General features: G+C 36.0%; 103 protein-coding genes and 1 tRNA gene (2 of these 104 cut by a window edge). 41 read left to right on the top strand and 63 right to left on the bottom strand.

Annotated features, from left to right (window positions below):
• The 11 genes from C7D53_RS15095 to C7D53_RS15045 all read left to right on the top strand — a co-directional run.
• Positions 1–102: the 3' end of a hypothetical protein gene (locus tag C7D53_RS15095; protein ID WP_106917265.1), read on the top strand. 285 nt of this gene lie to the left of the window's left edge; only the last 102 of its 387 coding nucleotides appear in the window; its start codon lies off the left edge, out of view; its stop codon occupies positions 100–102.
• A 145-nt stretch (positions 103–247) separates the two neighbouring features.
• Positions 248–1,330 carry an efflux RND transporter periplasmic adaptor subunit gene (locus C7D53_RS15090; RefSeq protein ID WP_106917436.1) on the top strand — a complete coding sequence of 361 codons (1,083 nt, stop codon included), beginning with the start codon at positions 248–250 and terminating at the stop codon, positions 1,328–1,330.
• A gap of 21 nt (positions 1,331–1,351) precedes the next feature.
• Entirely contained in the window at positions 1,352–4,543 is a 3,192-nt protein-coding gene (locus C7D53_RS15085; protein ID WP_106917264.1) for an efflux RND transporter permease subunit, read from the top strand.
• Entirely contained in the window at positions 4,515–5,972 is a 1,458-nt protein-coding gene (locus C7D53_RS15080) for a TolC family protein (protein ID WP_106917263.1), read from the top strand. The genes C7D53_RS15085 and C7D53_RS15080 overlap by 29 nt, the downstream gene beginning before the upstream one ends.
• 621 nt (positions 5,973–6,593) lie before the next feature.
• Positions 6,594–9,926, top strand: coding sequence for a hypothetical protein (locus tag C7D53_RS15075; RefSeq protein ID WP_106917262.1), 3,333 nt, complete (start codon positions 6,594–6,596; stop codon positions 9,924–9,926).
• A gap of 24 nt (positions 9,927–9,950) precedes the next feature.
• Entirely contained in the window at positions 9,951–10,817 is an 867-nt protein-coding gene (locus C7D53_RS15070; protein WP_106917261.1) for a hypothetical protein, read from the top strand.
• A 24-nt stretch (positions 10,818–10,841) separates the two neighbouring features.
• Positions 10,842–17,675 carry a hypothetical protein gene (locus C7D53_RS15065; RefSeq protein WP_162926192.1) on the top strand — a complete coding sequence of 2,278 codons (6,834 nt, stop codon included), beginning with the start codon at positions 10,842–10,844 and terminating at the stop codon, positions 17,673–17,675.
• 5 nt (positions 17,676–17,680) lie between these two features.
• Positions 17,681–22,297 (top strand): hypothetical protein, encoded by a 4,617-nt coding sequence (locus C7D53_RS15060; RefSeq protein WP_106917259.1) that lies wholly within the window; start codon positions 17,681–17,683, stop codon positions 22,295–22,297.
• A 205-nt stretch (positions 22,298–22,502) separates the two neighbouring features.
• Positions 22,503–23,267: a type I methionyl aminopeptidase gene (gene map, locus C7D53_RS15055; protein ID WP_106917258.1), complete on the top strand. Its 765-nt coding sequence runs from the start codon at positions 22,503–22,505 to the stop codon at positions 23,265–23,267.
• 194 nt (positions 23,268–23,461) lie between these two features.
• Positions 23,462–24,994, top strand: a complete 1,533-nt coding sequence (locus C7D53_RS15050; protein ID WP_106917257.1) for a M20/M25/M40 family metallo-hydrolase — start codon at positions 23,462–23,464, stop codon at positions 24,992–24,994.
• 188 nt (positions 24,995–25,182) lie between these two features.
• Positions 25,183–25,878, top strand: coding sequence for a hypothetical protein (locus tag C7D53_RS15045; protein ID WP_106917256.1), 696 nt, complete (start codon positions 25,183–25,185; stop codon positions 25,876–25,878).
• Between the two features lie 106 nt (positions 25,879–25,984).
• Here C7D53_RS15045 and C7D53_RS15040 read toward each other — a convergent pair whose 3' ends face one another.
• The 3 genes from C7D53_RS15040 to C7D53_RS15030 form a co-directional block, all read right to left on the bottom strand.
• Complete coding sequence (locus C7D53_RS15040) at positions 25,985–26,872, bottom strand: DUF2490 domain-containing protein (RefSeq protein WP_162926191.1); 888 nt, start codon at positions 26,870–26,872, stop codon at positions 25,985–25,987.
• A 290-nt stretch (positions 26,873–27,162) separates the two neighbouring features.
• Positions 27,163–27,249: transfer RNA gene (locus C7D53_RS15035), tRNA-Ser, on the bottom strand.
• Positions 27,250–27,294: 45 nt separating this feature from the next.
• Positions 27,295–28,323: an asparaginase gene (locus C7D53_RS15030; protein ID WP_106917254.1), complete on the bottom strand. Its 1,029-nt coding sequence runs from the start codon at positions 28,321–28,323 to the stop codon at positions 27,295–27,297.
• 81 nt (positions 28,324–28,404) lie between these two features.
• Here C7D53_RS15030 and C7D53_RS15025 point away from each other — a divergent pair, with 81 nt between their 5' ends.
• The 4 genes from C7D53_RS15025 to C7D53_RS15010 all read left to right on the top strand — a co-directional run bounded on the left by C7D53_RS15025 (position 28,405) and on the right by C7D53_RS15010 (position 30,985).
• On the top strand, positions 28,405–29,073 hold the full coding sequence (locus C7D53_RS15025) for a TrmH family RNA methyltransferase (protein WP_106917253.1): 669 nt from the start codon (positions 28,405–28,407) through the stop codon (positions 29,071–29,073).
• Positions 29,074–29,140: 67 nt separating this feature from the next.
• The gene (locus C7D53_RS15020; RefSeq protein ID WP_162926190.1) at positions 29,141–29,509 is read left to right on the top strand and encodes a hypothetical protein; all 369 of its coding nucleotides are present in this window, start codon (positions 29,141–29,143) and stop codon (positions 29,507–29,509) included.
• Complete coding sequence (locus C7D53_RS15015) at positions 29,509–30,339, top strand: hypothetical protein (protein ID WP_106917251.1); 831 nt, start codon at positions 29,509–29,511, stop codon at positions 30,337–30,339. The genes C7D53_RS15020 and C7D53_RS15015 overlap by 1 nt, the downstream gene beginning before the upstream one ends.
• Positions 30,340–30,343: 4 nt before the next feature.
• Positions 30,344–30,985, top strand: a complete 642-nt coding sequence (locus C7D53_RS15010; protein WP_162926189.1) for an XAC2610-related protein — start codon at positions 30,344–30,346, stop codon at positions 30,983–30,985.
• A gap of 26 nt (positions 30,986–31,011) precedes the next feature.
• Here C7D53_RS15010 and C7D53_RS15005 read toward each other — a convergent pair whose 3' ends face one another.
• Genes C7D53_RS15005 through tsaD form a run of 3 tightly spaced genes read right to left on the bottom strand, consistent with a single transcriptional unit; the run spans position 31,012 to position 33,112 of the window.
• Positions 31,012–31,707: an RsmE family RNA methyltransferase gene (locus C7D53_RS15005; RefSeq protein WP_106917249.1), complete on the bottom strand. Its 696-nt coding sequence runs from the start codon at positions 31,705–31,707 to the stop codon at positions 31,012–31,014.
• Entirely contained in the window at positions 31,704–32,099 is a 396-nt protein-coding gene (locus tag C7D53_RS15000; protein WP_106917248.1) for a hypothetical protein, read from the bottom strand. Before C7D53_RS15000 ends, C7D53_RS15005 begins: the two co-directional genes overlap by 4 nt.
• The gene (gene tsaD, locus C7D53_RS14995; RefSeq protein ID WP_106917247.1) at positions 32,096–33,112 is read right to left on the bottom strand and encodes a tRNA (adenosine(37)-N6)-threonylcarbamoyltransferase complex transferase subunit TsaD; all 1,017 of its coding nucleotides are present in this window, start codon (positions 33,110–33,112) and stop codon (positions 32,096–32,098) included. The genes C7D53_RS15000 and tsaD overlap by 4 nt, the downstream gene beginning before the upstream one ends.
• A gap of 4 nt (positions 33,113–33,116) precedes the next feature.
• Here tsaD and C7D53_RS14990 point away from each other — a divergent pair, with 4 nt between their 5' ends.
• From C7D53_RS14990 to C7D53_RS14980, 3 genes are all read left to right on the top strand, one after another.
• Positions 33,117–37,916 carry a translocation/assembly module TamB domain-containing protein gene (locus C7D53_RS14990; RefSeq protein ID WP_106917246.1) on the top strand — a complete coding sequence of 1,600 codons (4,800 nt, stop codon included), beginning with the start codon at positions 33,117–33,119 and terminating at the stop codon, positions 37,914–37,916.
• Between the two features lie 134 nt (positions 37,917–38,050).
• A complete protein-coding gene (locus tag C7D53_RS14985) occupies positions 38,051–38,521 on the top strand; it encodes an Lrp/AsnC family transcriptional regulator (RefSeq protein WP_034682046.1) in 471 nt (156 codons plus the stop codon).
• A 69-nt stretch (positions 38,522–38,590) separates the two neighbouring features.
• Positions 38,591–38,968, top strand: a complete 378-nt coding sequence (locus tag C7D53_RS14980) for a hypothetical protein (RefSeq protein ID WP_106917245.1) — start codon at positions 38,591–38,593, stop codon at positions 38,966–38,968.
• A gap of 12 nt (positions 38,969–38,980) precedes the next feature.
• On the opposite strand, the gene gwsS is transcribed toward C7D53_RS14980, so the two are convergent.
• The 7 genes from gwsS to C7D53_RS14950 form a co-directional block, all read right to left on the bottom strand.
• Positions 38,981–39,496 (bottom strand): grasp-with-spasm system SPASM domain peptide maturase, encoded by a 516-nt coding sequence (gwsS, locus tag C7D53_RS14975; RefSeq protein WP_106917244.1) that lies wholly within the window; start codon positions 39,494–39,496, stop codon positions 38,981–38,983.
• 62 nt (positions 39,497–39,558) lie between these two features.
• Positions 39,559–40,107, bottom strand: coding sequence for a hypothetical protein (locus tag C7D53_RS14970; RefSeq protein WP_162926188.1), 549 nt, complete (start codon positions 40,105–40,107; stop codon positions 39,559–39,561).
• 4 nt (positions 40,108–40,111) lie between these two features.
• Positions 40,112–40,471 carry a hypothetical protein gene (locus C7D53_RS14965; protein WP_106917242.1) on the bottom strand — a complete coding sequence of 120 codons (360 nt, stop codon included), beginning with the start codon at positions 40,469–40,471 and terminating at the stop codon, positions 40,112–40,114.
• A 10-nt stretch (positions 40,472–40,481) separates the two neighbouring features.
• Positions 40,482–42,032, bottom strand: a complete 1,551-nt coding sequence (locus C7D53_RS14960) for a hypothetical protein (protein WP_106917241.1) — start codon at positions 42,030–42,032, stop codon at positions 40,482–40,484.
• Positions 42,033–42,218: 186 nt separating this feature from the next.
• Positions 42,219–42,383, bottom strand: a complete 165-nt coding sequence (locus C7D53_RS20970) for a hypothetical protein (RefSeq protein ID WP_162926187.1) — start codon at positions 42,381–42,383, stop codon at positions 42,219–42,221.
• The gene (locus C7D53_RS14955; RefSeq protein ID WP_106917435.1) at positions 42,380–43,270 is read right to left on the bottom strand and encodes a hypothetical protein; all 891 of its coding nucleotides are present in this window, start codon (positions 43,268–43,270) and stop codon (positions 42,380–42,382) included. Before C7D53_RS14955 ends, C7D53_RS20970 begins: the two co-directional genes overlap by 4 nt.
• A 99-nt stretch (positions 43,271–43,369) precedes the next feature.
• A complete protein-coding gene (locus C7D53_RS14950) occupies positions 43,370–43,555 on the bottom strand; it encodes a TIGR04139 family peptide modification target (protein ID WP_106917240.1) in 186 nt (61 codons plus the stop codon).
• Positions 43,556–44,151: 596 nt separating this feature from the next.
• On the opposite strand from C7D53_RS14950, the gene C7D53_RS20965 reads away from it, so the two are divergent.
• The 4 genes from C7D53_RS20965 to C7D53_RS14935 all read left to right on the top strand — a co-directional run bounded on the left by C7D53_RS20965 (position 44,152) and on the right by C7D53_RS14935 (position 46,118).
• Complete coding sequence (locus C7D53_RS20965) at positions 44,152–44,328, top strand: hypothetical protein (protein ID WP_162926186.1); 177 nt, start codon at positions 44,152–44,154, stop codon at positions 44,326–44,328.
• Positions 44,329–44,426: 98 nt separating this feature from the next.
• The gene (locus tag C7D53_RS14945; protein WP_106917239.1) at positions 44,427–44,960 is read left to right on the top strand and encodes a DUF4303 domain-containing protein; all 534 of its coding nucleotides are present in this window, start codon (positions 44,427–44,429) and stop codon (positions 44,958–44,960) included.
• A gap of 182 nt (positions 44,961–45,142) precedes the next feature.
• Entirely contained in the window at positions 45,143–45,622 is a 480-nt protein-coding gene (locus tag C7D53_RS14940; protein WP_106917238.1) for a hypothetical protein, read from the top strand.
• Complete coding sequence (locus C7D53_RS14935) at positions 45,600–46,118, top strand: hypothetical protein (RefSeq protein ID WP_228422371.1); 519 nt, start codon at positions 45,600–45,602, stop codon at positions 46,116–46,118. Before C7D53_RS14940 ends, C7D53_RS14935 begins: the two co-directional genes overlap by 23 nt.
• 166 nt (positions 46,119–46,284) lie before the next feature.
• Here C7D53_RS14935 and C7D53_RS14930 read toward each other — a convergent pair whose 3' ends face one another.
• From C7D53_RS14930 to C7D53_RS14850, 17 genes are all read right to left on the bottom strand, one after another.
• Positions 46,285–47,229 (bottom strand): transketolase family protein, encoded by a 945-nt coding sequence (locus C7D53_RS14930; RefSeq protein WP_106917237.1) that lies wholly within the window; start codon positions 47,227–47,229, stop codon positions 46,285–46,287.
• Positions 47,230–47,262: 33 nt separating this feature from the next.
• Positions 47,263–48,117 carry a transketolase gene (locus C7D53_RS14925; protein WP_262497867.1) on the bottom strand — a complete coding sequence of 285 codons (855 nt, stop codon included), beginning with the start codon at positions 48,115–48,117 and terminating at the stop codon, positions 47,263–47,265.
• Positions 48,118–48,224: 107 nt separating this feature from the next.
• The gene (locus C7D53_RS14920) at positions 48,225–48,743 is read right to left on the bottom strand and encodes a hypothetical protein (RefSeq protein ID WP_106917235.1); all 519 of its coding nucleotides are present in this window, start codon (positions 48,741–48,743) and stop codon (positions 48,225–48,227) included.
• Positions 48,744–48,771: 28 nt separating this feature from the next.
• The gene (locus tag C7D53_RS14915) at positions 48,772–50,331 is read right to left on the bottom strand and encodes a sodium:solute symporter (RefSeq protein ID WP_106917234.1); all 1,560 of its coding nucleotides are present in this window, start codon (positions 50,329–50,331) and stop codon (positions 48,772–48,774) included.
• Between the two features lie 203 nt (positions 50,332–50,534).
• Positions 50,535–50,822 (bottom strand): GNAT family N-acetyltransferase, encoded by a 288-nt coding sequence (locus tag C7D53_RS14910; RefSeq protein ID WP_002984420.1) that lies wholly within the window; start codon positions 50,820–50,822, stop codon positions 50,535–50,537.
• 3 nt (positions 50,823–50,825) lie between these two features.
• The gene (locus C7D53_RS14905; protein WP_106917233.1) at positions 50,826–51,221 is read right to left on the bottom strand and encodes an OsmC family protein; all 396 of its coding nucleotides are present in this window, start codon (positions 51,219–51,221) and stop codon (positions 50,826–50,828) included.
• Positions 51,221–51,439: a (4Fe-4S)-binding protein gene (locus tag C7D53_RS14900; protein WP_106917232.1), complete on the bottom strand. Its 219-nt coding sequence runs from the start codon at positions 51,437–51,439 to the stop codon at positions 51,221–51,223. The genes C7D53_RS14905 and C7D53_RS14900 overlap by 1 nt, the downstream gene beginning before the upstream one ends.
• A 1-nt stretch (position 51,440) precedes the next feature.
• Positions 51,441–52,019, bottom strand: a complete 579-nt coding sequence (locus C7D53_RS14895) for a TMEM175 family protein (protein WP_106917231.1) — start codon at positions 52,017–52,019, stop codon at positions 51,441–51,443.
• The gene (locus C7D53_RS14890; protein WP_106917230.1) at positions 52,012–52,551 is read right to left on the bottom strand and encodes an NADPH-dependent FMN reductase; all 540 of its coding nucleotides are present in this window, start codon (positions 52,549–52,551) and stop codon (positions 52,012–52,014) included. The genes C7D53_RS14895 and C7D53_RS14890 overlap by 8 nt, the downstream gene beginning before the upstream one ends.
• A gap of 21 nt (positions 52,552–52,572) precedes the next feature.
• Complete coding sequence (locus C7D53_RS14885) at positions 52,573–53,472, bottom strand: pirin family protein (protein WP_106917229.1); 900 nt, start codon at positions 53,470–53,472, stop codon at positions 52,573–52,575.
• A 54-nt stretch (positions 53,473–53,526) separates the two neighbouring features.
• A complete protein-coding gene (locus tag C7D53_RS14880) occupies positions 53,527–53,838 on the bottom strand; it encodes a GNAT family N-acetyltransferase (RefSeq protein ID WP_076356521.1) in 312 nt (103 codons plus the stop codon).
• Positions 53,839–54,051: 213 nt separating this feature from the next.
• Positions 54,052–54,927 carry a pirin family protein gene (locus C7D53_RS14875; protein WP_106917228.1) on the bottom strand — a complete coding sequence of 292 codons (876 nt, stop codon included), beginning with the start codon at positions 54,925–54,927 and terminating at the stop codon, positions 54,052–54,054.
• Positions 54,928–55,116: 189 nt separating this feature from the next.
• Positions 55,117–56,520 carry an MFS transporter gene (locus C7D53_RS14870; protein WP_106917227.1) on the bottom strand — a complete coding sequence of 468 codons (1,404 nt, stop codon included), beginning with the start codon at positions 56,518–56,520 and terminating at the stop codon, positions 55,117–55,119.
• Positions 56,521–56,660: 140 nt separating this feature from the next.
• Positions 56,661–57,503, bottom strand: a complete 843-nt coding sequence (locus C7D53_RS14865; RefSeq protein ID WP_228422369.1) for a hypothetical protein — start codon at positions 57,501–57,503, stop codon at positions 56,661–56,663.
• A 237-nt stretch (positions 57,504–57,740) separates the two neighbouring features.
• On the bottom strand, positions 57,741–59,408 hold the full coding sequence (gene asnB, locus C7D53_RS14860; RefSeq protein WP_106917225.1) for an asparagine synthase B: 1,668 nt from the start codon (positions 59,406–59,408) through the stop codon (positions 57,741–57,743).
• A gap of 331 nt (positions 59,409–59,739) precedes the next feature.
• On the bottom strand, positions 59,740–60,030 hold the full coding sequence (locus tag C7D53_RS14855) for a hypothetical protein (protein WP_106917224.1): 291 nt from the start codon (positions 60,028–60,030) through the stop codon (positions 59,740–59,742).
• 186 nt (positions 60,031–60,216) lie between these two features.
• On the bottom strand, positions 60,217–61,422 hold the full coding sequence (locus C7D53_RS14850; protein ID WP_106917223.1) for an RsmB/NOP family class I SAM-dependent RNA methyltransferase: 1,206 nt from the start codon (positions 61,420–61,422) through the stop codon (positions 60,217–60,219).
• Positions 61,423–61,575: 153 nt separating this feature from the next.
• On the opposite strand from C7D53_RS14850, the gene C7D53_RS14845 reads away from it, so the two are divergent.
• The gene (locus tag C7D53_RS14845) at positions 61,576–61,920 is read left to right on the top strand and encodes a zinc ribbon domain-containing protein YjdM (protein WP_106917222.1); all 345 of its coding nucleotides are present in this window, start codon (positions 61,576–61,578) and stop codon (positions 61,918–61,920) included.
• Between the two features lie 322 nt (positions 61,921–62,242).
• On the opposite strand, the gene C7D53_RS14840 is transcribed toward C7D53_RS14845, so the two are convergent.
• The gene (locus tag C7D53_RS14840; protein WP_106917221.1) at positions 62,243–63,178 is read right to left on the bottom strand and encodes a sulfate/molybdate ABC transporter ATP-binding protein; all 936 of its coding nucleotides are present in this window, start codon (positions 63,176–63,178) and stop codon (positions 62,243–62,245) included.
• 75 nt (positions 63,179–63,253) lie between these two features.
• Between C7D53_RS14840 and C7D53_RS14835 the strand changes: the two genes are divergently transcribed.
• Positions 63,254–63,913: a YceI family protein gene (locus C7D53_RS14835; RefSeq protein ID WP_106917220.1), complete on the top strand. Its 660-nt coding sequence runs from the start codon at positions 63,254–63,256 to the stop codon at positions 63,911–63,913.
• A 127-nt stretch (positions 63,914–64,040) separates the two neighbouring features.
• Complete coding sequence (gene pheS, locus C7D53_RS14830) at positions 64,041–65,051, top strand: phenylalanine--tRNA ligase subunit alpha (RefSeq protein ID WP_106917219.1); 1,011 nt, start codon at positions 64,041–64,043, stop codon at positions 65,049–65,051.
• Positions 65,052–65,329: 278 nt separating this feature from the next.
• Here the strand turns inward: pheS and C7D53_RS14820 are convergent, their stop codons facing one another.
• Positions 65,330–66,100 (bottom strand): DUF3108 domain-containing protein, encoded by a 771-nt coding sequence (locus C7D53_RS14820; protein ID WP_106917218.1) that lies wholly within the window; start codon positions 66,098–66,100, stop codon positions 65,330–65,332.
• 150 nt (positions 66,101–66,250) lie between these two features.
• Between C7D53_RS14820 and C7D53_RS14815 the strand changes: the two genes are divergently transcribed.
• Entirely contained in the window at positions 66,251–67,306 is a 1,056-nt protein-coding gene (locus C7D53_RS14815) for an NAD(P)/FAD-dependent oxidoreductase (RefSeq protein ID WP_076356545.1), read from the top strand.
• A gap of 12 nt (positions 67,307–67,318) precedes the next feature.
• On the top strand, positions 67,319–67,648 hold the full coding sequence (locus tag C7D53_RS14810) for a 2Fe-2S iron-sulfur cluster-binding family protein (protein ID WP_076356547.1): 330 nt from the start codon (positions 67,319–67,321) through the stop codon (positions 67,646–67,648).
• A gap of 335 nt (positions 67,649–67,983) precedes the next feature.
• Here C7D53_RS14810 and C7D53_RS14805 read toward each other — a convergent pair whose 3' ends face one another.
• The 4 genes from C7D53_RS14805 to C7D53_RS14790 form a co-directional block, all read right to left on the bottom strand.
• Positions 67,984–68,565, bottom strand: coding sequence for an LOG family protein (locus C7D53_RS14805; RefSeq protein WP_106917217.1), 582 nt, complete (start codon positions 68,563–68,565; stop codon positions 67,984–67,986).
• Positions 68,566–68,741: 176 nt separating this feature from the next.
• Positions 68,742–70,184 carry an aminoacyl-histidine dipeptidase gene (locus tag C7D53_RS14800; protein ID WP_106917216.1) on the bottom strand — a complete coding sequence of 481 codons (1,443 nt, stop codon included), beginning with the start codon at positions 70,182–70,184 and terminating at the stop codon, positions 68,742–68,744.
• A gap of 147 nt (positions 70,185–70,331) precedes the next feature.
• Positions 70,332–70,823 (bottom strand): hypothetical protein, encoded by a 492-nt coding sequence (locus C7D53_RS14795; protein ID WP_106917215.1) that lies wholly within the window; start codon positions 70,821–70,823, stop codon positions 70,332–70,334.
• Positions 70,824–70,841: 18 nt separating this feature from the next.
• Complete coding sequence (locus tag C7D53_RS14790; protein ID WP_076356553.1) at positions 70,842–71,447, bottom strand: LURP-one-related/scramblase family protein; 606 nt, start codon at positions 71,445–71,447, stop codon at positions 70,842–70,844.
• A 313-nt stretch (positions 71,448–71,760) separates the two neighbouring features.
• Here C7D53_RS14790 and recR point away from each other — a divergent pair, with 313 nt between their 5' ends.
• Complete coding sequence (recR, locus tag C7D53_RS14785) at positions 71,761–72,372, top strand: recombination mediator RecR (protein WP_076356555.1); 612 nt, start codon at positions 71,761–71,763, stop codon at positions 72,370–72,372.
• Positions 72,368–73,207 carry a glycosyltransferase family 2 protein gene (locus C7D53_RS14780; protein WP_106917433.1) on the top strand — a complete coding sequence of 280 codons (840 nt, stop codon included), beginning with the start codon at positions 72,368–72,370 and terminating at the stop codon, positions 73,205–73,207. Before recR ends, C7D53_RS14780 begins: the two co-directional genes overlap by 5 nt.
• Positions 73,208–73,295: 88 nt before the next feature.
• On the opposite strand, the gene secG is transcribed toward C7D53_RS14780, so the two are convergent.
• From secG to C7D53_RS14765, 3 genes are all read right to left on the bottom strand, one after another.
• Complete coding sequence (secG, locus tag C7D53_RS14775) at positions 73,296–73,640, bottom strand: preprotein translocase subunit SecG (RefSeq protein ID WP_106917214.1); 345 nt, start codon at positions 73,638–73,640, stop codon at positions 73,296–73,298.
• A 267-nt stretch (positions 73,641–73,907) separates the two neighbouring features.
• Positions 73,908–75,938: a M16 family metallopeptidase gene (locus C7D53_RS14770; RefSeq protein ID WP_106917213.1), complete on the bottom strand. Its 2,031-nt coding sequence runs from the start codon at positions 75,936–75,938 to the stop codon at positions 73,908–73,910.
• A 7-nt stretch (positions 75,939–75,945) separates the two neighbouring features.
• The gene (locus C7D53_RS14765) at positions 75,946–77,259 is read right to left on the bottom strand and encodes a M16 family metallopeptidase (RefSeq protein ID WP_106917212.1); all 1,314 of its coding nucleotides are present in this window, start codon (positions 77,257–77,259) and stop codon (positions 75,946–75,948) included.
• 254 nt (positions 77,260–77,513) lie between these two features.
• Between C7D53_RS14765 and C7D53_RS14760 the strand changes: the two genes are divergently transcribed.
• Complete coding sequence (locus C7D53_RS14760) at positions 77,514–79,844, top strand: ATP-dependent helicase (RefSeq protein WP_106917211.1); 2,331 nt, start codon at positions 77,514–77,516, stop codon at positions 79,842–79,844.
• 226 nt (positions 79,845–80,070) lie between these two features.
• Entirely contained in the window at positions 80,071–82,863 is a 2,793-nt protein-coding gene (locus C7D53_RS14755; protein ID WP_106917210.1) for a TonB-dependent receptor plug domain-containing protein, read from the top strand.
• Positions 82,864–82,939: 76 nt separating this feature from the next.
• Here C7D53_RS14755 and C7D53_RS14750 read toward each other — a convergent pair whose 3' ends face one another.
• From C7D53_RS14750 to C7D53_RS14735, 4 genes are all read right to left on the bottom strand, one after another.
• Complete coding sequence (locus C7D53_RS14750; RefSeq protein ID WP_185126702.1) at positions 82,940–84,781, bottom strand: carbon starvation CstA family protein; 1,842 nt, start codon at positions 84,779–84,781, stop codon at positions 82,940–82,942.
• Positions 84,782–84,974: 193 nt separating this feature from the next.
• On the bottom strand, positions 84,975–86,012 hold the full coding sequence (locus C7D53_RS14745) for an alpha/beta hydrolase (RefSeq protein ID WP_106917209.1): 1,038 nt from the start codon (positions 86,010–86,012) through the stop codon (positions 84,975–84,977).
• Between the two features lie 23 nt (positions 86,013–86,035).
• The gene (locus C7D53_RS14740) at positions 86,036–86,419 is read right to left on the bottom strand and encodes a DUF3037 domain-containing protein (protein ID WP_076356571.1); all 384 of its coding nucleotides are present in this window, start codon (positions 86,417–86,419) and stop codon (positions 86,036–86,038) included.
• Positions 86,406–87,179 (bottom strand): HipA family kinase, encoded by a 774-nt coding sequence (locus C7D53_RS14735; RefSeq protein WP_106917208.1) that lies wholly within the window; start codon positions 87,177–87,179, stop codon positions 86,406–86,408. The genes C7D53_RS14740 and C7D53_RS14735 overlap by 14 nt, the downstream gene beginning before the upstream one ends.
• A gap of 209 nt (positions 87,180–87,388) precedes the next feature.
• Between C7D53_RS14735 and C7D53_RS14730 the strand changes: the two genes are divergently transcribed.
• Both C7D53_RS14730 and C7D53_RS14725 read left to right on the top strand, forming a co-directional pair.
• The gene (locus C7D53_RS14730) at positions 87,389–88,231 is read left to right on the top strand and encodes an alpha/beta hydrolase family protein (protein WP_106917207.1); all 843 of its coding nucleotides are present in this window, start codon (positions 87,389–87,391) and stop codon (positions 88,229–88,231) included.
• Positions 88,232–88,280: 49 nt separating this feature from the next.
• The gene (locus C7D53_RS14725) at positions 88,281–88,790 is read left to right on the top strand and encodes a hypothetical protein (protein WP_106917206.1); all 510 of its coding nucleotides are present in this window, start codon (positions 88,281–88,283) and stop codon (positions 88,788–88,790) included.
• A gap of 60 nt (positions 88,791–88,850) precedes the next feature.
• On the opposite strand, the gene C7D53_RS14720 is transcribed toward C7D53_RS14725, so the two are convergent.
• The 9 genes from C7D53_RS14720 to C7D53_RS14680 form a co-directional block, all read right to left on the bottom strand.
• Positions 88,851–89,675, bottom strand: coding sequence for a flavin reductase family protein (locus tag C7D53_RS14720; RefSeq protein ID WP_106917205.1), 825 nt, complete (start codon positions 89,673–89,675; stop codon positions 88,851–88,853).
• 87 nt (positions 89,676–89,762) lie between these two features.
• Entirely contained in the window at positions 89,763–90,176 is a 414-nt protein-coding gene (locus C7D53_RS14715; RefSeq protein WP_106917204.1) for a GxxExxY protein, read from the bottom strand.
• 97 nt (positions 90,177–90,273) lie between these two features.
• The gene (fahA, locus tag C7D53_RS14710; RefSeq protein ID WP_106917203.1) at positions 90,274–91,521 is read right to left on the bottom strand and encodes a fumarylacetoacetase; all 1,248 of its coding nucleotides are present in this window, start codon (positions 91,519–91,521) and stop codon (positions 90,274–90,276) included.
• A gap of 55 nt (positions 91,522–91,576) precedes the next feature.
• Entirely contained in the window at positions 91,577–92,038 is a 462-nt protein-coding gene (locus C7D53_RS14705) for a hypothetical protein (RefSeq protein ID WP_106917431.1), read from the bottom strand.
• A gap of 70 nt (positions 92,039–92,108) precedes the next feature.
• The gene (hppD, locus tag C7D53_RS14700; RefSeq protein ID WP_106917202.1) at positions 92,109–93,239 is read right to left on the bottom strand and encodes a 4-hydroxyphenylpyruvate dioxygenase; all 1,131 of its coding nucleotides are present in this window, start codon (positions 93,237–93,239) and stop codon (positions 92,109–92,111) included.
• Positions 93,240–93,477: 238 nt separating this feature from the next.
• Positions 93,478–94,269: a hypothetical protein gene (locus C7D53_RS14695; protein WP_106917201.1), complete on the bottom strand. Its 792-nt coding sequence runs from the start codon at positions 94,267–94,269 to the stop codon at positions 93,478–93,480.
• Between the two features lie 137 nt (positions 94,270–94,406).
• Positions 94,407–95,681 (bottom strand): acetyl-CoA hydrolase/transferase family protein, encoded by a 1,275-nt coding sequence (locus C7D53_RS14690; RefSeq protein ID WP_106917200.1) that lies wholly within the window; start codon positions 95,679–95,681, stop codon positions 94,407–94,409.
• A 225-nt stretch (positions 95,682–95,906) separates the two neighbouring features.
• The gene (locus tag C7D53_RS14685; RefSeq protein WP_106917199.1) at positions 95,907–97,418 is read right to left on the bottom strand and encodes a succinate CoA transferase; all 1,512 of its coding nucleotides are present in this window, start codon (positions 97,416–97,418) and stop codon (positions 95,907–95,909) included.
• 412 nt (positions 97,419–97,830) lie between these two features.
• Complete coding sequence (locus tag C7D53_RS14680; RefSeq protein ID WP_106917198.1) at positions 97,831–98,982, bottom strand: homogentisate 1,2-dioxygenase; 1,152 nt, start codon at positions 98,980–98,982, stop codon at positions 97,831–97,833.
• Positions 98,983–99,104: 122 nt separating this feature from the next.
• On the opposite strand from C7D53_RS14680, the gene C7D53_RS14675 reads away from it, so the two are divergent.
• Positions 99,105–101,174, top strand: a complete 2,070-nt coding sequence (locus tag C7D53_RS14675; RefSeq protein WP_106917197.1) for a TonB-dependent receptor plug domain-containing protein — start codon at positions 99,105–99,107, stop codon at positions 101,172–101,174.
• The gene (locus C7D53_RS14670; protein ID WP_106917196.1) at positions 101,171–101,632 is read left to right on the top strand and encodes a thioredoxin family protein; all 462 of its coding nucleotides are present in this window, start codon (positions 101,171–101,173) and stop codon (positions 101,630–101,632) included. The genes C7D53_RS14675 and C7D53_RS14670 overlap by 4 nt, the downstream gene beginning before the upstream one ends.
• Positions 101,633–101,910: 278 nt before the next feature.
• Here C7D53_RS14670 and C7D53_RS14665 read toward each other — a convergent pair whose 3' ends face one another.
• Together C7D53_RS14665 and C7D53_RS14660 are read right to left on the bottom strand one after the other, a co-directional pair.
• Positions 101,911–102,381 carry a cupin domain-containing protein gene (locus C7D53_RS14665; RefSeq protein ID WP_106917195.1) on the bottom strand — a complete coding sequence of 157 codons (471 nt, stop codon included), beginning with the start codon at positions 102,379–102,381 and terminating at the stop codon, positions 101,911–101,913.
• Positions 102,374–103,378 carry an NADP-dependent oxidoreductase gene (locus C7D53_RS14660; protein ID WP_106917194.1) on the bottom strand — a complete coding sequence of 335 codons (1,005 nt, stop codon included), beginning with the start codon at positions 103,376–103,378 and terminating at the stop codon, positions 102,374–102,376. The genes C7D53_RS14665 and C7D53_RS14660 overlap by 8 nt, the downstream gene beginning before the upstream one ends.
• A gap of 91 nt (positions 103,379–103,469) precedes the next feature.
• Between C7D53_RS14660 and C7D53_RS14655 the strand changes: the two genes are divergently transcribed.
• Positions 103,470–103,859: a winged helix-turn-helix transcriptional regulator gene (locus tag C7D53_RS14655; RefSeq protein ID WP_106917193.1), complete on the top strand. Its 390-nt coding sequence runs from the start codon at positions 103,470–103,472 to the stop codon at positions 103,857–103,859.
• 72 nt (positions 103,860–103,931) lie between these two features.
• Here the strand turns inward: C7D53_RS14655 and C7D53_RS14650 are convergent, their stop codons facing one another.
• The 4 genes from C7D53_RS14650 to C7D53_RS14635 form a co-directional block, all read right to left on the bottom strand.
• Positions 103,932–104,786, bottom strand: a complete 855-nt coding sequence (locus tag C7D53_RS14650; protein ID WP_106917192.1) for a glycine betaine ABC transporter substrate-binding protein — start codon at positions 104,784–104,786, stop codon at positions 103,932–103,934.
• Position 104,787: 1 nt separating this feature from the next.
• Positions 104,788–105,615, bottom strand: a complete 828-nt coding sequence (locus tag C7D53_RS14645) for an ABC transporter permease (RefSeq protein WP_106917191.1) — start codon at positions 105,613–105,615, stop codon at positions 104,788–104,790.
• 1 nt (position 105,616) lies between these two features.
• On the bottom strand, positions 105,617–106,867 hold the full coding sequence (locus C7D53_RS14640) for a quaternary amine ABC transporter ATP-binding protein (protein ID WP_106917190.1): 1,251 nt from the start codon (positions 106,865–106,867) through the stop codon (positions 105,617–105,619).
• Positions 106,868–107,393: 526 nt separating this feature from the next.
• Entirely contained in the window at positions 107,394–107,759 is a 366-nt protein-coding gene (locus C7D53_RS14635; protein WP_106917189.1) for a DUF1304 domain-containing protein, read from the bottom strand.
• A 64-nt stretch (positions 107,760–107,823) separates the two neighbouring features.
• On the opposite strand from C7D53_RS14635, the gene C7D53_RS14630 reads away from it, so the two are divergent.
• From C7D53_RS14630 to C7D53_RS14620, 3 genes are all read left to right on the top strand, one after another.
• Positions 107,824–108,396, top strand: a complete 573-nt coding sequence (locus C7D53_RS14630) for a Crp/Fnr family transcriptional regulator (protein ID WP_106917188.1) — start codon at positions 107,824–107,826, stop codon at positions 108,394–108,396.
• A 63-nt stretch (positions 108,397–108,459) separates the two neighbouring features.
• On the top strand, positions 108,460–108,891 hold the full coding sequence (locus C7D53_RS14625) for a DoxX family protein (RefSeq protein ID WP_162926185.1): 432 nt from the start codon (positions 108,460–108,462) through the stop codon (positions 108,889–108,891).
• A gap of 7 nt (positions 108,892–108,898) precedes the next feature.
• On the top strand, positions 108,899–109,342 hold the full coding sequence (locus tag C7D53_RS14620) for a carboxymuconolactone decarboxylase family protein (protein WP_106917187.1): 444 nt from the start codon (positions 108,899–108,901) through the stop codon (positions 109,340–109,342).
• Positions 109,343–110,101: 759 nt separating this feature from the next.
• Here C7D53_RS14620 and C7D53_RS14615 read toward each other — a convergent pair.
• The 5 genes from C7D53_RS14615 to C7D53_RS14595 form a co-directional block, all read right to left on the bottom strand.
• Entirely contained in the window at positions 110,102–111,070 is a 969-nt protein-coding gene (locus C7D53_RS14615; RefSeq protein WP_106917186.1) for a cyclase family protein, read from the bottom strand.
• A gap of 81 nt (positions 111,071–111,151) precedes the next feature.
• Entirely contained in the window at positions 111,152–112,135 is a 984-nt protein-coding gene (locus C7D53_RS14610) for an aldo/keto reductase (protein ID WP_106917185.1), read from the bottom strand.
• A 15-nt stretch (positions 112,136–112,150) separates the two neighbouring features.
• Positions 112,151–112,903, bottom strand: a complete 753-nt coding sequence (locus C7D53_RS14605) for a type 1 glutamine amidotransferase domain-containing protein (RefSeq protein ID WP_228422367.1) — start codon at positions 112,901–112,903, stop codon at positions 112,151–112,153.
• 2 nt (positions 112,904–112,905) lie between these two features.
• A complete protein-coding gene (locus tag C7D53_RS14600; protein ID WP_106917184.1) occupies positions 112,906–113,193 on the bottom strand; it encodes a putative quinol monooxygenase in 288 nt (95 codons plus the stop codon).
• Positions 113,193–113,807, bottom strand: coding sequence for an NAD(P)H-dependent oxidoreductase (locus tag C7D53_RS14595; protein WP_106917183.1), 615 nt, complete (start codon positions 113,805–113,807; stop codon positions 113,193–113,195). Before C7D53_RS14595 ends, C7D53_RS14600 begins: the two co-directional genes overlap by 1 nt.
• A 281-nt stretch (positions 113,808–114,088) precedes the next feature.
• On the opposite strand from C7D53_RS14595, the gene C7D53_RS14590 reads away from it, so the two are divergent.
• On the top strand, positions 114,089–114,835 hold the full coding sequence (locus tag C7D53_RS14590; protein WP_106917182.1) for a metallophosphoesterase family protein: 747 nt from the start codon (positions 114,089–114,091) through the stop codon (positions 114,833–114,835).
• A 344-nt stretch (positions 114,836–115,179) separates the two neighbouring features.
• Positions 115,180–115,343: the 5' end (the start) of an alpha/beta fold hydrolase gene (locus C7D53_RS14585; RefSeq protein WP_106917181.1), read on the top strand. Its footprint extends 772 nt past the window's final position; the window shows 164 of its 936 coding nt (coding positions 1–164); its start codon is at positions 115,180–115,182; its stop codon lies off the right edge, out of view.

Raw genomic sequence — 115,343 nt, 5'->3', positions numbered from 1 at the left:
TTTGGGTTAAAAAATAAAAAACGGTTTAATCCGGATATTCATGGGTTTATTTTTGGTCTCGCTACCAAAAGGTTCATTCTGATCCGCTCCATTAGAATTTAAAATTTCATTTTTTCCATTTATTTTCTGCCTGATCTCAGGTGGGGAAGCTTTGCGTTGTGTTTGCCGGTAATCATCACATCGTATCATCCCTCATTACCATTCCTATTTTAAAACATTAACGATTTATACAAACTCTAGAATTATGATAAAAAGAGTTACCTCAGGCATTGCACTGAGTATCCTGCTACTTGCTGTTAGCTGCAACAAGAAAAAGGAAGAAAAAGAAGAAGTAACAACTTATCCGGTAACTTCTCCGGTAGTGATGGATACTGTGATTAACAAAGAATATGTAGCTCAGATCCAATCTGTAAAGAACATTGAAGTTCGGGCACAGGAAAAAGGTTTCCTTGAGAAAATTTTTGTGGACGAGGGGCAGTATGTTCAGGCTGGGCAGACTTTATTCCGTATTATGCCAAAACTCTATCAGGCTGAGCTGCTAAAGGCTAAAGCTGAAGTAGAGCAAGCTTCCATTGAGCTGAGAAATGCGACTACATTAGCAGGGAACAATATTGTTTCTAAAAATGAAAAGGCGATGGCAAAAGCTAAACTGGATGCTGCGAATGCAGAAATGAAACTGGCACAAATTCACCTGTCTTTTACAGATATTAAGGCTCCGTTTTCAGGAATTATCAATAGAATTCCTTTGAAGCTTGGAAGTCTGGTGGATGAAGGTGATCTTTTAACTTCATTGTCAGATAATACAAGTATCTATACTTATTTCAACGTTTCTGAACCTGAGTATTTGAGTTATCAAACCCATGCAGCTGATAGAGGAAGTAATCAGGTTTCTCTGATCACCGCGAATGGCGAAACATATTCACAAAAAGGCGAGATTCAAACCATTGAAGGAGAGTTTGACAATGAAACAGGAAATATTGCTTTCCGAGCCAAATTTCCCAATCCGGATAAATTATTGAGAAATGGTGAAACCGGAAAGGTTCAGATGACAATGCCAGTTCACAATGCTTTGATCATTCCGCAAAAAGCAACTTATGAAATTCAGGATCAGAAATATGTGTTTGTTATCGACAAAAACGGAATCGCTAAAACCCGAAATATAAAAATAGGCTACGAACTTCCGGACCTGTATGTAGTAAGCTCAGGTATTTCAAAAGGAGATCAGATACTTCTTGAAGGAGTTCAGAAAGTGAAGGATGATCAGAAAGTGAAAACAAAATTCCAGGATCCTAGAAAGGTTCTTCAATCATTGAAACTAAAAGCAGAGTAATGGTCTCTAAAACGAAGTAGTATGTTTAAGAAATTCATCCGCAGACCTGTTCTGTCTATTGTAATCTCATTGATTATAGTGTTTTTAGGGATCTTGTCATTGGTAAAACTTCCCGTGACCCAGTTCCCGTCTATTTCTCCACCTAAGGTAAATATTACCGCCGAATATCCCGGAGCCAACAACGAATTATTGATTAAATCTGTCGTAATTCCATTAGAAAGAGGGCTAAACGGTGTTCCGGGTATGAAGTACATGACTTCAGATGCCGGGAACGATGGAGAAGCTTCTATTCAGGTAGTATTTGACTTGGGAACAGATCCTAATGTTGCTGCCGTAAATGTTCAAAACCGTGTATCTTCCGTAGTAAATAAACTGCCACCACTGGTAGTGCGTGAAGGGGTAAAGATTACCCGTGAAGAACCCAATATGTTGATGTATATTAACCTATACAGTGATGATCCTAAAGCCGATCAGAAGTTTCTGTTCAACTATGCAGATATCAACGTGATGTCTGAGTTGAGAAGGGTAGGTGGAGTAGGTTTTGCTGATATCTTGGGAACCCGAGAATATGCAATGCGTATCTGGCTTAAACCGGACAGGCTGACTGCCTACAATATTTCAGCTGATGAAGTAATGGAATCTCTGAACGAACAGAGTTTGGAAGCATCTCCCGGTAAAACAGGGGAAAGTTCAGGAAAACGGTCACAGTCTTTTGAATATGTGCTTAAGTATCCGGGACGTTTTAATAATGAAAAAGATTATGGAAATATCATTTTAAGGGCAAAACCTGATGGTGAGTCCATACGTTTGAAGGATGTTGCTGACATTGAATTTGGAAGTTCAATGTATGATATTTATTCTACGTTGAATGGGAAACCTTCAGCAGCAATTACCGTAAAACAATCTTATGGATCCAATGCGAGTGATGTTATCAAAAATGTAAAAGCTTTAATGGCGGATCTGGAAAAAAATACTTTTCCGAAAGGAATGCATTATGATATCAGTTACGACGTTTCAAGATTCCTGGATGCCTCGATGGAAAAAGTAATTCATACTCTTTTCGAAGCCTTTATATTGGTAGCGATTGTAGTATTTCTTTTCCTTGGAGACTGGCGATCAACATTAATTCCCGCACTGGCAGTTCCTGTGTCATTAGTAGGAACTTTTGCGGTAATGTCAGCCTTTGGAATTACACTGAATATGATTTCACTTTTCGCACTGGTAATGGCAATCGGGGTAGTTGTGGATGATGCCATTGTGGTCATAGAAGCAGTTCATGCCAAGATGGAAGAAAAGCATCTTTCTCCATTAAAGGCCACGGAAGAAGCAATGCATGAGATTAGTGGAGCAATTATCGCAATTACTTTGGTAATGGCATCTGTATTTATTCCAATTGCGTTCATGTCCGGACCGGTGGGGGTATTTTATCGTCAGTTTTCCATTACCATGGCATCTTCCATTATATTATCAGGAGTTGTAGCTCTTACCCTAACTCCTGCATTGTGTGCTTTAATTCTGAGAAATAATCATGGGAAAGCCAAGAAGAAAACTCCTGTAAGTATTTTCCTTGATAAATTCAATAATCTATTTACAAAAGGAGCCGGAAAGTATGAAAAAATGCTGAATAAAACGGTGACCAAAAAAGTGGTTACATTACCGTTATTATTAGGATTTTGTATTTGTACATTCTTCCTGAGTAACTCATTGCCATCAGGGTTTATTCCGGCAGAAGACCAGGGGATGATTTATGCAATTATCCAGACACCTCCGGGATCTACTCTGGAAAGAACCAATCAAATTGCCAAGGAACTTTTAAGAGAATCTGAGGATATAGATGGGGTACAATCGGTTTCTTCGCTGGCAGGATACGAGATTTTAACTGAAGGTACCGGCTCGAATTCAGGAACTTGTTTAATTAACCTTAAAAGTTGGGAAGAACGTAAGGAATCGGCTGCGGAAATTATTGAAAAACTTGAAGAAAAGGCTAAAAATATTCCGGGAGCCAATATTGAATTTTTCCAGCCGCCATCCATTCCTGGATATGGTGCTGCAGGAGGATTTGAGTTACGTTTACTGGATAAAGCAGGAAGCGGGGATTACCATAAAATGGAACAGGTAAGCAATGACTTTGTTAAGGAATTGAAGAAACGTCCTGAACTGGGATCTGCATTTACATTTTATTCTGCCAGTTTCCCACAATATATGCTTAAAATAGATAACGATCTTGCGGAGCAAAAAGGGGTAACGATTGCAAAAGCAATGGATAATTTATCAACATTGATAGGTTCTAACTATGAGACCAGCTTTATCCGTTTCGATAGGCCTTACAAGGTTATTGTTCAGGCAGGTCCACAGTATCGCGCACTACCTACTGATCTTTTAAAATTATATGTTAAAAATGATAAGGATCAGATGGTGCCTTATTCGGATTTTATGCATCTTGAAAAAGTATATGGTTTGTCAGAGATTACAAGGCATAATATGTATAATTCTGCAGAGGTAAGTGGGACTCCTGCTCCTGGGTATAGTAGTGGGCAAGCCATTAAAGCCATTCAGGAAGTTGCGGATAAAACACTTCCAAGAGGCTTTGGTATAGACTGGGCCGGGATTTCCAAAGATGAAGTAAGCCGTGGAAATGAAGCTGTATTTATCTTTCTTGTGTGTTTAGGGTTTGTATACCTGATCCTTTCTGCACAATATGAGAGCTTTATTCTTCCATTACCGGTAATTTTATCTTTACCTACTGGTATTTTCGGGGCATTCTTATGCTTAAAACTTCTAGGATTAGAGAACAACATCTATGCACAGGTGGCTATGGTAATGCTTATCGGACTTTTGGGTAAGAATGCCGTATTGATTGTAGAGTTTGCCGTTCAGAAAAAAGCAGAAGAAGGAATTCCGGTTGCGAAAGCTGCCATAGAGGGAGCCGCCATTCGTTTCCGTCCTATCTTAATGACCTCCTTCGCCTTTGTTGCGGGATTGATTCCTTTGGTTATTGCAACAGGTCCTGGAGCTGTGGGGAATAGAACCATTGGTACAGCAGCAGCAGGAGGGATGTTGATAGGTACAGTCTTCGGGCTAATGATTATTCCGGGATTGTATTACATCTTTGGAACCATTGCTGAAAAGTCTAGACTGGCAAAATATGAAGAGGAAAATCCTTTAACAGAACAAACTGAACCTTATGAACATGATGGAAAATTCGAAGACTAAAAATATAATAGCAGCCATTGCCTTATCTCTTGTTTTAGCAAGTTGTAAGGCTCCAATGGCGACAGTCATACAAGACGAAGTTAAGACCAATATACCTCAAAACTTCAATCAGGAAGAGCAGCAGGATGCTAATAATAACAGTGGAACAACTCCTTGGAGACAGTTTTTTACGGATCCAAATCTGGTAAGTCTTATTGAAACGGCTTTAAAGAACAATCAGGAGTTGCTTATTACTCTTCAGGAAATTGAAATTGCCAAGAGTGGAGTGTTAGCCAAAAAAGGACGATTGAGCCCAACTGTTTCAGCGGGGATTGGTGCCGGAGTGAAAAAAGCAGGACGCTACACGAGTGAAGGAGCTGGGGATGCTACTACACAGATAGAACCAGGAAGAGAAATGCCAGATCCCCTAGGGAATTTTGAAGGAGGATTAATGGCCAATTGGGAGGTTGATATCTGGAAAAAACTGAGAACAGAAAAAGAATCAGCGGTTGCTCATTATCTTTCTACCGTAGAAGGTAAAAACTTCGTGTTGTCTAATCTTATTGAAGAAGTTGCAGATCATTATTATGAATTGTTGGCTCTTGATAATCAATTGGATATTATACAACAGTATATTAAGCTTCAGCAAAGGGCATTGGAAATTTCCAAGATTCAAAAAGAGGCTGCTGCAACAACAGAACTGGCGGTGAAGAAATTTGAAGCAGAGCTGGCAAAGTCAAAAGCATCAGAGTATACCATTCGTCAGGAGATTACAGAAAAGGAGAACGAGATCAATGCTTTATTGGGAAGGTATCCGCAACCGATTGTCAGAACCAAGGAGAATTTTATGTCTATTATTCCGCCAACAGTTTATACCGGGATTCCGTCGCAATTATTGGCGAATCGTCCGGATATTAAACAGGCAGAATTAGAATTAAAATCTTCAAAACTGGATGTGGAAGCAGCAAGAAAAGAGTTTTATCCTTCCCTGGAAATCTCTGCAACATTGGGACTGGAAGCATTCAAACCATCCTATTTAGTGAAAATGCCAGAGTCTATAGCTTATAATCTGGTTGGGGAGCTGGCAGGACCGCTTATTAATAAAAGTGCTATCAAGGCCAACTTCCAGACTGCGGACGCCAAACAGGTACAAGCGTTATATGAATATGACAAAACTATTCTGAATGCTTACCTGGATGTTGCCAATCTAATGTCGAAGATCAAAAATATAGATCAGTACTATCAATTAAAATCTCAGGAAACAAAAGCCCTGGATCAGTCTATTGATATTGCCAATCAATTGTTCAGAAACTCCAGAGCAGATTATCTTGAAGTTCTTTTGAATCAAAGAGATGCATTGGATGCCAAAATGGAACTTATAGAAGCCAAACAAAAGCAGCTAAGCACTGTGGTGGATATCTATAAGAGTCTGGGTGGCGGCTGGAAATAAAGAAATATCATAATTCAGTCAATAAACAGTTAATGTTTTGGGGTCAATTCTTTGGAGTTGGCCCTTTTTGTTGTTGTATAATATCTCTCCAACTTGAAAAACATAGTAAATAGATTGTGAATAAATTTTATTACAGGGTTGTATTTAGGTTGATGTTTTATGTTTGTAATTCAATAATTATAATTTTTTTATACCAAAAAATATAACACGACGAGTTTTGACGTTGGTCACAAATACTTTTGTATTGTAATAAAAATACAACAACTATGACCACATTTTTTCAAACACTAGATTGCTTCATCAAGAAGAAGAAATCACAAATTCTAAAACTTACCAACACATTAATTAACCAATTTTTAAAATCACATTGACGATGATAAGTGATGCTATTCACATTACAATACCAATGTATTTTATGTAACCAACCACACAAAAAAAATATGAAACAACACAAAAACACCAAATTTTTAACTATACAATGTACCTGCGTTTCTTGCAGAGATTACATTTAAATTTTGATAATAACACAATGAAGTTATTACAAAAACACACTTCAATGAATTCTAAAATTTGGAATTTATTGAGTCACACCAAATTTTTAATTTTTAATATTTAAAAAATATGTCAGTAAATATTAAATCACCCACTTCTTATTTTTTTACCGATTTATCCTTTATTCAATCTGCTAGTGATAAAGCTTTCGGTCCAATTAATAATAGTGTGAATGATTTTCAGATAACCACAACATTTGCACAGGCATTACCTGCCTATGCGGTAACAGGTGGAACTCTACTTTTTGCCCAATATGACGGTTCAACAGATAAAGTCAATATTCTACTTAAACCTAACAGAGATATTGGATTGGGAATTAAAATAAAATACTTCGTTTATCGTGGAATTAATGCAAGTGATTTGTTCAAAACCGTGAATGGAGCTCTTCTTGTAAATGATACAAGTTCATTGGAATTTTTAAAGCCGGCATTTAAATCTCACACAGAATGGTATGGAAGCAATTCTGTTTTTACAGCAGAAAAGGTGGGGTATATATCAAGTTCTTCCCCTGATTCATCTTCTGAAGTTATAAAGAAATTCTTTACTAAAGATAGCCGTAATCTAATAACTGTAGAAAAAGGAAATTTAATAGGAAATTTTTCGAGCGGTTTTGGAGGTTTTGAAATTGTATTGGATGATGGAGATTTTTCTCAGACAAATTCTGATACAGGATTAAATTTTGATTTAAAGTTTGCAACAGCAAATTCATGTGCATTGAAAGCAGATAATGATCATCCAGCTAACCTTAATATATTTGGAGGTAAAAAAAATGGCAATATCAGTGCTAAGATATTTCGTGAGAATGTTTATAAATTTATGGATCCTGCTGCTTTTTATGGTTCGCATGTTACCAATACACATGATGCACAAAATGCTGATGGTGGGAAAATTATATCAAAATCTGGAAGTACAGAATTAAATCATAAAACTCCCGAAGCAATATATAATAATATTGTCAAGAAATTTTTAAATAAAAATAAAGTTTATATTTATATAAAAAGTAACAGGGGTAGATCTTATAAGTTTTATAAGGTGTCTGATGCGGAAAGAGTATACTCAGAAAGCAGTAATACCGATACTTTCCAAGGTTATATAAGTAAATCGTTCTTAACGAAAGAATGGCCAATTATTATTAAAACATCATTAGATGAAAAGCTAGGAATAGATTTAGGAATACTTTCAAATAATTTAGCCAGTAGTAATTATAAGTTTGAGGAAGTAAAGATGAATGCTACCGATAAAATATCTGTCAGAGATGGAACATTGCTTAAAAACTTATATTGTTTTAAATTAATGTTATCTAGACTGGATGATGGAGGTACACTGCAAAATATTTCATGTTTGGTGAATATTTGTTATATTGAAGAACCTGGATTGAATAATTTTTTTGGGAATATTAATCTCAAATCAATTTATGATAAAGGAGATTTTTCAGATGCACAGGGATCTTTTGTTAATCATTTAAGACCTGTTATAATATCAGATAATAATAATATTGGAGTATATAATACAAAATTAGTATTGCATGGAGCTACAATATCTGCCAATTATCCTGATAATACTGATACTTTTGGAGATAATGAGCTTAGAACCTATATTTTATGTCCTCAAATCTCAACTGATGTTAAGACTAAGATTACTGCTAATGCTTTTACCGCAGGAAATTATGTCTCTAATAAAACGGAGTATTATAACAAAGTTTATAATGAGGGAGCTATTTGGAAAGGTATTATAGTAGATAATGGAGTTAATATAAAGAGCTTGGTTTATCATAGTAAAGATATCGATAATAATATGCCAATTTATAATTTAGGAATCACTCAGAATGAATATAGACTCTTGGAAAAAAAGGTTCAGGCTAAAGATGCCCATGCTACAAATTTATCTTTTTTACTAGTAGAGGATTCTCTTACTTCAGAATATCTTAAATACAAACTTAGGGTACAATTTGATAAAAAAGATGGAACCCTTGGTGTAATTGACGATTTGACAGCAGTTGAAGAAATCTATGTCTATACCGTAGATAGTCGATTTTTCTTTACTAAAAATTATTCTGAAAAAATTAGTTCCAGTTTATGTGAAGAATTTGGACAAGCATCAGTGGAATTTAGACCTTATGAATACTGGAATGGAGAGTGTGGAATAGACTGGTTTAGGAGAGGAGCTTCAACATGGCCTGTAGGATCAGCTCCTAAAATTTTTGATACAGCATTTTCTGAAATTACAGGATCTATGCCAACACAAACAGATGGAAATGATTTTAGCGAGCCTTTTGTTTTAGATTATAGAATATTATCCAGATTAAAGAATGAATACGGAGTTTATCCGAAGACTTGGTCATTAAAAAATGAGAGAGAATGCTTTGGAACATGGTTAAGTCTAAATAAAGGACAGACTACAACATTAAATCTTAGAGTATGGGTGAAGTCGGTTGTTGGGCAATTAAGATTAAGATTTCCTAAAAAATATTTTAAAATTAATAACAGTGTAGGAACTCCGGATCCTTCAGATTCTAATTATAGTTTTTATAATTTTACTGTAGGTCAGAAAGCAGTAACTGCATCTGAGCCTAATCTCTTTGAACTGGAAATTACTTGCTTGGAGGAATTTCCTACAACACAAGTTATTGAAGCGTTGGCAGACGGTAAATTGGCAGGAATTTTAAAAGCTTTTCCAAATGCGAAGAAACCTAAACTGAATGTTTTATTGATTCCTGTAAAAATAGCATTGAAAGACTCATCAATCAAAGGATATAAAGAAACTTCATCTGAAATAACTTTAATACCTACTCAAAAGAAAAATTTAATTCAATGGTTGGCACAATCCCAAATAAAAGTAAATGTTGAAATGTTTAATGAATTGGATCCTCCTCTTACAGGAGACAATTTCCGTGAATTAGATGTCACAACAGATACTTATTTTACCAATACATATGTAGAAGGTACAACAGGATCAGATAGTTATATAAAAGCATATGTCAAAAATAGTAATATAGCTTTTAAGTCTGTTAAAGATTATTTGTTTGATAAATTACCTAATAAATATAAAAGTGCTAAATATGGAAACTATATGAAAGTATTTTTAATAGATTTACAGGGATTTGACATGGTTGATTTAACAACTAAAGGGACTCTGCTGGGTGGTTTTTCTAACGGACTTGGAACTCCGGTGGTTACTTTTAATATTGATCTTTTTAATAGTTCAATTCCACATGAGGTATATCATTCTTTAGGAATTGCTCATACTTTTAATAGGCTTGATAAAAACTCACTATTTACATTTAAAGGTAAGACTACAGATAACTTAATGGATTACTCACACATGGATAATAAAACTAAAGAATCCACATATCATTGGCAATGGCTCATTGCTAGAAATGCATTTGATGACTACTTTTTTTAACCCAATTCCTGATATTTATTAATTATGTATAAAGTTATTTTATTTTTTGCTGTTTTCACGTTATTTACATTAAATAATGCTCAAGAAAAAAAAGAAAATTCAGAAGTAAAGTTTAAAAACTTGAAAGCTCCTGTAATTACCAAAGAAAATCTGAAAATTCCAAAGTATAGTACTTTACTTATCCAAGCAAAGTCTAAAAAAAAATCGGATAAAAAGATTCATATTGATGGTTGTTCAGCAGAACTTAATAAATGTTTTGTATCAGAGAGTAGTAAGAATAATACTGAAAGAACTTCCTATGAGTTTCTAGATAATAAAATGTTCTTAATACTTAAAGGTCTTAAAGATACACAAGTCTATAAACGAAAAGCAAAAAATACTGGATCTACTCAGGAGTTTTCCAATTATATTACTTCCCAAATTAACTTTTATGATAATGGCAACTTACATACAATTATGCATTTTGGATATGGAATAAAAGCTGCAGGCTATCCTATTGGAACATGGTATGCCTATTCTAAAGATGGAGTACTTATACAGGAAATAGATCATGATAAACATTTTAAGATGAACTTTTATGATATTCTCGAAATAGCAGATAAGTATGGTTCTCCATATATAGGCATCGACCGAGCTTTTAATCAGGCTGTTTCTTATTGGTATATTCTATTGCTTCCATACCCTGAAGATAGAAATGCTAAAACCAGAAAAATCCTTGTCGATGATAAAGCAGGTCAAATAATCTATGATATTGACGAAAAGGATTCCCATTATATCAAGGATAAAGAATACGATAAGTTACCATTAGAAGAATCTTCCAAAGAGTGGTTGCGTAATAGCGACAAATACCAAATTCCAGATAACGAATTATACAAATTATTTAGAACATAAATTAGGAATACTAATTTAAATTTTATGCCAAATACACAATTATTACCCTATTATCCAAAGCTCTCTAATTTAATGACTTTGGATAGTATACCCTCATCCCTTGATTTTGTGAAAAATATCTCACAACAAGCGTTCGATAGGGTTTATTACAACAATCTCCAATCAAGTGTCAGCCCTCTGGGAGACAGCGCTTTTTATAGCTTGGATATTGTAACGAAAAGCAGAATCGATTTTGATCTCATATACGGGATGAAATTCGTACTCAATAAAGATCAACTAAATAACTCAATTTCATCATTTCCAGTAACGGTTCAATATAATTGGCCAGTTCTAGGATATATTTCACAATTTGATTTAAATAACTTTTCTTTTTCTCCAAAGGAAATGTTCAAAATAGCTTTAATAAGCCTTAACCTTACGGAAGAAAAAGTTATAAGAAATGTCATTAATATATTTGTAAATACCGATGGAGACCCAATTAATAAATTTGTTGATGATGTAAATGCTGAATTATCGGGCTTAATTACAACTCCAATTCCTTACCCTACATCGGATAATAGAATTAAAGAACTGATAAAGTCTATCAATACAGCATATGGAGAGGGAGCAGCTTTAGCAGCCTTTGCAACCTATATTGTAAGTAATATAAATACTTTTGATCCCAAAGAAAGACTAAAATTATTCTTTAAGAATATTTTACCACAGGATATTGATGAGTATATCAGAGAGATCATTACTCCTAGTGCAAAGATTACTCTAGAAACATCCGCATCCATCGAGTTTCCTAGGAATATTCTAAAACCTTGGACTAAGAATAGCAATGATGAACTCATACCGGACCCAGCTCTGGATGCTAAAACCTATTTCAACTTTGCAAAAGCAGTGCTTTATGCAGATACCGCTTCAGGAATTGGATATGATCTGGATATTGCAGGAACCTTAGATCCTACCTACTCAGAAATTGGGAATACAGGATTATTGGTTCAGCTGGACAGACTGAAGCTGGATTTAAGTAAAACAAAAAATATCCCTGAAGCAGATGCTTATGGATATTCCCCGGACTTTACAGGAGTGTATGCAAGAGCAGTATCTGTAACGTTCCCACCAAAATGGTTCTATAATGAGACTAATCCACCGAGCAGTTCAAGTGCTACATTAAGACTAGGTGGCTATGACATGCTTATAGGAACAGGAGGGGTTTCCGGAACTATTATGCTGGAGTCCGTTCCTGTAGCTCATCAGGGAGGAAATTTTGAATACTACAACGACAAGTTTGCATTCAATTATCCGGTATCATTATATAAGAAAAACTCAACTACAGGAGAAATTGGTTTAGTAACAGCTAATGATTATTCAGAACTGAAAACCATTTTACAAGGCTTAAAGGCAGTTTCAGATGAACCATTTGCATTTAAGTTTCCACTTTCTTTGACACCTCTGGCACAGGCTGATCCAATTGTTTTTAATAACGGGGCCAATTACCAAAATTATTTATCCACTTTAAATGGTAATAATGCCATGATGTGGAAAAGATTAGGTGGGAAAAATGGATTCCAGGTAGGCTTCAAATCGTTTGATGTTACCTTGAATAAAAATTCAGTGGTTTCATCCAATATTAAAGGAGGTTTGATTATCCCTAAATTCACCTATCCTACAGATATGCCTGTTGTTGGCGGACAGCCAGTTCAGCTTGAAGTGGCAGGTCATCTTGAGGCCGACGGAGATTTTCGTCTAACTGCCGCTGCCGCTCCACCTTTCCCTGTACAGCTAGGGAATGTTATGAAGCTGCATTTAAGCTCTGTTGAACTCGGAAAAGAGGACAATAAGTTTTATATTGGAGCAGCTGCAGATATTGAATTCCTGGGAACTTTTGGCGAGTTGCTAAAAGGACAAAAACTAAGTATTTCCGCATTAAGGATCTACAGTGACGGTCATATTGATTTCCGTGTAAACGGAGGAAATATGATTCTTCCAAAACCTATTAAAATTCCACTTGGACCTACGGAAATTTCAGTTACTGCAATTCACTTTGGTTCTCATGAAAGAGAAAGAAAAGGAGTGATGCGTAAATACAACTACTTCGGATTTGACGGAGGAGTAAGTATCGGGGTAGCAGGAATTGATGCCCGTGGAGACGGAATTAAATATTACTATACAACTGATAATGATAGCAATGATCCTCAAAAAGATCCGGATTCATACCTTCATATTCAGACGATTCATATCGATATGGTTATTCCGGCTAACTCAAGTGATCCGAATGTGGCGATCAAAGGATGGCTGTCTATTCCGGAACCGGGAGCATTCCAGGAGTATAAAGGTGGAGTAAGCCTTAAAGTTAAAAACCCTAGAATTGCAGGAGGTGTAAACATGCGTTTAGCGCCGAAGTATCCTGCATTCCTGATTGATGCCAATATTGAACTTCCGAACCCAATTGCCTTAGGACCGGTGTCCATCTACGGATTCCGTGGCTTATTAGGATATCGTTATGTTGCCGAAAAAGCAGCCATTAATATGACTTCTCAAAATACCTGGTACGAATACTATACAGCTCCGGAAAGGGGAGTAGGTGTTGAGAAATTCAGTGGTCCGGATAAAACGGAGAAATACAATTTCCCATTCTCTTTAGGAGTCGGAGCATTGCTTGGAGATACCATGGCCAACGGAAATATTATTTCTGCCAATGCCATGTTATTACTGTCACTTCCATCCATGGTAATGGTGGATGCGAGAATGAAGCTTCTGGCGAAAAGAGTTAATTTTCAAGATGATCCGCCATTCTTTGCATTCTTCATTTTTGGGGATAATTCATTAGAATTTGGATTTGGTGCAGACTATAAGTTCCCTGAAAGTTCAGGAGATATTATTAAGCTGTATGCAGAAATTCAGGCAGGTTTCTTCTTTAATAATCCATCGGCTTGGTATATTAACTTCGGTACACAGCAAAAGCCAATTCAGGCCAAAATATTAAAGGATCTGTTTACTTTGAAAGCATTTCTAATGATTTCCGGAAAAGGAATTCAGGCCGGTGCAAGAGGAGAGTTTAGATTTGATAGAAAATTTGGACCTGTCAGTATCTTTGTTCTTGCCTATCTGGAACTAGGAGGTAAAGTCAGCTTCCAGAAACCTCAGATGGGAGCTTATTTTGAAGCCGGATTAGTCATTGATATCAACGTGAAGATCTTCCGTATCTATGCAGCGGTATCTATTCTTCTCGCGGTAGAGTCTCCGAAACCGTTCCTGATCTATGGAGCATTTACGGTCGCGTTTAAATTAAAAATCCTATTCTTTAAGATCAGTTTCTCTGCAAAACTGGAACTGAAGTGGGAATTCAATAAGGAAGTAGACAGAACTCCGGTGAAGCCGTTTACAGAAATTCCTGGCCAGGAAGATAGCCTGGTGAAAGGAATCAGTATGTTAACCAATGAAACATTTGATCTTCAGAGAACAAGTACTACAATATATCCTGACGTTTCTACGATTACGAAAGTAGTCCCTCTTGATACCTATATTGATATTAAGACAACAAAAGGATTACTTCCGGTAGCTGCTACCAGTGATATTATTGGAGGATTTACAAATCCTGCCGCGAACTCTACGGATATGATTCCGCCAGATAAGGTAATGAAAGGCTTGGAACTAAGACAGGTAAAACACCAGTATACATTGGAAGCCATTGAAATTATGGCGAATGATGGAGAGTCTGGCTGGAAGAAATATGATCCGTTCAAAGCAATGGAACCGAATAATGGAGAATTGAATAACCTTAAGGTTGGGCAATGGCAGAAAAAAGATAATCAGTACAATGCGATCAGATTATTGGGTATGACTCCATTCTCTTATACAGAGCAGGGAAATGCCGGCTGGTTTATTCCTGAACAATACGGAATCATGCCGTCTACATTATTCTGCCAGGGACAGAATATCCAAGATTCAACGTCTGATTTCCTGGAAAAACCATTGAATACATTGTATTATGCTTCTTCATCCAATTTCTTCCAAAGTGAAGGGGCTTCTTACCAAATTGCAGGAGATGTACTGTATACGGTAGATGCCAATGGAAATCCTGTTATGCAGGGCGATCATGCACAAGTTTCAGATGAAGCAAACAATCATGGTTTTGCACAATCATTATTGTTTAAAAATCATTCTCCGCTTACGATCATGCTGCCTAATCCGGCTGCCAAGGTCAAGCTGAAATTGAGTACATACAGCACAGGGGTAACCGTGTCTTATTACAGTCCTTTGATTGATTTAACCAATACACAGTCTTTTGTACAATATGATGTTCAGCAGAAATATTATTCAAAACAGGATCTTGAGGCTCCAATCTCACCTTCATCTATTCCGGCGGGCGGAATTACGAAAATTGTAATCACTCCTGACTCGGTGGATAACGATGAGGTTAATCTTATTCTGCAACAGATGGCAGAACTTATGAATGAAGGGTACCAAATAGCTCTACAACAAGGAGGTGTAGTAGGTACAGTATATCCAAGCAATTCTGAGTTATATACAGAGCTAGAAAGAAAACTGGAAAAACTTCAGTCCAGAGGTTGCGAAGGGGTTGCAAAGGAAAAGTATGAGGCTGTTTGCTCGTTGTATCCTAAGATGGTTGAAATGTATAATAATTATTTCTTCACATCATTTGATAGAAGAGGTGGAAGTATACTTTTAGATGTAGACTTTATCAGAAGAAATCTTGATGCAGGCATTTATCAGTCAATATTGGAAACATTAAGAGGTAGCTGGGTTCCAACTCTGGCATATGAACTTAATGTTGAGCAGTACGGAGCATTGTTAGAAGATCTTATAGGTAGCATGAATGTAAATAATCCTGACGAACAGGTAGTTATTGGTTATTTTGATCGTTTAAAAGACAAGCTGAAGCAGATTAATAACCTATTGCTGCACATGAACCCGTGCGAAGATTCTGTATTATGTAATCTGAGCGCCTATCTTTCACAGAAAGAATTCGGAATATTTAATGATAAGCCACCTCGTAATGAAACTCCTTTGTATACAGCTTATAGAGAATTTATTAGTAATAATCCTTCTTATGAGTATCTGAATAAAATTTTAGAGAGACAGATCAATACAATTGTAGCCATTAGGTTTATGGGATGGTCAGGGTATGCCATGTATGGTGGAGATTTCGATACTGCATGTGAAGACATGATCTCCATTTTGAGAAATCTTGGAAACTGTGCCAGTCAGAAGAAATGTTTCACACTATTCCATGAAGTAAGTTGGTTATCTGTGGAGGATTATTCCTACAACGTACATATTCCTACTCTGGCAGCTGTTACAACGGAAACACAAGCCGCTGTAAATGCAATTACAAGATCTATTCAGCCAGTATGGAGACCAGATACAGGATACTATGTGAAGTTTACATTAAAGGATACCGTAGATAATGGACAAGCTCCGTCGGAAACACTAAGCTATGCCTATGCATTCCGTACAGCAGGACCTTTAGGGTTCTTCCACTTAGATAAGGATGCTACCTATGGCGAGATTAAGATTAAAGACTCTACCAATGTTATAGAAGATACCATCGGAAGAATCCGTGATAAAAACGGAAATCTGCTTCCGGTTGTTCCGGGAGAAGAACTTACTCCACATCCGGACTTATATCCTCATACATCATTGAGACCTTATATAGATTATGAACGTTCTTATCCAAATGCAGATGGAAATATCGTAAGTGCAAAACCATTATTTTACAATGATGAAACAACGAAAGTATCGATGTACTTTACATCAAGCTATGTTTCTAAATTGATGGACGGGTGGGATGAATATCAGAATATGAAAAAATTGGGAGGCTCTATGAAGATCCTTATCAAGGACCCTGTAGAAGATATTACCATTGTGAATCCACCAAGACTGTTTTCTGATGAAACCACAGTAATAACGAATCCTACTAATATCGCCCAGACTATTGAAAATTGGGCAGTAGATCCGAATCCGGCAATTCCACCAGTAATGCAGCAATATTTTAGTATGTTGAATAATGGACAAAACTGTACAGGAGTTGTTAATATGGAACCTCCGAAATCTATCTACCGTACCATTAAGTTTAAAGGTCTTAAACCTCAAAAGCTTTATACAGCGCAGGTTATGAACTTCTATTGGGGAAGAAATAAAAACGTAGATGTTACCAATATGACCGAGGATATTAAACAGAAATATGCGAAAGAAGTTCACAAATTTGTATTCCAGACTTCCCGTTATGCTGACTTTAAAGAGCAGGTTAACAGTTGCTTCATTAAGTATAAAGATGCAAATGGTGCTGAGCAGACAAAACAAGCAATTTATAGCATTGGAAAAGCTTTAACGTCAGAAAAGCTTAAGGCTGCCTGGGCAATTGTTCAAGCAGATCCAAAGAAAATCTGTGACAATCCTTTAAGTCAATCTATTGCAATGCAGTATCAGCATCCGTTTGACAGAATCGTTCAGGGATTATTTGGAATTACTCCACAGGAAGATGCACCTACTACAGAGTTCAATAAAATTATTGATACTACAACAGGAAATGTAGTGGCTATTCTTGTCAGAAACCCAGAGCCATTCAACCACCCTAGAATTCCTATTGAGGCTGTTAGCAGAAATGTAGCTTTAAATCTGGACGGAATGCTTGAAGTTCTTAAAGAAAAAGGTCCAGGATTGAAACCTGAAAGAGATATGAGCTATTCAATGATCTATTCAAAAGATTATTCACAGGTTCTTATCATGAATGCAGAACAGCATATTGCAGAAACAAATATGATGTTCCAGTTTATCTATAAAACATGGAATGGTGGCGAGTACAAGCTAGCAGATAAAATTAAAGTAGAAAATATCAAAATAAACTAATAGAAATGTCTTTCAATATAAATAATAAAAAAGCATCTTCAGGAATTCTTCCTGTTACTAACCCTCTTTTACAATCCAACTGCCTGTATTTACAGGCGGCTGGGTCCAAAGGAGAAGAAAGTACACAAGGTATTCACCTAAGATGGACCCTAAAAGGGCCGTTAGCAGAACATTTACCAAAAGGAGACCACTATGGAGGTCAACCCAAGGGATTTAATAAACAAAACGATTTCGTCCATGTTTATAGAACCAGATACGAGCCTCAGGTAAGAGAACTTAATCTTACGAATCAGCCAACCACGGTTATTGATTCCGAAGGATTGTGGTTATATGGTAATAGTGAAGACGGAATGTTCCGTGTATACTTCAGAAACAAAAACAAATATAATGAGGTAAGAAACCAAACAGATCCTTTTTCAAATCCTATGGGATTTCTAGAGCAGTATGGAAGCAACCTTATTGAGGTAGAGTCCAATAAAAAACTGTTTTTTGCAACACAGCTTACATCCAGTAACAATGGATTTGCCAAAACAGAAGTTCTTTCCGTAGAAACCAACCTTTCGGGGCTTTCTAAAAATGTAACTTTCAGAAGAAGTATCTCAAATTTTTCACAAAAAATCTTTGCTGAAAACGGAAGAAGTATTCGTTTTATTCCAACAGGAACAATTATTACTAAGGTTAATTTTGAGTTTTATGAAGATATTATTTTTAAAAGAAACTGGGAAGGAATCGGAAAATTTGGACTTTCTGTAGATGAGGGAGAGGTTTTGCGCAGGCTTGAACCTAATCCGGATAGACCCGTTCATGCGGTCTGGGCCAGATACAACGATGATGAATTTGTAAACCTCAGAAACTATGAAACAAAATGGGGATATATGCCACAGCAGGAAAATACCATCAGGGATTCTGTTAAAAGGTATTTAGAGCTTAGTGATAAACCGGATAATCCTTTAGCTATTGATCATTATTATTCAACTGATAACCCTGATGATTCAACCCCTTTGGAATTCTCCCATTTCAATAACCTTCAGATGGCAGGGTTAGACTATCATGTCGCAAGAATGCTTGGGCTAGGACATTTGGATTTAAGAGACGAAGTTTATGATGGAAGTCAGTACCTATATGTAGCTCACTATGAAACGCTTGTAGACTTTCATACAGGAGAGCCATCTACTAAAATTGATCACCTTTCAATGTCTTTGCCAACTTCCTTAGAAGATCAGCGTCTGTCTCTTCCGGTTCGTTTAAAACCACCGGTTCCGGGAATGGTTTCAGCAGATCCTACAGCAGGAACTACAATGAGCGGCCTTACCGATGCAGATGGATATACCCATGACGGCACAGGAAGATATTTAAGCTTGATGATTGAAGAGCTGACTCCGGATGAACCCGCCAATAGCCCGTTTTATTATACAACTCAAGAGTTTGACATGTCCACGTTCACTTATCCCGTATCCGTAGGAATTGAATATAAAACTAAAGGAGATACCAAATGGAGCAATCCTGAATTACCAAATGATCCTAACTTCCTGAACGTATATTCAAATGGAGATGAAGCACACAACGAAACGGTAGCCATTGCTCTTCCGGATTTTGGAAACCCTGCATTTGTACATAAAGAAACAAAATCAGGAATCCATGTGTATGGTTCTTATGGTGTTAACTGGTTCTCAAGAGCCCAGTCTTCACCTATAACCCAGCAGATAGAATCAAAAATTAAGCCTGCCAATACACTACTGCCACCATCCAGCATCAGTGCATTCCTAATACAGGAAGAGCTGCCGATATTGCTTACTTCACAGAATGAGCAGGATATGTATAACCTAAATCCGGCTACCGATAAGACTTTGGTAAGACTTACAATGGAGTATGATGCTTCACAGGATATGATTTCCTACCAAAAGGCTATTAACGGAGTAGAACTATCTACCTTTAATCCTTTGCCGGATAACGAAGAGTTGTTTGCAGATAAAATAGAAGTATTCTACCGTCCTGAAGCATTAAAACAGGTTTTTGGAATGATTGATACGGTAACGGATCTGCCAGGGAATCCTCTGATTTCTGTAATTAAAACCAAAGCTTTACCATTAGCCAGTGCAGGATTAGTAGATCCTGGAGTTATCCAGACTGTGACCCCAACGATTCCCGGGCCAGCTTTTCCTAATTATATTGGAGGAATCTTTACCGTAGGAACAGATGATTATGTTATCCATAATATTGTGCCAGGTTCAAGTCCGGACTTTCCGATTTTTCATATTCTGAAAATGCAGATTGGAAACGCATTCGGACAAAATACCCCGATTCCTTTTGATCCTGCGAACTTTTTAGTGCCAAGTGCCAATGTATCTTTCATGGTAGCAGAGAATATGCAGAATACAAGTTCGTGGGGAGCAGTAAATCCTCATTCTCTTAAAATTCAAATCGGAGATAACTGGCCTATTCATACAGAAGAAGTTACCATTGAATCAGGACAGGCACCGGATATTACCTACAATACATACTATAGAAAATTTAGAGGTATTAAGAAGAATGCAACCATCACAAGAGTTAACGAACCAGGCGTTGCATTCACAGGATTATATGAATTTAATTTCTCAGGATATACCTTGAATAAGCATCCTCAATTTTCTGATATTCCTGGTAAAGACAGTGTACAATGGTATAGAGGAAGTATACGTGTTTCTGCAGCAGGACAACAGGGAGCCGAGAAAAGAATACTTAAAGTAATTCGTATAGATAATATCGGAAGCGGTGATTTAAGAGTGTTTGCTTTGGATGAATCCCATAGTGATACCAATCCTCTGCAGCCCGATGTGCCAAGAACAGAAGAAGTGAATTTCTATCCGGGGTACAGAGCTTATCTTCACTACAATGCACCATGTCGTCTTACCAAGGATCATGTGATTCCTCAAGACCCGGATGTGTTAGAGAAATACAGCATTTTCGGAGCCAGAGCCATAGACAACACCTATGTAGGATATAATTCGAGAATTTCTATTCCAACCATGATGTTTGGAAGAAGAATTGAAGCTCCTGCAACTCCACAGGCACCTTTGGGATCTAAGTATGCCACCAGACCAGATTATTTCGGACGTTCATCATACGCCTTTACAACGCAGTTTAATCACAGGCCGTTCAGTGTAATGTATCTTCGTAGTAACGACGATATTTTATTGAGTTCATTGTATAATTATACCGCTGATAATCAGGTTCCGGCTGAGAGTTCTATAGAATTTATCAGAGAAAAAAATAACGATGAATTCTTTAATTCCAGACTTCTGGAGTTGGCAAATGCAGAATATGACGATTCTACAAAGCTCTTTAAAAAGCATAACGGATTTGGATTCCCGCTTCCGAATAATGAAGATTTATTCAAGAATATTAACCTGTTTATTAAAGACCACAATAAACATTTTCAGGAGAATATCAGTCCTGTAGCTCCGTCTCAGATGACTAGCCTGGATCATGAAATCATTCCGAAACATCCAAGTGGAAAATATGGTAGAGTAACATTCTATGATTTTATTAAGCAAACCATTCAGAATTCATATGTGCCATTAACGGAAATTCCAATTCTGTACCAGCATATTAAAGGAGGAGACTATCAGCCTATTCCAAAAGCACAGGTAATCAGGGCCAAAAACGGGGCATATCTTAACCCTGCCTCTCCGGATTTTGATATGGCACCAATGATGAAAGTGGTAGGAAATAATAAAACAACGTTTGTAGATTTTACATTAGATGGCGCCTCTACAAGTGTTTATTTCTACTCTGTAAAAGAAGTCAATGCACAACTTGTACAGGGAGAGATGAGTACAGCGGTAGGACCTATAAAAATGGTCAATTCATTCCCTCTAAAAACACCGGAGATCAAAAGTGTGATTCCTGTTTTAGAAGATAAAGAATTAGGTATTTTACCTAAAATGCAGATAACGATCAATTCTTATAAAAAGATATATAACGTTAAGAAAGCAAAGCTTTATCGTGCCCTTACCATGCAGGACGCTGTTTCTGTAAGAACTATGAAGCTTGTAAAAGAGCTGGATTTGGAAACCGCAGGTGTTTTGAATGATAAAATCTGGACATTAGAAGACGATTTTGAAGATTTGATTCAATTTCCGTTCAGTGATCCATTGTATTATCGTGTAACCGTGGAGGCAGAAGTAGAATATGCAGAAGCAAACTATACAGGAAATCCGCAATCTGATGTTGTTGTAACAGAATATGCTCCTTCAGAGGCATCGAAAATTATGATTACAACCATTACGGAAAATGTATTGCCAAATTCTCCAATAATAATGTTCTCAGGAATTCCTGGTAGACAAGGATACACTAATGTAACATTTACATGGAGTAAAATGGCCTATAAAGCAAAATACCATGTTTATAAAATGTCTGGCCAAGGAAACTGGAAGAAGATAAAAACGTTGGAAAATATTAATACCCCAACAAAAGAAGTTATTAAACTAGCATTGAAAGATACTGATTTGGGAACTGGAACTCTTCTTTATAATGGACTTGATAGAACTGCACTATCTCATCACTTTAAAATAGTTACTGAAAATACAGCAGGAATGTTGAGCCAAGATGAAAATATTTTAACCGTCAACAGAGGCTTTTAATTGTATTTAAAATATAAATTAAACCAAAAACATCTACCTATCAGGTAGTGATAACAGGGAGTACCATTGGGTACTCTCTGTTTTATTTTTACTAGCTCAGGAAAAGAATATTTTATTTCTTTAACTTTGTAGTTTACAGTGACTAAAAACATTTTAGATAGGTTTGCAGTCCTTGGAGCTTATATCAATAATCAAAATAAATTGTATGTCAATTACAAATGAAGATCAGTTAATCGGAATGCAGAAAGTAAGTGAAGCCGTTGCTTATACCCTGAGAGAGATGACAAAGTATGCCCAACCCGGTATGACAACAAAGGATCTTGACGAATATGGAGAGAAAATACTGGCAGATCTTGGAGCCAAATCAGCTCCGTATCTCACCTATGGATTTCCGGGATGGACCTGCATAAGCGTAGATAATGAATTTTGCCATGGCATTCCTACAGATCAACGGGTATTAAAAGAAGGAGATCTGATTAATATAGATGTTTCTGCAGAACTGGACGGATACTGGGCCGATAATGGCGGTTCATTTATCATTGGAAAAGATATTCATCAACATCAAAAACTGGTGGATGCCTCTAAAGATATTTTACAAAAAGCAATTGATAACATCAAAGGAGGTGTGAAGATCGCTGACATTGGATTTCTCATGGAAACCGAAGCCAGGAAAAGAGGTTTTAAAGTCATTAAAAATCTTGCAGGGCATGGAGTAGGGAAAAGCTTACATGAACAACCCGACGAATTGCTGAATTACAAAAATCGTTTTGATTCAAGACGCTTCAAGAAAAATTCTGTAGTAGCCATTGAGACATTTATTTCCACTTCCTCAAATCTTGCCGTAGAGCTTAAAGATGGATGGACAATGGTAGGAAATAAAGGCGGTTATATGGCTCAACATGAGCATACAATTGTAGTTACAGACGGAAAACCAATCATTCTGACCCAAATGAATGAAATATTGAATTAATATCTTGCTGATTTAAATAAATACAATCCCTTTCTAAAGCTAGAAAGGGATTATTTGTTTGCATTAAAATAACTTAGAGAATCAACAGATTTTTTAATGGGACATATCATTGAAAAGCCCTGTTTTAAAATTGTTAAAGACCAAATACTTTACTATATTTATACAATCAAACCACCTCACAAAACTTCTCTGCTATGAAAAAAGTTCTTTTAGCCATTTTGGGTATTCTCATTATTCTTGCTGCCATACTCCTGATCAAGACTTATACTTATCCTTTTAAAAAAAATACATCCGGAACCGGTGAAGGGTGGAAGCCTGTGAAAAATGACTCAGCAGTAATGCGCTTTTCAGGAGGAATTAAAATTCCAACAGTTTCTACAGGAAGTTTGGGAGAATTTAATTATGCTCCTTTTGGGCAGTTTAAAGAATATTTAAAAAATTCTTATCCATTGGTGTATCAGCATACAGAATATGTTGAAGTGAATCAGTATGGTTTGGTATACAGACTCAAGGGAAGCAATTCGAAACTTGAACCTATTTTATTTCTGTCCCACATGGATGTCGTTCCTCCGGGAAATGCCGATATAAAAAATAATGAAGAAAATGTTTTCAGACCAGATGACAAACCATCAGAACCAGTTGCCAAAGTTGCTGAGGATTGGGATTATGCCCCTTTTTCAGGAGCGGTTGCCAACGGAAGAATCTATGGTAGAGGAGCTATAGACATGAAAGGAATGCTTTTTTCCTTAATGGAATCCATGAATAATTTGATTAAAAATAAACAAATACCGCAACGTGACATTTACCTGGCTTTTGGTTTTGATGAAGAAGTAGGCGGCCAAAAAGGAGCCATACAGATTGCAGATTATTTTAAGAAAAAAGGACTGAAATTTGATGCAGTATATGATGAGGGCGGATTAATCATGAGAAAAGGAAACGTAGCTGGTGTAGATGCAGACGTAGCTGTAGTAGGGTGTGCCGAAAAAGGATTTCTTTCCGCCAAAATAAAGGTAAAGGGACTTGGAGGGCATTCCTCTATGCCTCCAATGGAAAGTGCCATTGGAAAAGCAGCTGTGATTATGCAGCGGCTGGAAGATGATCAGATGAAACCTGTTATCACTCCATTAATCAAAGAGTTTTTTAATAACATCGGAGGAACTATGCCATTTACAACGAGGTTGGCATTGGCTAATCAATGGCTTTTAAAGCCGGTACTGATCTCACAGCTCACCAAAAATAATACGACCAATGCGTTGGTAAGAACCACCACAGCTTTAACGATGATGAAAGGCAGTGACGGAACCAATGTACTCTCTCCTGAGGTTGAATTTGTCGTTAACTTCAGGCTTTTGCCGGGAAATACGGTAAAAGATGTTCGGGAGCATATTGCAAAGGCAACCAAAGGCTTTGACGTAGAAGTAGAAGAGATTGATAATACAAGAGAAGCCTCTTCAGTATCACCTACCAATACGAAGGCATTCAAATTAATAGAAGCAGGGGTGAAAGAAATTTATCCGGGAGCCATTGTATCTCCTTACCTTACAATGGCCGGTACAGATGCCGGTAAATATGAAATTGTAAGTAAAAATGTTTATAGATTTATGCCTATTAAAATCAACAGCCCCGAGCAGCAAAGTATTCACAGTACCAACGAATATCTCAGCATAGAAAACTATCTGAAGATGATCCATTATTTTGAGTATCTGATGAAAAATTACGACAAATAATCGTTAAACGTTCAATCATTTTCAATCTGAAAATCTGTTTCCTAAAGTCAGAAATCTTGATTTTAGGAAACAGATTTTTGTTTTTGCTGTCCCTCTCTTGATTCTACATTATATTTAAAAAGAAAATATATTGCGTCAAGTTTTGTCGCATTACCGTAATAGCTTTGTCATATCAAAATTACAGAGCTATGGAATTGCCATTTTACTTAAACTTTAAAGACTTTGAAAGACATTATTATGATAACCTTGAAAAATGGTTTGAAGAATATTATAATACAAATGAAACAGACTATTTGAAAGCTCTCGTAGCTTTATATAGCCCTTACCTTTATTACAATTTTACAGAAAATAAACTAAAGGCAGATGCTTTCATTGAAATTAAAGACTGCTTTTTTCCTTATCATGAAAGAATTGGCATCTCTTTCTGTACCGATTGTGAAAAAGGAAATTCCTCTAAAAAAGCATTGAACCAGATATTTGAATTTAAAAATATTTCGATGATGGAATATGCACAGCACATTCTGGATAAAGTCAATAAGTATTGTTCCAAAAATCATAATGCTTTAAACGGAAATAAAAATATTCTGGATTATATCAATGATCATAATATTGTTACCTCCGTAGATGGGGTAGGATATTGTATCAGCTACAATCGTCATCAGAAAGTAATTCCGTTTTTGAAAGCTTATCTGCCGTATTATGGGCAGACTGTGAATATGGAGACCTACAAGGATTTTATTTTTTCCATTGTTAATATTGCTGAGTTTATTGATCAGAAATTGAAGACAGTACGCGCATTTGAACATTCTATTCACCATCAGTCACGAGCCGAAGCCAATTTCAAGGTACAGATGAGCCACCAGTTCCTTAGCCTATGTAATTAAAATTTTACACCAAACATTCATACTTAATTATATTGTGGAAAATCTCGTATTTTCCAAGCAAAAATCCCGATCAGTAATGGCCGGGATTTTTATTTTTATTGAATGCTTATTTTTTATAAGGTATATTCCAGATCAGATCAGCCGCCAGATAATGCACTCCACCTTTGTGAATACTTGTACTACCCCGAATCAAATCATCCATATATCCAATATCTACGGTAAAAGGAGAATGGGGGATATTAAACATATAATAAGCAGAAAGACGCATTTCCCGATAACCAAAAGAATTCCAGTGAGGATCCGGTTCATTAAGATGGCTCACAGAAAACAGAGCTTCGGCACTTATGGCTAGTTTTTGATTATTCGTAGGAGATAAATTGTACGTCAGCTGACTTTTAATACGGGTTCTTAGTTGAAAATCCTCTTCTACTTTATGAAAATCTGCATCAAAGAATTTTCTGAATTCCTGTCGGACAGTATTTTTTAGTTTAAATTTCTTTCCGAGATTAAAAGTATAGGCATATCTTCCGTAGATTCTGAACTCCTGTTCCGTATTTTCTTTTTCATAGGGAGAATCACTTTCATACTGAGGTTGTCTTCTGTAGCTGATGGCATAGCTGTATTGCTGATGAGGAGCAAAAGAATTGTAAACCTCATGATTTAATACAAAAATAGCTTGCTTTGAAAAAAGATTATCATTGTCCGGACTGCTTTTCCTCCCTATGGCAATGTAGCTCATTGTTTGCTTTTTTCCCACTGAATCCAGCTGGCGCTTTACTCCAAATGCAGACCAGAAAGCAGTATTGGCATCTCCCAGGCCAGGAGGACTGATCTGTGCATGCATTACACCTCCCATACCGCCTAATATACCAAAAACTACAAGAATTTTCCTTATACTGAGCCTATCAGCTGACTGCTTTATTATAAATTTTAAAACCTGTAAAACCATAAGATTAGAGAAAGAAAATTGAAACCCCGTTTGAGAATATTTCATCATAACAAATTTAGATGCTTTATGTATTGATTAATTATTTAAACACATTTAATACTGTTTAAAAACAAGACAAAAGTAAAAAGGGAATTAGGATAGATTTAGGAATAGAAAACCAAATTGTAATTTTTGATAGTTACAAATCATAAAATGAATTCTAGCAAAAGAAACAAAACAAAAAGATATTGTGGAAAACCTGTGGATAACTTGTTGATAATTTGTGGAAAACGATATTTTAAGCAGTACTCAAATAGGTAAAAAAATAAAGCGTTGATATACAACGCTTTACTTTGCAGAGAGGAAGGGATTCGAACCCTCGATACAGTTACCCGTATACTACCTTTCCAGGGTAGCTCCTTCAACCACTCGGACACCTCTCTTTTTGAGATTGCAAAAATAGGATATTTTATTTAAATACCAAATTTTTAATGCATTTTTTCGGAAGTAATTTCTCCGCAAAGGCTTTTGGTAAAGTTATCCGCGAAACTTCCGGAGTAATTAGGATTGTCTATCAGGTGCATAGCTTTCGTAATGGCTGTCTCCGCAGTCATATCTCTGCCACTAATGGCTCCTATTCTTGAAAAAATGTTACTGTTTTCATATTTTCCAAACGAGATACCTCCTGAAATACATTGACTTACCACTACGATTTCAGTGCCGTTATTTCTGATTTCCTGAAGCGTTTCCTGTGTTTTGGCACTACTGAAGATGGTTCCTGAACCAAAAACCTGAAGAATAAGAACTTTCATTTTAGGAATTTCTCTAAAATGACTCAAGTGCATGCCCGGGAAAATTCTCCAGAATAGGATGTCCTCAGAAATATGTTCATCCACATGAAACTCTATTTCGGGATCACAACGGAAAAGATTATCCTTAATGATGTTTAAGTGAACCCCCGATTGACCTAAAATAGGGTAGTTGGGACTGGCATAGGCATCAAAATACTCCGCAGAATACTTCAGTGTTCTGTTACCTCTTAATAATTTATATTCGAAGTAAATGGCCACCTCCTGAATAACCGCTTCATCATTCTCATAAAGACTTGCATAGTAAAGGCTGGTAAGAAGATTCTCTTTAGCATCCGTTCTCAGATCACCAATAGGAAGTTGGGAACCGGTCATGATAACGGGCTTTCTTAAACCTTTTAGCATAAAGCTTAGTGCCGAGGCCGTATAAGACATGGTATCTGTTCCGTGAAGAATCAGGAACCCGTCATAATCATTATAATTTTTCAGAATATAATTAGCGATTACTCTCCATTCCTCAGGTCCCATATCCGAAGAGTCCAGTGGTTTTGCAAAGGGATGCACGAAAACTTCACATTCCATAAGCCTCATTTCAGGCATCTTTTCAAAGATATTACCAAAATCAAAGGCACGGAGACTACCGGTTTCATAATCTTTTTCCATACCGATGGTTCCTCCGGTATAGATGAGCAGGACTTTTCGCTTCATGTACTATTTTTAATTAAGAATTGGGCCTCAATTAGGCTTCATACTCCAAAATTACGTTAATTTGCAAAGATTTGAAAATGAATGAAAGATTTAGCACAAACTTTTGAGTATTTAAAACAGTTTTTAACAGAAGAAAGACTGGCGAAAATTAAACACTTTTCCCAGGAAAGTTCTGATTTTGTGCTTCCTGTGATGGATGATGTGTACCAGTTCAGAAATGCAGCAGCCATCATAAGATCTGTGGAAGCCTGTGCTTTTCATAAGGTAGTTGCCATGGAGGAGGAGAATGTTTTCAATCCTAATCTTACGGTAACCAAGGGTGCTGAAACATGGGTGGAAGTAGAAAAGATGCCTAAGAATATTGCGTCCCTGCAAAATATTAAGGATAGAGGCTATAAAATTCTCGCTGTATCTCTTGAAAAAAACGCAGTAATGCTTCCCGAATATGAAATTACAGAACCCATAGCCTTGGTTTTCGGAACTGAGCAGGCCGGAGTTTCTGAAGAAGTCATTGATTTTGCAGATGAAACGCTGGCTATTCCCATGTTTGGCTTTACAAGAAGTTATAATGTTTCAGTGGCTGCAGGAATTTGCATGTATGAGCTGAAGCAAAAACTTCTTAAATCAAATATTGATTACAAGCTTAATGAACAAAAGCTTTTGGAAATGCAAATACGATGGGCGGTAAATTCCATTAGTAGTGGAAAAGAGATTTATGCAAAATATTTAGCCGAACAAAATACACTTTAGACTCATGAAAAAATACACCAAATATTTATTCATTTTTTCTTTCATAATGTCTTTAATAAGCCTTGTTATGGGAGAAATAGGAAGAAAGGAGGTATATCCTTTTGCCAGTTGGAAGCTCTTTACAGTACCTTGTGGGGGTGAAGCTTTTGGACAGAGGTATAAACTTTACGGAGTTAAAAATGGAGATACTTTAAGAATTTTAAATACCAATACGAAGCACTATACGGATAATGACATGGATGGCATTATCAATGGTTATGGAGGAGAAATTGATCAAAATAATGACAGGAGCGGGAATATGAAAAAGCTTCTTATTTTTGCTAAAGATGCTCTGCCGGAGTTCCAGGGATATCTACTCTACAAGGAGAAGTATAGGCCTATAGAAGTGGATGACAAAAAGATGAATATCACCAAAACATTTATTACCAAACTCTAATGAACTACGCTCAGCTTACTGTATTCAATTATAAAATTGCTTACTATGCCATAAGAATATTTGGTTTGTATTGGCTGGTTGCCCAATATGGGAGATTTGCCGAAATTACCGGAAGACCAAAAGAACTTTATGAACCTGCTTTATGGATTCAGCGTATGATGTTTCCTGAGTATCCAGGTGCACCGATTTTTATAGGACTTTTAGTTGCTTGCGGAGTATGCATCGCAGCATCGCTTATCAAACAGTCTTATGTGCTTAATTTTTTGATATTTTTACTGATGGCCGTCATTAATCTTCCTATATCTGCCAACTTTGGAATCCGTCATACCAATCACCTTATTATACTAGGCTTTTTCCTGAGCATCTTTCTGCTACCCAAAAATCTTGATGAGAAAGATTATAAACAAGTACAGTATTTTTATCTTGGACTGTTAGTAACATACAGCTTGGCGGGGATGAGCAAGTTCTTAGGAACCGCAAAAAATATCCTTAAACAAACCGATAAACTGTTGTGGATAAATAAGGATGCCGCAAAGCTAAATACCTATGAAAACTATCTGATGGCAGACAGAGTAGTGCCGGAGTGGATAAAACAGGTCTATACCTACGATAATTTTTGGGTTGTTTTAACTGTAACAGGTATTGGGCTTCAGTTTCTATGCTTTGCAGGAGCTTTTAATAGGAAACTGCTTACTTTTTTTATGCTGTTTATTATTATTTTTCATTTATATACCTACGAATTTGTTCTTGCCGGAGCCTTGAACCTGATCCCTTTTGTGATTGCTGCATTTTTCCCTTATCATATTTTTAAACGAAGAATGGTTCATTGAAAGAATGAATAAAATAATGCTCCTCATTGGAATAATCTTCATTGGCTGTGGTAAAAAAACTACTGCTGAAAAAGAAAATAGGGCTTATGAAGACAGTATTATAAAATCCTTACAAGTGAAAGAAAGTATAGACACAACAGCTATTCCATTTTCAAAAACGTTAAAAGGGAACGGATATGTTTATACTCTTGAGGGAATAAAAAAATCAAATGAAGCAATCGATTTTAAATCCATAGGAATATTTGAAAAAGAAATTCTTCATCAAAAAATTATTGTAGATACAATTTCTGTTTTAAATGAGGGAGAAGCCTTTTTTAATATTAATCAGGATGTTAATTTTGATGGATTAAATGATATAGAACTTGTTAATCAGGCAGGAAACTACACTTCCTCATCTAGTTTTTGGCTTTATAACAAGAATACAACGAAGTATGAACACTATAAGCCGTTAGATACCATCATTAATCCTAAAATAGATGCTTTGAAAAAGACAATTATTTCCGACTATCATGTTGGGCCTACAGATAGCTATTTCAAAGTTTATGCCTGGGAAAAAGGAAAACTGGTTCTGCAAAGTGTGCAGATTAATGATAACGAGGGAGAAACTTATCAATACAGAAAAAATGGTAAATGGATTACAGAATAACCATTGTCCACTTTTTCTGATAAGTTTTAGATCATATTATAATAATTCCATGCAGCTACAAATACACCTGCAGTTTCAGTTCTCAGCCTCTGGTTACCTAATGAAACAGCCTTGATTTTATTCTCAGCCAGAAAAGAAATTTCCTTTTCAGAAAAATCACCTTCAGGGCCAATTAAGAAAGTAACTTGTTCCATTGAAGGTATATTTTTAAGATCTATTCTTTCCAGATTTTCGTGGCAGTGTGCTACAAAAGTATTTTCAGGATTAATGTTTTTCAGAAAGTCGGATAGCTTTATAGCATCATTAATGACTGGAAAATGAAATCTTAAACTCTGCTTTGATGCAGCAATAGCCTGTTTTCTGATTTTGTCTATATTGATGTTCTTACGTTCTGTTTTTTCAGTCACAATAATACTGATCTCAGAAATTCCCATTTCTACAGCCTTTTCTACAAAAAATTCTATACGATCAATATTCTTCGTTGGAGCAATCGCAATATGAAGTCTGGGATTGAAGTCTGGAAGATTTTCCTTGATTTCAGCAACTTCAATACTGGCTTTTTTACCCTCTATAACAAGTTTTCCGAAAGCCAGTTTCCCTTTTCCGTCCGTCACATGAATTTCCTCTCCCTCCTTCATGCGAAGAACCTTTACAATATGCTGTTGTTCATCATCATTGATGGTAACTTGCTGATGTACTATTTCTCCGTAAAATAATTTCATATATCCTGAGTTAAAAATGCAACTCCTGTTTTGATGGTTGTATATATATCATTATCACAGTCCCGGTAAGAACACATGAATATCTCTTCTATCCAATTGTTGTTAATGTAAATCAGATTTAAGTATTCCTGCTTTCTCAGGTTGTTTTTGATAGACAAATAATCCCCTTCTTTTGGAGTGTAGGGAAAACTGAAAAGATGCTCGGAATTAATTAATTTTAAAATTTCATCTTTTACATCCTGAATATATCCTTTCTCAGAACTTGATTGGAAATACTCTAAAGAGTCCTCAGAGTTCTCATTTTTTCCTGTAATTGTTTCTAATATCCAGTAGTATTTTGAGTTCTTTTTAGAATGGGTTCCCAGTAATTTTTCTTCTAAGAGTATTTTCATAAATCATATTTTGCAGTTGCTGAAGTTCTCAAATCTGTAAATTCTCCTCTTTCAAACTTCAGTTGTGCAACCATGGCAATCATGGCAGCATTATCAGTAGTATATTCAAATTTTGGAATGTAAATACTCCAGCCAAGTCTTTCCTTGTTGTCTTCCATTGCTTTTCTAAGAGCAGAATTGGCAGATACACCACCGGCAATGGCAACCTCCCTGATGTTGAGTTCCTTGGCAGCCTTTTCTAGCTTGTTCATTAAGATCTCAATGATGCATTTTTGTACAGAAGCACAAAGATCGTTGAGGTTTTCCTTGATGAAATCAGGATTTTTTCTAACTTCCTTTTGAATGAAATATAAAACAGAAGTTTTAATACCACTGAAAGAATAGTCGAAGTTTTCCAACTTAGGCTTGTTGAATTTAAAAGCATCAGGATTCCCTTCCTTTGCAAGCCTGTCAATAATAGGTCCGGCAGGGTAATCCAGATCAAAGATCTTTCCGATCTTGTCAAAAGCTTCTCCCGCGGCATCGTCAATTGTTTTTCCGATGATTTCCATGTCAAAATAATCCTTTACCAATACAATCATGGTATGCCCACCACTTACAGTAAGGCAAAGAAAAGGAAAAGTAGGCGGCATAGGATTTGCATCTTCGATGAAATGGGCCAGAATATGGGCTTGCAGGTGATTAACTTCAATTAACGGAATATTTAAGCTCATAGCCAGAGACTTAGCGAATGATGTTCCCACAAGAAGTGATCCCAAAAGTCCGGGGCCACGTGTAAATCCTATAGCAGAGATTGCATTTTGTTGTATATTTGCTTTGGTAAAAGATTTTTCAACAACGGGGATTATATTTTGTTGATGGGCTCGCGAAGCCAATTCAGGCACTACACCTCCATATTCTTTATGGATGGCCTGATTCGCAGCAATGTTTGAAAGAATAGAATTCCCCTTGATGATAGCTGCTGAGGTGTCGTCGCAAGACGATTCAATACCTAAAATTATAGAGTCGCTCATAATAATGGCAAAGTTAGAGAATAATAACGAGAATGAGAATAAAAAATCCGTAACTGAAAACCTAGGTGATCAGGTACAGAAGACTGTGGAAAATGTTGAGGATAAAGTTCGGGAAACCGTTAAAGAAGCATCTGAACTAGCATCGGATGCCATTAACCATCCCATAGAAACGGCAGAAGAGTTTGGAAAACAGGCTATAAAAGATGTAACCAGCTACAGTTGGTGGGCCAAGCTTTTGCTTATTCTCTTTTGGCTGGGTATTGTACTGGTTGGAGGTGTACTGGTGGCTGTTAACCTTCCGGTAACCAAACAATGGGCCGCAGATCAGGCTCTAAAGCTTGTAAACAATGACTTCAAGTCTGGTTTTTCTACTGAAAGTGTAGATGTGAACTATTTCGGAAATGTGACGATAAAAGGGTTAAAAGTAAAAGATTATAAAGGGTTAGATTTTATTAAAGCACGTGAATTTCGTGCTGACTCAGACTGGATATCTCTGGCAGTGAATGCCATTTCAGGAAAAAGTAATTCTTTAAGCTTTAATTCCCTTACACTTGTTAACGCAGAAGTAAAGGTCATTACTTATAAAGGAGACAGCATCTCCAATTTTGTCAGATTCACAGAGTTGTTTGATGACGGAAAAAAAAGAGATCCTAAAAAACCTCCCTTTCAATTAAACTCAAGAGTACAAATCCTTGATTCCAAAGTTTCCATTATTAATGAAAACTCTTCCGGAGAGGAAGGGAAGTGGCTTACTGCAACAAATTTTAATTTGAAAGCACCCAATGTTAAGGTCAATGGGCCCAATGTTTCCGCGCTTATTAATAATATGTCTTTTGTGACTTCCAGATGGGGAAAATCTCATATTGTTGATACTTTTTCAACAGAATTATCTTTAACCAAAGAATTTTTATCCTTAAAAGATCTTACCTTAAATACAGATCATACCTTGCTTCAGGGAGATATTAAATTCAATCTTCGTGATGGTTCCTGGGCAGATTTTGCAGATAAGGTTCGTTGGGATATGAACATACAGCAGGGAAGTCAGATAAGCGGATATGATATCAGCTATTTTGTAACGAACTGGGATAATTTCAAGCCATTTAACCTTGCGGGGAAAATGACGGGTCCTTTAAATAAATTTCATCTGGAAAATTTCCTGATCCGAAATCCTGATGTGAATATTGCTACAAAAACAATGAAGGTTGATAATCTTCTGAACGGGCACTTTTCCATCGAAACAAAAGATCTTTCTACAGACTTTACCTACAAGGATCTGAAGGCAATGATGCCTACATTTATCTCCAGTAAGATGAAGAATTTTGCTGATGATTTCGGAAAGCTAAAGTATAACGGAACAGCCAAGGTAAATCCGGACCAGATTTATGTGGATAACGGGAATCTTATGACAGGGATTGGACAGGCAAAAATTTCCAAGCTTTCTTTAACAGGGTACAGTACTGCAATGCCTAAATATTCAGGGTATCTTGATGTAAAAGACTTAAATACCTCTGTGATCACGAAAAATAAAACAGTAGGTTTAATCTCCGGTAAATTTGATCTTAACGGGCAGAGTTTTGATGTAAATACAATGCGTCTTACAACCAAGTCCCAGATTGCCAGTATTGAAATCATGGATAAGGTTATTAATAATCTATATCTTGATGGGTTGCTGGATCATAAAAAATATAACGGGCTCATTACAGTTAATGATGAACAGGCAAAAGCTACCATTAAGGGACTAATAGACTTCAGTACTTCTAAGGTGGCAATGGATGTAAATGCAGATGTTACCCATCTGAACATGAATTATTTCACCAATAAGCCCGGAAGCCAGATTGTAAGCGGACAGGTTGAGGGTAAAATGTCTATGTCATCCATTAATGACCTTACACTGGATGTTAATGCCAATAACCTTCACTTTGCTACAGCTACTCAGAAATATGACATTCCTAATGCTAAAATAAAGACCTTTATGGAAGCGGGTGGGCGTGTGATAGATGTAGATGCACCAGGTGCTGCTACAGGTAAAATATCCGGTAAATATAGCCTTGCAGATCTTGCGGGAATGGTAGAAAACGGAGTAGGAAGAATACTTGTTGGCCCACCACCAAGAAAATTATACAGAGGTCAGAATTTCGCAATGAAATTTGATGTACAGCAAGGATTGGTCAACTACTTTTTACCAGAGTTGAAGCTGCCGCATGGGGCATTGGTAGAAGGAGAATATAATGGAGACTCCAATAACCTGATCCTGAACCTTGATGCATCAGCCTTAAAGTATATTATGACAAAAGAGGAAGAGATTACAGATGCCGATAAAGCTCTGGCATCCTCTAATCCTGACTATAAAGTTAATGACAGAAAAAACATCAACAGAGACAGTGCTGTGGTGGATAGTGTCAAAATAAGAATAAACACAGCTAACCTTGATCAGCAGTTGTATGCCAGAATCAACAGACTGGAATACAATAAGAATATTATCAAGGATTTTGAGCTTAAAGGAAACAATGAAAATGGAAATACTCTTCATTTGGCAACCGTATTTAAGCATGGAAGCCCGGATGATGAGCTAAACGAAAAGCTTAAAGAATATGCCATTAACGTAGACCAGTCTACAGATGCTGCAGGTGATTACGTATTTAGGTTTGAACCTACAGAAGTCAAATTCAATGAGGTTACCTGGGCCATAGATACTAGCCCAGAGCTTAATCATTCTATTACTTATAGAAAGAAAACAGCAGATTTTGATATTCGGAATCTGAGGGTTTATTCCGATAAAAGTGCTTTGTTTATCAAGGAAGCACAATTTAAATCAGCAAAAGATTTTTATGTAGATGCCGATATCAGTGATTTTGCCGTAGAGAAGCTTCTCGAAATGCAGTCCGGAGGAAATGGCATGAATATACAAGGCCTTGCCAACGGAAGTGTAAAGATAAGAATGGATAAAAGCACTTTACAGCCATTGGTAGATCTTAGTATAGATGATATTAAGATGAATGGCAATGAAATGGGAGATATTTCTATTTCGGCCACCAATGGTTTCTCTCTGAATGTATATGACATTGATGTTAAAGTTCATTCAGCAGGAGTGCTTGGAAATAACAGTCTGAATCTTACAGGTACGGTTAATAACAATACAGCTTCACCAGTTATTGATTTGACTGCTGAAATGAGAGACTTTGATTTATCATTTACACAGCAGTTTGTACAGACCATTTTTGGAAACCTTAGAGGAAAAGCAACCGGAGATCTGAAAATTAACGGAAAACTTAGCAATCTGGACTACAGTGGAGATATTGCTTTAAAAGATTTTGGATTAAAACTTCTCTTTACAGGAGTCGATTATTCATTTGATGATACCGTGATTCAGCTAACTAAAGGACTGGCAATCCTCAACAATATTGAGGTTCATGACGGCAGATCAAACTCTAAGGGAAATATCTCGGGGGCGATCCAGTTTGAAACACTTTCCTCAATGGGGGTTTCTCTCGTAATGAGGGCAGATAATCTCCTGATGCTTAATACTACTCAAAAGGACTTTGACCTGTTTTGGGGAAGGGTATATGGACAGGGAGATCTTTATGTGGATGGACCGGTTTCAGGATTAAGTATTACAACACCTAACATGAAGGCTCTTAACGGGAGTACATTTACTTTTAATTCCAGTTCTACCTCCAATGTTGAAGAATTTAAGATGCTGAGGTTCCTGAAAGAAGGAAAAGATGGATTGGTAACTCTGGAGGAAAAGAAAAAGACAGGCGCCAATATGAATATTGATTTCAATTTGGCTGTGGATAAAGGAACCACGGTAAATGTACTTGTGGGTGATGATGTAGGAAATATTACCGTAAAAGGAGTTGCTGATCCGCTGAAATTCCAGATGAACAGACAAGGAAACATTGCCATGAGCGGAACATATAAGGTGGATAACGGAACGTTTGTATCCAAGGCAATCCTTAACAAGACTTTCCAAATTGAAAGGAATAGTAGTATAAGATGGGATGGTGATGCCATGAAGCCCGCACTGGATATTACAGCCAACTATGTAAGAATGGTTTCCAATGCAGGAGAATATCTGAGTATGGGGAAACTTCAGCCCATCAGTATTATGCTGCAGGCCAATATTACCGAGTCTTTGATGGATCCCAAGGTAGAACTGAATCTTACTGCCATGGATGTTTCCAGTCAGGTAAGAGAAACGCTGGCTGCCAAAATGAGTCAGGAGGGAGAAAAAGTACTTCAGTTTGGTTCTGTACTTCTATTAAGCACGTTCAATGTATCCAATACTGGTGGAGTAGATGTAAACGTAGGAAACGTTGCGGAATCTTCCGGATATAATATGCTTCTGAAGCAGTTGGGATCGGTGCTTAATACCATGAGTAATGAATTCCAGATTGACTTGAATTATGTGAAGGGTGACCAGAATTCCAACATTGGGGACCGAGCTAATGCAGGACTAAGTGTGGCTGTTTCGCCTAGAATAAATATTAAAACAGGCCTTGGAATTCCACTGTCTAAAACCGATGCCAATAGCGGTGCACAGAATAATTATCTTTCTGGTGAAGGATCTATAGAGTATGATCTTTCTAAGAAAAATGATGGTACTTTGGTTCTACGAGGGTATTCTAAGCCTACCAACATCGGTATGATAAGTACAAATGGAGCTGCTAATCAAGCCTATGGAGTAGGGGTGATGTGGAGTAAAAGCTTCAATTCTTTGTTTAAAAAGAAGAAAAAAGACAAAAAAACCACGACAGACAAAGCTGAAATAAAAACAGATTCTATAAAATCAAATGCTAAATAATCAGAATATTTTAATGATTTTTATCATCCGTGTTAATTATTGTTAATATTTGATATATATTTTTTAGTTAAATTATTTTTCGTAAATTTGCAAAAAATACATAGATTTTTTAAAGAAATTGTAATTTAACTAATATGAACTATCAACTGGACGAAATAGACAAGAAAATTCTTGATTTCTTAGTAGAAAACACAAGAATGCCTTTTACTGAAATTGCAAAGCAGATGGACGTTTCTGCTGGAACAATTCACGTAAGAGTGAAAAAGATGGAAGATGCAGGTATTATTTTGGGATCATCTCTTAACATCGATTATGGTAAGCTGGACTATCATTTTACAGCTTTCATTGGAATCCTTTTGACAAAATCAAACCGTACTCAAGAAGTATTGAAAGAATTGTCAACTATTCCTAACGTAATCGAGGCAAGCGTTATTTCCGGAAAATATAATATTTTCTGTAAAGTAAGAGCAAAGAATACAGATGATGCCAAAAGAATTATTTATCAGATTGATGATATTCAGGATGTAATGAGAACTGAAAGTATGATTTCTATGGAAGAATACCTAAGTGACAAAAATAGACTGATCAACGCTATCTCTATTTAATTCAAATTTTAAACGAATAACTATAAAAGAACTTATGAAATCTCTCATAAGTTCTTTATTTTTGTACCTATGGAAGAATACACCTATTTTGACGAAGATCCGAAGAAAGGATGGGGATTTGTACTGGCATTTGCTGCCTTGATGTTGTTTACAGTAATGGGATTGGGAATAGACGTTGATGAATACATTCAGCATGAGTTTCTGGAGATTCCAAAATGGTATTTTTATATTATCTTCTCCATTGATGTACTGATGATGCTAGGTCTTATCCTGATGTTTTTTTATAAAAAAATAGGCATTATTATGTTTCCTGCTCTTTTGGTATTGCATTTCTTTATGCACAACTATTACCTGTCAACGTTTTTGTATACTGACGTGACGAACCTTTTCCTTTTTACAGGTTTTGGAATGCTGGCGATTATTCCAAAGTGGAAGTTTTTTAAATAAAGGATAGAAACACTATAAGTTGTAGGAATGGATGGCTTTTTGTTTTAACGGATTGCTGCTCCATTCTTCCCACTCATTGGTATAGGGATTATAGCCACATTTCAGGGGTTTTGATACATCTAGTCCATCGGAAGTATAATGAGAGCTTTCTGTGTAGGCCCTGCAGTCTGTACAAAGGTATCTGAACTCACAGTCTTTACATACTTCTATATGATCCTTGGTGAGGCTCCAGTATCTTTTAAAATTGGGTTGCAGCACAATCTCTTCAAGACTTATATTCCGGATATTTCCAAAGCTTTCCTGCATTAAGGGACAATTTTTAATATGGCCCTCCCTGTCTATTCCTATTTTTTTATGCAGACAGGAATTGTGATTGATGGCTTCCAGTACCTTGGGAAGATTTGTATTGAAATATTTCATGTCTACTTTTCCGCAGGAAGAGATCTTTAGATGGTCTTCCACAAGGTTGAGGGTAAATCTGAATTCATCCTTGGTTTTGAAAGCTTCCTTAGCACAATTATAAAAAATAACCTTGACCGAATTTGATCAAGGCTAAATTTTTAATGATTTGAAGTTAATTAATAATCTAATTAAAAGTCATACCCAATTCTAAAACTTAAATTAGGAACTACTTGAAGTGGATAATCTGATTTTAAAATTTTACCTACTCCCAAACCTAATTGAAGTTCATAATTAAATTTTTTTGCAAAATTCCTCCTCAATCCCCATGTAGGAATCAATGAAACCATCGGATTTATTTCTATCCCATCAACATTTGAGATAACAAACCAGTTCGGGACAAAACCTAGTTTTGCAGAAAGATAATTTGCTGAATTATATTTCGTATTCTTGTTTTTACTGTTTCTTTCCTTAATATTATAATACCATTTTGGAGCTACAGATAACGCTGGGATTAATGCAAAACCTGTTTTAGAATATAAATCTCCTCCCCAAATACCAGCAGTCAAATCAACATCGCTCCTAAGTACAAATTGTTCAGAAAGATTAGATTCGTTGTAAATGTTTACACCAAAAAGTCCTGCCTGAACTCCAAAGAATGTATTTTTCATTGATGATTTTTCCTGAGAATACATTAAAGTTCCAGTAGAGGTTAATAAAAATAAAAATATTTTTTTCATAATATTATTGTTTTTTATGAAAGCTATAATTTCCAGTTAAACCACCTTTTGTCCATTTACCATTCATCGTGTTACCATTTAAATATCCTGAAAAACCTAAACCACTTTTTGTTGTAGCATCAAATTTTCCGCTAATCATTACATAGCCTGATATATTTTCAGAGCTATTAGGTGTATTGTTGTAATATACCATACCCTCAAGATTACCTGTATCAGAGACATTGAAATTTATTTCACCAGATAAGTCTCCATTAAAATTTCCAACGTAATTCCCTTGATATTTAGAATTTGATTGTAAATTTAGATTTTCTTCAGAAGTACAAGAGGTTAAAACAATAAAAAGAACAAGAAAGAAATATTTCATAATTTATTTATTAATTAGTGTTAAGTTTTACTCCGTGCCAAGCTCCATTTTTCTTAGCTATTCCATACATGCTAACTGCTACTGCATCGGGTTTTGAAAAATTCCAATTATAGCTTGTTGCAGCAAGTCCATTACCTGTTCCTCCTCCAAAAGTATAAGTAAACTGAGGAGAAGAGACACCCCAATCAAAAATTCTTTCAATTACATCTTGATTATATTCGATTTGACTAAAATCATAATAACGGACGTATGAAGCGCTATATGAATCTACAACAAAAGCAACTCTGTTAAGTTTTTTGTTTTGTCCCTCAAGCAGCTTATTTGCTTGCATCCAGGCATTTTCCCAAAACAATTTATCTAATTGTTCTTCTGTAAGGCTAGAAACATTAACGGCAAATTGAATAATTCCGTCTATTTTAGATGCAAATGGTAATGATGGAATGTTTTGGTTTTGTGAAAAAGTAAAGGATATTCCATTCGATGTGGTGTACATATTACTACCAAACCAATATGCTTGTTTCGGAACTCCAGCAGGAGCATTCATATTCATTGAGTGGTTAAAAGTCCATTTAATTGAATTAACACCTATCCCCAGTTGGTCTGCATTTTCTTTTCTCCATAATCCAGTCCAACCTCTATATTGATGTTTCACTTTGCAGCCTATTGCATAAACAAGAAATAAATTTTGAGAATAAAATTTAACCTTAACTCTTCTTCTACTTTCGTATTTATCATCTGTTTCCCAAGTCTTTCCAAAAAGGTTTCCTAACCAAGGTTTTCTAACAGCTCCAATAGGGAGGTTTTGTACAATTGTTGCAATAGAGGGTTCGGCTGTAGGTGTGGAAGTGCTTCCACCACTTCCACCCCCATCATCATATTTTAGTGGTTGTATTTTGGCAACAAAATACTCAATATTGGAGGCATCGGGTAGTGATATTAACTCACCTGCCATTTTATCTGTAACAAAATCTTCTCTAACCGACGACTCAGTAGGCTCTAAAAGATTAGACGAAATTTTTCTCACATCAAGATAATTTTCAAGATTAGTATAGTTATTAATATGGGTAACAAACAATCCAACATCAGTATATTTATATACATTGTCAGCAACTTGTATTTCAGCATTTCCATTTAGCATCGCCGCATATACATCATCTCCTACAATTTCTTCTAAATCATCTAAATCTTCATAAATATCTGCATCGTTGATCGTTACAATTTTAGCTGTATTATATGAATTTTTTTTTAAATATTCAATTTTTCGAGATTTTAATTCAGAAAGAACTTCAGTTTCGTTTTTTTCTGTAATGATAGGTATTAATGATTCAATTCCTCTTTCATCAATGAAATTTTGAACTGATTCAAGATTTTTCTTTTTTAGCTCTTTATAAGTTACAGCTAATGATTCTTTGTTGGGAAAATAGAGCCTTCCATTTCTTACACTTGCTTGTTCAATTATATTAGTTTTGTTAGATAATGTTTCTGTAAGTTCTTCATGACAAGAAGTTGTAAAAGCTAATAAGCTGAAAACAGCTATTTTTAATAATTTAAATTTTTTCATTTGTGTTCAAAATATTTTTTTTTCATTTGTTTATAACCTATAAATAAAGTTGTAATATTTTTTTGTTGTTAGTGTTATTACAATTTGTGGCTTGTTTTTTTGCAGATAATTACCAAGCTCGAAATTATCTGCTCTTTCATTTAAGAGTTTCATCATGTTTTTGTGTTTTAAAAATTTAAAATTAAATCAATTGAGTTTACTTTCTTCACTCCAAAAGATCATTTTGTTCACTACTTTAATTTCAAAGACTTCATTCTCATGTACACGAATAAATTTTTTATTCATTTTCAAAAGCCACTTGATGATCTTAACTGTAGTTCTTTCGCTGTTATTGGAAATAATAAGGATCATTTTTTTAAGAAGTCTTTTGTAATCTTGGAAGCGTGCTTAAAACTGGGTAAACCTATACTTTTTCTGTTGCGGTTTACTTTTATGGTATCAATCACTGCATCATAGCTGGGATAGATTCCGTATACCATTCCTTCTTTGCTAACCTGAAGACTATGTCTGTCTACCATATTGGCATAATCCCTTGGAACACACTCGCCTGATTTTATGTACTCCAGCATCTTTGCTTTTAAATAAGTATATTCTTCAGAATCTATCATATGACTAAAAAGCGGATGCAAGGGCATGAAAACATTGTGATTCCCTATAAGCCCTATTTTCTGCATGGATGGATAGCCATAGTTCTCAAAGGTCCATTTCAACAATTGAGCGTTTATTTTATCATTCTTTACCATTATTTGAGGGATTTTTCTGCCTTCTGCCTGATCCCTAATGAAAGCAACAGTAAAAGAATCTACCAACCTTTTATTTAATCCTTTTTTCCAGTCGGAGATTTTTTGCTTTACCTCACTGCTATCTATTCCGTATTTTTGATATAAGCCAAAATACTTTTTATAAGAACCCTCATAAGGGGCAATCAGAGGAATAAGCTTATAGAGACTTTTCTTTCCCCCAAAATTGTATTGATGATGGTCTGCAAGCTTGATATAAGTTTCATACTCCTTAATGCGTTCCTGATTTTTTGGAGGGTATCTTTTGAAAAGTTTTTTATACTGTTTTATTGCTTCTTCAGGTTGATTGGCCATTCTATAAATGCTGTCAATCTCATTAACTTTATTATAATAAAGAATATAATTATTGTTTTTACTCTTGCAGGATAAAATGAGAACACCCGCCACAAGTAGGTACAGGGAAGATGTTATGAGAGGTGGTAATATTTTTCTTTTCATCTGTGTTGTCAGTTTATGATGAGAGTTTTTATTCCTGTTTAATAGAATACAAAAGGAGGATTGCTCCTCCCTTAACAAGTGATTGCACGAATATGTTTTTTAGCAAATTTCTAATGTTGATATACGCTCATGATCTATATAAGTCTCCTTATCGTAGCATTCTCCGTGGTTGGTAACAACATAGTTTACCGACGAATCTGCTCCCCCTTTAATCATTTGAAGATTTTTCATCTTTTTGTTTTCTAAAGAAGAGAAGTTTCTCTTCATTCCAATTAATTTTTTCATGTTAATAAATTTTTAAATTAATAAATCATTTGTGCCAAAGAATCTCTGACATTAGGCTAAATACTCCCCACATTTGTCTTGTACTGTACACTTACAATCTAAATGGAAGACTATTTTATCAACGTTGATGGATTCAAAACTAAAATATTTAGATCACTTTAAGGTGATAAAAATTGCAAATTGTATGTAGATTTTATCAATAATTTTTATAAAAAGTGTACAAATCTATTTTTGGGAATTTAGAAGAGAATTTAATAAAAAGGCAATGTTTTTTATAAAAGAAAAAAGATTATCTCCTTGTATATTAAAAGAAATATTATCGAGTGGAATGGAGACTGTAATATTTTCTATTGTACACAAAAATGGATTCTGCGCAATGCATATGAAAGCCAGATAATTTATCTATATAAAAAATCTAGGTAATGGTAAAAATGATCTTGATTTTTGGTTTTTGTATCCGGAAAAGAGTTTTTATAACTTACATTGATTCATCAGATTTGAATAAAGGGAAAATCAAAAAATATCAATTAAAAATCTAATTATCAAGAGAAAAAAACATTAACTATTGTATCTTACCGATAATTAAACTTGATATTATGAAAAAAACGTTAGGAATTATTCTGGTTATTATAGGTTTCTGCCTGGTAGTGGTAATTAAAATAGGACCCTCCAAAGAAACTTCCTGGTTGTTCAAATATGGAGAATTGGCTCCTATGCTGGCTGGGGCGGCTATTTTGATCCCGGGATTCATTATGTATAATAAAAACAGGTAGCTATAATCATGAAACTGGCTATACCTTTAGAAAATATAATGACCTGATTTAAAAGGATAGACGTATTTTTACCGCCCATTTTAAAAAAGAAGAGGAACATGGATTTTGATATTTTAAAACAGCAAATAGAAACAGCAGCAATAAATGCTTTTTTAGAAATGTACGAAAAGCATGGTGCCGAAAATATCTACAGTTTTGCTTTGTACAGTGATGAGGGAGCCATGACGGTATGCCCGTCATCCAATACTGTGGCGACTCTTCAGAACATAGATGAAGATGATGCTGTGTATTATAAATATGAACCTGCAGAATGGACCTATGAAATGGAAGGTGCAGATGATGAGTTCAATAATATTTGTACCCAATTAAGAGAAGAACTGGAGAGAAATGAAGATCATGAGGAGTGGTTTAATGAATTTCAGGCAACACTTTATTCTACATGTATTGAAGTATTGGAAAAACTTAAAAACGAGAATTTCTTCAAGAATATTACAGGCAAAGATATTTTCCTGATTTTTACCGTTTCAGATTATGAATTTGAAAAAAAGGATCTGAAAGATATCATTATCAGGCTTAATGATAATGAATATAAAGGTGAATATCTGGAGTGGATGGATACCTGGGGCAATTAAGAAATGATACAAAAAGACACATTTCAATATATAATATGAAGCCCGATAAAATAATTGTCCCAGAGACATCTCACTTACAGCAGCCGTGATTCTCTCCAATATTTCTGTGGCTAATCCTCCTAAACGACAAAAATTTTGACGAAAAATATAAAACCAAATCAAAAATATAAAACCAATCTATTATGAGTTCATATCAATTTTATAAAAAAGACGGAAATAAGTACATCTTTAAAAATCAACCGGTATTTATTACTGTACTTTCTATTCTTCTGCTTGCATTTGCAGTTTTTATTTTTAATAATGTCAGAATTTTAAGCCTTATTATCATGGCAACAGTTGTTCTTATCATCATCAATTTCTTTACAAAGAAGTTTATTATTGATATGGATAGAAAAACAATCACCGGAAAGCACACCATTTTTGTTCCGGCTAAAACCTATGATATAAAGGATTTTACCAATTTTAATGTGTTGGCAACCAAATATCTGGGTCTAATCACTACGAATGTGATACTTTCTATCTACTTCGAAGTGGATGGTAAGGAGAAACATCTTACGATAGGACAGGCTCTAAGCCAAAAAGGGATCCAAAAGATGGTGAATGAAACGGAGGATATCATGAACATCAACGAATCTGATAATGAACGTAACAGACCGCTATAGATTTGAGGAAAACGGAAGTGAAATAAGTTTTATGCCTAATTACAACTTCCTGAGAACCTTGGTATGGTGGCTGGCGTTGGGAATAATTGCTTTGATGGTAATCTTATATTACTTTAGGGATAAAATGTCCGGAGATAACTTTAAAATCGTTTTTGGAATATGGGTGATCTATATGATCTACTTTCTTTTTGACCTGGTATTTAGAGTTCCGGTAAAATATATCTTTGACAAATCACAGAAATGTATTTATAAAAAAAGATTTATTGCCACAAAGATCATGGATTTTGATGAAATGGTCTACTTTATTAGTGATGAAAGCGGAGGATATCATTATGTCATCGGAAAGAAACGAAATCAATTTGTGAAAAACTATCGGATCAGTAATTATTTCTCAGGCTCTAAAGCTTCAATAAAAAGAGAAGATGAGTACATTAAAGAAATACTATGTCCTGTTCTCATTGCTGTTGGAATCCCTCTGAATCCTTCTGAACAGTAAAAATAAAACAATAAGTAAGCAGGGTAGAAACTAACTACCAACCATGACAATAATAAGTATAATCGTTCCCAGGTAGCAAATCAAAGATTTGATGGGTGGCAGTACTTCAACAAAACTCCGGCTGTTTCGAAGAAACAGCCGGAGTTTATATTATTAAGCTAAATGATTACGCTAAAATTCTCTTTACAGCTTCTTTCACTGCTTCAGCATCAATTTTATACTTCTTCATCAATTCAGCTGGTGTTGCAGATTCTCCGAAAGTATCATTTACGGCTACAAACTCTTGTCTTGTAGGTCTTTTTCTTGCAAGCATTCCTGCAACAGATTCACCTAAACCACCAAGGTAGTTGTGCTCTTCAGCAGTTACAATCTTACCTGTTTTTTCAACAGACTTTAAGATGATTTCTTCATCAAGAGGCTTAATGGTGTGGATGTTGATCACCTCACAAGAAATACCTTCTTTCTCAAGCTCATCAGCAGCTACAAGAGATTCCCATACAAGGTGTCCTGTTGCAACAATTGTTACATCAGTACCTTCCTGAAGCAGGATTCCTTTTCCGATTTCGAAAGGCATATCTTCAGGGATGAATACAGGAACAGTTGGTCTACCGAATCTTAAATATACAGGGCCATCGTGATCAGCAATAGCAAGTGTTGCTGCTTTTGTCTGGTTGTAGTCGCAAGGGTTAATTACCGTCATTCCAGGAAGCATTTTCATCATACCGATATCTTCCAATACCTGGTGAGTAGCTCCATCTTCTCCTAAAGTAAGACCTGCGTGAGATGCACAGATTTTTACATTCTTACCAGAGTAAGCAATAGATTGACGAATCTGGTCATATACTCTTGAAGTAGAGAAGTTAGCAAAAGTTCCTGTGAAAGGAATTTTTCCTGTGATGCTAAGACCTGCAGCAAGTCCCATCATGTTTGCTTCTGCAATACCTACCTGATAGAATCTTTCAGGAGCCTTTTCAATGAATTTTTCCATTTTCAAAGAACCGATAAGGTCTGCACAAAGTGCTACTACATTAGGATTTTTGTCAGCAAGTTCCGCTAATCCAGCTCCGAATCCTGAACGAGTGTCCTTTTTTTCTGTATATGTATATTTCATTTTTATTTTTATTAATCGAGATTGTTTAAGATATTAGTAGTCAGCAGGAGCTTCTAAATACAATTGCTTGAATGCTGTTTCCAATTGCTCATCATTTGGAGCTTTACCATGCCAAGCGTGAGACCCCATCATATAATCTACTCCGGCACCCATTTCTGTATGAAGAATAATTGCTACCGGTTTTCCTTTTCCTGTTTCTGTTTTTGCTCTCTCAAGGATGCCAATTACAGCTTCAAGATCATTACCGTTTTTCTCTTCCAAAACAATCCATCCGAAAGCTTCAAGTTTAGCATGAAGATTTCCTAGGCTTAATACATCATCAGTATCTCCATCAATCTGACGTCCGTTGTAGTCAATGGTAGAAATAATGTTGTCTACTTTTTTAGCAGCAGCATACATTAATGCTTCCCAGATTTGACCTTCCTGAAGCTCACCATCTCCGTGAAGAGAGTAAACAAGAGACTTATCTCCATCCAGTTTTTTACCTTCAGCTACCCCAAGAGCTACAGAAAGACCTTGCCCAAGAGAACCTGAAGCAATTCTGATCCCCGGAAGACCTTCATGAGTAGTAGGGTGTCCTTGTAATCTTGAATCAAGCTTTCTGAAAGTACTCAATTCAGCTACCGGAAAGAAGTCAAATCTTGCCAAAGTAGAGTAGAATACCGGTGAAATATGCCCGTTTGATAGATAAAAATGATCTTCATTTTTGCCCTGCATAGTGAAAGGAAGATTATAGTTCATTACCTTTCCGTAAAGTGCTGTGAAGTATTCTGTACAACCTAAACTTCCGCCCGGGTGTCCTGAATTTACAGCGTGAACCATTCTTAAAATGTCTCTTCTGATCTGCGTAGTAAGAGATTTTAACTCTTCAATACTTTTACTCATTATATCTGATTTATTTGCACGCGAATTTACAATTTTTTACTGGCTTATGGAAATGCAAAAATCCGGATCTAAAAACCCGGATTTTTATGTATTTGAATATTTTCCTGCTTTTAACAGCCTTCGTTAAGGTAAACTGAAATTTCAGTAACAATATTATTAACAAATTTAAAGCTTAATTGTGTTCCTGCCTGTCCGTCTTCCAGATTAAAATAACCGGAATTCTTCACAGGTTTACCATTGTTGTCCCAATCCTCCCGAACACTGAAGTTAGCATAATTTCTGTAGGCATTGATAAGGTCGTCCCTTGTACTGCCTACCCCAATTCCACTCTTGGTTTTAAATTTTTTACTGGTTGTTGTTATGTAGGTAATGGATGGAACACTTGGATTGGCTTCGTTGATATAATTATCAAAAATATCAATCTGAATGGTTTCTCCATTATATTTTACAATACTTTTTTTCTCTCCGTCTGAATTTTTCAGTTTTGTTCCTGCAATTTTTTCAGCCTCAACTTTTGGCATAAAAATCTTATACGGCCCGATTCTTAAAGTAGATACTTCAAAATTTTCCTGAGCGTTCGCAAGGCCAAATGCCAAAACGAAAACGAAAAGTGAAATAATTTTTTTCATGGTTTTTTATTTTTGATTCTTACATTAATTAGACAACCCTTAAATGCTGCTTGTTCTTTACCAGCCATAAACCGATGAATGTAAGCAATCCGTTAAGAACAATAAGCTCAACTCCAATTCTATAGTCTGTATAATTAGTAACAGCAGAGTTGATTATATAAGTTAGGATAGGGGCCAAAATGGTTACAGTAAGGATAGCATACTTTTTGGAAATCTGAAACTTGGTGAAAATTCCGAAAGCAAAAAGTCCTAACAGCGGTCCATAGGTATATCCGGCAATTTCCATGATCAGATAAACAATAGATTTATCATTAAGTGCCTTGAAAACCATGATCAGGATGAAGAAAACCACAGTAAAAGTCAAGTGTACTTTCATACGAAGACGTTTTTTCTCTTTTTCAGTTTTGGTTTTATCTTCATTAAGATTTAATAAGTCAACGCAATACGAACTTGTTACAGCCGTTAACGCACCATCAGCAGATGGGAATAACGCTGAAATTAATCCGATAATAAAAATAACGGAAATAGTCATTGGGAAATATCCCTGAAGTGACAAGGCGGGGAAAAGGTCATCACCCATGATGTTTTTAATATTGCCGGCAGCATCTTTAAATCCGAAAATATTGGTAACGGTGTCAGACTTTATAGTTCCATATTCTGCACCGTGCTGTAGGGCAAAAAGATAGAGTAAACCTCCTAAGAAAAGGAATGCAAGATTTACCAAAAGAAGTGTTCCTGCAAAGGTGAGCATGTTTTTCTTTGAATTCTTAAGGTTATCCACAGAAATATTTTTTTGCATCATTTCTTGATCTAACCCAGTCATGGCAATGGTAATAAAGATTCCTCCCAGGATTGTTTTAAGGAAAAATGTCTTGGAATTTGGATCAAAATTAATAAAATGAGTGTAGTTCTTCTGTTCCAGGATGGTATAGGCCTCACCAAAAGATAAGTTTAGATTGGAAAGAATGTACACAATACAAGCCACCAAGCTGATGATCATAAAAGAGGTTTGTAAAGTATCAGTAATAACAATGGTTTTTACCCCTCCTTCAAAAGTATAGAGAAGTACCATCAGCAGAAGTACCATAGAAGTTACCCAAAACGGAACTCCAAGCCCTTCAAGAAGGAATATCTGTAAAACATTGACAACAAGATAAAGCCTTGCCGTAGCACCAATAGCTCTGGAAATAATAAAAAATATGGAGCCGATCTTATGTGCCTCTACATTGAATCTTCTTCCTAGATAGGTGTAAATAGAAGTCAGATTCATTTTATAATACAAGGGAAGCAATATGGCTGCAACAATAAAATATCCGATGAAAAAGCCAATCACCATCATATAATATTCGAAGCCGCCGTAGATATATTCGGAGCCGGTCATTTTTCCGACTGTTCCCGGAACTGAAATAAAGGTAACTCCACTTAAGCTGGTTCCTATCATCCCGAATGCAACGAGCCACCATTTACTTTTTTTATTACCAATAAAAAATGACTGATTATCAGAGTTTCTACTGGTGAAATAAGAAATCACCAAAAGACCGACAAAGTAGATAAATACAAATAGCAAAAGGATGGTTCCTGGATTCATGCTTAATTTTTAAATTTTAGCAAATATATAAAAAAGAACCATCGTGAATACCGAATTTACTTTAGAGACCATTTTTATAGAGCTGTCTGCATCAATCGGGATATGAAAAAATTGGGAAATAGGCTGTTTCTGGGGTTTAAATTAAAAAAACCTTCCAGATCCGTAGTCTGAAAGGTTTGTATTGTAAGGGTGGAAAGCAGTGATTAATTCACCAAAACATCCTGAAGCTCCTCACTTTTCTGAAAACTAGCCTTAGCAAAAGGACAGAGAGGAATAATCTTCTTCCCGTTCTTTCTGGCAAAATCTACAGCTGCCAAAAGCATTTCCTTACCTACACCTTTTCCGTTGTAGGCTTCTTCCACCTCGGTGTGGTCTATAATAAATCTTTCTTCTCCTGCCCAGGTGTATGTCATCATTCCTGCGCGTCTTCCATCTATGAAAGCTTCAAAACTTCCGTGTTTCTCGTCGTTGTTTTGTTTTACTTCGATCATATTTTATGAGAATTTAGTTAGTATTTCTATATCGTTTGTTAATATTTTATGAACAGGGCAGGCGTCTGCAATGGTGTGTAATCTTTTCAACTGCTCATCATCCAGAATTCCCTCAAAGCTGATATCTCTTTTGAAAATTGCTCTTTTGGTTAACGGATAATTTTCGAGTTCTACTTCCACGTTGATGTTTTCTACATCCCATTCTTTTCTTTCGATGTACATTCTAAGGGTTGCTGCTGTACAGCTTGCCAGAGATGTTGCCAGAATTTCCATGGGATTGAAACCCTTATTCTGTCCGCCTTTATCTATAGGTTCATCGGTAATGATGGTGTTTTCACCGGCCGTTACCTCAGTATAATATTTTGTTTTTCCTAAACTTGCTTTTACCGTTACCGCCATTATCTTTCTGTATTGAATTTATAACTTAATGCTCCGGAAGGGCATTGGTCTATTTGTTTTTTAAGCTCTTCGGGAGTAGCATTTCCGGCTTTTATCCAAGGTCTGTCTTTGGGATTATAGACATTGGGAAGCAGTTTTACGCATACAGCCGAGTGGATACACTTTTGAGGCTGCCAGATGACAGTAATGTTGCCGTTGGGATATTCGTGTGTTTCCATATTAATTGTCTTTTAATGATTTTTCGATTCTTCTGTCCGGAATCAGCCATATGAGAGCCACGAGATAATAAAAACCTATGGCAATATAAGGATAAAAAAATGAAGTAGCGATTCCAAGGACGTAAAATATGATGGAGATATACTCCTTTGCTTTAAAATTGATAGCCTCTTTCAGCTTTGAATCTTCACCCTCATTTCGGATAATAAGATTTTCCAGAATGGTGTAAGCAATGGCACACATGATAAGCCCTAAACCGTAGGTAGCAACAGGATTCTCAGCAAAACCGGTTGTTCCGATCCATTCTGTGGCAATAGGCATCAGGGATAACCAAAACAAAAGATGCAGGTTAGCCCAAAGAATGCTGCCATTTACTTTTTTTACCGTTTGAAACAAATGATGGTGATTGTTCCAATAAATACCCACATAAATAAAACTGAAAATGTAAGCCAAAAACTTGGGAAGAAGTGGTTTCAGGCTTCCCCAGCTAGCTCCTTCAGGAACCTTTAATTCTAGGACCATAATCGTAATGATGATCGCCAGGACCCCATCGCTGAATGCCTCCAGTCTTCCTTTAGTCATTAGCTTTAATCTGGTTTTTAAAGTTTTGAATCTTCGCTTTCAGATCGCTGAGCATATCAGGATTAATCACTCCGCTTTCAAGGTCAAAATTCTCATAAAACTTGGATAATGAAAAAGTATCCTTGATATCTGCTGCAAACTGCGGGAAAAATGTTTTTGCGGTATTCATCACATTTCCGCCACCATAACCTCCGGGTGAAGTACTCATCAGAAGCATTGGCTTGTTCTGAAATACCTTTACATTGATCCTTGATGCCCAGTCGAAAACATTTTTAAATGCGGCACTGTAAGACCTGTTATGCTCAGCCAGTGAACAGATAATAACATCACATTCTTCAATCACCTTTAAAAAATGATGAGCTTCATCCGGAAATCCTTTCTTTTCAAGATCTACGGAAAAAACAGGCATCGTGAAATCGTTAAGATCAATCAGATTGATTTCTTCATTTTGAAAATCTTTCAGAACAAACTTTACGAGTTCCCTGTTAATTGAAGTAGATGAGGTGCTTCCTGCAAACGCTAGTATTTTCATGGTCTTTATGCTGGTCTATATTTATTTTCTGTTTAAAATCGACTTTGGTAGAGGGACAAATTCTTGTTCGTCTCCAGGAACTAACGGAAATGCATCATGATTCTGATCGTTCCAGTTGACCTTAGCCTGATCTATCATTTCCTTGTCAGAATTTACAAAATTCCAGAAGATAAAACGTTCCTCATCGAAAGGTTCACCTCCAAATAGATAAACTGTACCGTTTTCACTCATTTCAAACTCACAAAGCTTAGTGTCTTTTGCAATCATGAGTTGTTTTGAACCATAAGAATTCCCTTCTGTGGTTACCGTTCCGTCCAAAACGTACATGGCTGCTTCCCCATAAAGATCTTTTCCAATGCTTATTTTCTTTGGTTCTTTTGTTTTGATTTCAAGGAAAAATAATTTGCTGTGTACCGGCACAGGAGATGTTCTTCCGAATGCTTCACCTGCAATGAGTTTATATTGAATTCCGTCTTCTTCCCAAACAGGAATTTCATTTTCTTCAATATGATGAAAAGTGGGTTCAGATTGTTCAAGGTGCTTTGGAAGACCTACCCAAATTTGAAATCCGTGAAGTCTTTTATCACTATGTCTAAGGTATTCGGGAGTTCTTTCCGAGTGCACAACCCCTTTTCCGGCAGTCATCCAGTTTACAGCTCCCGGTTTTATTTCTACAGCACTTCCGATGCTGTCTCTATGAAAAATAGATCCCTCCAGCAGGTACGTTAAGGTAGATAGCCCGATATGCGGATGGGGAGGAACATCAAGGTTTTGATAATCCTTTAGCTCAGATGGGCCCATGTGATCAATAAAAACAAAAGGTCCGACTGCTCTTTTTTCACGGAATGGAAGAAGCCTTCCTACCAGGAAATTTCCTATATCTGCTGCTTTTTCTTCGATGATAAGTCCAATATTTGACATAATGATGTAATGCTTTTTTAAAATTTTATTTAAATCTATGCTCTTGAGAAGAATTTAAAGTTTATCATATCCTTCAAATTTTTCATCTACAATACGTTTCCATTCAGGATGCTTTTTGATAAAGGCAAAAACGTAAGGACAAAACGGAAGAAGCTTTTTACCACTTTCTTCAATATAATGTAGTGTTTTTTCCACCACGGCTGCTGCTGCACCCGTTCCTGCCAGTTCTGGTTCCGCTTCAGTATGAATTAAAGCGATCTGATGGGTGGTTTCACGATAATCAATGAAAGCAAAGTGTCCATTGAAGTTTATTTCAAATCTTTTATCGGTTTTGTTAAGGGGGATGTTTTCAAATTCTGGTTTCATAATTTTCGTATTAAAAGTGATGGGTTTTATAAAGGAACAAGATTTTATTGACTAATATTGAGAGCAGGACTTTATTGATTTTAAAATCAATAAGCTTTGTCCGTAGCATCATTTAAATACAATATAAATCCTGTTCCTTTATATTTTACCCGACATCATTATATAAAGTTAATAAAAAAGGAACAATCAAAGATTAAGGAAAATTTAATTTTACTAATCTTCCAGATATCCAAATTTTCCGGTATTAAAATCCTCAAATGCCTGCATGATTTCTTCTCTGGAATTCATCACAAAAGGTCCGTGAGGATAGATGGGTTCATTAATTGGCTCTCCGCTGATGATTAAAACAATAGCATCTTCTTTTGCTTCAATGGTAAACGTTTCTCCCTCATTTTTGAATAGGGCAAAATGATCTCCCTTAATGTTCTCTTCTCCGTTTATGGTGATATTTCCCTCAATAACCAAGGCTGCTGTATTGAAGTGAGCAGGGAAATTGAATTCAGCTTTTCCTCTAGCCTTAAGTTTTGCATTCATCATATGAACCGGCGTAAAAGTATTGGCAGGGCCGCTATGTCCGTTATATTCTCCGGCAATGACTTCCACCAATCCATTTTCTCCTAAATCTACTTTTTCCATTTTAGAATTTTCGATAGCCTGGTATTTTGGGGTACTCATTTTATCCTTAGCAGGAAGATTTACCCAAAGTTGAACCATCTGAAAGATTCCCCCTTCTTTTGCCCATTCTGTTTCATGATATTCCTTGTGAAGAACACCCTTTGCTGCGGTCATCCATTGTACATCACCTTCACCAATTACACCGCCGCCGCCAGCACTGTCATGATGTTCTACTTTACCACTATATGCTATTGTTACCGTTTCAAAACCTCTGTGCGGATGAACACCCACACCTCTTGGTATTTCTGAACCGTTGAAATGAAATTTTGAATTATAATCAAGCATAATGAATGGGTCCATTCTTTTCATGTCTAATCCATTTACACCTGGAATAAAATTATGAACCCTAAAACCATCACCTACGAAGTGTGCAGGTCTTGGAGATACTACTATTTCTACTTTTTTAGTTGCCATAATATTGTTGATTTTATATGAACAAAAGTACCATAGTTATAAGTCAGAAACATTGATCTGTGATAAGTTCGTATGGAAGCGAAATAGCAAAAAAGAAAATGAATAATAAAACTGAATAGCAAAAGTGTTTTCTTCACAGGTTGAGCATCATCAGCGCCCCCTTTGCTCTTTTATAATTTTGCCAACAACTTATTCTTCCTTCGATTTCATATTTTTACCATCCGAAATATGCAGTCTCCTAAAGACAAATCCGGATAAAATGGTCAGTATTCCTACCGTAAGAAATGTATATCGGAAAGCATTGTGAATTTCGCCCTGAATCAGGTCTGTATTTTCAAACAACTTTAATACAATCAATCCGAATGCAATACCAAATCCTATGGCGAGCTGCTGATTGACGGATATTAAAGAATTTCCACTACTGGTCTGGAAGTTTCTAAGATCTGCAATAGAAATCGTATTCATGGAGGTAAACTGAATAGAGTTGAAGAACCCTAGCACAGCAATAATGGGAACAAACCAGTATAGGGAAGTATGAATATCCGGAATGGCCAATAGACAGATCAGGGTTCCAATGATAAATGTATTCACCATCAGGGTTTGTCGGTAACCATATTTATCCAGAATTTTAATCACCGATGACTTCCCGAATATAGCCGTTAAGGCCATCGGAGCAATAATCCATCCTGAAGTTACTGCGGATTGTTTATAAGCAATCTGTATCATCAGCGGAAGGAGTAGCGGAACGGAGCTGATTCCTAATCTGGTGGCCAGATTTCCAACAATTCCAACCCGGAAAGTTCTTACCTGAAATAGATTTAAAGGAAAGATGGGATTACCTCCTCTTTTTGCATGCTTATAGTAATAGTAAAGAAACAGGAAGCCTAAAATGAATACGAGAAGAACAGGGGTTATGTTCTGTATATCTCCGAAAAGTTCCAAAGAAACAGAAAGTAGGAGAGAAGCTGCTGCAAAGATTAAGAACCCTTTCAAGTCAAAATCAACATCGTCAGATTTATAGTTGGGCATAAATTTTAAGCCTAAAATAATCCCCAGAATACCAATAGGAATATTAATAAGAAATATCCAGTGCCAGGAAAGATAATCTACCATATACCCACCAACCAAAGGACCTAGTACGGGACCGATAAGGGCAGGGATAATGGCAAAATTCATGGCTTTAAGAAGTTCACTTTTGTCAAATGTTTTAATGAGGGCTAATTTTCCAACCGGTGTCATCAAGCTTCCTCCAACACCTTGAATTACCCTCGAAATAACCAAATGAGTGAGGTTTTGAGATAATGAACAGAATAAGGAGCCAAGGCTAAATAAAACCAGGGAAAATATGAAAATCTTTTTCGTTCCAAACCTATCTGCCAAAAAACCACTGGCAGGCATGAAAACAGCCAGTGTCAGAACGTAGCTGATGATTGCATTCTGCATATTTAATGGAGATTCATGAAGATCCTTTGCAATGGATGGCAGGGAAGTGTTCAGAATTGTAGAGTCCAGCATTTGCATAAAAATAGCAGTGGCTAGAATCAGGGGTAGAATTTTCTTTATTGATGTCGGTTGAAGGTTTGTTTCTGTCATTTTGTACAGGCTGAATATTCAAAAAATGTCCAGGCTTATTTTATTTGAAAAAAATGCTTGCTTTAAGCAGTTTGATCCTTAGATGAAGAAATCCATATAAAATTAAAAAAGTCCTGCGAGATATCACAGGACTTTTTAATTTATTTTCTAGGTTTTTCTACTCCTTTCCATTCGTCGCCGGCTTTTCTATACTGGCTTAAAGTGAAATTTTTGAAATCCTTTGTTTTATATTCAATGTTATCGGTATTTTGTTCAAACGGCATGATGTAGTAGTATTCAACATCTGTTTTATCAGACTTGTTTCCTTTTTTTACAGAGGGAACATATTTTGAAAACTTATAGCTCGGAAGATATTGTCTTAATCTTGTGTAGAACGCCTTATCTTCTTTTTCATTAGGAATGATATCGATAATGTTCAGATCATCCTTCTTCTTGTCAACCCAAAGGTAGTAAGTTTTCTCTTCTCCCATGTTTCTGTTGAACGAGTTGAAAGCAAACAATTCCTTTGGAACCAGTTCCTTGATTTTTTCAGGATCAACCTTAGTGTAGAATTGTCCCTTTGAAGGGTCTACATAGGTTTCAAGGTTGTACATTAAAACAGAATTGTTTTCAAAATTCTTGTTTTTAAAATATTGATTTAAAGATAACTCTGCAGTAGCTCTCAATTCCTTACTTCTGTCATCCAGTTTTTTTGTTGGATTCTGAGGATTTACTTTTTTTACGAATTGATACAGAACTATAGGTTTAATGTCCTTAAGGTGAGGATAAGTTTTAAGTTGTTCAGCCTTTACCAGCCAGTAAAATTGTTGATAGTAGTCATCTTTGTCAACATCTTTCACACTTTTATAAGCCAAAGCAAGCTTTTTTGAGTTCAGGTATTTGCCGTATTTTCCCTGTCCAAAAGCAAAACTTATGGATAATAAGGCAAATAAAACAGTAAGGTTTCTTCTCATTTTTTTATAATTGATATTTTCGTTTTCCAAATATAATTATTTATTAGATATTATTTTTGATTGTCAGCTAAATTATGTCGATATTATTGCTGTTAATTCAAAAGAAAATCCTGTATTGCTACAGGATTGATAAATTTTGTGTGAAATTAAGAAATTAGAGCCCGGATATTAGAAGCCGGAAAGATTCAATCTTTTAAATTAAATGATTGCTTTACCAGTAAATTGATCTTTCATAATTAAATTGACAGAAATTTCAAAAACTCAATTTTAGTATGATGTTTCATGTACTTTCACAGCTCTTCCACTTGGGTCATTCATTTTTTTGAAAGCCTCATCCCATTCCAAAGCAATAGGAGTAGAGCACGCAACAGATGGAACAGATGGAACTGTAGCTGCAGCGGTTTCACTTGGGAAATGCTCTTCAAAGATGGTTCTGTATCTATATTCCTCTTTGTTTTGTGGAGTGTTTAGCGGGAATCTGAATTTTGCGTTCACCATCATCTCATCAGAAACTTCTTTCTCTGCAACCTCTTTTAGGGTATCGATCCATGAATAGCCCACACCATCTGAGAACTGTTCTTTTTGTCTCCATGCAATAGAAGCAGGAAGAATATCTTCAAAGGCTTTTCTTAGTACCCACTTTTCAATTTTTCCCTCAGCAACATTGATCATTTTGTCTTTTGGGTTCAGAGTCATGGCAATATCCATGAATTCTTTGTCAAGGAAGGGAACTCTGCCTTCTATTCCCCAGCTCATTAATGCCTTGTTGGCTCTTAAACAATCATAAAGGTGAAGCTTCCCTAGCTTTCTTACCGTTTCATCATGAAATTCCTTGGCATTAGGTGCTTTGTGGAAGTATAAATAACCTCCAAACAGTTCATCCGAGCCTTCTCCGGAAAGTACCATTTTGATTCCCATTGACTTGATTACCCTTGCCAAAAGATACATTGGGGTAGAAGCTCTGATGGTGGTTACATCATAAGTTTCCAAATGATAGATCACATCACGTACAGCATCCAATCCCTCCTGAACGGTAAAGTTTACTTCATGATGTACAGATCCTATATGCTCCGCTGCTTTTTGTGCAGCAATAAGGTCCGGAGATCCTACAAGCCCTACAGCAAAACTGTGAAGTCTTGGATACCATGCTTCCTGAGTATCTCCACTTTCAATTCTTTGTCTTGCAAACTTTGCGGTAATTGCTGAAATAACAGAAGAGTCCAAACCTCCGGAAAGTAATACTCCATAAGGTACATCACTCATCAATTGTCTGTGGACTGCATCCTCAAGCCCTTTTCTAAGTTTTGAAATATCCGTTTCATTGTCCTTTACATGATCAAAGCTGTCCCAGTCTCTTGTATACCATTGTTGTAGCTCGCTGCCATCTTTGCTGTACACCAAATGTCCCGGTAAGAACGTTTCGATTTTTTTGCAAACTCCCTCCAATGCTTTCAATTCGGAAGCTACATAATAGTTTCCGTTCTTATCCCATCCCTGATACAGAGGACAGATTCCCATATGATCACGGGCAATCAGATAAACATCTTTTTCAGTATCATACAAGGAGAATGCAAAGATTCCGTTCAGTTTTTCAACGAAGTCTTTTCCATACTTTTGATAAAGAGCCAGGATTACCTCACAGTCAGATTGTGTCTGAAACTCATAATCAGGAAATTCTTCTTTTAGTTCTCTATGGTTATAGATTTCACCGTTTACGGCTAATACAATTTTTTTATCTTTTGTAAATAGAGGTTGCTTTCCTGAAGTAGGATCTACAATAGCTAGCCTCTCATGAGAGAACACTACTTTTTCATCCTGAAAAACCCCGCTCCAATCCGGTCCTCTGTGACGGATCTTTTTTGACATCTCCAAAACCTGGGGTCTTAGTACTTCGGTTTTCTGCTTGGCGTCAAATAGACATACAATTCCACACATATTTTTATTATTTATGAAACAAAAGTATAAGTGTTGTTTATAAATAACAATTAAAAAATCGTATTGATTAATATTTTTAATCAAATAATTTATTTAAAAGAAAAATATTAACTATTTCAGGTGAAAATTATGTTTTTTGGTTAATTTTTTTCGTTGGGATAAAATAAAAATAATCTCTATACGAAATAAAAATGACATATTTATTAATCTATGGTAATTTATTATATGAATTTTAGTCTTTTCTTTGTGGCTCGAAATAATTTTTTTTCATCATTTGTGTTTTTACCTTCTTGCAATTCTCATGCAAGAAGGTTTTGTTTTTATAGGACCTTTAGCAAAGCTTCTGTAATGTTCCATACACTGAAATGTGTTCCTTTTGTGAAATTTCGACAGTAGGACCTATTTCTTTCCTATTCTTATCATAGAGAGATACACTATGTTTGATATTTTCAAGCTTTAAAAATAAATAGGAAGTAAAAAGGTGATTGTTCGGCGGATGCCAGATTGTAGTTGGTAATACCTTTCCATTATAAGAACTTATATAGCATACTTCCTTGGCCTGTGTTGAATACAGGCAGAATAAGCAGATTGCCAAAAAGTTAATTATATTTCTTTTACTCATAATGGATGAGGTGGCAGGATTGCTATTTCAATTAATAAAAGTAGCCTTACTGCATCAAAACGGTTTAATCTATGGAGTTAGTAGGGAGTGAGTGTAAAATGTTACATTATATTTTCAAAAAATAGTTTAAAAAACAGAAAAAACTACCCTTTCGAGTAGTTTTTATCTTTATATTTTAAAAATGAATTAAGAAATTCTTTCGATCAATGCCATGTAGAATCCGTCATAGCCTTCACTAGGCATTACTTTATCATCCTTGATCATTTTATATCCGGGATTGTTCTTAAGGAATTCCTCAACCTGCAGATTGTTTTCAGAAGGCAGGATAGAACACGTAGCGTACACCATTTTTCCACCTATTTTCAACATTTTAGAATAGTCCTGAAGAATCTGTTGTTGTTCCTTTTTGATTCTGTCAATAAAGTCCTGATCAATTTTCCATTTACTGTCCGGGTTTCTTTTCAAAACTCCAAGACCAGAACATGGTGCATCAATCAGTAGTCTGTCTGCTTTTTCATGAAGACGTTTAATAACCTTGTTGTCAGAAATCATTCGTGTTTCAATATTATGAGCACCAGCTCTTTTTGCACGACGTTTCAATTCAGCCAGTTTCCACTCAAAAATATCCAATGCTACAATCTGACCTTTGTTTTTCATTAATGCTGCCAAATGAAGAGTTTTTCCACCTGCTCCTGCGCATGCGTCTACCACTCTTTGTCCTTCTTTAACATCAAGAAAATATCCGATCTTTTGTGAAGAGGCATCCTGAACTTCAAATAATCCCTCTTTAAAAGCGGTTGTAAGGAAAACATTCTTTTTCTCCTCAAGCTGTACAGCATCAGGATAATTTTTGATAGAAAAAGAAGCAACTCCCTCATCCGAAAGATCAGAAATAAGTTCCTTTGTAGTTGTTTTTAAAGAATTAGATCTTAAAACGGTAGGTGCCTGCTCATTTAGGGCAAGCATTTCTCTTTCCCAGTTAGCACCCAGTTCTTTTTCCAGTGTTTCAGCCAACCAATCCGGAATAGAATGTTCTATTGCCTTAGTAGGAACAGTGTTTTTCTTAAGCTTGGTAAGGATGTCTGCAATTTTAATTCCATCAAACTCTTCAAACTTTTTATAATTGGTCTTGCTCCAAAGAAGGTAAGCAAGGATAAGTTTATAAATATTGCTGGGTTTTATCCCTTCACCCATATAATATTCAAGGCGTTTTTTCCAACGGATAATATTGTAGAAAATCTCAGAAACAACGGCTCTGTCCTGGCTTCCCCATTTTCTGTTTGCTTTCAAAAGTCTTTCAATAACTTTATCTGCATATTTGTTTTTTTCAAAAAATGTTTCTAGTAAGGCATCGTGAATTCCGATTGCCAAGTTTCTGTGAATAAGTTCCATAAATTTGCTTCGCTGTTTGAATCTGCAAAAATACGAATTTAAGTTGAGAGTTTAGATTTTGTGTTTTAAGGTTGTGTTCCCACTTTCTAATTTCTGACATCCGGAACTTGACTTTAACGTCCAAAAAGCTCTACCTTTGCAAAAAATTAAAATATGAGTGATACAGTACTTTGTCCGAAATGTAGTTCCGAGTTTACCTATCCAAGTGATAATATGATGGTATGCTCTCAGTGCTTCTACGAATGGAATCCTGAGGATGTAGCATCTGAAGCAGCAAGTGAGGGTAAAATATTGGACGCTAACGGAAATGAACTTCAGGATGGTGATTCTGTAGTGGTAGTAAAAGACCTTCCCGTAAAAGGAGCACCAAAACCGGTAAAAGCGGGTACTAAAGTGAAAAATATTCGTCTAAGACCAGGAAATGATCACAATATCGACTGTAAGATAGATGGTTTTGGAGCAATGGCTCTAAAGTCTGAATTTGTGAAGAAAGCATAAAAATAACTGACTTTTAAAGATTAACCTTAACATTCAGGAAAAGGAAGATCAATAAAAAAAGGAAAAAATTGGACAGTGTAATCTTTCAATAGACTTAATCGCAAGATTGCTAATGTCCGTCTAGAAGGCAGAAAGAGAATTAACCAAAAATTTCCTTAAGCTGTAGAGATACAAATGTAAGAAAAAGTTTTAGAACCAATTCTTATGTTTGTATTTTTTTTATACACAGCATATTGAAAATGTATAAGTTATGACAATCGAAAAGCACCGGAATGAGGGGCTGTTCGTACTTTTGTAACCTTTTCTTTTTGGAGATTTGCTCCTAATTAAATGAAATATTTACAGGGCTGGTTAGTTTTTCATCAGTATAAATTATCAGCTCCTTGTTTCTTACTTTAATCTTATTCCAGTAATAGTTTCCGGCAAATCTACTTTCAAGAATCTCTGCCTCAGGACCGGTTTCTGAGATTTTTATTTCTTTAGGGTAATAGGTTGGTTTCGAAAGTCCAAAATCTAGGGCTTCAGTTTCACTGAAAATATTTACTTCCCCAAATAATTTGGCTACATACACGTTGTAGGGGTTTCGATAGGTTTCTTCAGGGCTGTCATTCTGAATTAATCTTCCATTTTGAAGAATAACGACCTGATCCAGCCATGGCATGATATCCTGAAGCTCATGAGTAGAAATGATAAGAGATATCTGATGTTGTTTTACATATCTGAAAAGTCTTTCTCTAAGTTCAATTTTTCTTGGAAAATCAAGGTTGCTAAACGGTTCGTCCAAAATAAGAAGTTTTGGGAGTACAGAAAGCGCTCTTGCAATGGCAACTCTTTGTTGCTGACCACCGCTTAGGTATTTTGGAAGTACATCCGCAAATTCCTGAAGACCTACCACGTCCAGAAGTTCCATGACGGTTTCTCTTTTTTTAGCTAAATTAATATTTGAAATAAATTTTCCTACATTTTCAGCAACGGTAGCATAAGGCATGAGGTCAAAGTTCTGTGCCACAAACTTCATTTCGGCTTCACCGGGAACAAGATTTCCTTTGGGTCCCAAAAGCTTGTTTCCATCAAAAATTATTTCTCCACTTTCCCAGTCAAGAAGCCCGTAGATTAAACCGAGAAGTGTTGATTTTCCGCATCCGCTTTCCCCTGCCAGAGCAATAATTCTACCAGCCTCAAACCTTAAATTAAGGTTTTGAAACAGGGTTTTTTCCTTGGCATGAGAGAAAAATAAATTGTTTATTTCTAATAGCATATTACAAATGTAAGGTTTTTATGAAAACACAATTTTTTTTATTATATTAGCGGAAGTAATAAAAATAAATCAAAAATGAGAAAAAAACTGTTTTCGTTAGCTATTCCTGCTTTATTTATTGCTGCTGTAGTGGTTTCTTGTAAAAAAGATAAACCGCTTACCAGTGAAAGTAATGAGGTGACGACTACCAAGAATGGTAACCAGTACACTTTGGATACACTAAACAGTAAGGTTGAATGGAAGGGATATAAAGTTTTCAAATCTGAGAATACAAGCCATTTTGGGAATATCAAATTCGAAAGTGGAGATGTGACAGTGAAAGAAGGAAAGCTTGAAAGTGGTAAATTTGTTGCTGACATGAACTCATTAACTTCTGTGGATTTAAAAGACAGTCCGGAAGATATGGGGAAATTAAACGGTCATCTTAAGAGTGGTGATTTCTTTGAGGTTGAAAAATTCCCAACCGCTTCTTTTGAAATTACAAAGGTTACTCCTGCTAATGAGGGTGATTATAATACTCTTTTGGATGGTAATTTAACCATTAAAGGAATTACCAAGCCTGTTCAGTTTAAAGCAAATGTTTCTGTGAAAGATGGAGAAGTGAGCGTTGCTACTGAGCCTAAGGATATCAAGAGAGAAGAGTTTGGCGTGAAGTTCCAGGCTCCTGCTGAAAACGGAGTGATTAAGGATGAGGTAACTCTTCAAATCAGCGTTAAAGCTTTAGAAAAGAAATAATTTTTTTATTTAAGTGAAATAAGTGATTGAAGTCTGCCTCCCGAAAAAGAGGCAGATTTTTTTATGACTGACTTATTATTAAACTTAAAAGTCGTATTTTTGCAAAACATTTTGAAAGGGTAAAATAATGATAGAAAAGATAGAAGAACTACTGATCGAAGTAAACGGCTTCAATACTGCATCTAAAGAGGAAATCGAAAATTTCCGAATCAAGTATAATGGTAAGAAAGGAGTTCTAAATGATTTTTACGAAACATTAAAAGAAGTTCCTAACGACCAGAAGAAAGAATTCGGGCAGAAGATTAACTCCTTGAAACAGGCTGTTGCCGGTAAATTAGAAGATTTGAAAAATGCTTCTGAATCTTCTATTATTGTAGAAAAAGAAGATCTTACAAGACCTGCTTTTCCGTTGGAACTGGGGTCAAGACATCCAATCAATCTGGTTAAAAACAGAATTATTGAAATCTTCAAATCTATTGGCTTTGCGGTAGCAGATGGTCCTGAGATTGAAGATGACTGGCATAACTTTACAGCGTTGAATCTTCCGGAATACCACCCGGCAAGAGATATGCAGGATACTTTCTTTATTGAACAAAATCCGGATATTCTTTTGAGAACGCATACTTCTTCCGTGCAAACCCGTTATATGGAAGAAAATCAGCCGCCTATCAGAATTTTATCTCCAGGAAGAGTATTCAGAAATGAAGCGATTTCTTCACGTTCTCACTGTATCTTCCACCAAATAGAGGGATTATACATTGATGAAAATGTAAGTTTTGCTGATTTGAAGCAGACTATTCAGTTCTTTACCACCGAACTTTTCGGAAAGTCCAAAATCAGAATGAGACCATCTTATTTCCCGTTCACTGAGCCAAGTGCTGAGATTGATGTATACTGGGGATTAAACTCTGAAACGGATTACAGAATTACAAAAGGTACAGGTTGGTTAGAAATCATGGGTTGCGGAATGGTAGACCCTGCTGTATTGAAAAATGTAAATATTGACTCTGAGAAATATTCAGGATATGCATTCGGAATGGGTATTGAAAGAATTACAATGCTTCTTTACCAAATGAGTGATATCAGAATGTTCTTTGAAAATGATATCAGAACCTTGGAGCAATTCAAGACGCTATAAAAAATCAAACCTCCGGAGCTCCGGAGGTTTTTGTTTTTAATTACTGACCTAAGAAACAAAACGTAATTAAAAACTGATCTTATTGAAAAATTTACACGTGTCTGTTTCTTATGCTATACTTTGAATACATCTGTATCTCCATCAAGTATTTGCATGCTGCAGTCTTCTTGCTGCTCTATAATAAAGACAATTGGTATTCGTAATATGTTACATTCCAAATAAAAAAATGTCTGTAAAAACTACAGACATTCATCAACTAAAGAACTTAGTTATTTATTTTATTTAGTAAACTTTAAAGGATATTTTACATTTTTATAATCATCAATACTAGCCTTTAGGGAACCAACAGCCAACTCTGCCTTTAAAAGCAAAGGAATATGATTGGCATCATTGGACACCCACATTGTTACACCTTCTTTTTCCTTAAATACTCGTCCACTTTTCACAGATGGAATTATTTTTAAACTATTGATGGTCCCGAACTTGGTTTTCAAATTTTCAGTTCCTGTTACCTTTAACTGAAAAGGAAACATTTCATCATCAATCCAAACATTCATATTGATAATGGTTCCTACTTTCAATTCATCGGAGCTTTTACTTCGCAGATAATAGAAGCATGAAAGCATGTCCTGAACACCTTTCACAGATTTTATGACCTTGGAACCATTTGCAGGTGTCTTTTTATCCGTTAAAATCAAGGTATTGTTATCATGGTTAAAAGCGGTCTCAAGATGCTGACGATAGCTTCCCTCGCGTACATTTCTTACGTAAAAACTAGGCAATCCGGTATCTGTATTGATAAAACTTTCATATAGGTCTTCTACTTTGAAGAAAGCCTTTACAGCCCCTGTAGTTTGCCCTGTACCTTTTACATATAAGTGGGGTGCCCCTTTGTAGGTAGTCTTTTTAGTGGTAAGGTTGGCGGTTCCGGCATTCAGGAAACCATAATGGATTCTGAGTGTGATGGATTCGCCGTCTGCGATGTTATCAATCTGGGCAGAGCCTAAAAAGAATATAAGTACTGCAAAAAGGGTTAAAATTTTCTTCATAATAAGACATTTACAAAAACATTGCCAAATTTAAGATCTTAAATGATAGATATTTGACAAATCTCAGGTTTTTATTTAGAATCAATTAAATATGCTTCGCATTAAAATTAGTAAATTTGCAGTTACATGTATAATTAAATTATCTAAATTATGATAACCACTGATATATTGATCATAGGTGCGGGTCCTACAGGACTTTTTGCAGTTTTTGAAGCTGGTCTTTTAAAAATGAAGTGTCACATTATTGATGCACTTCCACAGCCGGGAGGGCAATTGGCTGAACTTTATCCTAAAAAGCCTATTTTCGATATTCCAGGGTATCCTTCAGTGAATGCTGGAGAATTGGTGGATAATTTGATGGAGCAGATCAAGCAGTTTCAACCTGGTTTTACTTTAGGGGAAACCGCAGTTTCTTATACAAAGGTTGATGATGAGTGGTTTGAGGTGATTACCAATAAAGGAACAGTTCACAGATGTAAGGCTATTGCTATTGCGGGAGGACTGGGAACTTTTGAACCTAGAAAACCTACGTTTGATAATGTAGCTGATTATGAAGAAAAAGGTCTTGAATATTTCGTTAAAGAGCCTGAACATTTCAGAAATAAAAGAGTTGTTATCGCCGGAGGTGGAGATTCTGCACTGGACTGGAGTGTTTTCCTTTCTAATGTTGCAAGTGAAGTGACTTTGATCCACAGAAGAAATGAGTTCCGCGGAGCTTTGGATTCTGTAGAAAAAGTTCAGGAGCTTAAAAACCAAGGGAAAATCAAATTAATTACTCCTGCGGAAGTTACCGGTATTAAAGGTGATGGAAAAGTAGAAGCTATTACAGTAGAGAGTGAAGGACAGGAGGCTTACGATATTGAAACAGATTATTTTATTCCTTTATTCGGATTAACTCCAAAATTGGGAGAGATCGGAAACTGGGGATTAAATATTGAAAAAAATGCAATTGTAGTAAACAACGCTCTTGATTACCAGACGAACATTGATGGGATCTACGCTATTGGAGATATCAATACATATCCTGGAAAACTGAAGTTGATTCTTTGTGGTTTCCACGAGGCTACTTTGATGTGTCAGAGTGTGTATAACAGACTTAATCCGGGTAAAAAATTCGTATTAAAATATACAACAGTAAGTGGAGTAGACGGGTTTGACGGAAGCCGTAAAGAAGCAGAGAAGGCTGTTGTGAAAAAAATTGACTAATTTTGCAGAATTATGTCAGACGTTAATATTAAAATCACCGATAGAGAAGGTGTAATTCACGATGTTGTAGCTCCTACGGATATGTCCATGAACCTAATGGAGATTATCCGTTCTTATGAATTGGCTGAAGAAGGGACTATTGGTGTATGTGGAGGAATGGCGATGTGTGCTTCCTGCCAGGTATATGTAATTAATGATCCAGGGCTGGAGCCTATGGGAGATGAAGAGGATGCCATGCTTGCTGAAGCTTTCCACGTGAAAGATAATAGCAGACTAGGATGCCAGTTACATATTGCCGATGCAATGGAAGGGCTTGAAGTAGAAATTGCTCCTTATCCTTAGAAAATATTTTTTAATCTTAATAAGAAACCCGTTCGAATTTTTCGGACGGGTTTTGCTTTGCAGTTCCTATTTATAAAGCTGTTTAAACTTTTTTATTAAACCACAAAGGATATACAAAAGCTTTTTAAACACTTAAGCTATTTAAGTGATATACTTTGTGTACAAGGAAGGACACTCAAGTTTTGTTGAAAATCAAAGATTTTCATCTTATGTGAACTTAATTGTGCCGTATTTCCTTACACTTTCTAAAGTGTACTAAAGTGTTAAAAAAATAAAACCTTTTGTGACTTTTGCGGTTAAGTTTAAACAGACTTTATATTAAAACGATATCAACTTTAAATTTCCTCCTTAGAAATCCACTTTCCGACGGTAGGAGCCTCATAATTTTTCATCTTTTCCAGAAGGTCATCAATATTTTCACTAATCAGAAGCATATCTCTATTCACTTGCTTTAAGAATCCTTTATCTACCATATTTTGAACCAGGCTGATCAGGTCGTCATAAAAGCCATCAATATTTAAAACCCCAATTGGTTTTTTGTGAAGACCAAGTTGTGCCCATGTGATCATTTCAAAAAATTCCTCCAATGTTCCATAACCACCTGGAAGAACAATAACGCCATCGCACAGGTTATTCATCTTAGTTTTCCTTTCGTGCATGGTTTCCACGAGGATAAGTTCGGTCAGGTTTTTATGGGCAATTTCCTTTGATTGTAAAAAGTGGGGAAGAACTCCGGTTGCCTTTCCGTTTTCACTTAAAGTTCCATCTGCTACGGCTCCCATCAAACCTACATCTGCACCACCATAAATAAGCTGTATGTCTTGCTTTGCTAATGTTTGTCCTAATAAGAATGCCTGTTCTCTGTAAATTTCATCTGTGCCAAAGCTTGATCCACAGAATACTGTAATACTCTTCATAATTTATATGTTTTTTTAAGGCCAAAGAAGATAAGAAAATATACTGGGATTTTTTTGTATGTTATGTATTTTTAATCTGTAAGGCTTTATCTTGTTAATAGAGAGTTGATTGTTTTTAAATTAAAAATATCCAAAATCATAAGACTTTGGATATTTAATATAGATATTTTAATGTTCTATTTCTGAGGAATATTGGCTAAAATATCCTTTAGGAAGCTCCAGAATTTCTGAGCAGAAGGGATATTTGCTTTTTCGTCAGGAGAGTGTGCTCCTCTGATGGTTGGTCCAAAGCTTACCATTTCCATTTCAGGATAATTGGCTCCGATGATACCACATTCAAGGCCTGCATGACAAGCTACTACATGAGGTTTCTCATTAAACTTCTCTGTGTAGATTTTTTCCATGACCTGTACTATTTCAGAACCTGGTTTTGGTTTCCATCCCGGGTAAGAACCACTGAATACCACATTCATTCCTGCTAATTCTGCTACAGATTTTAATTGTTCTGCTGTAGAATATTTAGAAGAATCTACAGATGATCTTGTAAGGTTTAAGATTTTAAGCTCACCTCCTTTCAACTCAACTCTAGCTACATTGTTGGATGCTTCCACAAGGTCTGCTACATCAGGGCTCATTCTGTAAACTCCGTTATGAAGAGCCTTTAAAGTAAGAATGATTTTCTTAGAATCAGCTTCAGATACAGCTTTGTCAGATGACGTAGAATTTTCAATATTGATTTGGATTCCAGGTTCTACAGAAGCAAACTCTTCCAGAATTTCTTTTTTAAGAATGGTAGCAGCATCAATAAATTCACCTGCATTTCTTACCGAAATTACAGCTGCTCCCTCTCTTGGAATTGCATTTCTTAATCCTCCACCGTCAATAGAAACGATTTCAAGATTTTGTTTTTCTAATCCAATATAAAGAAGTCTTCCAAGGATAATATTTGAATTTCCAAACCCTTTATGGATGTCCATTCCGGAATGTCCCCCCTGTAGGCCTTTTACTTCAATTCTTACAATTTGTCCTTTTGGAGCTTCTACAGCATAATTTTGAGTGATGGTAACATCTACACCTCCGGCGCAGCCTATGTCAATTTCATCATCTTCTTCCGTATCAAGGTTTAAAAGAATTTCTCCTGTAAGCTGTCCTGGCTTTAAGCCTATTGCTCCGGTCATTCCTGTTTCTTCATCAATAGTGAATAAAGCCTCTAATGCCGGGTGCGGAATATCTGAACTTTCAAGGATAGACATAATAGTAGCTACTCCTAAACCATTATCGGCCCCTAGAGTTGTTCCTTTTGCCTTTACCCAGTCACCATCAATTTCCATTTTGATCCCTTCCGTTTCAAAATCGAAGTTAACATCATTGTTTTTCTGGCAAACCATATCCAGGTGAGACTGAAGAACAATAGATTTACGGTTTTCCATGCCTGCAGTGGCCGGTTTTTTAATAATTACGTTTCCTACTTCATCTACAGTGGTTTCCAATCCTAGGTTTTCACCAAATCCCTTGATGAAAGCAATTACTTTTTCCTCTTTTTTTGATGGTCTTGGAACTGCATTTAACTTGGAGAAGTTTTTCCAGATTATCTGCGGTTCTATATTAGATAATTCCATTGAAATTTATTTTTCTCAAATTTACGAAATAAAAAATGCTTCTGTGAAATACAGAAGCATTTTTGTATGTGTTTGGGGAAGAAAACAGCAAAATAGCAAGTTTGTTATTCCGTTTTTTTTCGCCTTAAATTTTTATTATGTCACTTATTAGCATCCACACTCTCCATAGATTGGTGTTGTAATGACAGAGCCATCAGGTTTTTCAATGGTAAGGGTTCCCTCAAATAGAAGGGCTTCTTCACCTTTGATCTTTTTACCTTTTACAGAGATTTTGTAATCATTACTTTCTATTTCCTTGGTGAGTTCTTCATCCACTTCCATATCACTTGAAGAAATAAGATTCATTGCCAGTCTTTTACCATCCAGCTTCATGTAGGCTGTTTTTCCTGCATCGTCTGCATAGATGTATTTTTCGGCTTCGAAATCTGCTTTGCTTCTTGCAAAATAGCATGAACATTCTTTAATTTCTTCAGGAAATGAAATGTTTTCAATTAAAATTTTTCCGGATGAAATAGTAGCATGAGCAGAATCCTTAACAATATTTGCAGAATCTGTAGAGGTAGAGCCGGAAACTGTTTCCTTGTCTTTTTTACAAGCTACCAACAGAAATGCAGAAAAGAGAATGATTAGGTGTTTCATGTGTTTGTGATTTTATTTTTAGCCTCTTGCTCTTTCAAGAAGAGTCATCATTAATAATGAAAGGATTACTAAGCTTTCTTCCTCGTCGTCAATATCAATTAATCTATCCAATTGAAATCTTCTTCCAAAGAATGAAGGCATTTTTTTCAGTTTGAAGTACGCTTTTCCGTCAATACCTGTTACGGTATAAGATGGGTTAAGGAAATATCCTGTAAACATTCCAATAATAGGAAGCTCACCTACGAAGCTGTCCCAGAATCTTACCCATGCATTGTCCTCCTGTACCTTGAATTTTGGCTGATCATTAGCATCCAGAATATCATAGCTTGATTTCCAAAGAGAACGCATCCCTTTTCTTGCCAATCTACCATAGTTTTTATTGTCAACAATGTCATTCAAAGAATAAGATGCATTGAAATCAATCCATTTATTGGCTCTGATTCTAAAAAGTTCCTTAGTTTTACTTTCGTCATTGAAAACAACAACATCCTCCTTCAGCTTGAACATTTTCTGACGTACATACGCTACATAATTCCCATTTTTATCCGTAATGTTGAAGTCACTTGCCAGTGTAGAAATTTTGAATTTAAAATCCAGAGGATAGTTTAAATTTTTAAGTACCATGTTAGTTTATTTTTTTCATATTTAAGCCGCAAATATAACGGTTTTTTTATAGTTATGGAAGATAAGGATATTATGTTAAAAAAATATTAGATCAAAATGAGACATTGTAAAGCCGGTAAGTGTAGAAAGTAATTAACAATGGTTTAAAAATAGAGCTTCCTTTGATTTTTAATGCCAATAATGAATTTTACTCGGCCATTGAATCATGAACTTTCTTTAGACAAAAAAACGATCTCAAAATCTCTGTCTGATTCCCAAAACTAGATATGTATAATTTACCGTTTTTCCTCAAATAATCCTTATTTTTGTAGCTATGGATTACCCAAGTAAAGTTTTGGCAAAAGCCGTTGATGAGATTTCAGGCTTGCCTGGAATTGGAAGAAAAACAGCTTTAAGATTAGCATTACATTTATTAAAGCAGCCCAGCTCCAGAGCAGTAAGTCTTGGAAATTCACTCATTAATCTTGTCAACGAAATAAAATACTGTAAAGAATGTCATAATTTCTCTGATTTTGAGATCTGCGAGATTTGCAGTAATGAAAAAAGAAACGGAGAATTGATCTGTATTGTTGAAGATGTACGGGACGTGATTGCCATTGAAAATACAGGGAAATATACAGGGAAATATTTGATTCTTGGCGGGAAAATTTCTCCAATGGAGGGGATAGGACCGGGCCAGCTGAATATTCCAAGCATTGAAAGAAAGCTGAATGATGGTAAGGTAAAGGAATTTATTTTTGCATTGAGTGCTACCATGGAGGGAGATACTACAGCTTATTACATCTATAAAAAATTTAAAAATTTTAAGGTGAATTTTTCAAGCATTGCCAGAGGGATCTCAGTAGGTGATGAGCTTGAATATGCCGATGAAATTTCATTGGGAAGATCCATTATCAACAGGTTACCGTATAACGAAAAGGATTAATATGAAGCTGTCAATTATTATTGTTAATTATAATGTTACCCAATTACTAAGGAATTGCCTTTTATCTATTCAGAAATATGTAGAAAAGGTAGAATATGAGGTTATTGTAATTGATAATGCTTCTACAGATAGTTCCTGGGGTGATCTTATCCCGGAATTTCCGGATGTACAGTTTATTTCTTCAAAAAATAATGGAGGTTTTTCAAAGGCCAATAATCAGGCAATACAAAAAGCGAAAGGCGAGTATCTGTTGCTTTTAAACCCTGATACAGAACTGGAAGGCTTTTATATGAAAGAGCTTTTGGATTTTTCTGATACCAAGCCTGAATTTGGGTGCCTTGGTGTAAGAATGCATGATGCAGAGGGAAATTTCCTGCATGAGAGTAAACGTTCTGTGCCGGATATGTTCAATTCTTTTGAAAAATTGTTTACCAATTTAAAAAAGAATAATTCCAAATCTTATTATAGAAACGATATAGAGGAAAAAGAGATTGCAGAAGTAGAAGTAATTACAGGCGCCTTTTTACTGGTGAAAAAAGCAGTCTATGAAAATATTGGAGGCTTGGATGAATCCTACTTTATGTATGGGGAAGACATTGACCTTTGCTACACCTTACTAAGAAAAGGATATAAAAACTATTATTATGGCAAGGTCTCCATTCTTCATCATAAAGGAGAAAGCACAGTAAAGAATGAGGTGTATCTGAAACGTTTTTACGGAGCCATGCAGATCTTTATTGATAAGTATTATAAAGAGGACAAACCAATGCAGTATTCTTTTCTAAAGGCAGGTTTAAAACTTCGTTACCAGATTGAGAAAATCAAGTTGAAATAGAAACTAGAAATTAAATATCGCGAATATTACCCAATAAAAAAGCAACTCAAATAGAGTTGCTTTTGTTGTATGTAGAAAAATAATCTTCTTATTTTGCCGGTGCCTGAACCGGTGTAGTTGTTTTAGAAGAAGCAGGAGCCGATTGCTTAGCCGGAGCTTCTTTTTTTACTGGTTGTTGAGCTGGAGCTACCTGTGATGGTTTTCCAGTAATAACAACGCTTAAAAGGATAAGAACGATGATAGTTCCGCCTAGAGTCCATGTTGCTTTTTCCATGAAATCATTGGTTCTTTGTACTCCAAACTGAGCAGATGATGCCCCTCCGAAAGTACTGGAAAGACCTCCACCTTTTGGGTTTTGAGCCATAACAATAATCACCAATAAAACACTGGCAACCATAATAAGAACCATCAATAGTGTAAATATAGTATCCATTAATTCTGATATCTTTTTGAATGGGCAAATTTAATGTTTTTTTACTGAATGACAAAAAAAGATGTTGGTAAATGTGGATCAACTGCGAAAAATTAAAAATAAAATAATGTTTTAATGCTTAAAACAGGTAGAAAGGCTCACTAAAGAGATGGAAATTTCACAGAAATTATTTTTATAAATATTTAGTGAATGTTTAAAAAGACATCACTAAATAAAAAAGACTATCCCAAAAGTGAGATAGTCTTTTTTCTAAAAAATGATTGATTTTTATTTGAAGTCAGAATCCTTAGCCTGATTCAGCTGGTAGGATTGTACTGTAAGGTTGATGTCAATTCCGGCCATGTTCTGGATAATGGTAAATGGAAGTTTTACACCTGATACCTCCTTATAGTCGGCAAAGCTGGTAGGGATAGAACCTCCTTCACCGGCTTTTATTTCACCAGTTTTCAGGCCTGTCTTTACACTGTAGTAATAGGTTTGTTTTGGGCCCTTTACAACATAAGAATCCTCGTTGTTGTATTTTTCAATACCCGCTAGTTTTAAATCAGCTTTTTTTGCAAAATTCAGTTCCGGGAAAGGTTCAGATTCGGCCATCAAAGATTTTTGCTGGTCATTCAGCGGAACTTTTTGTCCCTGTGCTTCAGCATATCCATCTTTACCATCAAAGACGATTTTCTGAAGAGTATTACCCATCATTTTCATTTCCATCATCATTTTTCCTCCTTTTCCTTCAATCAGCTTTATGCTCATATCCATTCCCTGTACTTTGGTAGTGGCATCAGCAGTTATGGTGGTTACTTTTTGAACGGCAGCCAATCCTCCTACTGCATTGATGTATTTGTCCACTACAGAAGCAATGGTTACATTGGCGTCTACTTTTTGTACTGCGGGTTTTGAAACAGGATTTGCTTCCTTATCAAAGTATTTTACAGGATATCCCAGTTTTTCCAGTCCCTCAGCAATATCAGAAGCCTTACCGGCAACGAAGATTCTGCTTTGGTTAGGGAAAATGGTTGCTTTTACGGCGTTGGATACATCAGCTGCAGTTACCTTATCGATGGATTTTAAGTAGTTTGTATAGAAATCTGCCGGAAGGTTCTGAACCTTTTGATCCAAAGCAAACTTGGCAATAATTCCAGGTTTTTCCAAAGACATAATGAAAGCGCCTTTTAGCCTTGCCTTAGCATTTTCAAGTTCTTCAGGTTTTACAGTAGAAATCGCATTAAGTTCATTCATTAATTCCTTAATAGCCTTATCTGTAACTTCATTTCTTACACTAGTTTCAGCAGAAAAAATAGGGGAGTATTTACTAGGCTGCATACTGGAATAAGCGCCATATGTAAATCCGTTTTTCTCTCTAAGGTTCATAAAAAGCCTGGCTTCACCGCCACCCCCTAAAATATAGTTGGCAATAGTAGCAGGGAAGTAGTTCGGATCTTTCATTGTAAGAGTATTCAGGTTTCCTACCTCTAGTACAGACTGTACTGCAGACGGTACATCCACTACATTAATCTCTGTTTTGGAAACATTGGAAGCAGGCTCTAAAGCCGCAAATTTTGTATTTGATTTTTTCCAGTTTCCAAAAGATTTTTCAACCAAAGGTTTGATTTGGTCAAACTTTACATCTCCTACAATTACTAAATAAGCATTTTCCGGAGCATAGTATTTATTATAAATGTTTTGAATATCAGATAATTGAATCTTATTGATGGACTCTACCGTTTCAAACTCTCCTCTTGAAGTATTTTTACCATATTTCAATGCATTGGATACTCTTTCCGCAATAGAAGAAGCATTTTTCTCATCAGCTTTTAAGCCTTCAATAGTTCTTTCTTTTGCATTTTGAAGCTCTTCTGCTGAAAATTTTGGATTAACGATAGCATCAGCCATTAGTCCCAATACTTCAGGGAAATATTTTGAAAGAGAGTTAGAAGAAGCCCCATTAGAGGAAAAGCTTAGATTGGCTCCTAAAAAGTCAACCTTTTTATTAAACTCATCCTTACTTAGATTTGTAGTTCCATTATCAAGTTGTTCTGCCATAATCTGGCTTACTCCTGCTATATTTCCTTCATAGTACGGAGGCCTGTCCATGGTAAGAGTTGTATTTACCCTTGGCAGTTTATTGTTTTCAACAACCATTACAGTAAGTCCGTTGCTTAGCTGAAAGGTTTTTGGTTTAGCAATGTTAACGGCAGGAGTAGGTCCCGGTTTTGGCATTGCATTAATGTCTATTTTTTGAGCGGAAAGCATTCCTGCAAATAAAAATGCCGCTGCTATATAGGTGAATTGCTTTTTCATGGGTAAATTATTTTTTCTCAGGAACGTAGTTGATGATGATTCTTTGGTTAGAATTCAGATACTTTTTGGCTGCATTTTGAAGATCTTGTTTTGTAATAGATCTGTAAATATCAATTTCTTTATTGATAAGGTTGGTGTTTCCCATCAATACATGGTTGGTTGCCAAAGAAGCTGCGATCCCCTGAATACTTGAATTTTGATTGACAAACTGGTTCTCAAACTGATTCTGGATCTTCTGATAATCTTCATCAGAAATTAAAGTAGTCTGAAGTTTCTTAATCTCAGCATCAATGTCAGTCTGTAAAGTCTGCTTGGTGGTCTTTCCCATAGGAATAGCAAAGAATGCGAAAATACTGTAATCTTCAAGTCCCTGGTTAAAGGCGGCTACCTGAAGTGCTTTTTTATCCTGATCTACCAGTTTTTTGTATAAAACAGAAGACTTGCCATTGCTTAAATAAGAAGAAAGCATATCTAGTACATAAGCATCTTTTTCTTTATTGGCAGGAGTTCTGTAGGCAAAAACATAGGCCGGAAGCTGAATGTTCGGATCCGTTGCTGTAACTTCTTTTTCCTGAGTGATGGGAGCATCTTTAGGGAAATCTTTAGGATAAATAGTTCCTTTTGGAATACCTCCATAATATTCTGCAATCCATTTCTTGGTTTGTTCAGGTTTGATGTCTCCTGCTACTACTAACGTTGCATTGTTCGGAACATAGAATTTTTTATAAAAAGCCTGAAATTCTTCAAGCTTAGCTGCATTCAGATCCTCCATAGAGCCAATGGTTGGCCAGTTATAGGGGTGGTTGGTAAACAAATTCTTTTGAATTGTTGAGAACAAATTTCCATAAGGCTGGTTATCCATTCTCAATCTCTTCTCCTCTTTTACGACTTCTCTTTGGGTATCCACTCCAACCTGATTGATTTCTGCATGGCGCATTCTTTCAGACTCCATCCAAAGTCCAAGCTGTTCGTTGTTGGATGGGAAAGTTTCATAGTAATATGTTCTGTCGTTGGTTGTATTGGCATTGTTGTCACCTCCGTTTGAAGAAACGATCTTAAACCATTCACCTCTCTTAATATTAGGAGTTCCTTCAAATAAAAGATGCTCAAAGAAGTGTGCAAAACCGGTTCTTCCCTTTACTTCATCCTTGGCACCTACATGGTACATTACTCCTGTTGTTACTACCGGAGCGGAATTATCCTGATGAAGAATTACATGAAGGCCATTGGGAAGATCATACTCTTCGAATTTTATTTGCTGTGCATTCAGCATGAGCCCGAAGAAAGCTACGGCAGCAGCAGAAATAAGTCGTTTTTTCATAAAGATTAGAAATTGTTTTTCAATTAGTAGAAAAAGTGAATTAAATGTTACATAAATAGGTTTTAGAAGTTAGATATCAAAGGTTGGAAAGTAGAAACCATGTGCTGATGGATTTTATTTTCAAATGAAAAAAAGGCTCTGTTTCAATAGCTGTTTGTCCTATTATTTAGCTTATAATCTCTAACTTCTCCAATCAAAATTTGAATTCTCCTTTGAATACATTAATTTTGTGTTCCCAAAATTTTTTTTGCAGTATGGATTATTTGAAAGGACTCAACGAATCACAATATGAAGCCGTTACCTCTTTACAAGGACCTTTGATGGTACTTGCCGGTGCCGGTTCCGGAAAAACACGTGTGCTTACCATGCGTATAGCCCATTTAATACACAATGGGATAGACCCTTTTAATATCCTAGCACTTACCTTTACCAATAAAGCGGCCCGTGAAATGAAAGAGCGTATCGCGAAGGTAGTGGGAGACAGCAATGCAAGAAGTCTTTGGATGGGAACTTTTCACTCTGTTTTTGCAAGGATTCTTAGAATTGAAGCCCATTATCTGGGGTATCCGTCCAATTTTACCATTTATGATCAGCAGGATGCATTGAATGTGATCAAAAAGGTTCTGAAAGACATGAATATTGATGCTGACCTTTACAAACCCAAAAAAGTTCAGGCCAGAATTTCAACCTACAAAAACAATTTGATTACTGTAAAGGCCTATTTCAACAATCCGGAACTAATGGAAGCGGATGAAAAGGCAAATATGAAATTTATCGGGCAGATTTATCAGAGATACGTAGATGCATGTTTCAGAAACGGTTCCATGGATTTTGATGATCTATTGCTGAAAACCAATGAATTACTGACCCGTTTTCCTGAAGTTCTTGCGAAATATCAGGACAGGTTCAGATACATCATGGTAGATGAGTACCAGGATACAAACCACTCCCAGTATCTTATTGTAAAGGCACTGGCTTCAAAATTTGAGAATATTTGTGTAGTGGGAGATGATGCACAGTCTATTTATTCATTCCGTGGAGCAAATATTTACAACATCCTGAATTTCAAAAAAGATTATCCGGATGCTATTACAGTATCACTGGAGCAAAACTACCGTTCGACTCAGAATATCGTGAATGCAGCCAACGTTGTTATTGCGAAAAACCTGCAGCAGTTTAAGAAAAATGTTTTCAGTGATAATGAAGAAGGAGATAAAATTAAAATATACCGTTCCTTATCAGATGCTGATGAGGCCAACTTCGTAGCCGGAAATATCTGGGAACTTCGTAACCGTGATCAGAGAAAGTATAGCGACTTTGCTATTTTATACAGAACAAACTCTCAGACCAGAGCATTTGAAGATGCTTTGAGACGTAAAAATATTCCATACAAGGTATATGGAGGGCTTTCATTTTATCAAAGGAAAGAGGTTAAGGATTTAATAGGATACCTGCGCCTTTTAATCAATGAAAATGACTCTGAGGCATTGATGAGAATCATTAATTATCCTACAAGAGGAATTGGAGAAACCACTCAGAATAAGCTGATTGTATTTGCAGATGCCCAAAACGTTTCTATCTCAAAGGTGCTGGATAATTTACCAATGTATGCTCCTCAGTTGGGCCTAAATAATGGTGTTTTAAACAAGCTAAATGATTTTTGGTCCATGATCAAGGCATTTCAGGTACTCTTGAAAACCGAAACTGCCTACAGTGTTGCAATGGAGGTGGCAAAACGAAGTGGTTTAATTAAATTTTTAAAGGACGATCAAACGCCGGAGGGTATTTCAAGAGTAGAAAACGTTCAGGAATTGATGAACTCTATGCAGGGATTTATCGAGGAGCAAATGCAGTTGGAAGATGGAGATCCAAGTTTGTCCAACTTCCTTGAAAACATTGCACTTTCTGCAGATACTCAGGATAAAAACCTTGAAGATGATATGGTTTCACTAATGACCATTCACCTTTCAAAAGGACTGGAGTTCCCTGTGGTACATCTGGTAGGTCTTGAAGAAAATCTTTTCCCAAGCTTTATGAGTTCTGCTACCAGAGAAGATCTTGAAGAAGAAAGAAGACTGTTTTATGTAGCTTTAACCAGAGCCGAAAAGCAGGTGTTTTTCTCCTATGCTGTTTCCCGTTTTCAATGGGGAAAAATTACAGATGCAGAACCATCAAGATTCCTAAGTGAGATTGATGATGAATATATTGAGTTCCTTAATCCTGTACTGGAGAAAAGATTTATCAACAATTCCGGGGTAAGATCCAATATTTTTGATGAACATCCGTCTGAGCAGAAAGCTTTCAAAAAAGTGGAGAAAAAGACCATTGATAGGGGTGACAATTCGGTTCCTGCTCCTGAACAAAGAAAATTAAAACCTGTAAGTACAGCAAAAATCATTAATCCAAGTGGAGCTTCCTCTCAGGATATTGAAGTTGGAGATAAGGTAAGACACGATCGTTTCGGAATTGGTGAGGTCTCTTTTCTGGATGGGACAGATCCTCAAAATATCAAGGCAAAGGTGGTTTTCATACACGAAGGTGAAAAAAATCTGATCCTGAAATATGCTAAACTAACAAAGATTTAGGTTAAAATAATATAGAAATAAATGCGGACTCAATTTTTTTGAGTCCGTTTTTTTTTGTTAAAATCAATAAGGTTTACTTTAAAAACAGTATTTTTAATAAGGGATAGAAATAAACAATAAATATTTTTTATAAAAACAAAGTCTATTGATTTTGTAGACTAATAAATAAGTTTTACATTTGCGCTCTGTAAAAAAACATAAATGTTCAATTAATTGAGTAAACTATATGAAAAATAAGAAAACTATTCTTTCCGCTTCTGTTTTATTTTTCCTAGGAGCATTTACCTACGGCCAGGAAAAAGACAGTATAAAAACAAATAAAGATAAAGTCAATAATGTAGAAGAAGTTGTAGTACTGGGTTCAAGAGCCGGGGCACGATCCAAGATAGACAGCCCGGTTCCTGTAGATGTATTCAATCTAAAAGAAGCTTCTGTAATTCTTCCGCAATCCAATATAGGACAAATATTAAATGCTATTGCACCCTCTTTCACCTCTACAGTTCAGACCAATTCAGATGGTACAGACCATTTGGATCCTGCTCAGTTAAGAGGTTTGGGACCGGATCAGGTATTGGTATTGGTTAATGGAAAAAGAAGACATACTTCAGCATTGGTAAATGTGAACGGAACACCGGGAAGAGGTACTGTAGGGACGGATCTTAATGCCATCCCATCCTTTGCTTTAAACAGAATAGAAGTCCTTAGGGATGGAGCCGCAGCACAATACGGATCAGATGCTATTGCCGGAGTAATGAACCTAGAACTTAAAAGAGATACCGGAAAGCTGACAGGGCAGATAAGCTATGGAGGAAATTTAACTCCTACAGCTAACGATCATACCGGAAATTTTGATGGACAAAATATTCAGCTGGATCTTAATTACGGAAATAAAATAGGTACAAAAGGTGGTTTCTTTAACATTACCTGGTCTTCTCAGTTCAGAAATCCTACGTACAGAGCAGGAACTGAAAAAGGGACAATTTACAATGCTTATAATGCTATTGAACAACGTGCACTGAATGATGGGGTGAACCTTTCTTCTCTTTTCAGCGATATTAAAGATACTCCCAATTCACAGCAGATTATTGATTATGTTCACCAGTACGCCCAAGGAGTCAATTATTTCAGTTCAGCTCAGCTGGCAGGTATACAAGGTGCTACTACCATTCAAGATATAAAAGATGGGGCAGGAAATGTTATTCAAAAAGGACTCCAGTCTTTATTGAGCTTTGATGTTACCGATCAGGAATTGGCTTACAGAGGACAAACGAGAAAGGATTTTAATATGCAGGTAGGGCAGTCCAAGCTTAATAACCATCAGCTTTTTATCAATGCTGAGGTACCCATTAGTGATGATTGGAAAGTCTATACTTTCGGGGGATATAGCTTAAGACATGGTACTTCCGGAGGGTTTTACAGAAGACCAAGGGAGAGCAGAACCTTTACGGGATTATACCCGAATGGTTACCTTCCACAAATTGGGACAGACATTCAGGATATCTCATTGGCTGCAGGAATTAAAGGAAAATGGGACGGATGGCATATTGATTTCAGTAATACTTTTGGGCAAAATTCATTCACCTATAACATCGGAAATACCGGAAATACTTCTCTAAGATTTGCTTCACCAAGCGAGTTTGATGCTGGTGGACTAAGGTTTACTCAAAATACTATCAATTTAGATTTCTCTAAAAAATATGATGTATTGGAAGGATTGAATGTAGCATTTGGAGGAGAGCATCGTTTTGAAAACTTTAAAATGACAGCAGGAGAAGAAGCTTCATACACTACTTATGACCAATACGGAAATATATGGGATGGAGATGCTGCAAAAAGACCTACCGATTTCTTTGGAGCAGCACTTCCGGGAGGCTCACAAGTATTTAACGGATTTAGACCGGAAAATGCGGTGAACAAAAACAGACAGTCAGTAGCAGCTTATGCGGACGTTGAATTTAATTTTACCAACTGGCTTTTGGTAGATGCGGCGGCGAGATATGAAAATTACTCAGATTTTGGTTCTACTTTCAATTATAAATTAGCTTCAAGAATCAAGGTAGCTCCTAATTTCAATGTAAGACTGGCTGGTTCTACAGGTTTTAGAGCGCCATCTATTCACCAGATTTATTATAACGTAACCTCTTCGCTGTTTGTAACCTCACCACAGCTTCCTAATGGAGTGCTTTTGGATGTAGGTACATTTAGTAATGACTCAGAAGCAGCCGCGGCATTGGGTATGCCAAAACTGAAGCAGGAAACTTCAAAATCAGCAAGTGTAGGATTTACCTATAAAATTCCATCTGTGAATCTAACGTTCACTGCAGATGGTTACTTTACAAGAATCAATAATAGAATTCTTCTTACGGATCAGTTCTTAAAGGCTGGTGTTCCTGATGCTGCAAAACAAATCTATGAGAAACTAAACATCAATGCTGCTCAGTTCTTTACCAATGCCATTGATACTGAAACGAAAGGGGTAGATGTAGTTATTTCCCATAATTTAAGATTTTCCGATATAAAACTGGATAATAACTTTGCGATTAACCTTAACCAGACCAAGCAGGTTGGAGATATTCATTCCTCAGGACTATTACAGTCTCCGGAATTAGAAAAGATTTATTTCTCAGAAAAATCAAGAGTTTATCTGGAAGAAGCGGTTCCAAGAGTAAAAGCAAGCCTTTCTCATACCCTGACCTGGAAGAGTGCTAGTTTCTATCTGAGAAATACCTATTTTGGAAAAGTAACCGGAGCAGATGTTCTTGATGCTAACGGAGATGGAATTACAGAATTTAATGAACACCAGAAAATAGGAGATAAGATCATTACTGATATTTCTGTAGCTTACCAGTTTACAAAAAATATAGGGCTGACTTTGGGTGTAAACAATCTGTTTGATATTTATCCTACTAAAAATCTCCCTGCGTCCAGTAACAACGATCAGTTTGTCTACTCGCGCTCTACCTCACAGTTTGGACAGAACGGGCGATATGTGTTCTCCAGACTTAATTTCAATTTTTAAATAAAGTAACAGATAATGCCTATAAAAAAACAGTTCAGAATTCCTGAACTGTTTTTTCTTTATTCAATAGTGATTTTTATCTTTCTACAAGCTCCTTCACCGGTTCACCATAATGGTCAATTTCGGTTGTATTGATCTTAAGCAACTGATACCATTTTCTGAAAGCTCCTATGAATACAATAAGCATAAGAATCATTGCCGTTGCGGCTAAAGCAGCAAGTAAATACTGTCCTTTAGGGATATAAATGGCGGTTACCTGAATATAACCCGCCCAGAATGTTATTCCAGCCATGAAAACACCCGGAATAGCCGAACATAAAGCATATTTACCCCTATTCATCCTTATCAGCATAGTGGTACATACAATCAGTCCGCAGGCAGCCAGCAGCTGATTACTAATTCCAAATAGCGGCCAAATACTATTTACATTTCCGGTGTACACCAGATATCCCCATGCAAATGTGAAAAGAAGACTGCTGATAATAATTCCCGGAATCCAGTTTTTATCATTAAATTTTGGAACAACAGACCCTAGCATTTCCTGTAAAAAAAAGCGTCCAACCCTCGTTCCTGCATCAATGGCAGTAAGTATAAATACTGCCTCAAACATAATTGCAAAATTATACCAATATGCTGTCAGCTGATCCATATACGGGATCTTATTGAAAATGTGTGCCATTCCTACAGCCAGAGATACTGCCCCTCCGGTTCTACCGTATAGATCAATGCCTATTTTCTGCGAATAATAATCAATATCTACACCGTGTAGAGAAGGGTGCGCAGCAAGAAACGAATCATAAGCTTCCTTAGGTGTATTGATTGCAAAATAATCACCAGGCATTAGGGTACAGGCAGCAATAAGTGCCATCAATGCTACAAAACCTTCCACCAGCATAGCTCCATATCCAACGAAAAGAATTTCTCTTTCTTTATTAAGCATTTTCGGAGTGGTTCCTGTGGCAATCACTGCATGAAATCCTGAAATTGCTCCACAGGCAATTACAATGAATATAAAAGGAAGTACCGGCCCGCCAATAATAGGCCCTCCACCATTTACAAAGGCTGTAATAGCGGGCATCTGTATGGTAGGATGAATGACAATAACCCCGATAGCCAGCATAATAATGGTTCCTATTTTTAAATAAGTAGAAAGGTAATCTCTGGGAACTAACAGCAGCCATACCGGTAATACGGAAGCAATAAAACCATACAGAGGAATGGCAATGGAAATTGTTTTAATGTCCCATGAAAAGAGATGATTCATGGTGGGGTTTTGCATCAGGTTGTGACCTCCGATGATTCCGGCAATCAAAAGAATGCCTCCCAAGATGCTTGCAAAAAGAACACTATTCTTTTTATAACGCATAATAAGTCCCATAATAATGGCGATAGGCATTGTAATCAATACCGTAAAAAGAGACCATGAAGCTTCATGCATTGCATTGATACATGCCAGAGATAGACCGGCCAGCGTAAGAATCAAAATAAAAAGAATGGCAAAACCTGCTACAGTCCCTGTTGCTTTTCCGATTTCTTTAGAAGCAATGGTCGCAAGACTTTGGCCTTTATGCCTCACAGATGCAAATAATACAACCATATCATGCACTCCACCTCCAAGGACGCAACCTATCAAAATCCATAAGGCGCCCGGTAAGTATCCGAATTGTGCCGCAAGAACAGGCCCTACCAATGGCCCTGCCGCGGCAATAGCTGCAAAATGATGGCCAAAAAGTACATTTTTATTGGTAGCAACATAATCTTTACCATCTGCGAACTCTACAGCGGGGGTTATATTTTGGTCATTGAGACGGAGCACTTTGTTGGCAATGAAGATACCGTAAAAGCGGTAAGCTATCGCAAAAATAAGAACAGATACAAAAATGAGGGTAAGCGCATTGATGTTGTTTAATGATTCCATATTGCTTGTTTTTATTAATGAATAATTATATTATTGGCGTTTTTGTTATAAATAACTCAAACATTAGCCAAGGTAATTAATTCTTAATGAAAAATATCAATATGTATATCAATCTAGCAAATTTGTTGTTTTATTTTAATTTAAATAATTGATTTTTAACTGTTTAGTTTGTGTTCAAATGGTAATGTGTATATTATTTCTTTTGTGCAAGAATGAAATCTACCATCTGATCTGTAAGTTGGTCCAGATAAGTTTTATCAGTAGTGCCAAAACCATGAACTCCACCATCTACAATGATCAGAGAGTTTTGTATTTTGGCTCTGTTTAATTTTCTGTGAAGTTTTTTAGACTGGTTTAAAGGAACAATTTTGTCATTGTTTCCCTGAACAATTAAGGTGGGTACTCCTCCAGAAACAAAATTAACAGGAGATATGTTTTTTAAATAATCTATGGCTTTTTCCTGATCGTTCTTGAGATTATAGCCAGAAAGTCCTTTCACCAGATTTTGTTGTAAACTGACTATTTTTTTAGACATTAACCCAATCATAGCTACGGGTATTGTTCCTAATTTTGTGTGGAAAAGCTTATTCAGGTCTGCAGGGCCATAATGATCAATCACATAGTTTACTTTAGCGGAATAAGAAGAAAGCTCAGGATTTCCCAAATAAGTATTGTCCGGAGTATAGGCTGCAAGCAAAGAAAGATGGGCTCCCGCAGAAGCACCAAACAGTCCTATATTATTGGTGTCAAAATGATATTGTGCCGCATTTTTTCTCACCCATCTTACAGCATCTTTGGTATCCTCCAAAGGCAATGGAAAATGAGTATTGCCATTCAGTAGGGTATAATTAATACTGATTACAGCGTATTGCTTGGCCATCAGCTTAGCAATGGTAGTTTCAACATAATTATCGGAGTGGATGACTTTATCGCCTTCTATCCATCCACCTCCGTGAACGTAGATGAGTACAGGAAGTAATTGATCTGAAGAAACATTTTTGGGTGTGAAAACATCCAGTTTTACGGTGCTTCCTTTTCTATTGGTTTTATATACAATATCTTCAGATAGATAGGCTATTTCAGGAAGTAATGTACTTTTTACAGGTATAGCCTTGTTAGGAACTTGTGAAAAGTTCTGTGAAAAAAATAAATTAGAAAAACTTATAATCAAAACAAAAAACAGGTTTGTGAAAAACCTGTAGATTGATATGTTGTTTATAGATGATTTCATAGTGGAACTTTTTAAGAAGTGTGTTATTTTACTAACTCCTCAAAAAGTTTACCAAAAGTGATATTTAAATCCCTCGATTTTCCCGGATGAGGTCTTGAAGTCTGTACAACGGCACTTCTTACCGCTGTCAGCCAACGGAAACGTTCAGGAATATCGAGCTGTGCGATAGGTCCTCCATCTTTCTCTCCGTGGGCAATTTTTTGAAAGCTTTCCAGATTTTGAATAATATCCTCATAATCCAGTTTACTGTGCATCAGCTTGAATTTATCAGGGCATAAATAAAATTCAACCCGAATAAATTTTTCCTTTTTAGAAAACATAACCAGTCCTATATTGAAAAATTCTTCTCTCTCAACTTTAGGCACCAGGCGTATTACCGCATATTCATATATTTTATCCTCTTGCATTTTTCGCTTCGTTTAAAAAGATTGAAGAATTTTCTAATCGGGTTTTCAGAAACTGAAAATAAATCTCACGAATTTCATCAGGAGTTTCATCAGCATCATTCCATTGCAGCCAGTCCTCAGGAATTGAATTAACAATTTCTCTTAAAAGGGTATCATTCAATACCTCATGGGCAAATTTATCCGCTTCATCCAGCATTTTAGCCTTAGGAAGAAGGACGTGATCTTTCACATATTTGAATGGAGTCTTTGCTGCTGCATCAAAATTCTGCCACGAATGGTGAAAATAGAACGAGGCTCCATTATCGATAATCCAAAGTTCCTTATGCCACATCAGCATGTTGGTATTCCTAAATGTACGGTCAATATTGGTAATAAATGCATCCAGCCATACAATCTTTGAAGCCAGAAGAGGATCAATACTTATGCTGGGATCATAGGTGATAGAGCCCGAAAGATAATGCAATCCCAGATTCAACCCTTCGGAAAACTTTAATAGATCCTGAATTTCCTCATCAGCTTCTGTTCTCCCGAAATCAGCTTCCAGATTTACAAAAACGAGCTCAGGGATCTTTAATCCAAGTGCTTCCGTAATCTTTCCCCCTAGAAGTTCGGAGATCAACATTTTTACCCCATGGCCGGCACCACGGAATTTTAAGACATATTTAAAATCATCATCAGCTTCTGCCAGAGCAGGAAGTGAACCTCCCTCCCTTAGTGGCAGAATGTAACGCGTTACGGTTACTGTTCTTAAATTCTGCATGAAACAAAAATAAGGTTATTTTTTAATAAATTTTTCAATGAATTTCTTTTCTCCCTTTTTACAAAGGAAATAATAGGAATTGCCTACAAGAAATATACTTCGGAGTCTATTAGGATTAAAATAAAAGAAGATGTATTAAGGAAAAATAGAGTTTTTTTCATAAATTTCCCTTAACAAACATCTTAAAGATAAAAGATATTGATTGACCTATGAATTTGATTAATGAAAGGAATATACCTATAGAAAATAAAGAAACAACAAACTTTCTTGCTGATGCTTTTTATAAAGATACTGAACAACAACTTCCCTTAGTGATATTTGTTCACGGATATAAAGGCTACAAAGATTGGGGTGCCTGGAACCTAATGGCTGAAAATTTTGCTGAAGCAGGATTCTTCTTTGTGAAGTTTAATTTTTCGCATAATGGAACTACCATCAATGATCCTCATAATTTTGGAGATCTTGAAGCTTTTGGTAATAATAATTATTCTAAAGAACTTTCTGATCTTGGAGCTGTTATTGATCATTTTACTAAATATCCGCATGTGGACAATGAAAAAATTGTTTTGATAGGACACAGCAGAGGAGGGGGGATTTCCATCATTAAAACTTTTGAAGATGAAAGAATCAATGGCTTGATTACATTGGCAAGTGTAGATACATTAGACCGTTTTCCTAAAGGAGAAGCTTTTGAAAAATGGAAGAATAATGGAGTGTATTATGCACTCAACGGACGTACCCAGCAGGAAATGCCTCATTATTATCAGTTCTATGAGAATTATGAAGAGAATATTCATCGCTTTGATGTAGAGCGGGCTACAGAAATGGCAAAAGCCCATATGCTGATTATTCATGGAACAGAGGATGAAGCTGTAGAGGTAAAACAGGCAGAACATCTTCATCTTCTTCATCCGAATTCCGAACTTTTTTTGATTGAAAATGCTAACCATACTTTCGGAGCAAAAGAGCCATGGACAGGCTCCGATTTACCAAAAGATTTACATAGCGTAACCGAAAAATGTATTGATTTTATAAAAGAAAAATTGAAATAAAACGTTTAAAACTACGTTATTATAAATTAACCACCATAACAGTATAATTATGAAAAAAATTATTGCAGGCGCATTTGCGCTTTCATTATGTGTTGTTTCATGTAAAAAAGAAACAAAAACAGAATCTTCTGTAAGCAACGATACTTTGGCTACAGTACTACCGAAGGATTCTGTAACATCAATTAAAACGGATTCCGTTGCAACAACGCCATCTGCTTCTTCAGGTACTGCGAATATCATTACCCAAAATGTAGACAAGTATCCTCATGATATTAAATTCTTTCAAGATAAAGGCATTACAGAAAGGCTGAAAAAACTTGTTGGAGCTCAATATGATGAAATGGTAAAAAATTTCAATGTAGAAGGTCCTATTTCTTCAGAAAATGGAATCTATAAGCTGACAGGTTGTAAGCAACATGACTGTCCGGGATATGCGACAAGCATTTATTACGATTCTAAAAATGATAATTTGAATGTTTCCATTGATAAGAACGGTAATATTTCAGATTTCAATGAAAAAGGAAAAATTGCAGGTACTGAGAAGTTAGAAAAGAAATAAGATCTTTTAATACATATAGAAAGAAAAAAGAAGCCTGACATTTCAGGCTTCTTTTTTATATTATTTTATAGAGAGTAAAGTCCATGCTTCTTCAACTTTGCTTTCCATAAGTAATTTCTGTGCATCAGTATGAATGTTTTCATCAGCATGGAAATCTCCTTTAGGTAAAACTTCCGTATTGGCAAGCATTCCAAGATCATTCCCTGTGAATACCTTACTGTATTTAATAGCATCCGGAAGAAGATCAAACCCAATTCCTTTTGTTACCAAAGGTTTTGGAACTTCAAAAAGGCTGTTTTCATTGCTTCTGGAATACCAATTGCCCCCTAGTCGGGCTACCATATCCAGTTTTTTCTGATCCAAATTTCCTGCTTCATTCAGATACTCTTCCCTGATGTGGATCTTCTGAACCTCACAAATCACCAGATTTCCTGCTCCTCCCTGCTCTCCCAAAGATTTTACCTCTAAAACCTTACATTCAAAGTTAACAGGACATTCTTCAATAAGTTTTGGCTTCACAAGATCTGCATCTTTCATCGTAAGACCAGATTTTATAAATTCATTTACTCCCGTTTCATACTCTGTAGATGCCAGAGAAATCTGTTGTACAATTGGAAAATTTACCGTTCCAATCACAACCTCCTGAACTTCCAAAACATTTTCTAAAGTATGTTTCGTTGTATTGTCACGTACTCTCCTCGATGGTGAAAAGATCAAAATTGGAGGAACTGTACTGAACATATTGAAAAAACTGAATGGAGATAAATTATTATTTCCGTCTTTATCTACTGTAGAAGCTAATGCAATAGGGCGTGGTGAAACGGCTGTCTGCATGATTGTCTGTAGCTGAACGGAGGTTATCTCGGATGGAATTACTGTTTTCATATTTTTGAGCTTAACACTTAAGTTATTTTTAGTTATTTCTGTTTGCTTCCAAAAAAGAACACTTAAGAGTTTGAAAATCTTTGATTTTCATTCTTTAGGGAGTTCTTTAAATATCTTAGATGCAAAAGATTCACAACCTTCATGATAAAGGTTTGTGACATTGAAATTGACTAATATTGAACGAGGAACTTTTAAAAGATTCATATAGTTGATGGTTTGTGCCTTATGAATTTGATGTATCTCAGCAACTGATTTCAGTTCTAAAACAATTAATTCTTCAATTAAAAAGTCACATTTTACCTTGCAATCTATTTTATTTCCTTTATAGAAAAATGGTATTTCAAGTTCACTTCTGTATTTTAAACCTAACAAATTAAATTCTTTTTCTAAACATTGATGATAGACTTCCTCATATAAACCTGGACCAGCCAGTTTATGAACTTCTATGCAAGCTCCAACTATTTTGTAGGAAAGCTCATTAATGAATTTTTGAGTCATCATAATGAAAGAAAATGAAAATCGTAGATTTTCAAAAACTAAAGTGAACTGAATTTTACCATTATTATGTAGCTTAAAAAACTAAAGTGTTTTATAGTTATTAAAGTGTTGGAATAATTTTGCCGGAAACTTCACCGAAGCCTACTCTTACACCATCTTTTTCTGCCCATGCTTTCATGGTAACGGTATCATTATCTTCAATGAATTTTCTTTCTTCGCCGTTGCTTAGTGATATAGGGTTTTGTCCTCTCCAGGTAAGCTCAAGCATAGATCCGAAAGATTTTGGATCACTTCCTGAAATGGTACCACTTGCATACATATCACCAACTTCCACGTTGCATCCGTTTACGGTATGGTGAGCCAGCTGCTGCGTCATATTCCAGTACATGTGCTTGTAGTTACTTTCGCTGATTAGGTTTTGGTCTCCATTTTCAGGCTGGATATACACTTCAAGGTTGATATCATAGTTTTTATCACCTTCAAATTTTAAATAATCCAAAACTTCAGGATCCTGTTTAGGAGATGTTGTTTTGAATGGTTCCAATGCCTCAAGGGTAACTACCCAAGGAGAAATGGATGAACCAAAGTTTTTCGCAAGGAATGGTCCTAGTGGAACATATTCCCAAGATTGGATATCTCTTGCAGACCAGTCATTGAAAACAACCATTCCGAAGATGGCCTCTTCAGCATCCTTTGTAGAGATACTTTCTCCCATCTCTGTATTTTTGTTAAGAATAAAAGCCATTTCCAGTTCAAAATCCAATTGCTTGCATGGTCCGAAAACAGGTTTGTCTGCATCAGCAGGTTTCATCTGACCTTTCGGACGGTTAATATCCGTTCCTGAAACAACAATGGATGATGCTCTACCATGGTAACCTACCGGTAGGTGCTTCCAGTTTGGCAATAATGCATTTTCAGGATCACGGAACATTTTTCCTACATTGGTAGCATGTTCAATGCTGCTGTAGAAGTCTGTATAATTGGGGATATGAACAGGCATCATCATTTTTACCTTGTCCAAGTCATAAAATGCGTCTTCAATGGTTTTTTGATCTTTTGATAATGCTGAACCCTCCTGAAGTAATGTCTGGATTTTTGTACGAACAGCATTGGTAACAGGTTTACCCAACTCAATGAATTCATTGATGGTGTAGGCTTCAAAAACATTGTCGTCCAATCCATCAATATCATCAAAATAACCCAGATCGTAAAGGGTGGCAAGATCAATAACCTGATCTCCGATTCTTGTGCAGCATCCTATATATTCTTTGTTGAAAACTGCAACTCCGAAAGGAATATTATGTATAGAAAAATCTGAATTTGAGGAATAGTCTACAAATGATTTCATAAGTTTAGATTTAAATTAGTTTAGATAGCATCCCGGAGAAATGTCTCCAAGATGTTTATTTTGCCTTTTTCGAGTAAGATTCTTCATCAATCCATCGGTCTCTGGTATTGACATCGATGAGATAGAGAATATTGTCCTGCTTGGTCAGCAATAAGGTTTTAGTAACAGGCATAGGGATTTTTTTACCCTCAAGTACATCTGCTCTTAAGGAAACGATATTCTTTTTTCTGACAATATCACCAGTAAAAACATTGGAGCTGCTTTCGCCGGTAGCTTTATCATCGAAAACCTCCACATAGGTAGCGTTGTTTCCTTTGATAACAATAAAATCTCTTTCTGTATGGTCTGTTTCATCTTTTATGAAGACAAACTTTTTATTGTCGATATTTACACTTTCAAGATTTTGATTGATGCCTCTTCTTGCTTCAAGTTTGTCTAGAATTGCGTTCAGTGATCCATATTGTGCCTTTAAGCCTAATGTTCCAAAGAATAAAATTCCGATTAAAATTTTTTTCATATGTTGTGTTTTATAAAAAAGTTTTGCCAGAATTCTGAATTCTGACAAAACTAATATTCTTAATGTAAAATTAAAGATTACCTCTTCTCTCTTGTTCTCTTTCCAGAGCTTCGAATAAAGCCTTGAAGTTTCCGGCACCAAAACTTTGCGCGCCATGTCTTTCAATGATTTCGAAGAATAGAGTAGGACGGTCTTCTACAGGCTTGGTAAAGATCTGTAATAGATATCCTTCTTCATCATGATCAATAAGTATACCTAAGTCCTGAAGTTTTTTAAGATCTTCATCAATATGACCTACTCTTTGAGGAACCATATCGTAGTATGCTTCTGGTGGAGCAGAAAGGAACTCTACGCCACGTTTTTTCAACTCAGTTACGGTATGGATGATATCTTTAGTGGCAACCGCAATGTGTTGTACCCCTTCCCCTTCGTAGAAATCAAGGTATTCTTCTACCTGAGATTTCTTTTTACCTTCTGCAGGCTCGTTGATAGGGAATTTTGCAAATCCGTTTCCGTTTGACATTACTTTAGACATCAATGCAGAATATTCTGTGTTGATCTGTTTGTCATCAAAAGAAAGGATATTTACAAATCCCATTACTTTTTCGTACCATTCTACAGTAGGGATCATTCTGTTCCAGTCTACGTTTCCTACACAGTGGTCTACATACAGTAAGCCTGCTTCTTCAGGTTGGTAGTTGCTTTCCCATTTTTCATACCCGGGCATGAATGCACCGTTATAATTTTTTCTTTCAATAAACATGTGAACGGTTTCTCCGTAAGTATAAATTCCGGACATTCTTACTTCACCCTGCTCATCAGTTAAAGTTACAGGCTCTAAATAGGGCTTTCCGCCTCTTTTAGTTGTTTCTTCAAATGCTGCGTAAGCGTCATCTACCCAAAGTGCCAAAATTTTTACTCCGTCACCATGTTTTTTTACGTGTTCACTGATAGGAGATTCAGATTTAAGTCCTGTTGTTAGTACCAACCTGATTTTTCCTTGTTGAAGCACATAAGATGCACGGTCTCTTACTCCTGTTTCAGGACCAGCATAAGCTACAGACTGAAAACCGAAAGCGGTTTTATAATAATGAGCAGCCTGTTTTGCATTTCCTACATAAAACTCAATGTAATCTGTACCGTTAATCGGTAAGAAATTCTCTGCTTGAGCAATTTTCTCGGCAAATGTAAGTGTTGACATATTTTCTCTTTTACTTTTATTTTATTGGTATGCAAAATACAAAAAACTTGGACATTGCGAAAGTATTACGCCTGATTCATTGAATATATTTAACATAAAGTTCAAGAAGAGTTTACTTAAGTATATTTAAGTTTCTTTAGTTTAAAACCAAGCCCTTACATTTGTATTACAAAAAACAAGTGAGAAAAAAATATTTCGAACATGAAAGCCGCAGAGATAATCTGCGGCTTTCTTATTTTTAGGTGGTTTCTATTTTTCTGTTGAGTCTTCCGGCATCCGGATTGTAATTATCCCAAATCTTCCAGATATTGTCTATCTTTCTGATAAAATAAATCTGTGTACTGAGTTGATTTACAAAGTGTTCTTCTCCTGTTTCTCCAACTTTAAATAAAAGATTCCAGAACTCCTGAGATTCCAGAATTTTTTTGTCCGGTTCATCCGTAACGATGTTGAGGTCAAATACTTCATAATTGGAACGGTTGTTTTTGGTTACCAAATGAAAATCTTTGTCACACAGTTCTTTACTGAACTGAGAAACTCTTTCCAGAAATGGAGAGTCATCAAATACTAAATCTTTGAAAAGTTCAGTATTATGACTGGGAAACTGTTTACAGAACTCGAAAGCAGTACCGCAATAATCATACACCATCTGCATTATAAATGAATGATCATCTACTTCTTGTTGATGTTGATTTATGCCCCTTACAGAAAGGACATAGTCATTAAGATCCTTGTACCCTAAAAAAATACAGATTTTGTCCAGTGTTTTTAAAAATCTCAGGTCACTGTGGGTCTTGTCCTGATAGTCATTTTCAAAAAATCGTTGCAAGGTAACATGCGAAATTGTATTTCCAATTTCGAATTTTTTACCTCCTTTAAGTTCTTCTGAATCAGATAGTTCATCTTTAATAATTTCGGAAAGAATAATATAATGGCTTCTCTTCCATTCATTCACATTCCCCAAAACAGAATTCCTTACTTTAGAATGCTTTGCAACTTCTTCTCGTATCGAATTATATATAGTCTTCAAATTCCTTGTTTTAGAAAGAGTTTTATCAAAAATACTGCCAAAATGTTAAGGTTTTTTTTAGAATTATTTGATTGAATTAAATATATGCTTTTTAATTTTAAATAAAAAAATATATTTAAAATATTAACAGTTGATTATCAGTGCTTAAATCTTTCAAAGGCTGCTCTTTCCAGCATTTCTCTGTCATCAGGGTGCGCAATACTGATAAGTTCCTGTGCTCTTTGACGTAGGTTTTTTCCATACAGATAGGCAGTTCCATACTCTGTAACTACATAATGAATATGTCCTCTTGTGGTTACAACGCCTGCTCCCTGCTTCAGAAACGGAACAATTCTTGAGATTCCCTTTTTCGTTCTTGCCGTTATGGCAATGATTGGTTTTCCGTCTTCACTCAGTGCTGCACCACGCATGAAGTCCATTTGGCCTCCAATACCACTGTACTGTAGAGTTCCGATAGAGTCTGCACATACCTGTCCTGTAAGATCAATTTCAATGGCTGAGTTAATGGCTACCAATTTTTTGTTCTTCATAATGTTGATCGGGAAGTTAACTTCACTTACATCTCTGAATGCAAAAACGGTATTGTCATCTACATAATCATAGAGCTTTCTGGTTCCAAAACAGAAACTGGTAATGGTTTTATTATCGTTATAGCCTTTATATTTATTGTTGATGACATCATTCTGGATAAGATCAATTACTCCGTCACTCAGCATTTCGGTGTGAATTCCCAGGTCTTTGTGATTGCTTAAACATTTTAAGACAGCATCAGGAATGGTTCCGATACCCATCTGCAGGGTAGATTTATCCTCAATAAGATCTGCTACATTTTTTCCTACAAGCATTTCTTCGGGACCTACTTTTGAGCTGTAATCTACGGTTGGAAGTTCTTCTTCATGCCAAACCAGTTTATGAATTCTGTTGATGTGGATCATTCCGTCTCCGTGGGTTCTCGGCATTCTTGGATTAACAAGGGCAACAATCGTTTTTGCTGTATCAACGGCTGCTCTTGCGATATCCACAGAGGTTCCCAAGGTACAAAATCCGTGTCTGTCCGGTGGGGAAACTGTTACCAGTGCAACATCCAGAGGGAGGATGTTTTTTCTGAATAAAATTGGAATTTCACTTAGAAATACTGGTACAAAATCTCCTCTGTCTGAGTTTGCAGCATCACGTACCGGAGTGGAAACAAACAGAGAGTTGATAAAGAATTTGTCTTTGTATTCGGGTTTTGCAATTTCAACCTTTCCTTGTTGGGTAATGGATACCATTTCTACATTTTCCAGTCGGTGAGACTGTCTTGCTACTTCATCAATGAGGAAATTGGGAGTACATGCACTACCGTGAAAAAATACACGGTTACCGCTTTTGATCGTATATATTGCTTCTTCAGCGCTAATGTAATTTTGCATATTTTATTTTTTAATAATACTTATAACAGGGGTTAATATTATCTCTTTTTGCCTCATAAAATACCTAATCTTCTATCAAAGATAATCTTTATAATGTTTACTTATTCCAAATATTTCACAGATATCAGAAGACTTTTGTCATATTGGCTGAATCGCTAAATGTCTCAAAAAAGAAAGGACCCAATGCATTGCATTGGGTCCTTTTCATAGGTGTAATGATATTTTTTAATTTGAAACTTCAATGGCTGTTGCCTGTTTCATACTTCCTGTTTCTGAGAATCGTAAATGCCAACTGAAGGCTTCTTCCAGTAAATGGGGCGTGTGACCACCTCTTTCACATGCTCTGTCAAAATAAGACTGCAATTCTTCCCTGTAATCAGGATGCACACAGTTGTCAATAATCTTTTGTGCTCTTTCTCTAGGGGCGAGTCCTCTTAAGTCTGCCAATCCTACATCAGTAACCAGGATATCTACATCATGCTCCGTGTGGTCGGTATGAGAAACCATTGGCAGAACGTGTGAGATATTATTTCCTTTTGATGCGGCCTGTGTTACGAAAATACTTAAATAGGCATTTCGGGCAAAGTCTCCGGAACCTCCAATTCCATTCATTATTTTTGTTCCTCCGATATGCGTAGAGTTTACATTTCCATAAATATCAAACTCAATAGCGGTATTTATAGCGATAACTCCTAATCTTCTGATAAGTCCGGGAGTGTTGGAGATATTCTGAGGTCTTAGAACAAATTTGTCTTTATATTTTGGAAGGTTTCCTAAAACTCTTTCATAGCATTCTTTAGAAACGGTAATGGAGGATGCTGAAGCAAAACTCAATTTACCAGAATCAATCAAGTCAAATGTGCTGTCCTGAAGTACTTCGGAAAACATCGTCAGATCATAAAAATTACTATCCTTGAAGCCCGTAAGAACAGCATTGGCAACCTTACCGATACCTGCCTGTAGAGGAAGTAAACGATCTGTAAGGCGTCCTAAAAGAACTTCATTCTCGAAGAAACCAAGTAAGTGCTGGGCAATGGCTGTAGTTTTTTCATCCGGTTCTGCAATATCTGCGGGGCTGTCTTTAAGATTGGTGAAAACAATGGCCTCAATTTTATTGGGATCAACAGGGATACTTTTTCTGCCGATTTTGTTCCATGGGGCTACAATGGGAATTACATTTCTGTAAGGATAATCTTCTGCCTGGTAAATATCATGAATTCCGTAGACCTCTTCAGGAACTTCTGTATTGATCTCAATAATGACTTTTTTAGCCAAAGCTGCAAATGTTACAGAGTTTCCTACAGAAGTGGTAGGAACAATGCTTCCATCTCTTTCAATATAGGCCGCTTCAATAATGGCCACATCAATACTTTGAAGATTCTTGGTGTGAAGAAGCTCAGCACTTTCACTTAAATGCTGATCAATGAAGAGAATTTCACCTTTATTGATTTTGTTTCTTAAGATTGGGTCAACTTGAAACGGCATCCTTTTCTTCAATACATTAGCTTCTGCTAATTTTCCGTCGGTACCATGTCCTAGTGATGCGCCGGTCATTAAAGTGACCTTAAGGTCTTCAGTTTTTCCTCTTTCGGCCAGTGCCGGCAATATTGCCTTGCTGTCACCTGCCTTTGTAAAGCCGCTAGATCCTATGATCATACCGTCCTTAATCATTTTTACAGCATTTTCAGCTGTTGTTACCTTTTGGTGTAGACTTTCTAATCTGATTCTTTCTAACATGTAATATTGATTTTTATTTAACCACCATTACTTAGGGTTTGTTATGAAAATAATGATGATTATAGATGTTAACCATGCCTTACAAATTTACGAAAAAGACACTTTAAATAAAGGATTTAAAGTGTCTTTTTTATGTATTCAGTAATAGTTTTATATCAAACTGCGTAAGCCCATTAGTATTAAATAACTCTATCCTGTTTTTTAACTACAGAAGTTTTTATTTTAAACACTTTAGTAACTTTAGAAAATGCCGAATATAAGTACACGTTAGAAGAAAATCTTTGGTTTTCAAAAAACTTAAGTGCTCTTTTTTGAGAAGCATTATTTACTTTATGAAACTTAAGTGTTTACATCTTTTGTGACTTTTGTGGTTGAAATTAATCAATTAAGAATATTTCGTTATAAGGATATCTTATTCTAACCATGAAGTTTTATAAGACGGATCTTCTACTTTTAAGGCTTCTTCCGTAATTTTTAAAGGACGGAAAGGATCCACCATTACAGCATATTCTTCAGTGAATTTTTTACCAATACTTCTTTCCATGGCACCAGGATGAGGTCCATGTACAATTCCACCTGGGTGAAGAGTGAAGTCCATAAGGTCAATGTGATTACGGCTCATGAAGTCTCCCTCTGTATAGAATAATACTTCATCAGAATCAATGTTAGAGTGATTGTAAGGAGCAGGAACAGCCAATGGATGATAGTCATACATTCTTGCACAGAATGAGCAAACTACAAAATTGTGTCCCTCAAAATTCTGGTGAACTGGTGGTGGTTGGTGAATTCTTCCGGTAATAGGTTCAAAGTTTTTGATATTGAATTTATAAGGATAAAAATATCCGTCCCAACCCACAACATCAAATGGATGGGTTGCATAGATGAAATCTGTGATCTGGTTCTCTTTTTTTACTTTAATTAAAAATTCTCCCTTTTCATCTATTGGTTCTTTAAAAATAGGAGCAATAATGTCCCTTTCGCAGAATGGAGAATGTTCCAGAAGCTGCCCGAATTCATTTCTGTATCTTTTCGGAGTATAGATAGGAGAGTGGCTTTCCAGCACAAAGAACACTGTATCATCAGAGCTAAGTTCTACCTGATAAATTGTACCTCTTGGAATAATGAGATAATCACCGGCTACAAATCCAAGGTCTCCTATAAACGTTTTTAAAATTCCGGTTCCCTGATGAACATATAAAAGCTCATCACATTCCGCATTTTTGTAGAAATAATCCATTGATTTTCTTGGCTTTGCCAATCCCATTTTCAGGTCGTTATTCATCAAAAGGATCTTTCTGCTGTCCATAAAATCATCTTCAGGAGTTACATTCATTCCTTTGAACATTCTTGGAGCAACATTTTTTTCCACCGCAATCTTAGGAGTTACATCTTTCGGTTCTCCGATTGATTTGATCTGTGTAGGGCGGTGAATATGGTATAACAGAGAAGAAATACCGTGAAAGCCCTCTGTTCCGAAAAGCTGTTCATAGTAAAATTTATCCTCTGGAGACTTAAAGATAGTATGCCTTTTTTGTGGGATGTTTCCCGCTAGATGATATCTCATTTTACTTTCATATGTAGTTTCTCAAATTTAATCATTTTTCATGAATTGACTTCATCAAATATTTTCCATAGAGTTTTGTAATTCAAAAATAATTGTTAGATTTGTCTAACAATTTTAATTTCATGAAGCGAATATTATTTTCTATTACTTTTTTATCTTCCTATTGTTTTGCACAGGAGACGGATAGTTTAAGTTTAAATCAACATAAAAACACAGATTCGACGAAAGTTTTCAAGAAAGAGATCAAGACAAGTAACATTGAGGATGTAGTGGTAACCGGTACTATAAAACCCATGAGCAGATCCAAAAGCCCGGTTGCCGTGGAAATTTACAGCCAGAAATTTTTTCAGAAAAATCCTACTCCAAGTATTTTTGAAGCCATTGCCATGGTAAATGGAGTAAAACCACAGCTAAATTGTTCCGTATGCAACACCGGGGATATTCATATCAATGGTTTGGAAGGTCCTTATACCATGATTCTGATTGACGGAATGCCTATCGTAAGTTCTCTTTCCACAGTGTATGGACTAAGCGGAATCCCTAATAGCTTGGTGGATAGAATAGAAGTAGTAAAAGGTCCGGCATCTTCTATCTATGGCTCTGAAGCAATGGGTGGAGTGATTAATATTATCACCAAAAATGCACTGACGGCTCCTAAATTAAGTGTTGATCTGATGACATCGAGCTGGTTTGAAAATAATCTGGATCTTTCCACCAAATTTAATGTGGGGAAGAATGCAGCTTCATTATTAAGTTTAAATTATTTCAGCTTTCAGGAAAGAATAGATCAGAATAAGGATAATTTTACAGATACCACTTTACAAAGCCGAATCTCAGTTTTCAACAAGTGGAATTTTAAAAGAAAGGAAAACAGACAGGCAAGCTTTGCCATGAGATATTTGTATGAAGACCGCTTCGGAGGAGAAATGCAATGGAACAAGTCCTTCCGTGGAAGTGATGAGGTATATGGGGAAAGCATTTATACGAACAGGGCAGAAGTCTTTGGTTTGTATGAATGGCCTATGAAGGAGCATATCGTTACCCAGTTTTCCTACAATTATCATGATCAGAACTCCTTTTACGGATCCAACCCTTTCAATGCTCTTCAGAAAGTAGCTTTTGTACAAACGTATTGGGATAGAAGCTTTGGTAAGCATGATATTACGGCCGGACTTACTTTCAAAAGAACTTTCTATGATGATAATACACCGGGAACTTTAGCTTCCGATGGAATAACCAATGCGCCGATGAAGTCTCCGATATGGGGGGCATTTGTTCAGGATCAATGGGAGATCAATGATAAAAATACCCTGTTATTGGGTTATCGATATGACTATGATAAGGTACATCACTCAGTGCATTCTCCCAGATTAGCATGGAAATTTTCACCCAATCCCTACCATACTTTACGATTCAATTTCGGAACAGGGTTTAGAGTGGTAAATTTATTTACTGAAGATCATGCAGCATTGACGGGTTCCCGTGAAGTGGTGGTAAAATCAGACCTTCAGCCGGAAAGATCAGTCAATGGAAACCTAAATTACATCTGGAAAATACCCGTAGGAAACCGTTTAATAAACCTTGATGCATCTGCTTTTTATACTTATTTTAGTAATAAAATTGTAGGTGATTTTGATTCTGATCCGAATAAAATTATCTACGACAATCTTCAGGGATATGGAATTTCAAGGGGGGCTTCCTTAAATGTTGATTTCAGCTTTTCTTTTCCATTAAGTGTCAATTTAGGAGTAACTTATCTTGATGTATATCAAAAATTTGATAATGAAAATCAAAAAACACAGCAACTCCACGCTCCGAAATGGAGTGGTACCTATAACCTTACCTATAAATTTCCGAGTAATCTGACTATAGATTTCACCGGACAGTTCTACGGTCCGATGAGGCTTCCGGTTTTACCCAATGATTACCGTCCGGAGTATTCACCATTTTATTCTCTGGCGAATATTCAGGTTTCAAAAAGTTTCAAATCCGGATTTGAAGTGTATTGTGGGGTGAAAAATTTATTCAATTTTACTCCTAAAGATCCTCTGATGAGGCCGTTTGACCCATTTGATAAACATGTTGATGATCCTATCAACAATCCGAACCATTATACTTTCGATACAGCCTATGGTTATGCACCTATGCAGCGTATCAGAGGGTTCTTGGGGGTAAAATATACTCTGAAATGAAAAAAATAGCTTTATTTTTAATGTTAGTGCCTTGTTTTTATCTGTCTCAGATGAAGACAGGCACTTTTTCTGAGATTGAGATTCAGCAGAAAGAAAATCCTAGACCGATGGTTATTCATCTTTATACGGACTGGTGTGCAGTTTGTAAGATTGAGTCTTACCGTTTAAGTAAAGATAAAGAGCTGGTTAATATGATCAACGATCATTTTTATTTTGTCAATTTCGAGGCGGAGAAAACGAGGGAGAAAATTTATTTCCAGAATCAGGAGTTTGAATATCAACAGAATGGGAATTCCGGAATTCATGAGTTGGCGCTGGCTTTGTCTAAGAATAAAAATCAGCCTGTTTATCCTTTGTGGGTATTTCTAGATAAGCATCAGAATCTGGTGTATTATCAGGAAGGACAGATGACCCCTGAAAAAATGAAGCAGAAGTTGTTGGAAATTTCGGCTTTTTAAGTTCTTATTTTTTGGAAAACGCAAAGGCGCAAGATTGTTTATTTTGGAGCTATTTTTAAGTCGCAAGATTTTATCGAAGATAAAATTGAATACTGTTTATACTAATTATACTAATGTAATAATTTAAAAACAGCTCAATCCTTGCTGAAAATCTTCGATTTTCTTGCGCCTTAAAAGCAGTGTATTATTTTAAATTCTTTGCGCTTTCGTTTTTAAATGTTTTTTCAAACTGATAAACTCTCTTGCAGATTATGCAGATTTTTTATCCACAAATAATCTTAAGCACCTGCATCGATCAAAACAGCAAGTTGAATACAAGGTTTATCAGAGCGGTTGCTCCATGCATGGTTGGTACCTCTTTGAATGACAATATCTCCAGGTCTAAGAATGGTCTCTCCCTCTTCCATAATCAGATGAAGTTCTCCGGAAAGGATAATAATGTAATCCAGTGTTGGAGTCTGATGCATCATAGGATGAGGTTCTCCTTTTTTTAACTCAACCCCTAAATCTTTATCCGGCGGAATGACTACATATCTGAAATAAGTGCCGTTTTTGGGTGTTTGTGGAAACCCTGTATTGGGAATTGTAGTTTCAAAATCCAGGCTTGCGGGTGTCTTTTGAGTATTCCAGATGTCTGAAATAATCAAGCCCGGAAGATGTTCTATTGCATTTTTAACCTGCTGATCTTCTACAATGATGGATTTTCCATTTTTAATTCCTGTTACAATGCGTCTTGGTATTTTATTCATGGGTTGATGGGTGTTTCATGATAAGTTTATGACCTTGGGTCTGGTTGTTTTTAAGTATAGAATGTGCCTGAAGAACAGTTTTAAGGGAAAGATTTCCTATTACTTTGTGTTGTGGTGGCAGAATGGTTCCGCTTTCGATCATGCTTTTAATTTCGATCAAACTGTTTTGGTAATACTCATACTTTTTGATCATGCTGTAGCTATAATTAGAGATATTCATAATAAGACATCCTTTATTGAACAGCATTTCATGGGCATCTTTTGTTACTAATGCCGTCACATCTACATAGGTTCCGTTAATTTTTAAAACTTCAGCCGTGATTTCGGCCATATAATTTCCTACAAGGTCAATTCCAATATCAAAAGGAAGATTATTATTGGCTTTTAAAATATTTTCGACAAGATTTTCCTGTTTATAATTAATAATCTGATTGTCTTTTACTCCTAAATTGAGGAGCATCTGCCTGTTTTCTTCGCTACCCACAGTTACAATGAAATTTTGAATAGAATGGGCGAGTAAAATTTTGATTAAAAAAGATCCAACTCCTCCGGCTGCTCCGGTCACCAGAATAGTTTGCTCCGATTGTAATTGTAAGCGCTTAAAAATTTGCAGGGAAGTAAGCCCAGCGGATGGTATGGCCGCCGCCTGCTCAAAAGAGATGTTTTTGGGTTTTAGGGAAACAATGGCTTCCGGAACTGAAATGTATTCTGCATAAGTACCATTGCTTCCCATGGAACCGCTTCCGCAAAATACTTCATCTCCAATATTGAATTGAGTGACATTTGCCCCTTTTTCTATAATAACTCCGGATAGCTCTCTGCCTAATATGGGTGACTTGATTAATCTTCGTTCCAATTCATTTTCCAACATTTGATAATCGATAGGATTGAAACCACTTGCCTTGATTTGAATTAAGACTTCATTGTTTTTAGGCTTTGGTTGATCTGTAATCCCATCTTCAAGCTGAAATTTTTCATTTAAAATAATTGCTTTCATACTGTTAATTTGATATACAAATGTAAAACGGGAATAGTTTATATTTGCTACTAGTTAACAATTGGTAACTAGTTACCTTCATGAAACTATTATGGCGAAAATTATTGAAAACGGAACCGAAAGAGAAGCAACCTGTACAGAAGAGTTATTTGCAATGAGAGATAGTTTGGATGTTTTGGGCGGTAAATGGAAACTGATGATTCTAAGATATTTAACCAACAGAACTGACCAGCAAATTCATTTTAAAAAGCTGGAACGTGGTATTGATGGAATTTCTGCTAAAATGCTGAGTAAAGAATTAAAGGAACTTGAAACCAATCTCCTGATCACTAGAACGATTCAGGATACGAAACCCATAACAGTAACGTATGCAGTGACAGAGTATGGGAAATCTGTCTTTCCGGTGACAGAAACGCTGGTTAATTGGGGTATACTTCATAGAGAAAAGATCAAAGAATCGATGAATTCTTCTGAATCATAGGGGTATCAATAAAAAATCCTCAGACCCATGTAGAGTTGAGGATTTTAAGTAATACCAAATTGTATTGTTATATTAATTTTTATCTAGCCATAATTTGACCAGCTCAGAGTGGTTTTCTACCCATTCTTTGGCAGTGGCCTCTTTATTTTTACTCTGTTCCATTTTCATTAAAAGATCAGACATCGTTTCATCATCAAAATGGACTTTGGAAAAGAACTTGGCTAAATCAGGATGATCTTTACCAAAGTTTTTTCTGGCATATGTTTTAATCTGTTCCGCTTCACCAAAGATGTTTTTGGGATCGTCAAGAAACTTAAGCTTCATTTTACCAAACATCCAGTGGGGCTGCCATCCTGTTACCACAATCCATTGTTTGCGTTGTATGGCATTCTGTAACTCGGTGATCATGGCAATGGTAGAGGAGTTGATCTGTTTATAATCCAGTTTATAATCAATAATGGCTTTATCTGTTCCTGTTGTTAATCCAGCTCCTTTCTCAATTCCGATGATTCTATGATCAAATTGCTCCTGATGTTGATTGAGTTCTTCAATGGAATGAACGGGAACATATTCCGGAACGACCAACCCTATGCGGCCGTTGTTGTAATTGGTTCCAAGGTGAACTAATCCCGGGAATTTAGCGAGTTTTTTAGCGTGGGTGTAAGGAAGCCAGGCTCCCATGAAAAGATCCGTATCTTCATTATTCATTGAAGCCAGGATCATATCCGTAGAGGCTTTTTGAATAATGGCATGATATCCCTGCTGGTCCAAAATGGCTTTAGCAACGTGGGTCATCGCCACATCTTCCGCCCAGCCATCTACCATTCCTATGGTAATATATTTAGATTTTTTTATATTTTCACACGAATTTAAGGTAGCAAATACCACCATTAAAATGGGAAAAAATAGATATTTTAAATGCTTCATCTTATTGTTTTTTCTTTACAAATCCTTGGGTAATCCGGTCAAGGATAATGGCTAAAATCACAACGGATAAACCACTTTCAAATCCTAATCCAATATCCAGATTATTAATTCCTTCCAATACTTTTTCACCTAAACCGCCTGCAGCAATCATTCCTGCAATAACAACCATGGATAGGGATAATAGTATGGTTTGATTGATCCCTGTTAAAATCGTTTTCATGGCTAAAGGAAGTTCTACTTTAAACAGAATTTGACGGTTGGTAGCTCCAAAGGCTCTGGCTGCTTCTACGATGTCTTTCGGAACGGCTTCAATTCCCAATGTCGTTAATCGTACTGCAGGTGGCATTGCAAAAATGATCGTTGCAAAAGCTCCGGGTACCTTACCGATACTAAAAAACAGTACAGCTGGAATCAGATAGACAAATGCAGGCATTGTCTGCATTAAATCGAGTAAAGGACGGATGATCTTTGCCGCTATTTTACTTTTGGCAGCCCAAATTCCCAATGGGATAGAAATAATAAGGGCCGTAATGGTTGCTACAAAAATAAGGGCCAAGGTTTCCATTGTTTCTTTCCATAATCCCATTAAAAATATTAAACTCAGCCCGGCTGCAGTAACGACAGCAATGCCTTTTCCGGCTTTCCATAATGCCAGCAGCGTAAAAAAGAGAATGATAACATAAAAAGGAGTGTTTACCAAAACCCATTCAATTCCCATAATAGAAGAGTTTCCCAAATGTTTTATGACATCAAATACAGGTTTTCCATTTTCTGTGAGCCAATTGATTGCAGTTTCTACATATTGACCTATATCTATAGTTTTATTCATTTTATTGATTGTTTGCGATTTCTTTTAATTCAATGATCTCTTCTTCGTTAAACTTAGTAGCTTCTATGATGAGAGATAACTGGGTGATAAGACCTAAAAATTTATTGTTTTCGTCTACCACGGCGATAGCCGATTTATTTCCTGAAATTAATGGTAACATTTCTTCTACGGTAACTTCCGGATAGACTGAAGGAACGTTACTGTTGATAATTGATTCTACTGTAGGTTCTTTCTTTTTTGCAATTCGAACGACATCATTAAGCGTTACAAACCCCAGAAATTTATTTTGAAAATCCACAACAGGTAAGTTTTCCAAGCCTGTTGCTCTCATTTTTCTTAAAGCTCCTTCAGGACCATCTTTTCTGAAACGGACCACCGTAGCTTTGTCGAACATCAATGATCTGGCGGTGATGATTGTTTTACGATCCACTTTCTCTACAAATGCCTTTACATAGTCGCTTGCAGGATTGGTTAAGATGTCTTCGGCTGTTCCTATTTGCTCTATCACACCATCTTTCATGATAACGATACGGTCTCCAATTTTAATGGCCTCGTCCAGGTCATGGGTAATGAAGACAATGGTTTTTTGCAGTGTATTTTGTAGGTCTAGCATCTGATCCTGCATTTCAGATTTTATCAAAGGATCTAGTGCGGAGAAAGCTTCATCCATCAGCAGCACTTCAGGATCGTTGGCCAAAGCCCTTGCTAATCCTACCCTCTGCTGCATACCTCCTGAAAGTTGGGAAGGATACTGGTTCTCAAAACCATTCAATCCAACAATATCCAGGGCTTTCTGTGCTTTTTCATCACGGGAAGCCTTGCTTTCTCCTCTGATTTCCAATCCAAAACCTGCATTGTCGAGAATGGTATGATGGGGCAGCAATCCAAATTTCTGAAACACCATACTCATTTCCGTTCTTCTTACTTCCAGAAGTTCTTTATTGTTTTTACTGGTAATATCATCGTCATTGATATATACTTTTCCTGAAGTAGGCTCATTCAGTCTGTTTAGACAGCGCAGTAAAGTGGATTTTCCACTTCCTGACAATCCCATGATGACAAAGAATTCACCTTCATAGATTTCAAAGCTTGCTTTATTGATTCCTATGGTGCAACCTGTTTTTTCAAGAATTTCCTTTTTGGAAAAACCTTTGTCTAAAAGTTCCTGTGCTTTCTCTTTGTTTTTACCAAAAATAATAGTCAGATCTTCAACTTTAAGTTTTACTTTTCTACTGTTTTCATTTTTTTCCATATTCAGATTTTTTAATTAATGGTATAAAAAATTGTACACCAATTTATTATACCCCATTTTACATTGTTGTTCTGGTGATGACGATAGCAAAAAATAATCTACTAAGCTTCTTATCACAATAGAAGCTTTTCACAAAAAAATAAGACCACAAAGCACCTAAGGCTTTATGTTTATTTTAAATATTTCAATAGATTATACTCTAGAAAAAGAGTGTATCATGTAAAAAGAACTTAATCTTTTACATAGATTCTACAATTAAATTACTGATGAGGTAATTACAGATATGTGTACTGAACAACTTGAATTGCTGCATTTCATCTTAATGCAGATCCCATAAAAAAACTGTGTATCAATCTTTTATGACGATGCAAATTTACGAATTTTATATTAAATGGATTTTTTGAGACGTAAGAAGCTGGTTTTAAGTCTGATGATGGAGGGAAATATTCATGGCAATTTTTCTCTCATTATAAAAGATAAGAGAGTATTGATCATGTAAATATTTTTTAAAATATTACCAATGAAATTACTTCAGCAAAACGGCAATAATGGCTAGGATGGCAGGCAAAGCCTGAACGAAAAATATTTTCCTGGTTGCAGAAATAGCGCCATAAATTCCAGCCACAGCCACACATCCTAGAAAGAATAAGGCTATATTATCCTGCCATTGTGGATCTTTAATTAAAAAAGACCAGATGAGTCCCGCCGCCAGAAAACCATTATACAATCCCTGATTGGCGGCCAGTCCCTTTGTGGGCTTAAACATTTCAGCCGGCAGGGCAGCCTTGAAAACTTCCTTTCCCTTGGTTTCCCAGGCGAACATTTCCATCCAAAGAATATATAGGTGTTCCAGTGCTACAATAGCGATAAGAATTTTGGCTACAATTTCCATGATTCAATATTTTCTCGTTGTAAAACTAAAAAAATAAAGTTAAGTTTGGTTACTAAATTTTACAATGGAAACTTTCAAAGCACATTTAGATAAATTCATTACGGTCAATGACGAGGAATTTGCTTCCATCATTTCTTTTTTTCAGGTTTTAAAAGTGAAGAAGAAAGAAAACCTGATGCTTGAGGGGGATGTTTGTAAGTTTAAATATTTTGTTTTGGAAGGATGTCTGAGAAAGTTTTTTATTAATGAAAAGGGAGTAGAACAAACCACGGAGTTTGCTATAGAAAACTGGTGGATGTCAGATACTTTTGCTTTTGAAAAACAGATGAAATCAGACTTTAATATTCAGTCTGTAGAAAATTCTAAAATTTTAACCATTGATTTTCAGTCTCAGGAACTACTTTTGGAAAAGCATCCCATTATGGAACGTTATTTCAGAATGGTGTACCAAACCGCCTATGCTGCTTCCGAAAAAAGAATCCGTTATATTTATGAGATGACAAAAGAAGAATATTATGTGCATTTCAGTACGTTGTATCCTTGGTTTATCCAAAGAATTCCTCAATATCTGGTGGCCTCTTTCCTTGGTTTTACCCCTGAATATTTAAGTGAAATCAAAGCAAAATTACGTTCTTAAACCAGTTTAAGTTTTTTACGGATTATAAATCGGAAATTTGTCATGTGATTAAAAGCCAATACAATGACAGATACACAGAACCCATTTCCGCAGCTATTTTTAAGACTTGCCCTTTCTATAACGATGCTTTCTGCAGTGGCAGACAGATTCGGATGGTGGAGCAAAGAAAATTCCTCATGGGGAAGCATGGCCAGTTTTGAAGAATATACAAGGCAGTTAACCTTTTTTCTTCCGGAAGCATTGAGTGCTTTTTCAGCATATACAGCCACTTTTCTGGAAATTCTGTTTCCCTTGATGTTGATTGTTGGATTTAAGACTAAGATCGCAGCGTATGGAAGTAGTATTTTATTGCTAATTTTTGCTGTATCCATGACCATTGCATTAGGTTCTAAGGCTCCACTCAATTATTCAGTTTGGGTGGGATGTGCGGGAGCCCTGTTATTGGCTGTTCAGCAGCGATATTCTTTTAGTATAGATCAATTAACCAAAAAATAATAATATAATGAGCGCAAGATTAAATATTGCAACAGTAGATTCAGCAGCTTATAAAGCGATGTTAGGATTAGAAGGGTACTTACAGACAACTTCTTTAACTCATATTCAGAAAGAACTAATCAAAATCAGAGCTTCTCAGATTAATAAATGTGCTTTTTGCCTTGATATGCATACAAAAGATGCCATCAAATATGGTGAAACCCCTCAAAGAATCTTCATTCTGAATGGATGGACAGAAGCAAAAGAGTTCTTTACAGAAGAAGAGCAGGTACTTTTGGCAATGACGGAGGAAATTACATTGATAAGCGATAAAGGATTAACTGAAGAAACTTATCAGAAAGCGAAGTCTTTCTTTGATGATAATCAGATTGCTCAGATTATCATGGCAATTGTAACGATTAACGCTTGGAACAGAATTGCAGTGAGTACTCATCTTCCGATTGAAAAATAACGAAGTCAGGAAGGTGGGTGATGGAGGATGGAAGTTGATGAAGACTGCATCATCTACAGATGTTTACTTTATTTTAAGAAAAGGCCTTTCAAATTTTTTGAAAGGCCTTTTTGATACAAGATGTAAAGTGACAGTGTAACACAGTTCGGGTATTAATTCTAAAAATAAATTCTAAGGTTCATTTTATTTTTTAAACCGGAATTACATTGTCTCTCCGTTTCTCGGATATAAAAGTTGTTTGATTTTTACCCAACCATAAAAGTCACAAAAGGTTTTATTTTAAAACACTTGAGTTCACCTAAGTAAGTTTAAAATGATACCGCAGAAAAGTTCACATAAGATGAAAATCAAAGATTTTCACAAAAATTAGGTGTACTTATTACGCATAAGGCCTAGTTCTGAAAAACTTAAGTGTTTAAAGCTTTTGCGCCATTTGTGTTTAAAATAATGAATATAAAAGTTTAAACAACCTCATACTGCAAGTATTTCTCGGATATAAAAGTTGTTTGAATTTTACCCAATCACAAAAGTCACAAAAGGTTTTATTTTAAAACACTTGATTCACCTAAGTAAGTTTAAAATGATACCGCAGAAAAGTTCACATAAGATGAAAATCAAAGATTTTCACAAAACTTGGGTGTACTTATTACGCATAAGGCCTGGTTCTGAAAAAACTTAAGTGTTTAAAGCTTTTGCGCCTTTTGTGGTTAAAATAATGAATATAAAAGTTTAAGCAACCTCATACTGTAAGTATTTAAATTAATAAATAGCAACAGGATTCACATTCACCTGAGTAGAACCTACATATAAAGGCTGCTCCAGCACGAATAAAAATTCCCAGATTTTTTGCTTTACTAATGGACGACTGTCAATCAGTTCCAGATTATAAATTCCTTTTTTAGCCAGCATAAACTGGTTGATGGGAAACTCTTCTTTACTTTTAGGGTTCGGATATACCTCTGATGCCCAAGTATCACCACCAAAGGCAACAATTCCCTGATCGGCAAGCCATTTTGCGGCATCCATCCCGATTCCAGGTTCAGTCTCCAGAAACTGTTTGTTGTCTTTACCTATCAGTTCAAGCCATCCGGTATTGAAAAGAATAATATCCCCTTTTCGTAGAGTAAGTCCCTGTTTCTTTAAAACGGATTTGATGTCTTCTATGGTAAATTCTGTTCCACCGGGTACAATTGATTTTCCGAAATGAGCAGTCATATCAAGGACGATACCGCGGGTAACAAAAGGAGGTACTTTTTCAATACCCAGTTTTTTTACACCTTCTACCGTTACAAAGTCTGTAGCTTTATTTCCGTTGTAGTAGATATTATCAATACCGATGTGTCCGATACCGTTAAGCTGGGTTCCTACACCTGTCCATCCATTTACCAATTCATCATTGAATGTAAACTTGTTTGGACCTATACTTTTTCCTCCCTGTTCACCAGGCTGAATATTGTACAAATTAAAACTTCTGTGTCTAAAAGCAGGAAGATTTTTATCAATAGGAACGGCAAGAGCTAATGTTTTACCTTGTTTTACCAATCCTAAAGCTTGTTTTACCACTTCAGGAGTTAATAGATTGGCGGCTCCAATTTCATCTTGTGCGCCATAAACTGATGGATACCATGATTTATCTTCTGGATTTACAAGGGCTTGAGCTTTTAGGGTGATGCTGTTTATAGTCAATAGGGTTACTAACCCAAGCATTTTGATTAGGTTCTTTTTCATTTTTTATAATTTATAGATTGAAAAAAGAAAGGAAACAGTAAACTTTTCCTTTTTACAGGAATTGTTTACTGAGTTGAAATATTAGATTTCGCTCAAGGCAGAATTGATGAAGCTTAATTCCTCCTGAGAAAGATCAATAGATAAGGCTTTTGCATTTTCAATGGCTTGCTGTGCATTTCTTGCTCCTGCCAATACCACTGTGATTGCTGGTTGAAGAGTAGTCCATCTCAATACCAATTGTGAAAGACTTGTCCCTTTTTCCTGAGCAATTGGTTCTATTTTTTCCAGAAAAGTTTTTACTTTATTTAAATCAAACTGGGAAAAATAGCCGTTTCTGTGATCATTGTCTTTTAATTTATCCTGTTTAAAATATTTACCGGTTAAAAGACCTCTTTCCATTGGGCTGTACACAATAATTCCTGAATTATTTTCCAATGAATAAGGAACAAGATCATTTTCAATATCACGGTTCAGCATGCTGTAAGAAACCTGGTTGCTTGCCAGTTTCAACGTTCTGCCAGCTTCTTCCATTTGTGAGACACTGTAGTTACTTACCCCTGCAGTACGGATTTTTCCTTGCTGGATTAATAATTCCATTGCCTCCATTGTTTCACTAATGGGAGTTGTATTGTCCGGCCAGTGAAGCTGCAAAAGATCAATATAATCTGTACCTAGTCTTTTTAGGCTTTCTTCAACTTCTTTGATGATGTTTTCCTTAGAAGCGAACTTATAAACCGGAATTGTTTTTCCTTCATCTTCAGCGTCAAAGAAAAATTCTCCCTTTCCTTTATTGCTTCCATCCCATACCAATCCGAATTTGGTTAATAACTGGATTTTCGAACGGTCTTTTCCTTTTATAGCTTCTCCTATCATTTCTTCACTCAACCCGAAACCATAGAATGGGGCCGTGTCAATAGAAGTTACCCCATGATCCAATGAGGCATGAATAGAGTTGATTGAATCCTGTTTTTCATTACCACCCCACATATTACCACCGATTGCAAAGGCTCCGTGTGTGATCACAGATAATTCAAGATCGGTGCTTCCTAATTTTCTATATTCCATTTTATTGTTATAAAATTATTTATTTAATTCTTTTAATATGGCTTCTCCCACGCTCTTTGCGGATTGTGGATTCTGCCCTGTAATCACTCGCTGATCTGTTACAACATGATTTTGCCAAAGTCCTGATTTTTCAAATTGGGCTCCTCTTTCCTTTAGTTTGTTTTCCAATAAGAAAGGCACAACCTCTGTTAATTTTACTTCAGCTTCTTCTTCATTGGTGAAAGCATTGATCTTTTTTCCGTCTACAAGATATTTCCCGTTATTCAGCTTGATATTTACCAAGCCTGCAGGGCCATGACAGACCCCTGCTACAAGGCCGCCGTTTTCATAGATTTTTGATGCAATCTCAGCCAATTCTTTGTTGTCTGCCAAGTCCCACATAGCTCCGTGTCCTCCTGCATAAAAAATTGTTGAGTAATCATTCGGATGAACCTGTGAGGGTTGTAAAGAATGATCAATCTTATTTTTATACTCCTTGTTTTCCCAGAATTCCTTGTTAATAGGATCCTTTAAATCAAATCCGTCTACCGGAGGTGTTCCGCCTTTCGGGCTTACAAAATCAATTTCATAACCAGCTTTGTGAAGAACTTCCCAGGGATGAGAAACTTCGCCTAAATAATATCCCGTATTTTCGCCAGTACTGCCTTTTTTATCATGGCTTGTAACGACAAATAATATTTTCTTTTTCATATGAGTAGATTTTTGGTATTGTGCCTGAATAAATCCAATGGTGAAAAGGGTAAGGAATAAAAGTGCTGTCTTTTTCATGATTAAATAAGGCTAGTGATATAAATCTGAGGTTTCTCCTGAAGTTTTTCATCTACCAATGCCCCGAAAGCCTGAATATAAGACTGCTGGTTATGCTGTGCTAACCCGTCTTCGTTTTTCCAGATTTCATAGAAGACGAAGTGGTTTTTATCTTCAATTCCCTGATGAAGATTGTACAATTCGCAAGCTTCCTCTTTTCTTGTCTCTTTTACCATATTCTGAAGAACTTCCAATACTTCTGACTGGTGCTCTTCTTTGGCTTTTATAACTGCTGTAAGGTGAATTTTCATTATACTAATTCCGGTTTTAATTCTTTTTCAAATACATTTCTCACATGATCTCTGTAAAGCTTCATGTCACGTTCTATATTAGCATTCTTTTCCACATCATGGAAGTGGAAGCTTTCCATTTTTTCTAATGAAACAAAGGCATTCATTCTATGGAAACCAAATAATGGCCCATCATCTACACTGGTTTCATTAAAAAATTCTCCTGGAAGAGTAAATGCTGTTGCCGGTGCATTCCAGCTTGTTGTCAACATATATTTTCTACCACCAAGCATTCCTCCTGTTCCATAATTAATCTCAGGATTGGCAGCATTTCTTCCGTCACTCATGTAGATTCCTTTTGCATGACCTGCAGTAAAAACTTCATCGATGTATTTTTTTAACCCGTTCGGAAGCTGGAACCACCAGATTGGGGTGTGGTAAATAATATAATCTGCCCAGACAAACTTTTGAACCTCCTCATGTTTATCATATTCTTCGCTCACATGGGTTATTTTTACTTCGATATTTTCAAACTCTTTAAGAACTTCTAAAGTGTTTTCCGCAATAGTCTGGTTATATTTTCCTCCGGAATGTCCGAAATTTTGTCCTCCGTTGATGATTAGTACTTTTTTCATTTTTTTATGATTGTTTAAATTTTACTCTGCAAAGTTATGATGGAAGTTTGTATAATTAAAATAATATAAATTATAGTAAAGTATCAGAATAATGATTGATTATAAATGTTGAATATTGAATTCGTTTTTGATGTGAATTTTTTATGTTTTGCTTTTTCATTATTACTTTTACGAAGTATAAACTAGGCGCCGGATATCTCAATGGTATGGTAAAATGTCATGTGATATTGCCATTGAAATTCCTTTCTGTCCTGTACATTTGTTCAACAAATTGAATGATCATGATACAGATAGCGGTTTTTAGTGATGTGCATGGAAATCTTCCTGCGCTGGATGTAGTATTGAACGATATGGAGAAAAGAGGAATCCGTCAAAAATTCTGTTTGGGAGACCTTGTGGATTTTGCTCCCTGGGGAAATGAAGTAATAGAAAAGATTAAAAGCCTGAATATTCCATGTTTATTGGGAAATCATGATGAACGGATCGCTTTCGATTTACCTGTTTTTCCTTTAAGTAAGCATTCAGAAGAAGAAACAGAGGCTAGGTTTATTGCCATTGATCATTCTAAGAAATACATTACCGAAGAAAATAAAATATTTTTATCAGAACTTCCTTTTCATTTAAAGTTAAACTATAAAGTTGGGCGCAAACATTGGAATATTCAGCTGTTGCATTCCAGCATGGAAAGTAATGATACTTATTTATACGAGTCCGAAAATGATGAGGTTTTTATGAATATGCTGGAAGATTCCAAGGCTGATTTAATAGTAATGGGGCATACTCATTTATCATTTAAGAAGCAGTTTGAAAATAAAAAATGGGCTCTTAATTGTGGTTCTGTAGGCCGATCGAAAGAAGAGAACAGGCTCGCATCCTATTTAATTTTAACTCTGGATGAAGAAAGAATTATTCCTGAAATTGTACAATTGAGTTATCCACTTGAAGAAACAGTCCGCAAGATTGAAGAAAGCAACATTCCCAATTACTATGCTTCTTTCTTAAGAAATGATAGAATATCCATGTCTTAGTTTTTTTGAATAGACGATTTTTAGTTCTGAAATAGATTGCAATCAAATTCTAATGAAATTGTTACCTTAACTTGTGTTATTGGAGTATATAATAATGCTTAAAAAAATAAAATAAAACCTGTTCTTACAACTGTATATTGAATGATATCATGCTTTTTAGACCTATCAATTATGAATTAATTTCATTTGTAATTGTTTGTTTTATAGTATTTTGTAAGTACTCGTACTTTGATTTTTAAATATTCGGACTGATTTTTTGAATGAAATTAGTTCGAATATTTTTATTCGGTCTTTTCTGAAAATTATCTGATGGATATTTGTATCAAATTAAAATCTTAGAAATCATGAAAAAGACAAGCCTTTTTATTTTTTTACTAGTATCAGTATTTTGTATGGCCCAATTACACAAAGGAAAAATAGACACCCTGCTTACTCCGGAAATTGGTGGAATAAAGCAAGCCATAGATATTAAAACAGATGATTCCGAAAAGCCTATATTGCTCTTTTT

The sequence above is a fragment of the Chryseobacterium aurantiacum genome, from assembly GCF_003020585.1.
In the GTDB taxonomy this organism is placed as follows: Bacteria; Bacteroidota; Bacteroidia; order Flavobacteriales; family Weeksellaceae; genus Chryseobacterium; species Chryseobacterium aurantiacum.
This window is presented reverse-complemented; position numbering and strand designations above follow the sequence as displayed.

Excerpts from the sequence above, each read along its gene's own strand:
- C7D53_RS15085 (WP_106917264.1), top strand. The coding sequence starts at position 1,352 with ATGTTTAAGAAATTCATCCGCAGACCTGTTCTGTCTATTGTAATCTCA.
- C7D53_RS15080 (WP_106917263.1), top strand. The coding sequence starts at position 4,515 with ATGAACATGATGGAAAATTCGAAGACTAAAAATATAATAGCAGCCATT.
- C7D53_RS15075 (WP_106917262.1), top strand. The coding sequence starts at position 6,594 with ATGTCAGTAAATATTAAATCACCCACTTCTTATTTTTTTACCGATTTA.
- C7D53_RS15070 (WP_106917261.1), top strand. The coding sequence starts at position 9,951 with ATGTATAAAGTTATTTTATTTTTTGCTGTTTTCACGTTATTTACATTA.
- C7D53_RS15065 (WP_162926192.1), top strand. The coding sequence starts at position 10,842 with ATGCCAAATACACAATTATTACCCTATTATCCAAAGCTCTCTAATTTA.
- C7D53_RS15060 (WP_106917259.1), top strand. The coding sequence starts at position 17,681 with ATGTCTTTCAATATAAATAATAAAAAAGCATCTTCAGGAATTCTTCCT.
- map (WP_106917258.1), top strand. The coding sequence starts at position 22,503 with ATGTCAATTACAAATGAAGATCAGTTAATCGGAATGCAGAAAGTAAGT.
- C7D53_RS15050 (WP_106917257.1), top strand. The coding sequence starts at position 23,462 with ATGAAAAAAGTTCTTTTAGCCATTTTGGGTATTCTCATTATTCTTGCT.
- C7D53_RS15045 (WP_106917256.1), top strand. The coding sequence starts at position 25,183 with ATGGAATTGCCATTTTACTTAAACTTTAAAGACTTTGAAAGACATTAT.
- C7D53_RS15040 (WP_162926191.1), bottom strand. The coding sequence starts at position 26,872 with ATGAAATATTCTCAAACGGGGTTTCAATTTTCTTTCTCTAATCTTATG.
- C7D53_RS15030 (WP_106917254.1), bottom strand. The coding sequence starts at position 28,323 with ATGAAGCGAAAAGTCCTGCTCATCTATACCGGAGGAACCATCGGTATG.
- C7D53_RS15025 (WP_106917253.1), top strand. The coding sequence starts at position 28,405 with ATGAAAGATTTAGCACAAACTTTTGAGTATTTAAAACAGTTTTTAACA.
- C7D53_RS15020 (WP_162926190.1), top strand. The coding sequence starts at position 29,141 with ATGGGAGAAATAGGAAGAAAGGAGGTATATCCTTTTGCCAGTTGGAAG.
- C7D53_RS15015 (WP_106917251.1), top strand. The coding sequence starts at position 29,509 with ATGAACTACGCTCAGCTTACTGTATTCAATTATAAAATTGCTTACTAT.
- C7D53_RS15010 (WP_162926189.1), top strand. The coding sequence starts at position 30,344 with ATGAATAAAATAATGCTCCTCATTGGAATAATCTTCATTGGCTGTGGT.
- C7D53_RS15005 (WP_106917249.1), bottom strand. The coding sequence starts at position 31,707 with ATGAAATTATTTTACGGAGAAATAGTACATCAGCAAGTTACCATCAAT.
- C7D53_RS15000 (WP_106917248.1), bottom strand. The coding sequence starts at position 32,099 with ATGAAAATACTCTTAGAAGAAAAATTACTGGGAACCCATTCTAAAAAG.
- tsaD (WP_106917247.1), bottom strand. The coding sequence starts at position 33,112 with ATGAGCGACTCTATAATTTTAGGTATTGAATCGTCTTGCGACGACACC.
- C7D53_RS14990 (WP_106917246.1), top strand. The coding sequence starts at position 33,117 with ATGGCAAAGTTAGAGAATAATAACGAGAATGAGAATAAAAAATCCGTA.
- C7D53_RS14985 (WP_034682046.1), top strand. The coding sequence starts at position 38,051 with ATGAACTATCAACTGGACGAAATAGACAAGAAAATTCTTGATTTCTTA.
- C7D53_RS14980 (WP_106917245.1), top strand. The coding sequence starts at position 38,591 with ATGGAAGAATACACCTATTTTGACGAAGATCCGAAGAAAGGATGGGGA.
- C7D53_RS14970 (WP_162926188.1), bottom strand. The coding sequence starts at position 40,107 with ATGAAAAAAATATTTTTATTTTTATTAACCTCTACTGGAACTTTAATG.
- C7D53_RS14965 (WP_106917242.1), bottom strand. The coding sequence starts at position 40,471 with ATGAAATATTTCTTTCTTGTTCTTTTTATTGTTTTAACCTCTTGTACT.
- C7D53_RS14960 (WP_106917241.1), bottom strand. The coding sequence starts at position 42,032 with ATGAAAAAATTTAAATTATTAAAAATAGCTGTTTTCAGCTTATTAGCT.
- C7D53_RS20970 (WP_162926187.1), bottom strand. The coding sequence starts at position 42,383 with ATGATCCTTATTATTTCCAATAACAGCGAAAGAACTACAGTTAAGATC.
- C7D53_RS14955 (WP_106917435.1), bottom strand. The coding sequence starts at position 43,270 with ATGAAAAGAAAAATATTACCACCTCTCATAACATCTTCCCTGTACCTA.
- C7D53_RS14950 (WP_106917240.1), bottom strand. The coding sequence starts at position 43,555 with ATGAAAAAATTAATTGGAATGAAGAGAAACTTCTCTTCTTTAGAAAAC.
- C7D53_RS20965 (WP_162926186.1), top strand. The coding sequence starts at position 44,152 with ATGAAAAAAACGTTAGGAATTATTCTGGTTATTATAGGTTTCTGCCTG.
- C7D53_RS14945 (WP_106917239.1), top strand. The coding sequence starts at position 44,427 with ATGGATTTTGATATTTTAAAACAGCAAATAGAAACAGCAGCAATAAAT.
- C7D53_RS14940 (WP_106917238.1), top strand. The coding sequence starts at position 45,143 with ATGAGTTCATATCAATTTTATAAAAAAGACGGAAATAAGTACATCTTT.
- C7D53_RS14935 (WP_228422371.1), top strand. The coding sequence starts at position 45,600 with ATGAACGTAACAGACCGCTATAGATTTGAGGAAAACGGAAGTGAAATA.
- C7D53_RS14930 (WP_106917237.1), bottom strand. The coding sequence starts at position 47,229 with ATGAAATATACATATACAGAAAAAAAGGACACTCGTTCAGGATTCGGA.
- C7D53_RS14920 (WP_106917235.1), bottom strand. The coding sequence starts at position 48,743 with ATGAAAAAAATTATTTCACTTTTCGTTTTCGTTTTGGCATTTGGCCTT.
- C7D53_RS14915 (WP_106917234.1), bottom strand. The coding sequence starts at position 50,331 with ATGAATCCAGGAACCATCCTTTTGCTATTTGTATTTATCTACTTTGTC.
- C7D53_RS14910 (WP_002984420.1), bottom strand. The coding sequence starts at position 50,822 with ATGATCGAAGTAAAACAAAACAACGACGAGAAACACGGAAGTTTTGAA.
- C7D53_RS14905 (WP_106917233.1), bottom strand. The coding sequence starts at position 51,221 with ATGGCGGTAACGGTAAAAGCAAGTTTAGGAAAAACAAAATATTATACT.
- C7D53_RS14900 (WP_106917232.1), bottom strand. The coding sequence starts at position 51,439 with ATGGAAACACACGAATATCCCAACGGCAACATTACTGTCATCTGGCAG.
- C7D53_RS14895 (WP_106917231.1), bottom strand. The coding sequence starts at position 52,019 with ATGACTAAAGGAAGACTGGAGGCATTCAGCGATGGGGTCCTGGCGATC.
- C7D53_RS14890 (WP_106917230.1), bottom strand. The coding sequence starts at position 52,551 with ATGAAAATACTAGCGTTTGCAGGAAGCACCTCATCTACTTCAATTAAC.
- C7D53_RS14885 (WP_106917229.1), bottom strand. The coding sequence starts at position 53,472 with ATGTCAAATATTGGACTTATCATCGAAGAAAAAGCAGCAGATATAGGA.
- C7D53_RS14880 (WP_076356521.1), bottom strand. The coding sequence starts at position 53,838 with ATGAAACCAGAATTTGAAAACATCCCCCTTAACAAAACCGATAAAAGA.
- C7D53_RS14875 (WP_106917228.1), bottom strand. The coding sequence starts at position 54,927 with ATGGCAACTAAAAAAGTAGAAATAGTAGTATCTCCAAGACCTGCACAC.
- C7D53_RS14870 (WP_106917227.1), bottom strand. The coding sequence starts at position 56,520 with ATGACAGAAACAAACCTTCAACCGACATCAATAAAGAAAATTCTACCC.
- asnB (WP_106917225.1), bottom strand. The coding sequence starts at position 59,408 with ATGTGTGGAATTGTATGTCTATTTGACGCCAAGCAGAAAACCGAAGTA.
- C7D53_RS14855 (WP_106917224.1), bottom strand. The coding sequence starts at position 60,030 with ATGAGTAAAAGAAATATAATTAACTTTTTGGCAATCTGCTTATTCTGC.
- C7D53_RS14850 (WP_106917223.1), bottom strand. The coding sequence starts at position 61,422 with ATGGAACTTATTCACAGAAACTTGGCAATCGGAATTCACGATGCCTTA.
- C7D53_RS14845 (WP_106917222.1), top strand. The coding sequence starts at position 61,576 with ATGAGTGATACAGTACTTTGTCCGAAATGTAGTTCCGAGTTTACCTAT.
- C7D53_RS14840 (WP_106917221.1), bottom strand. The coding sequence starts at position 63,178 with ATGCTATTAGAAATAAACAATTTATTTTTCTCTCATGCCAAGGAAAAA.
- C7D53_RS14835 (WP_106917220.1), top strand. The coding sequence starts at position 63,254 with ATGAGAAAAAAACTGTTTTCGTTAGCTATTCCTGCTTTATTTATTGCT.
- pheS (WP_106917219.1), top strand. The coding sequence starts at position 64,041 with ATGATAGAAAAGATAGAAGAACTACTGATCGAAGTAAACGGCTTCAAT.
- C7D53_RS14820 (WP_106917218.1), bottom strand. The coding sequence starts at position 66,100 with ATGAAGAAAATTTTAACCCTTTTTGCAGTACTTATATTCTTTTTAGGC.
- C7D53_RS14815 (WP_076356545.1), top strand. The coding sequence starts at position 66,251 with ATGATAACCACTGATATATTGATCATAGGTGCGGGTCCTACAGGACTT.
- C7D53_RS14810 (WP_076356547.1), top strand. The coding sequence starts at position 67,319 with ATGTCAGACGTTAATATTAAAATCACCGATAGAGAAGGTGTAATTCAC.
- C7D53_RS14805 (WP_106917217.1), bottom strand. The coding sequence starts at position 68,565 with ATGAAGAGTATTACAGTATTCTGTGGATCAAGCTTTGGCACAGATGAA.
- C7D53_RS14800 (WP_106917216.1), bottom strand. The coding sequence starts at position 70,184 with ATGGAATTATCTAATATAGAACCGCAGATAATCTGGAAAAACTTCTCC.
- C7D53_RS14795 (WP_106917215.1), bottom strand. The coding sequence starts at position 70,823 with ATGAAACACCTAATCATTCTCTTTTCTGCATTTCTGTTGGTAGCTTGT.
- C7D53_RS14790 (WP_076356553.1), bottom strand. The coding sequence starts at position 71,447 with ATGGTACTTAAAAATTTAAACTATCCTCTGGATTTTAAATTCAAAATT.
- recR (WP_076356555.1), top strand. The coding sequence starts at position 71,761 with ATGGATTACCCAAGTAAAGTTTTGGCAAAAGCCGTTGATGAGATTTCA.
- secG (WP_106917214.1), bottom strand. The coding sequence starts at position 73,640 with ATGGATACTATATTTACACTATTGATGGTTCTTATTATGGTTGCCAGT.
- C7D53_RS14770 (WP_106917213.1), bottom strand. The coding sequence starts at position 75,938 with ATGAAAAAGCAATTCACCTATATAGCAGCGGCATTTTTATTTGCAGGA.
- C7D53_RS14765 (WP_106917212.1), bottom strand. The coding sequence starts at position 77,259 with ATGAAAAAACGACTTATTTCTGCTGCTGCCGTAGCTTTCTTCGGGCTC.
- C7D53_RS14760 (WP_106917211.1), top strand. The coding sequence starts at position 77,514 with ATGGATTATTTGAAAGGACTCAACGAATCACAATATGAAGCCGTTACC.
- C7D53_RS14755 (WP_106917210.1), top strand. The coding sequence starts at position 80,071 with ATGAAAAATAAGAAAACTATTCTTTCCGCTTCTGTTTTATTTTTCCTA.
- C7D53_RS14750 (WP_185126702.1), bottom strand. The coding sequence starts at position 84,781 with ATGGAATCATTAAACAACATCAATGCGCTTACCCTCATTTTTGTATCT.
- C7D53_RS14745 (WP_106917209.1), bottom strand. The coding sequence starts at position 86,012 with ATGAAATCATCTATAAACAACATATCAATCTACAGGTTTTTCACAAAC.
- C7D53_RS14740 (WP_076356571.1), bottom strand. The coding sequence starts at position 86,419 with ATGCAAGAGGATAAAATATATGAATATGCGGTAATACGCCTGGTGCCT.
- C7D53_RS14735 (WP_106917208.1), bottom strand. The coding sequence starts at position 87,179 with ATGCAGAATTTAAGAACAGTAACCGTAACGCGTTACATTCTGCCACTA.
- C7D53_RS14730 (WP_106917207.1), top strand. The coding sequence starts at position 87,389 with ATGAATTTGATTAATGAAAGGAATATACCTATAGAAAATAAAGAAACA.
- C7D53_RS14725 (WP_106917206.1), top strand. The coding sequence starts at position 88,281 with ATGAAAAAAATTATTGCAGGCGCATTTGCGCTTTCATTATGTGTTGTT.
- C7D53_RS14720 (WP_106917205.1), bottom strand. The coding sequence starts at position 89,675 with ATGAAAACAGTAATTCCATCCGAGATAACCTCCGTTCAGCTACAGACA.
- C7D53_RS14715 (WP_106917204.1), bottom strand. The coding sequence starts at position 90,176 with ATGATGACTCAAAAATTCATTAATGAGCTTTCCTACAAAATAGTTGGA.
- fahA (WP_106917203.1), bottom strand. The coding sequence starts at position 91,521 with ATGAAATCATTTGTAGACTATTCCTCAAATTCAGATTTTTCTATACAT.
- C7D53_RS14705 (WP_106917431.1), bottom strand. The coding sequence starts at position 92,038 with ATGAAAAAAATTTTAATCGGAATTTTATTCTTTGGAACATTAGGCTTA.
- hppD (WP_106917202.1), bottom strand. The coding sequence starts at position 93,239 with ATGTCAACACTTACATTTGCCGAGAAAATTGCTCAAGCAGAGAATTTC.
- C7D53_RS14690 (WP_106917200.1), bottom strand. The coding sequence starts at position 95,681 with ATGCAAAATTACATTAGCGCTGAAGAAGCAATATATACGATCAAAAGC.
- C7D53_RS14685 (WP_106917199.1), bottom strand. The coding sequence starts at position 97,418 with ATGTTAGAAAGAATCAGATTAGAAAGTCTACACCAAAAGGTAACAACA.
- C7D53_RS14680 (WP_106917198.1), bottom strand. The coding sequence starts at position 98,982 with ATGAGATATCATCTAGCGGGAAACATCCCACAAAAAAGGCATACTATC.
- C7D53_RS14675 (WP_106917197.1), top strand. The coding sequence starts at position 99,105 with ATGAAGCGAATATTATTTTCTATTACTTTTTTATCTTCCTATTGTTTT.
- C7D53_RS14670 (WP_106917196.1), top strand. The coding sequence starts at position 101,171 with ATGAAAAAAATAGCTTTATTTTTAATGTTAGTGCCTTGTTTTTATCTG.
- C7D53_RS14665 (WP_106917195.1), bottom strand. The coding sequence starts at position 102,381 with ATGAATAAAATACCAAGACGCATTGTAACAGGAATTAAAAATGGAAAA.
- C7D53_RS14660 (WP_106917194.1), bottom strand. The coding sequence starts at position 103,378 with ATGAAAGCAATTATTTTAAATGAAAAATTTCAGCTTGAAGATGGGATT.
- C7D53_RS14655 (WP_106917193.1), top strand. The coding sequence starts at position 103,470 with ATGGCGAAAATTATTGAAAACGGAACCGAAAGAGAAGCAACCTGTACA.
- C7D53_RS14650 (WP_106917192.1), bottom strand. The coding sequence starts at position 104,786 with ATGAAGCATTTAAAATATCTATTTTTTCCCATTTTAATGGTGGTATTT.
- C7D53_RS14645 (WP_106917191.1), bottom strand. The coding sequence starts at position 105,615 with ATGAATAAAACTATAGATATAGGTCAATATGTAGAAACTGCAATCAAT.
- C7D53_RS14640 (WP_106917190.1), bottom strand. The coding sequence starts at position 106,867 with ATGGAAAAAAATGAAAACAGTAGAAAAGTAAAACTTAAAGTTGAAGAT.
- C7D53_RS14635 (WP_106917189.1), bottom strand. The coding sequence starts at position 107,759 with ATGGAAATTGTAGCCAAAATTCTTATCGCTATTGTAGCACTGGAACAC.
- C7D53_RS14630 (WP_106917188.1), top strand. The coding sequence starts at position 107,824 with ATGGAAACTTTCAAAGCACATTTAGATAAATTCATTACGGTCAATGAC.
- C7D53_RS14625 (WP_162926185.1), top strand. The coding sequence starts at position 108,460 with ATGACAGATACACAGAACCCATTTCCGCAGCTATTTTTAAGACTTGCC.
- C7D53_RS14620 (WP_106917187.1), top strand. The coding sequence starts at position 108,899 with ATGAGCGCAAGATTAAATATTGCAACAGTAGATTCAGCAGCTTATAAA.
- C7D53_RS14615 (WP_106917186.1), bottom strand. The coding sequence starts at position 111,070 with ATGAAAAAGAACCTAATCAAAATGCTTGGGTTAGTAACCCTATTGACT.
- C7D53_RS14610 (WP_106917185.1), bottom strand. The coding sequence starts at position 112,135 with ATGGAATATAGAAAATTAGGAAGCACCGATCTTGAATTATCTGTGATC.
- C7D53_RS14605 (WP_228422367.1), bottom strand. The coding sequence starts at position 112,903 with ATGAAAAAGACAGCACTTTTATTCCTTACCCTTTTCACCATTGGATTT.
- C7D53_RS14600 (WP_106917184.1), bottom strand. The coding sequence starts at position 113,193 with ATGAAAATTCACCTTACAGCAGTTATAAAAGCCAAAGAAGAGCACCAG.
- C7D53_RS14595 (WP_106917183.1), bottom strand. The coding sequence starts at position 113,807 with ATGAAAAAAGTACTAATCATCAACGGAGGACAAAATTTCGGACATTCC.
- C7D53_RS14590 (WP_106917182.1), top strand. The coding sequence starts at position 114,089 with ATGATACAGATAGCGGTTTTTAGTGATGTGCATGGAAATCTTCCTGCG.